Here is a 109,883-nt window from a genome sequence, read left to right on the forward strand (position 1 = left end):
GTTCACCGCTGGCCGCGTTCGGGCTGCTGCTGACCGCGCGGGTGCACCAGGTGTCCGGGTCGATCGGTCGGGCGGTGGCCGCCTACACCGCCGCGCTCGCGATGGCCGAACCGGACGGCAACGCGCAGGTGCTGGCCGAGGCTTCGGCCGGGCTGGCCCGTACCTGTTACGCCGAGGACCCCGTGACGGCCGCCGAGCACGCCGCCCAGGCACTGGCCCGCCCGAGCGCGGCCGGGTCCACCACCGCCGAACTCGCCGCCGGCTGGGTGGCCCTCTGCGACGGCGACGCCGATTCCGCCCTGCGGTACGCCGACCGGGTCCGGACCGAGGCAGGTCGACGCCGTGACCCCGCCGGTCTGGCCGAGGCCACCGAACTCGCCGCCCTCGCGACCCATCTCGCACCTGCGGGACGGGAGGCCGGACGCGGTGCCGGTGGTGGTCGACCGGGTGGGCGGCGGACCGCCGGTCTGGCCGAGGCGGCGGCGATCTGGGCGGAGGTCGGCAACGAGGTGGCGCTCGCCACGAACGCGCTGCTGCGGGCGCGGGGGTCATCGCCGACCAGGTGGCGGAGCAGGTTGCCGTCGAGCGGCTGCACCGCCTCGGCGTACGCGAGGGAGCCTGGCAGGTCGCCGGGCCGCTGGCCGCGGTCGGACCCGCACCCGTCCCGGAGGTCGCGGTGCAGACCCTGGGTCACTTCGCGGTACGGCTGGACGGGGTGCCGGTGCCGTCGGCGGCTTGGCAGTCGCGCAAGGCCCGCGAGCTGGTACGGGTCCTGGCCGGGCAGTTCGGCCGCCCGTACGCCCGGGAGCCGCTCGCCGCCGTGCTGTGGCCCGGGGTGCCGGCGGAGGTCGCGTCACGCCGGCTGTCGGTGCTCGTCTCCACCGTGCGCGCGGTGCTCGATCCGGGCCGGGACCACCCGGCCGATCGTTACCTGCGCACCGACCCGGGCACCGTCCGGCTCGACCCGGTGCACGTCGCGCTGGACACGGCCAGGTTCCACGAGGCGGCGCGGGCCGCCGTCGCGGCCGACGGCACCGGGCCGGTCGAGGGTCGTGACCGGGCCGCCGAACTGGAGATCCTGGGCCGGTTGGAGGTGGTCGTCGCGATGTACACCGGCGACTTCTGCGACGACGGCGAGGTCACCGGTGACTGGGTCGAGCGACCGAGGGCGGTGCTGGCCGAGCTGCACCGGGAGGCGGTCCAGCGACTCGCGCGCCGGTGCCTGCGGCTGGGGCGACCGGAGGCAGCGGTCGGCTGGTACCTGCGGTTGACCGCCGACGACGGGTACGACGAGTCGGCCCACCTGGGGCTGATCGGCGCGCTGTCGGCGGTCGGCCGGCACGGTGAGGCGGCCCGCCGGTACCGCGAGTACCTGGACCGGATGCGGGAGATCGAGGTCGAGCCGGCCGCGTTCCCGGCCTCCCCGTCGAGCCGGGCCGGCACCTGAAGGTTTCCTGAATCCGACCCGAACACCGGCGGTGATGATGGGCGCTACCTGACCTTGCCCGGCCGCGGGAGGCGACCCATGTCCAACTGGCGGCGGTCCGTTCGGCTGCTGTTGGCGGTTGTCCTCGTCACCGGCACGGCGTCGTGCGGCTTCGGCGGCGGCACGCCGGTCGGCGACCCGGACCGGGGCGCGCCGGCCGGTGGAACCGAGTCGGCCCGCACCTACGGGTACGGCCCGGTGCGCGACCGTTCGGTGACGTACCAGCCGGACGTGGTCCTGATCGGGGGTGGACCGGCCGCGATCCGCTCGGCGAGCGCGAACGGTCTGGTCTGGACCATCGACGGCGACGCCGAGGGTGCCGACGACCTCGAACCCGGCAAGGTCATGTACGTCTCCAGCCGCGCGGTCGGGCGGGTGGTCGACGTGTCCCCGGTCGACGGGGACCTGGCGGTGACCCTTGCCCCGGTGAGCCTGACCGACGTCTTCCGGGACGCGCATTTCGTCTCCGACCGGCAGCTCGACGACTCCGCCCTGGCCTACCAGGAGGTCCCGGAACTGCCCGGCGCGCTGAGCGTGCCGACCGAACCGATGACGCCCGGAGCGGAGATCACACCGACCGGCTTCGCCGAGTCCACCGACGGGGCCGAAACCGTGCTCGCGCTGCACCCGATCCGGCTCGCCCCCGCTCCCGGTCCACGGCTGCCACCGGCCAAGGAACGGAACTTCACGGTGACGGTGGGGGAGTGGGAGGCGCAGCCGTACCGGACGCCGGGCAAGCTCGGCATCAAGATCGGGTACGCGGCCAGCCAGAACCTGAAGGTCTTCATCGACTTCGCGATGAACGTCGACAACCTGCGGGTGCGTACCGACGTGCCGATCTCGAACGGCACGATCGGCAGCCAGGCCACCTTCGCGGTCGACGGCATCGAGAGCATCTCGGTGGACGTCGCCGCCGGGGCTGCGAACGGTGCGGACGACAACCGGAAGATCCGGGTCGAGGTCCCCGTCGAGATCAACCTGCCGATACCGGGTGAACCGCTGGTCTACAGCACCACCTGGAAGTTCATCGTCACCACCGGACTGAGCGGCCGGAACACCACCGTGACGGCGGGTGGGCAGTGGGCTCTCGCCGGTGGGATCGGCATGATCAGCGGCGTCGTACAGCAGCCCAAGCTGACCGTGCTCAAGAGCATCATGGACTCGATCGCCGGGATCTCGGTCGGCCCGAGCGGCATCGCCTTCGCGGTCGAGACGAAGATCCAGTTCGGCATCGGCATCCCGGCCGCGTTCGCCGGCCCGTACGCCAAGCTCGTGGTGGATCTCGGGGTCACCAACGGTTCGGCGCTCGGCGCCCCGCTGGCCCGCTGCGTCTCCGCGACCCTGGGCGCCAAGGTCGGCGGCGGGTTCGGGATCACCGTCTCCTCGACGGCACTGGCCGAACTGCAGAAGCTGCTGCCGGCCAAGGCGAAGTTCGAGCTGGAGAGCGAGAAGCTCTGGCCGATCCACCGGGCGTCCCAGACCCTGCCCAACGTCCCGCTCTGCGTCGGTTGAGAAGGAGTACGCGTCGATGACCGCACACATCCGTACCCGTTCCCGAGCGGCCCTGGCGGCGGTGGCGGTGATCGCGTGCCTCGCGCTGGCGGGTTGCGGCGGTTCGGACGACAGGACCGAACCTCCCGGTACGGGCGACGAGCCGGCCGCGGTGGCCACCGCCGCCGAGCCGGCGGCCGAGCAGAGCGCCGTTCCGCCGACGGTCGACGCCTGCGCGCTGGTGACCAAGCAGGACGCCGAGCTGGTGGCCGGCACCCCGGTGGACGACGCGGTGCCGGTCCGGGACACGTGCAGTTACACCGCGCCGGTGTCCGGCCCCACGGCCCAGGTCGAGATCTACGTCGGTGACGGCGCGAAGAAGATCCTCGACATCGACCGTGAACTGGGGCACGAGTTCTGGGAGCTTCCCGGCATCGGCGACGAGGCGTACGCCGAGGACGGGGCGGTCTTCGTCAGCAAGTCCGGCCAGTGGGTCGCGATCCGCCTGGTCCGCCTCAACGACCCCGCCGAGAACCGCGAACCCCTCGAAGACCTGGCCCGCCAGGTGGCCGCCCGCATGTGACCCCGGCGCGGAGAGTGCGGTTTCTCGGGTCCGCCGGAGGCCCTAACCGCCGCTGGTCGGTCATGCGTACTCGTCGGCGACCGCGATCCAGGCGTCGGCCCGGAACTTCTTGCTCGGGATCTCCACCGTCACCGGACGGAACCGGTTGGCGCGTAGATCGCGTGGCTCGTGCCGGACGATCTCGTCGTAGACGACCGCGGAGACCGCCACCGCCAGGTCCGCCCCGGCCGCCTCCCGCAGCGCCGTACGGAGTGGGGCACTGTCCAGTAGGCGGCTGACGTGGATGACGGCGTCGCCCGCGTACCCGTTGTGCGCCGGGTAGACCAGCCCGGTGTGGATCGCCAAACGTAGCCGCAGTCGTGCGTCGTCGCGCAGGTCCCGGTTCAGGTGGCGCAGCGCCACCGCCAGCTCGCGCAGGAGGTCGGCGACCGCCCGTGGTTCGTCGAGCCCGAGCGGCAGCAGGACCAGTTGGCCGTCACCCTGTTCCTGCCACTGCCACAGTCCCCGGTCGAGGCCGGCGTACTGGGCGGCGGTGTCGAGGACCTCCACGAATCGTCGTTGCAGCGCGAGCTGACCGTGCACGTCCCGCGAGCTGTACGCCTCCGCGTCGGCGGCCAGACACAGCCGGGTGGTGCCCGTACCGATCGCGGACGGACCGGTGCGGTTCGGCACGGTGGCGGCGGACGTCGGCGTACCGTCGGCTTCGAGCAGGATGATCGGGGTCGAGAACTGCTCCGGATAACGGGTCCGGGGGCGGCTGAGCTGCATGGATCCGAGGTAGGGCCAGCGCAGGGAGGCCAGGGCGGACAACTCCCCGGACACCGTCGTGGCGGTGGGTGGCATCCGCAGCACGGCCGCCACCACGTAACTGCCGTCCGCCAGCGGGCCGCCGTCGGCGTCGCGCAGCGACCAGCCCACGGAGTCGCTGCCGTACCCGTTGACCTCGACCGCGATGCTGCCGGCGAGGACCGGTTCGCCCGGTGCGGCCGGCAGGTTCAGCGGGATCGGCACCGCGCCGAGCACGGCCGGCAGGCCGCCCGGGCCGATCGGGAGCGGCGGCTCCAGGTCCAGCCCGAACGCTTCCGGGCCGGCCCGGCGGAGCCGGATCGTGACGTCCACGAACTCCTGCCGCTGCGCCCGTGCCTCCAGCGCGAACGGCAGGACCAGCCGGACGTATCGCCACCTGCGGGCGTCGCGCAGGTCCCGGAACGCGGGCGGGAACACGTCAAGACCGATCTCGTACGCCAGCGGCCGGCCGAAGGTGATCGCGCCCTGCCGAATCGGCCGGACCGTGTCCCCGCCGAGCATCTGCTCGAAGTCGCAGAGGTCCAGCCGGGCCAGTGGGTCCGTGACCGCCGACGGTGCGACGGGCCCGGCGGCCGTGTGTTCGCCCTGAACCGGCCCGGTCATGCGCTCGCTCCGAACAGGACGAAGCCCAGCCACAACTCCGGGTCGTCCGGGTGGTCCTCGATCAGTTCGAGGTGCGCCCGGCGGAACGCGGCCGGTACGGGGTACCCACCGTCGAGCCACTCCCGGTGGAAGCCGTACATGATCTCCATGCTTGTTTCCTCCCCTACCGAACACAGGCTGGTCAGCAGTTTTGTCGGTCCAGTCAGCAGAAACGCCCTGGTCATGCCGATGATGCCGTCGGCGGCCACGGCACCGCGTCCACCCCGGCAGCAGGAGAGCACGACAAGATCGGCGTCGAGGCGTAGTTGTCGCAGGTCGCGCATGCGGACGATCCCGTCGTGGTCGGGCGTACCGGCCAGCGCCAGGAACGGCATCCGCGTCTCGGCCCCGGCGAGCTGGTCCGGCCCCGACGGCAGCTCGACGAGTTCCGCGTCGGCGTGGGTGGCCAGGTAGAGCACGTCGGAGGCGGTGCCCGGTGCGCGCAGGGCGGCCAGGGTCGCCTGGTTGCCGTACCGCACGTCGGCGCCTGCGGGGTAGTGGCGGCTGATCACACCGAACGCCCGCTCGGTCGTGCTCAGCGCCGGGAGGTGACCGGAACCGTGCGGCAACGGTGGCATCGGCTGCGGGTTGACCAGGGCCAGCAGGCGAGGTTCCCGAGCCGGCCGACGGTCGAGTCTCTGCCGCAGCGCTGGCAGCAGCGCGAGGCTGGGCAGCACCTCGATCGCGTGTCGGGCGGCGAGCGGCCGACCGTCCGCGCCGGTGAGAGCCGGGAACGGCACCCGCAGGGTGATCCCGTGCGGCACCACCGTGACCGGTTCGTCCGGGTCGGTAGGGAGCAGCGCGGACGCGACCGGTTCCCACAGCAGTGCGCCGAGACGGGCGAGGATGTCCAGCATCTCCGGCCGGTCGCCGTGACCGAGGTCGGTTTCCTCGGCCAGGCCGAGCAACCGGTCGACGTCCGCGGTGAGGGCATCCGGGTCGATCACGCGTACGGCGACCACCGGCTCCCCGTCGCCGCGTACGGTCCAGACGGTCAACCGGGGTCCGTGCAGGAAATACTCGACCACGGTGCGTCGACGGGCGCGGAGGATGCTGCGCAGTGCCGAGCCGTTCAGGGCCGGTGCGGTGCCGGGGCTCGCCCCGTCGGCGGTGCCGTCGCCGGTGCGGTACAGCAGGTCGGCGAAGGCCCGGGCCCGGCTCTGCTCGCTGGCGACCAGGGCTTCCCGGTGTGCGCCGAGATCGGTGAGCAGGTCGACCATGCGGGCGAAGAACGGCTGCGCCCGTTCCGCCGCGAAGATCTTGTCCCAGTCCCGGTCCAGCAACGCCCGCCAGCGTTCGACGTACCCGGTCAGCGGGCCGACCGCCGCGGGCGTCGCCCGCCGGACGATGCCGGTGCTTCGGGCCACCCGCGCCCGGTCCAGCGCCGACCACCGTTCCTGCGCGACCGCGGCGGCCGTACGCAGCAGCACGGCGGGGTCGGACCGGGGCCGGTGACCGGCGTCGGTCGGGCCACCGATGGCCGGGGTGCTGGTGGCGGGCTCGTCCGGCGCGGTTTCCGCGGCAATGGCGCGCAGTCGCCGGGCGGTCGAGTCCAGCACCGCCATTCCGGCGTTGGCGGCGGAGGAGATGGTCGCCGGGTCGGTCAGCGCTGCCGTGGCAGCGGCCGTGGCCAGCTCCCGCAGGGTGGCCGCGCAACCGGCGACGACCGCCGCCGCCTCGGTCGAGTGCCCGGAGGCCGGGACCGGGGCCGGGGTCGGGGCCGGGGCCGGGGTCGGGGTCGGGGTCGGGGTCGGGGTCGGGGTCGGGGTCGGGACGACCGTGCGTAGCAGGTCGGCCTGGGTGTCGAGCAGGTCGGCGGTGTCCGTGGCGAGCCGGAGCAGCAGGGTGAGGCCGGGCGGGGTGGTCGCGTACCGCTGCTGGATCTCGACGGCGGTGCCGAGCGCCTCGACCAGGGCGGGATGGTCGCGCAGCGCGAACGCGCCGACGACCTGGTGGTTGACCAGCAGGGCGAGGTCACCCAGCGCGTGATCGGCCGCCGGGGTGCCGGGGTTTTCGGCGAGCACCGTGCGGTAGCGGGCGACGGCCGCCGCGGCGAGCGGAGCCGCCTGCGCAACCCGGCGGCTGGTGTACAGGTCGAGTGCCAGTCGTCGCAGGGAGGCGGGGTCCGCGGTGGCCGGCACCGGCGGCCGGAACACCATCGCCCGCCAGCCCTCGGGCGCGGGGACCAGGCCCACGGCGAGCCCGATGGTCGGCAACAGGCGCAGCACCGCGCGGCCGGACGGGGTGGGCAAACCCGCCCGCTCCGGGTCGCTGCCGTCGCGCATCGGCTCCACCATGATCGGAGCTGCGGACTCGTCCGACGCAGGCGGGGTGGCCGGGTCGTGGACCGGGAGCCATCGTCCGGTGAGCGTTGGTTCGGCCAGCCAGCGGCGATGCGCTTCGACCTCGTGTCCGCGTACGCGGCCGGTGAACGTGATCTGCCGCTGCTCGTTCCGGTCGGTGACGATCCGGAGGTCGCCGGAGAGCAGCAGCCGGTCGGGGTCGAACCGGAGGGCGAGTTCGGCTGTCGTCGGCTCGTACCGGTGCTCGGCGTCGTACCAGGTCGGAAGCGGGTCACCGGTGCGCCGTACCCGCAGTGCGCCGGCCGTGTCGAACGTCTCGGGGTCGAGGTCGCCCAGCGACCACCGGAGCTGGTCCCCGTCGCTCGGACCGGTGGTGACCAGGGTGAAGGTGAACCGACCCTGAGCGTCGGGCAGGGTGAACACCGCCTCGGCCGGCGATGGTTCTCCGGCCCGGTCGAGCCCGACGAGTTCCAGGTCGAACACCGGCACCAGCAGGTCGAACGGCGTACGCGCACGGCGTGCCACGGCGGGCCGGAAGCCTTCGAACGGCCACGGCTCGGCGACCGTGCCGGACGGCGGTTCGCTGCCGCCGGGGTTCTCCGGCGCGGGCGGTCGAAGTGTCTGCTTCAGCCGGGTCACCGCCGGCCCGTCCAGTGTGGACCGAACCAGGACCCCGGTCAGCTCGGTCCGCTCCTCCGGCCCGGTGGCGGTACGCGTGAGCAGGCCGTCGAGCTTGGTGCCGGTGTCGGCCGCGGTCAGCTCGACGGTCCCGTCGGCGTGTTTCCACCAGGAACCGGTCAGGTCGACACCGGCGGTACGGATCCGGGCACCGCCGTGGGGCCGCAGTTCGTACCGGGCGTCGGCGGCGACCGGCTCCCGGTCGGGTTCCCAGTGCGCCCGGAGCTGGTTGCCCGCCCAGGACAGGCGCAGGGTGCTCCCGGCGGTCACGTCGGCCTCGAACACCAGCGGGTCGACCGGGTACAGCAGGTCCATGCTCAACCGCCCAGGTCCGGCGGCTGCCAGGCACGCTCGAACGCCTCGTACGGATCAGCCGGCTCGTCCGAGACCAGGGTTCCCTGCACCTCCGCCCGGTAGTCGACCACCCGGTCGTCGCGCAGTCCGCTGGCCCGCACCTCACCGGCAACGCGGGTGCCGGTGAAGTGCAGCGCCAACATCGCCCGGCGGGCCGGCACCGGCAGCGGCGGCGGCACCCAGTCGAGGTGAAGGCCGGACGGTACCGGAGTCGGCGCGGTCCAACTGACCGTGGAGACGCCCCCCTGCGGCGCGGACAGTTCGGCCCGCAGCCGCCCACCGGTCAGGTCCAGCGTGTACCGGCCGATGTCCTCGTGGCCGCTGTCCGCGGTGGCGGCGAGCCAACTGATGTCGCCGATCATGCCGATATCCTCGCCGAACAGTGTCACCTCGAGCAGGTCCGAACTTGTCGGCGGCAGCAGGGCCAACTCGGCGACGACGGAACGGAACGCGACACCGTCGGTGACCCCGGTCAGCTCCACCCGGTACACGGCCGGCAGCGGGATGCCGCCGACTCGCCCGAAGCCCGTACCCGCGCCGGGTTCCTCGGTGCGCAGGGGCTGGGTGAGGGTCACCCGCTCGTCGTGCACCAGGGTCTGGATGTGGTACTCGGTGGTCAGTCGCAGCGCACCGTCGACCGGTGCGATCCGTCCGGCCATCGAGGCCCGGGCCGAGCCGTCGGGGCTGTTGCGGGCGGCGACGAAGCGTACGCCGGGGCCTTCCGGCCGGTGCATTCCCGGCAGCGGGAATAGGTCGTCGCGGGCAAGGCCCGGACGCGGTACGACGAGCAGCCGGCCGTCCGGATGCAGCCACCACCCGGTGCCCTGCAACATCCTGTACAGACCCGGCCGCGCACGTGTGGTGCCGTGCCTGTCCACCCGCGCGGGGCCGTCCGGCACCAGCCGTCTCATCACGCCACCTCCGCCGATCGGGTCGTCACGTCGTTCCGGAAAGCCGTCCGTCTGGTCAGGAACCCCGTGTCGTCAGGAAAGCAGACGCACGCCCCGGCGATCCGCTCAGTTGAGGGAATCCCGGGACTTCGTCGGTGCGATGCTCGGCCGGTGATGGGACGACGGGCGAGACAGCAGGTACGTCGTCGGGCCGCCGCGGGCGCTCGGACGGGGCCGGGACCGGGGGAGAACTTCGCCTGGCAGGTGCATGCGGCGCAGGAGTCGTGGACGGCCCAGCTCGACGTGAAGGCCTCCATCCTGCTCGCTTTCGAGGGCGGCACGATCGTCGTCTCGGTGCCGACCCAGGGTTGGCTCTCCGCGGCGGCCACCGACGGCTGGCCCCGTTACCTCGGCCTCGCCGGCATCGTCACGCTGGTGGTGGCGATGGTGCTGACCGCGGTCACGATCGCGCCCCGGCTGGGCTCACCCCGCCGGCACCGCATCGAGTACCGCGACAACCTCGTCTACTTCGGACACCTGCGGCTCTGGTCTCCGCCGGCCCTCGGGCGCCGGCTGGACCGGTTGACCCTTGCCGACCACAACCAGATGCTGTCCCGGCAACTGGTCGTGATGAGCCGGCTCAACTGGCGCAAGCACCGGTTCCTCCAGGTGTCGATCGTCGCGCTGCTGCTCGCGCTCGGCGCGCTGAGCGGCCAGGTGTTTCTCGCCTGGCAGGGCTGAGACATTCCTTACCTGCCTTGCTGTCGGGTGTCCGACCGGCGAGATCCGATGCACGACGGCTGAATCCCGTCTTTTGATGCGGAGCCGTCGCGGCCGTGCCGTGAACCTGTAATCAGCGCCGGTCGACCGGGCCGCATACCCGGTCGACCTGGCGCGTGACCGGCTGCGGGAGTGTGAGAGGCGGTTCAGCGGTGGCGTCCAACGTCGAGGCAAAGATCATCGCGACGATCGAGAGTCGGGCCCGGCACCGTCCGGGTATCGAGCGGATTCGCACCGCGTACGAGGTGATGGTCGGCCGGCTCACCGAGCTGCAACTGCTGGCCGACGAGGTACTGCGCGAGGTGCACCGCCATCCCGGGCGCCCGGAGTACGCGGGTCTGGCCGGCGATCTGAGCGCCCTGCTGTTCGGGCCGGGTTCGCTGGAGACGCTGGTGCCCTCGGCGGTCGAGTTCGGCGGGCAACTGGGTGTGGTGCACGCGCGGGTGCACCGGGAGACGGTCAACATCGGCGTGCTCGGTCGTACCAGGGCGGGCAAGAGCACCATCCTGCGCGGGATCACCGGGCAGGGGCGCAACGTCATCCCGTCCAGTACGGACTTCCCGACGACTGCCGCGCGTACCCGCATCTACCACTCGCCGGACCGGCAGGAGGCGGTCATCTCGCTGCGTACCTGGGAGGCGTTCCGGGACGAGTACCTGCGCCCGTTGCACCAGGGGGCGGGGCTGGGACCGGTGCCGGCCACGCCGGAGGAGTTCGCCGCGCGGTCGTACCCGAAGGCGGTCGACACCGAGGCGAGCCCGGACCGGAACGCGGACACCTCGGACAAGGTGCGCGCGCAACCGTTCCTCGACAAGATCAACAAGGCGCAGGAGAGCTTCGCCGACTACCGGAGCATGCTGCTCGGCGAGCGCCGGACGATGACCGTACCGCTGGCGCAACTGCGTCCCTTCGTCGCCTATCCGGAACGCGGGCGCGGGGACAAGCGCCTCTACCACGCGGTACGCGACGTACACATCTACTGCCCGTTCCGCCAGGTCGACCGGGCCCGGGTGGCACTGGTGGACCTGCCCGGCGCGAACGAGGCGGGACTCGACATCGACCGGCACTTCCTCAACGACCTGAACAACGACGTCGACCTGCTGATGTGCGTCAAGAAGCCGAACCAGGACAGCGTGCACTACGGCGACGACGACTTCCAGATCCTGCAACTCGGCCAGGACGCCGGCCACGACGTCCGGCTCGCCGACTTCCTGGTCATGGTCGTGAACCGGGACATGTCGCTCGCCGAGTCGTCCTTCCGCAACGCGTTCGCCGAGGTGGAGCAGGTGACCCGGAGCCAGGGCATCACGACCCTGGAGTGCAACGCCGCCGACGAGACGAGCGTGCAGGACCGGGTGCTGCTCCCGGTGCTCGGTCACCTCGCCGACCGGCTCGCCGGCATGGACGCGATGGTCATCACCGCTATGCGCCGCCGGCTGGACGAAATCGTCAGTGCGACCCGTACCGTCGTCGGCCGGCTCGACCACCAGGTCAAGCGGTGGCGGCAAACCCTGCCGGACGAGGACGACCAGGTCCGTGCTCTCTCCTACGAGCTGCGCAACACGCTCGGCCAGGCGCTGTTCGAGTTGCAGGACGCGTACGCCGACGCCGTCCGCCAGGAGAACCCGATCGAGCAGATCGAGTTGGCCATCGGCACCGCCGAGGAGCAGGTACGCAAGTGGACCGAGGAGGGGTTCGGCCGGGGGCAGCACGCCGAGTGGGAGAGCAGGGCCATCGCCGGCCTGACGGTCGAACCGTTCCGCGAGTACGAGCGGCAGTTCAACCGCGCCCGGCAGGAGATCACCCGGCAGTTCCAGCTCGTCGACGCGTCCCTGCACGCCGCCGTCGAGAAGCTCTGGGCCGACGTCGCGGCGGTCCTGCGTACGCAACTGAGCAGCGAACTGGTGCCCGAGGGCAGCGACGCGCTGCCCCGACTGCTCAGCTCGATCGACCACCTCAAGGTGCCGGCGTTCAAGCAGGCGGCCGAGCGCCTGGCGAGCCTGCAACGCGACTACGGCAGTCTCTTCCTGCGGGTGGCGACCCCGATCATCATCAAGGTCGACCTGGGCAGGTGGAAGGGGCGCCTGGTCGGAGCGGGCCCGGACGACCCGGACCCGGCGCCGCCCAGCAACGCCAGGGCCGACCGCTCCGGCGGTCGATCGTCGCGGGCAGAACGCCCGTCGTCGCGGGCAGAACGCGCGTCGTCGCGGGCGGATCGCGAGCCCGACAACGACGACGAGTGGTGGCTGAGCTACGACAAGCCCACCGGGGGCGTCGGCGAGCAGGCGCCGCGGCCGCCGGACGAACCGTCCCGACCCTCGGCGGGGGAGCGGTCCTCGCCAGCCGGCAACGGCTCCTACGCTCCCGGCCCCTGGTCCGGCCGACCGGCGCAGGAGGTGCACAACCTTGAGTCGATGTTGCGCGAGGTGATCGAGGATACGGTCGCCGAACTCGTCAAGGACCTGCGACGCGAGTCGCTGTCGATCGCACAGGTGCTGGCCGCGACCCTCTGGGTGTTCGCCGACGGCGCCGGTCGCACACCCGACGGCGAGTTCGAGTACCAGCGGATCTGCAAGCCGTACCGGACCAAGATCTGGCCGGGTGTCTTCGACGGCACGGTGGCGTTGATGTCGGACCGGATCGTGGCACTCGACGACGGCAGCCGAGGACTGGACGAGTCGGTGACCGCGCTCGACCAGGCGCTCGTGAGCAGTACGGCCGGCTAGATGTCCGACGACAATTCCTGGCCGTCCCTGCGGGACTACCTCACGGCGATGCAGCGCCCGGCCGGCTCGCTGCTCGGAGACAAGCCCGGCAGGTTCGTGCCGCTCCGCGAGGCGGACGACACGATCCTGCCGGTCCAGGGGCAGTCGGCGTACGTCTTCTACGGTCACCTCGACGGCACACCGACCGTGCTGCGCTGCTTCAAACGGCCGCCCGACGACGACCTGCGCGAGCGTTACCTGCGCCTGGCCCGGTACACCGCGGAGCACGCCTGCCCGTACTTCGCCGACTTCGAGTGGTGGGACGGCGCCCTCTACGCCGGTGGCCGGCACACCCCGGTGCTGCTGATGGAGGACGTCGGTGGCCGGTCCATCCGGCAGCACCTCGCCATCGTCCGCGGCGACGAGGAGAAGCTCGACCGGCTGGCGGACCAGTGGTGCGGGCTCACCACCGACCTCACCGCCAGCGCGCTCGCCCACGGCGACCTGCAGCAGGACAACATCTGGATCGCTCCGGACGACCGGCTGCGCCTGATCGACCTCGACGCGGTGTGGGCTCCGCCCCTGGCGGACCTGCCGCCCCGCGAGGTCGGCCACCCCAACTTCCAGCACCCGAAACGGATCTCCGACGGCTACTGGGGCTCCGACGTGGACCGGTTCTCCGCCCTGGTGGTGCTCATCTCGATCAGGGCACTCGCCCGCGACCCGGGCCTGTGGGACGAGTACCACCTCGACGAAAACCTGATCTTCACCGAGGAGGACTTCACCCAGAGCATGGTGTCGCCGATCTGGTTCCGGCTCGCTTCCAACAGCGATCCACGCGTACGCGACCTGACCACCCAACTGGCCGAACTGTGCGCCGCCGGGGTGGCTGGCTCGGCGTCCGCTTCCCCGGTGACCCGGCCGGTGCGGAAAACCGCTCCGGTTCCGCCGGTCGTCGCCCGACCAGGTTCGGACGGGACCGAACCTGGTCCCGCGCAGTGGACGTCGCCGCGGGCGGAGCCGGTGGTGATCAAGCTGCCGAAAGTCAAGCCGCCGAAGACCGAGCCGGTTCGACGTCCGGCACCCAAGGCGCCAGTCAACCGGCCGAAGCCCAGCGCGCCCGTGTCGACCGTACGCGTGCGCAGAAAGCGCGGCTGGGTCGGGCCGCTGTTCCTGCTGGCGCTGGTCGTCGGCGTGATCACCGTTGTCGGATCACTGATCGGTTGATGGGATGAGGATGAGCGACACAGAGCTCTCGAAAGGGCGACCCCGGCAGATCCTGTCGGTCCCACTGCCGTACGCCGCCGCGGCCGTCCTGCTCGTGGCCGCACTCGTGCTGGCGGCGCCGGCACCGCGTACCGGAACGGCCGAGCCACCGACGGTCATGGTCGCGGAGGTGGGTTGGCCCGTCGCGGAACAGGTGGCACAGCGGCAACAGGAGGCCGCCCGAGTCGGCGCGGACACCCTGGTCGTCGTGGTCCACCTCGAACGGGCCGGTCACGCCACGATCACCGTTCCGGTGCAGAGGGGCGACACCCTCGACGGCCTGGCGAAGCTTTGGGGAGTCGAGCCCAAGACGTTGGTCGCCGACAATCCCAAGCGCTTCGAGAAGGGGAAACTGGTCAACCCGGCCGCGCCGATCTCGGTCCGGCTCACCAACCCCTACCAACTGCCCGAAGGTCGGTTGCTGTTCCGGTCGTGGGAGCAGGGCGACCCGGCACCGGAGAGTGCTCCGGCCACCGTCACCGTCTTCAGCACGGCCGGCGCCAAGCCGATCATGGACGCGCTGTCGTCGACCGTGGTCGTGCTCGATTCGACCGGGCAGGTGTGGGCCGGCCCGCCCGGCCGGCCCGACACCGCAGCGGCGTGGCGCTGGGTCCTGGTCGTGTTCCTGCTCATCCTGGCCGTCCTCTGCCTGGCGGCCGGGCAGCCGGAGGTGCTGCGCCAGGCGGACACGTACCTGCCGTGGTTGACCCGCTCACGATCGGCTCCGTCCGGTCGGGCTCCCGGACCGGTCGCCGAGGTGCCGTCCGGGGCGACGCGCCGCAATCCGGGTCGGCCGTCGCCGTCGCCGTTCGGTCGGAACGGCCCGCCCAAGGGGACCTTCCCGCCCACGAGCACCCTTCCGGCCGAGGCGCCCTCCCGGCCGGCGATCCTCTTCCCGCCCGATGATGCCCCTCTACCGGCCGGCGTTGCGGCGCCCGTGACTGGGACGCCTGCCCCGATCGGGATGCCGCCGGCCGGGAGCCAGCCGGGAAGCGTGCGTACGGCATCCGGATACGAGGAGCTGGAGCAGCGGTCGGGGCCGGTCCCGGCCGAGGACACCGGCACCGGGGCGAGGTTCGACTTCAGCCCCTGGCTCGACCCGCGACGGGGGCCGGAATCAGCGGCCCAGTGTCCCAGGTGTTTCGACTTCGGTCTGTTCCGTCGGGACAACGAATACCGATGCGACCGGTGCGGCGAGGCGGGCCGGGTCGCATCGGGGGTCTGGCCCGGCGTGGTGTTGGGCGGCGTCGGGACGTACGGCGGCAGCAGCAGGCCCGGTCAGTGACAAGGAGGTAGGAAAATGCAGGTGAATCGCAAGACCCCCGGTTGTTTCGTGTTCCTGCTCGACCAGTCGGCGTCGATGAGCCAGCCGATGTTGGGCGCCGAGAAGAAGACCAAGGCCCAGGCGTTGGCGGACATCGTCAACGAACTTCTCCAGTCGATCGTGATGCGCAGCTTCAAGTCACGCAACGAGCCACCCCGGCACTACTTCGACATCGGTCTGATCGGCTACGGCACCGGCGCACGCCCGCTCTTCTCCGGTGCACTCGCCGGTCGACTGTTGGCTTCCGTCGCCGAGGTCGCCGCCGGCAAGATCCGGGTCGACCGCGACGCGGACGGTCACGTACAGCCGATCTGGTTCGACCCGGTGGCCTCGGGGGTGACCCACATGTGTGCGGCCCTCGACCTCGCGGGAAAGATCGTGGAGGGGTGGACGAACAGCCATCCGGAGTCCGGCCCGCCGATCATCGTGAACATCACCGACGGGTACGCGACCGACGGCGACCCGGTGCCGGTGTCGCGCCGGATCACCTCCGGCGGCACCAACCACGGCTCGACCCTGTTGTTCAACATCGCGCTCTCGTCCAGCGAGGCGACCACGGTGGCGTACCCGTCCACCGACCATGCCCTCACCGACGAGCGCGCCAAAGCCCTGTTCCAGATGTCCTCGCCGCTGCCGCCCCTGATGCGGCAGTACGCGGCCGAACTCGGCGCCGACGTACAGGACAACGCCCGAGGATTCGTCTACAACGCCGACCTGGAAGCGATGATCCAGGCGATCGACGTCGGCACCCGGACCTGAGACCGATGACCACGGTCAGTCGGACTGCCGGCATGAGATTCGTCGCGCACACCTACTCCTTCCCCAAGGACGAGGACCATCCCGCCGAATGGGAGGACGGCGCCGGGCACTATCTGGGGCGCGGACGCGGCTGGTTCGCGGTGGCGGACGGCGCCAGCAGCGGATTCCACGTCAAGGAATGGGCAAAGAGACTGGTCACCGGGTTCGTGACCCAGCGGCTTGATTCCTCGGACGCGGTGCAGAACCTCATCGTGAAGGAGTGTGAGCGCTGGTCGGAGGTACGGGACGCCCCGGCCCGCGAGCAGCTCGATCGGCAGTGGTGGGAGGAGGCCGCACCGCTGCGGCAGGACACCGCCGCGGCCTTCGTCGGCCTGTACGTCGAAGCGACCGGCCCGCGTACCGGGAAGTTCCGGGCCTTCGCGGTCGGAGACTGCTGCCTGATGCACGTCCGGGGGACGACGCTGCTGATGTCGTTCCCGCTGTCCAGCCCGGAGGCGTTCGCCCAGAACCCGGCGCTCGTCTACAGCCGGCCGGAGAAGATGCCGGCGGGTGTCGAAGGCATCCAGCTCTCGTCGGGTCAGCTCCGCCCGGGAGACATGCTGATCCTGGCCAGCGACCGGCTCAGCCAGTGCCTGCTGTGGCACTCCGCGAGGTCCGACGGGGCGGTGTGGCAGGCGCTGCGGGCGGTCAACCGGCCGTCATTCGAAAGCCTGGTACGCGCGCTTCGTAGCCACGGCAGCCTGGAGGTCGACGACGTCACCCTGCTCCGGATCGCCGTGCTGGAGGAGTAACAGCAGGCGGGGCGGTGGCCGACGGCAATCGGTCGCCGTCCCGCCGACTGCCTGACCGAACCAATCAGACGCCGCGTTCTGCGGCTGTGCCTGCCTCCCACCAAGCGAGAACTCGCAACGCTCTGAGGGTGTTCCAACGACTCGGTAGCCCCTTGCCGTCGTCGAAGGCAAAGTGGACGCGGCCCGGATGAAGGTGGTCGAGCAACCAGCGCCCGTCCGGCAGTTGCTTCGAGCGCACTATTTCTACCGCCTCGGACATGCGGGCGTCCGGCTCGGTGCCAGCGCGCCGGAAGTAGTCGAGCGCGCGAAGAACGTCATAGTGCCAGTAGTACGGAAATGCGAACTCCAGATAGGTGGGCTGCACAACCTCTCCGGTGCTTCGCCGCCCGAGGTGACGCGTCGGTGAGGTCGCCCAACACCTGCCAGCGCACCGCCGGATCGGAATCGAGCAGCCAGTCGAGTACGTTCACGGCCCATGGATCCTTACTCGACGCCAATGATCTGGGGAGGCTGAAACGCGAGCCGGCTGCCCGAAGAAACGGCGAATCGGTGCGGTCCTTGTCGACGAATTGCGCCACGACGAGCGACGCTAACACCAGTCACCTGTGCCCGCTACCGTCGCAAACCCTGGCACCGACTCGACCCATGCCCTAAAGGCTGTCTTCGACAGCGGCGCGCGGGCGGCGGACCGGTCGAGAACGCGCTGGGTGGGCCGGGCGGCGTAGGTACCACTCGGCCACGGCGAGGTTGATCAGCCAACCGGCGAGAACCAGCGACGCCCGGACGTTCCCGTCGGGCTGTTCGCCAGTGGCCAAGAGGTACGGCGCGTGCGTGAACGCCTGTGTGCCGGCGCCGATGCCGATCGCGTAGCCGCGTACCATCCATGCCCGGTGTCGGGTGAAGTCGCGGCGCAGCGCGGCGGCGAGGCCGAGCAGGATCGAAGCGGCCATGGCCGAGCCGAAGACGAGTCGCATGCCGGCGAGCACGTCGTTGTCGTGGGCCGGCAGGTCGTACGCGAACGCCATCCACACACCGGAGAGGGCGACCGCCAGCCCGCAGGGAACGAGTACCCGCCCGGCGATGCGGTGCCAGCGGCGGCGGCGCAGGCTGGGCACGAACTGGAAGGCGCCGAGGATCGTGTAGACCACCGCGCCGACGATGTGCAGCACCACCGGCAGCGGGTCGGCGACGAATCGGGCGTTCGCCGGGGTGACCTCCGGACCGGTGCCCAGTTCGGTGAGCCGGGCCGCACCGGCGATGATCGGTATCAGACCCAGCAGGATCAACGCGGCCGGTAGCCGCCACTGGCGAATTGTCATGCCATCGATGGTGTCCGCCGTACCCACTTCGGTTCATCGACAGATGGGCCGCGATCAGGGCGGCCCATGGTCGTACGCCGTCGTCGTACTTTCGGCGGTAGCCGACCAGCCGTCGCCGAACCGACCCGCTGCTCGTCTCGGTGGCCGATGCCGTCAGCCGCGTCCCCGCGTGCGGTTGGTCTCGTACGCCCACATCGCGATCTCGACCCGGTTACGCACACCGAGCTTGGTCATCAGGCTGGTGACGTGCGATTTCACGGTGCTCAACGTGATGTAGAGCTCGTCCGCGATCTCCTTGTTGGTGCGCCCTCGGGCGACCGCGAGCAGCACCTGCTCCTCCCGGTCGGTGAGCGCCTCGATCGGCTGCTTCGACGGCGAGGCGGGCCCCGCGTCGGCGAACGCCTTCAGCAGACGCGTGGTGACGCTCGGCGCGATCAGCGCGTCCCCGTTGGCGGCCGCGTGCACGGCCTGGCTGAGCAGGTCGGGGCCGGCCTCCTTGAGCAGGAAGCCGCGGGCGCCGGCACGCAGGGCCGCGTACACGTAGTCATCGAGGTCGAAGGTCGTGATGACGACCACCGCGAGCGGGTCCGCGACCAATGGACCGGCGAGCGCCCGGGTGGCCTCGATGCCGTCCATGCCGGGCATGCGGATGTCGAACAGGCACACGTCGGGGCGGAGCCGCCGGGCAAGCTCGACCGCGTGGCGGCCGTCGCCGGCTCCGCCGACGACCTCGATACCGGGCTGCGCGTTCAAGATGATGGTGAGGCCGGTACGGACGATCTCCTGGTCGTCCGCGACGAGCACGCGCACCGTCACGCGTCGACCCCCGCGCGCGGGAGCACGGCCGTGACTGTCCACCCACGGTCCGGGTTGGGGCCGGCCTCGCAGGTGCCGCCGAGCAGGTCGGCGCGCTCCATCATGCCTATCAGGCCGAAGCCGGGCGAGCCGGCCGGGCGGGCAGCGCCGGCCTCACCGTCGTCGCTGACCCGCAGGCGTACGGAGGTGTCGTCGGCCGCGACGCTGACCTCGATGCGGGTGGCGTGGCGGGCGTGACGGCGGGCGTTGGTGACCGACTCCTGGGCCAGCCGGTAGAGCGCGGAGCCGACCGTGGGCGGAAGGTCGTCGAGCTGGCCGCGGATGTCCACGTCGACGGCTGGCCCGGTGTGGAAGCGGCCGGCGAGCCGTTCGATGTCGGCAACCTGCGGGTTGGGCGTCAGCGCGGCGGGCTGGTCGCGACGCAGGACGCGGACGATCACGCGCATCTCGGCGAGCGCACGGGACGCCTCGCCCTCGATCACGCGCAGCGCGTCGACCGCGGCGCCGGGCTGGCTGGCCGAGGCGGCGATGCCGGCCTGGGCGCGGATCGCCATCGCCGACACGTGATGGGCCACGGTGTCGTGCAGGTCACGGGCAAGCCGTTCGCGCTCCAGCAGCTTGGCCTGGTCAAGTTCACGTATTCGGGCGGCGGCGCGGAACCGGATCGCACTGCCCAGCGTGGCGGCGGCGAACATCACCGCGAAGCCGGCGACCAACTCGCCGCCGTCGATCGAGCCGGCCAGCCCGGCGGCGGCCACCTTGGCCACCACGAAGGGCGAACCGATGACGGCATCCCGGCCGGAGCCCCAGCGGAACAGCGCGTAGGCCAGCAGGACCAGGAAGCTCGTCGTGTACATCTGGCAGGCATCGCCGGGCAGCACGAACGGGGCGACCGTCGTGAAGCCGAATGCGATCGCGACCATCACGAGCGGCTCCGTGCGCCGCCACAGCAGCGTGGGAAGCAACGCGAGCGCGATGACGACGCAGCCCACCCGCCACGGCAGGTCGGGTCGGGTGATCCCCTCCAACACGATCGCCGGGGCGAGGACGGCGATCAATACCCAGTCGCGCCACACGCGGGCCGGGACGTGCGGGGCGCGCGGCTCGGCCAACACGGCGCGCAGGCGAGAGTGCACAGAACCATCGTACGAACGGCGCTGCGACTCCAGATCGTCCCAACGTACGCAATCGACGCGCATCACGAGTCGCGAGGCCTATGTATGTAGGCATGCATAGGCTGCGAGTCCGCTTGAGGATCGGCCGACCGGCCTTGCGGCGGAGCTATCCGTTTTTGTGGCGCGAGCCCTTCGGTGACCCGCTCGCGGCGAGACTGACCAGAGCTGCTCGTATTGCGTCGAAGGGAGTCGGGCTGTGCAGCGCGCGGGCGGTGACCAGAGCGCCTTCGACGCCGGCGATCACCGCGTCGGCCAGTACGCGTGCGGCCGTCTGGTCGATGTCGAGTACGACGAAGTGGAACGCGAGCCGGTCGATCATTTGCGCGAACGAGCGGCGGCTCGTCTCACCCAGGTCGGCCGACTCCCGGGCTGCTCCGTCGATGACGAGCGGTGCGATCCCGCAGCCCCGGGCATAATCGCTGGCCACCATGCCTTCACGGGCCAGGTCCAGGTAGCTTTCGACGAGGTCGACGGCAGAGCTGGCTTGTGCGGCTGCTTGGTCGATGATCACGACCTGGTCGTGTGCGTGCGCCTCGGCTGCCGCCTTCGCCAACTGCGTCTTGCCGCCGGGAAAGTGGAAGTAGACCGAGCCGCGCGGCGCCTCGCTGAGCTTGAGGACGTCGGAGAAGGCCGTCGCTTCGTAACCGCGCTGCCGGATCAGCTGCTTGGCCGCCTCCACCATCCTCCGCTTGGCGTCCGACCGCTGGGCCACGATGCACCTGCCTTTCCTCGTCTCGACTCCGCATCCCGTCCCAGTATGTATGCTGCTATGCATAGTCGCAACACTGACCCGAGAATCCAGGAGGCAGGCGGCGCCCAGGCCACCGGCTCAGAGAGGAACGTCCATGCCCTTCGTCAACATCTCCCTCGCTCGGGGTAAGTCGGACCAGTACCTGACAGCCGTCTCGCAGGCGGCGCACGATGCGCTGGTCGCCGAGCTGAACATGAGATCCGACGACGACTTCCAACTCGTCCACCAGCACGGCCCGGGCGAGATGGTCTTCAACCGCAACTTCCGTGGCGGCCCGCGCTCCGATGACTGGATCGTGTTCACGATCACCGACGGTCTGGATCGTGGTGAGCGGGCCAAGCGCAAGTTCTACCGGACGCTGGTCCGTCTGCTCGAAGAACGCGCGGGCGTCCGCCCCGCAGACGTGTTCGTCATGATGACCGTGACACCGCCGGAGAACTTCTCCTTCGCCGATGGTGTGATCGGCACCGACATCGCGGCCGCCGAGTCGCTCGAAGCGGCGACCAAGTCCCCAGGCGCCCACGACGGGTACACCGGGGCCGAGATGGCGTACGCCGTCACCAGGTTGTTCCAGAGCCGCGACCGCAGCCCCATCCTGCCGATGCTGCGCGACGATGTCGTCCTCAGGGTGCCCACCACGCTGCCCTACGGCGGCGAGTTCACCGGCCCCGCGGCCTTCGACGGCTTCTTCGCGGACTTCTACTCGAAGATCCTGAGCGGCAGCACGGTCTGGGAATCGTTCGACGTCCTCGTCGAGGACGTCATCACCGCCGACGACCACGTCATCGCCCGACTCACCAACACCGCGGTACCCAAGGCAACCGGCAAGACGGTGGTCTTCCAGAACCTCTGGCTCTTCGAGGTCACGAGAGGCCGCATCGTCAGCGTCCAGCTCTACGCCGACACCGCCGCCAGCAGCAGCGCAGCGAGTTGATCGGATTGCCGCTCGACACGGCGCCCGGGTGGGCGAGCCGGGCCGTGCGGCTGGGTGTCGTATCCCTGTGTGAGGCTTCGGGCATGGCGACTTTCGTTCTGATCCACGGCGGCGGGGGCAGTGCCTGGGACTGGCATCTTCTGGTCCCCGAGCTGGCCAGACGTGGGCACGACGTGGTGGTGCCGGAGTTGCCGATCGAGGACAGGTCGGCGGGGTTCGCCGAGTTCTGCGAAACGGTCGTCGACGCGATCGGCGATCGCCGGGACCTTGTGGTCGTCGGGCACTCGTACGGGGCGTTCACCGCACCGCTGATTGCCGACAAGCTGCCGGTACGGCTGATTGTCCTGCTCACTCCGATGGTCCCGAAGCCCGGTGAGAGACCCGGGGACTGGTGGGGCAACACCGGTTACCGAGGTGAGGAGGGGCTCAGCGAGGAGCAGCAGTTCTACGACGGCGTGCCAGCCGAGATCGTCGCGGAGGCGGCGGCGCATGGCCGGGACCAGGTCAGCGCGGAGTGGAACGAGCCGTGGCCGCTGGATGCCTGGCCGGACACGCCGACGAAGGTGCTCGTCGCCCGCGAGGACCGGTTCTTCCGGGCGGACTTCCAGCGTCGGGTGGCCGCCGACCGGCTCGGCATCGCTCCGGACGAGATCGACGGTTGCCACTCGGTGCCGCTCAGTCACCCGAAGCAACTCGCCGACCGGCTGACCGCGTACCTGGTGAGCTGAAGGCGCTAGGAGTTTCGTCCCACGGCAACCGGCCGCTCAGCCGCTCGGCGCCGCATCGCGACAAGGAGCTCACCGAGGCTGGAGCAGCTCACGTTCGACCATGAAGGCGCGCAACGTCTCGGCGTCCTCGGCGGACATCAGTCGGCGTGGGATCACGGTCGCCGGCATCCGGCCGACGTACACGATCCAGAACTCGGGGGTGTCCCTCACCTGGGCGACCCCGTCCCAGGCGATGCCGCCGGACTCCGAGCCGCTGCGCATCATGATGTTGTCGTCGGTGATGTCGTAGGCGCCCTCGACCGTGTACCGACCGGAGCGGCGCCGGGCGCGCAACCGCACCCACGGCCCGTACAGTATCGACAGCAGGCCGGCCAGGACCAGCGTCAGGCACAGCGGCGCGATCTGGTCGAGCCACCCGAACCCCCACGAGACGGCGAAACCGATCACGCCGACCGCCGTCAGCACCGCGCCGATGTAACCGTATACGCGCAGCCGCACGCTGCTGAGCGCAGCGGCCACGCGGCCTGGGTAGGTGGGATCGGCTGGGACGTCGAAACGGATGTGCACGCCAGCACGATAATGCCCCCCGCCCGGCCCGCGGGCAGCGCATCACGTTGCGCCCCGCTGGTCGGATCGTCGAGAACCGTCCGTGGTCAGCGGCAGGCGGGTTCTCGGTCGGGGGTCAATCAGGCAGAACCTCGACGTACCCGTCGCTTCCGTGTACGCGGATCCGCTGCCCATCGCGGATCAGCCGGGTGGCATCCACCACACCGACGACAGCCGGCAGGCCGTACTCCCGTGCGATCACCGCGCCGTGTGTCATCAATCCTCCGACCTCCGTCACCAGGCCTGTGATGGCGACGAAGAGCGGCGTCCAGCTCGGGTCGGTGTGGGCCGTGACGAGGATGTCGCCCGGATCGAGAGCGGCCTGGGCCATGTCCAGGATGACGCGGGCGCGCCCTTCGACGGTCCCGGCGGAGACCGGTACGCCGATCAAGGCACCGGTCGGAACGTAGGCGCGTCGGTACGCCCCGGTGATGGCCTCGCCATCGGACGTCAGCACCCGGGGCGGGGTGAGCGACGCGTACGAGCGAAATGCCTCCTTGCGCTGCTGGACGAGCCGATCGTCCACCGCGTTCGAGCGCACGACGTCGTGGAGTTCCTGGAACGTGAGGTAGAAAATGTCTTCCCGCTCAGCGAGCACGTTGGCCTGCACGAGTCGCTCGGCCTCTGCCAGCAGGGCCTGCTTGTAGACGAAGTAGCGGCTGACGATGCCGTACTTCGGGTACTCCCGGTAGCCGATGAAGGTCCGGACCCGGTCGATCATCCGCTTGGCCTCGTCGGCCTTCTGCTCCCCGTCCGGCAGCGCCCGCAAGCGTGAGAGTACGTCGTGTTCCTTCCGCCGGGCCTCCTGTCGCCCCTGCTCGAAGCGCCGCTTGGCGGCTCCCGGCTCGAATAGCTTGATGTTGTCGAGGATCAGGGGCACGAGCGTGGTGGGGCGTTCGCGCCAACGCGGCCTGGTGATGTCGATCTCGCCGACGCAGCGCATGCCGTACCGGTCGAGGTAGGTCTCGATGGCGTCGCGCGCTTCGGATCCGCCCGCGAACTTCGGCAGTTCGTCCAGGAAGCGCTCGTCCTCGACGCCCCGTAGGAACGCCACCACCTCCGGATGCGGGCGGATCACGTCGGCGACGTCGAGCAGTGCCAGTCCCATCTCCGAGGTGATGTTGCCGGGGGCGGACAGCGTGAGGGTGTCGGCCGCGTTCTTCTCGCCCAGCCATTCCTGTAGCTGGTCGTTGAGCCACCAGGTGGCCTCCATCCCCGCCATGATCGCCTGGATGCTCGACGGATCACTGAGGACCCGCTTGTGATCCTGGAACGCCTCCAGCAGAAAGTCGAACAGCGCCGGTCCGGTCTTCGTACGGATGTCGCGCCGCAGGGCGGCGATGGACGCCTGGCTGCGCTCGACCAGTTCGGCGACGATGGCCGGATCGGTCTCGATCGGGGCGGGCGCACCGCTGACCGGTGGCCCGCCGGGACCCGCGTCCGGGAGCGTCGGTACGAAGTCGTCGCGATCGAGGACGGTCTCCAGCGCATCCCTGATCAGCGGATCGCCCCTCCCCATGACGTCCAGGAGGCCGGCGCGACTCGCGGGCGAGGTCAGGCGCGGGGTGACGTCGACGAACAGCCTGCCGCCGGCCTCGTGCATCGGCGCCAGGGCCGTCAGCTGCCACACGGAGACGCCCAGTGGCTTCATGGGGTCGGTCATCATCTGCCCGTGGCCGACGGATACGTAGACGTGATTCTCCACGTCACCGGTCGCGGGGATCGGGAACAGCGTCGTGATCGGCCGGCTCTGCACGATCTGGAAGTCGTCGTCGACCAGGCACCATTCGATGTCCTGCGGGTGGCCGAACTGCGCTTCGATCCGCCGCCCGAGCTGCACGAGCCGTACGACCTGCGCATCCGTCAGCGCCGGCTGCTCCTGCTGCTGCGGGCCGATCGCGACTTCCCGCGTACCGCCGGCCGGCAGGGCGTGGATGGCGCGCTGCTTGCCGGCGACCACCTTGCCGACGACTTCGCCGCCGCGCACCTTGAACACGTCCGGGTTCACCAGGCCGGCGACCAGGGCCTCGCCGAGGCCGAAGCTGGCGTCCACGGTGGCGACCTTCCGGTTGCCCGTGACAGGGTCGGCGGTGAACAGGATGCCGGCCGCGTCCGGGAAGACCATCTGCTGCACGACCACGGCCATCTGGGTCTTCCGGTGGTCGATGCCGTTGCGCAGGCGGTAGGTCACGGCGCGCTCGGTGAACAGCGACGCCCAGCACCGGCTGACCTGCCGCAAGACCGCTTCCGGCCCCACGACGTTCAGGTACGTGTCCTGCTGACCCGCGAAGGAGGCCGTCGGCAGGTCCTCTGCCGTCGCGCTGGACCGCACGGCGTACGCGGCCTGCTCGCCGAACCGGGCGAGCGCGCGGGTGATCACCGCTGCCAGGTCGCCCGGCATGGCCAGCCCTTCGACGGTCCGGCGGATCTCCGCGCTCAGCGTCCGGATCGCCTCCCGGTCCTCCGGATCCAGGCGTGACAGCCGGTCGAACTCGTCGTCGATCGACGGCGCTTCCGCCATGATCCGCCGAAAGGCGGCCGTGGTGACGCAAAACCCGAGCGGCACGCGGATGCCGTCGATCCGCGACAGCCCGCCCAGGTGCGCGGCCTTGCCGCCGACGACCGCGACCTGCTGCTCGTCGACCTCGCGAAGATCCAACACGTACGGCTCGATCATCTCGATGTCACCGCGTCCCCGTACGTCGACAACAACACCCGCACGTCGTCCCCCATTTCCGCAGGTCATGGCCCCGGCCGACGATTCTGCGGCACGACCCCGGTCTTGCGGCAAGCCCCCCGGTGCGATATACGTTAGAAGTGGCAGGGAGAGAAATCTTCCTGCCTGTGCTTTGTCGCCCCCGCTGCCGCGCTGGCAACGTTTTGGCGCCGTGCTGGCTGATCGATACGGTGCCTCGATGCCCCTTACGCAGCTCACCGCCGAGTTGGTGGTCGACGGTCGTCTCCCGTATGCGTTGGCGCTCTCGCCCGACGGCAAGTGGGTCGCGTACGTGGTCGCCCCGGTCGGGCGGGCTGGTGATCACCCCGTTGGTGAGGTCTGGGTCGCCGCCACCGACGGGACCGGGTCGCCGCGACGACTCACCTCGGGGGAGGCGTACGACTCGGCGCCGAAGTGGGCCGCGGACTCGCTGCGCATCTACTTTCTTTCCGACCGGGCCGAGCGTGGCACGGCGCAGGTACATCGGGTCGGGCTGGTCCACGGCATCGTGGAAGCGGTCACGTCCTGGTCCGGTGGGGTGTCGGGACACCTCCCGCTGGCCGATCCCGATCTGCTCGCCGTGGTCGCCGCCGATGAACCGTCCGCCGAGGACGAACGTCGCGACAGGGAGCGCGACGACCCCCGGGTGTGGGGCGAGCGCGTACGCCCGGACCGGCTGCGGCTGCTCGACGTACGCAGCGGGAAGGTCCGTACGCCGGACGGCTTCGGCGATCGCCATGTCGTCGAGGTGACCGAGCGGCCCGACGACGGAACGCTGGCGGTCCTCACCTGGTCGACTCCCGAGGTGGACCCGGGCCTGGTCGAGCCCGGTCTGCACCTGCTCGACCCGGACAGCGGCATGGCGCGGGACCTCGGCCCGGCCGCGGCGGACGCGTCGTCGCTCGTGTGGTGGTCCGCCGCCGACGGCTGGCATCTGGCGTACATCGCGAAGACCCCGCCGGCACTGGTGGGCGGACACGCGATTCTCGACGTCGCGGTACCGGCGAGCGGGCCGGTGGGCGAGCACCGCAACCTGACCGCCGGCACGACCAGCTGCCCGAGCATCCTGGTCCAGGTCGACACCGGTACGCCGCTGATGCTGGTCGCCGACGGGCTCGACACCGCAATCCACCGGCTCGATCCGCTCGGGCCCCACTTCGTCGAGGTGTCCCGGGTCGACGGTCTGGCGACGTCGTTGACCACGAACCGGCACGGTGACGCCGTCGCGGCTGTGGTCAGCACCTCCTACGAGCCCGAAAACGTGCACGCCGGCCCCACTCGCGGGCCGCTGACGAGGTTGACCGACCTCCGGCCCGAACTCCGCGACATCCGGTGGGGTGTCCAGGAACGTTTGTCGTACGACGCATCCGACGGGCTGGCCCTCGACGGCCTGCTGATCCTGCCCGCCGGCCGATCCCATGAGGACGGGCCTTTTCCGCTGGTGACGCTGGTGCACGGCGGCCCGTACGAGCGGCACGTCGACCGGCTCAGGCTCGGTTGGTTCCCGTCCGGCCAGGAGTTCGCGACCGCGGGCTACGCGGTGTTCCTGCCGAACCCGCGTGGCGGCAAAGGGCACGGCCACGACTTCGCGGTACGCGCCGCCGGTGCGGTCGGCCGCGCCGAGTGGACCGACATCTGCGCCGGCATCGACCTGCTCGTCGCCGACGGCGTCGCCGACCCCGACCGGCTGGGCATCGGCGGCTGGAGCCACGGCGGGTTCATGGCCGCCTGGGCGGTCGGGCAGACCAACCGGTTCAAGGCCGCCGTGATGGGAGCCGGGATCAGCGACTGGGGAATGCTCGCCGCGACCGGAGAAGAGGGACCGTTCGAGTCCGCCCTCGGCGGCAGCAGCGGCTGGGAAGGACCAGGCCCGCACCGCCACGACCGGCTCAGCCCGATCTCGTACGCCTCCAGGATCCGTACGCCCGTGTTGATCCTGCACGGCGAGCACGACACGAATGTCCCGGTATCCCAGGCGGAGTTCTTCCACCGCGCGCTACGCAGGTTCGGAGTCGAACACGAGTACGTCGTGTATCCCCGAGAGGGTCACCGGATCCGCGAACGCAACCACCAACTCGACGTGCTCCGCCGTACCCGCGCCTGGTTCGACCGCTGGCTCGGATGACCCCGACTGCCGAATGCCACGACCGCGCGGCTGGCCACGCCAGCTAGGGCACCGGTCACCGGCTCGCCTCGTCGGTGAATTTCCGTCCGCCGACACTCAACCTTCGGGCCCTCGGTGACCTCTCATCCGTTGACGTCGACGCGCGGGAGGGACCGGACAAGGTGAGTGATGACGGATTCCGGGAGTTCGTCGAGGTTCGTTACGGCGACCTTCTCCGTACCGCCTACCTGCTGACCGGGAGTCGGGACGCGGCCCAGGACCTGCTCCAGAACGCCCTGGTCGTCACGATGCGTCGCTGGCGGCAGGTCGAGGAACCGATGGCGTACGTCCGCCGGGTCATGGTCAACGAGCGGACGAGCCTGTGGCGCCGACTCGGCTCGCGTGAACTGCTGACCGCGATCGTGCCGCAGCGCGATCAGTCCGACGGCACCGATCGGCTTGCCGAGCGCGACGAACTGTTGACCGCGTTGCGCCGGCTGCCGGCCCGGATGCGGGCGGTGCTGGTCCTGCGCTACTGGGAGGAGCTGTCCGAAACGGAAACGGCGCAGCTTCTCGGATGTTCTGTGGGGACCGTGAAAAGTCAGGCGTCCCGGGGGCTGGCCCGTCTCCGTGACGTGCTCGGCAAGTCCGGCGACGCACAGGCGACGCCGAAAGTGACCGTGGGAGGGATCGCATGAGCGTGGACGAGTTGCGGGCCGGGTTCCGGCGGCTCACCGATCCGGTGCTGCCAAGCGAAGACCCGTACGGCGAAGTCCTGCGTCGGGCGCGTAGCCGGCGGCGGACCAGGTTCGCCGGGTTCGGCGTGGCCGGCGCCGCCCTCCTTGCCCTGGTGCTGTCCGGACCGGCTGTCGTCGGTGTCGGCGGCTGGCCGGATGCGCCTCCTTCCGAGGGATACCCGGTCGAGTCGGACTGGACCTGGCGACTGATCGACTCCCCGACGCGGGGCAACCTCGCCGGGGACACCGGGCTGGTGGCCGACCTGACCCGGACGCTTGCCGCCGAGTCGGCACTGCCCAGGGTGAAGGTGCTCTTCGTGCACGATTTCGCGCGGTCGCGCGTCGCCCTGGTCGCCGACTACTCCGACGCGGCCGCGAGTTTGTCCGTCCTCCGCGAGGACCGTGGCGCATCGGCCGGCGATCTCGCTCGCAGTGACGGACTCCGCGACGCCCGGCTGGACCCCTTCGTCACCGCGCATGGTGTGCTCGGCGACGAGGAGGTACGGGTTTCGTTCTGGCAGGTGGGACTGGCTCCTGCCGGTTGCACCGTGGCCACTTCGGAGCACGCGACGATCGGCCCGGACGGTGTGGTCCGCCGGGTCTGGCAGGCCGCCGCGACCGGGGACTACGTGGTGAACGAGGTCATGCCGGCCGCCCGGTGGCGGACGACCTGTGACGGCGTGATCCGGCAGCAGGGACCGGCGGAACCCGGCATCGGCGAGCTCAGTGCTCTGACGGCGCCGTCCGATCCGGAGGCGGCTTCTGGCTGGGCGCCGCTGCTCGACCGGCCGACGGGACAGGCGGCGCTGGCGTCGTACCAGGAACTGGTGGGCTCGGCCGGTCTGGCGGCCGCTGGACCGGTGGTGCGCTGGGCGGGCACCCTTACCGAGGGGGCGCACGAGGTGCCGGCGGTGCTGCTCGGGCCGGCGACCGGCCCCGGTGCGGTGGTGCTCCAGGTCGGCGCCGAGCCGAAGGCCCTGGTGGCCCTGGTCGACGACGACCACGCCGCTCCGGGCGACTCAGCGGCGGCGAACGGCGCCGGATGGTCCCTGGTCGCACCGGGGACCGCTGACGACTCCGGTGTGATCGCGGTCCGGGTGCCCGAGCGCTCCGGCGGGCACGCGGTCGCGTCGGATCGGATGCTGGTGGTGGGACCCGCGTCGGCTGCCACCGTCGAGGCGGTCGACGCCACCGGCACGGTGATCGAATCCGCTCGGATGGAGCGAGGTGCTGCCATCCTCACCCTGCCTGCAGGGGAGAAGGTGACCCTGCGCGTGCTGGACGAGACGGGGGATCAGGTGGTGGCGGCCGTGACGCCGGAGCACGCCGAGGGCCAGCAGCTCTTCGGCGAGCCGATCGTCTCGGCATGGTGAGCCCGACGTCCAGGCGGGCCACCGGGGAACGATCCGCTGCCACGGCGGTTGACGCAGCTCGTGGGTGGCCGAAATACCCGAATCATCCGTTTAGTCATACTCCTTGGGATAGCTTCGGCCTGTCGTATCTCAGCAGCGCCTCGGGAGCAACCAATGTCGCACCACCTTGACACCCCGCATGCCGCCCAGACCGGTCAGCTCTACCTTGACGACCTGTACGTCTTCCCGGGCGAACATGGCACCGTGCTGGTGATGGATGTGAACAGCTCGGTCACGAACGTCGACCTTCAGCCAGGCTTCCACCACGAGGGCCGGTACGAGTTCAAGATCCATGTCAACGGCTCGGCGCTGGAGGAGTTGACCTACCGGTTCACCTTCGGCGAGTTCGATGGTCAGGGACAGGACCTGACCATATCCGCGCTCACCGGTGCGGACTCCCGTGACGACGCCGCGACGGGCGTGGTGCTGGCTCAGGGCCGTACCGGCGAGGAGGTGACCGGGCAGGGCCTGCGGGCGTGGGCCGGGCGGATCAACGACCCGTTCTACGTCGACCTGGACCTGCTCGCCACCGTCAACGGCGCGGTCGCCAAGGGCACCAAGCTGGACCGGTCGGCATGGAAACCGGAGCAGGCGAAGAACAGTTTCGCCGGCACCACCGTCGACTCGATCGTCCTGGAGGTGACCGACGACTCGATACTCTCCGACGGCACGACCATCGGTGTGTGGGCCGCATCCAAGCTCGCCACGGACGCTGGCGGCTGGCGTCAGATCAACCGCGCCGGCCACCCGATGATGTGGCCGATCTTCTGGCCCACCGACAGCGACTTCACCAACCCGGCCAACACCCGCCACCCGTGCGACGACCTCGCGCAGGACGGCGCCGCGATCGCCAGCGCGGTCGCCGGTGCCGTCGCCGCCACCGGCACCTCCCAGGACCCCGAGGCGTACGGCTGGAGCGTGGCGCGCCGGGTCTACCCGGACGTCCTGCCCTACAAGGTGGGCACGCCGGCGAACTACGGCTTCGCGAAGTTCAACGGTCGGACGATGGCCGACAACGTACCCGAGGTGATGTTGTCGCTGGTGGTGAACACGGGCATCAACTGTGGCCTCACCCCGGACACCACCAAGGACGCCCGCGCCGACGCCTTCCCGTACGTGGTCCCTGTCGCGCGGTGAGTGCCCGCCGGCCCCTTGGGGGGACCTTGCTCGGGGGTTCGGCGGCCACGCTCACCCATTCGCGAGACGCTCGGGTGGCGGTCCGGTCGACTCGCGTACGGTCAGGGTTGCCGGCAGGATGACGGTCCGTCGGTCCGGTTCGGCGCCGGGTTCGTCCAGCCGGGCCAGCAGCATGGCGACCGCCACCTCACCGGCCTGTTCGATCGGCCCGGTCAGGGTGGTCAGTGGCGGGTGGCAGAAGTCGGCACCGAAGATGTCGTCGCAGCCGACCACGCTGAGGTCACCGGGGACCCGTACGCCACGTTCGCGGAGCCGGGGCAGCATGCCGATGGCGAACAGGTCGTTGAAGCAGACGCAGGCGGTCGCCCCGGCGGCGAGCACCGCGTCCGCGGCTGCCGAACCGGAGCGGCGCCCGCGAGGGAACGGCCCCACCTGACGGAACCGTTGCCCATACCGTTCACCGGCCGCGCACATGGACCGCCACCGGGCCCGGTTCGACCAGGCGGTGTCCGGCCCGGCCACGTAGACGATGTCACGGTGGCCCAGGTTGACCAGGTGTTCGACGGCCAAGCCGATGCCGGTCGGGGTGTCGATCACGACGCTCTGCACGCCCCGTACGTTGCGGTTGACCGCGACCAGCGGGATCTCCCCGGCGAGCGTGGTCAGGGCACCCTCGGGCAGCCGGGAGGCGGCGAGGATGGCGCCGTCGAGCGAGCGGCGCATCTTGTGCAGCATCTCCGCCTCGTGCTCGCCGGAGTCCTCGGTGTCGATCAGCAGTTGGGCGTAACCGGCGGCTTTCAACCGCTGCTGGGTGCCCCTGATCAGTCCGAAGTAGAACGGATTCGTCACGTCTGAGATCAGCACCGCGATGGTCCCGGTCCGTCCGGAGATCAGGGCCCGCGCCTGCGAATTGGGTACGTAGTTCAGCTCGCGGGCGGCGGCCTGGATCCGGTCCCGGGTGGCGGCGCTGACCCGTCCGGGTTTGTTCAGTGCCCGGGACACGGTCGACGGTACGACGCCGGTGACCCTGGCGATGTCGGTGATGGTGACCGGGCGGGTGCGGCGTACGCCGTCGCTGCCTCCCTGGTCGCCGGGCGGGCTGCTTCCCATCTCGCCAGGCAACCACGGTTGGCAAAAGCGTGGCAAACGATTGCCGTCGATCGCGGTCGATTGTTACGGTCCCGTGAATTCCGCCACCGAGGTGCGCCGGTGCGCTGCCTCCCGCCGAGGAGCTGAGGTAGATGAAAGCGCGACGAACCCTGGCCGGGCTGACCGGTCTGATCGTGGTCGGGCTGGGCCTGACCGCCTGCGGCGCCGACGAGAGCGGTTCGGGCGGGGCCGGGTCGAGCCTGGACGTGCTGGTACAGGCCAACTCGATCTACCCCGAGCAGCAGCGGAAGTGGTTCTCCGACGTGTCCGCGAAGTTCGCGGCGGACACCGGGGTGACCGTACGGTTCGAGACCTTCGCCTCCCCGAACGACGAGTTGACGAAGATCCAGACCTCGGTCCTGTCCGGCCAGGGACCGGACATCTACTCCCTCGGCACCACCTTCACCCCGACCGCGTACGCCACCGGCGCCTTCGTGGAGCTCACCGCCGACGACTGGGCGAAGATCGGCGGGCGGGACAAGTTCCTCCCCGCCACGCTCGGCATCTCCGGACCGGAGCAGGGCAAGGAGGTCGGCGTACCGTTCGCCAGCCGGCCGTTCGTGATGGCGTACAACAAGGAGTTGCTGGCCTCGGCCGGCATCGACAAGCCAGCCGACAGCTGGGACGGGCTGCGTGAGCAGGCCAAGCGGCTCACCACCGGCGGCCGGTACGGTCTCGCGGTCGCCTACGCCGACTCGTTCGACCCGTGGAAGTTCATCTGGGCGATGGACGTGCAGGCGGGCAACCCGCTGGTCACCGGCGGCACGCTGCGGCTGGACGACCCGACCACGCTGGCCGCGTACCGTAGTTATCTCGGCTGGCTGGCGACCGACAAGGTGGTCGACCCGGCCGCGGTCGGCTGGAAGAACGCGCAGGCCATCGCGGCCTTCGCAGCCGGCAAGGCGGCGTTCCTGCCGATGGTGTCGGCCACCTCGAAGGTGACCCTGGACGCCTCCGCCGTCGCCGGCAAGTACGCGTACGCGATCATGCCGACCGTGCCGCCCGGCGCGTCGGCGGTTGCCGCGTCGGGGCGACCGGCGACGAGCATCCTCTCCGGCGACAACCTGGTGGTGGCGAAGTACAGCAAGAACAAGGACAACGCCCTCAAGCTGATCAAGCTGCTGACCGACCCGGAGATGCAGGGCACCTACTACAAGACGTTCGGCGAACTGCCGACCAACACCGAGGCTGCGGGCGCTCTCAGCGGCGACCCGGCGCTCGCCGCGCTGGTCGAGTCGTCGTCCAAGGCGGTCGGTACGCCGTTCAGCGGTGCCTGGAGCCAGATCCAACTCGCGCTGGTCAACGTGGTGGTCCAGTCGATCCCCACCCTGTCCGCCGGCCGGATCGACGAGGCCAAGCTGCGGTCGCTGCTCGCCGAGGCGCAGAAGACCGGGCAGGCAGCGCTGGACAAGGCCAAGTGACGCCGGCACCGCTGACCGGCGAAGGTCCGGTGACCACGGTGGCCCCGCCCGGCGCGGAGCAGCCGACGCCCGCGCCCGGCCCGGTCCGCACGCCGGCCCCGGTCCACCGCCCGACCCGGGGCCGGCGTACGCGACAGCGCCACCGTCCGCTGTGGATGCTGCTCCCCGGTGGGCTGCTGACCCTCGTGGTGATCGTCGTCCCGCTGCTCACCGCCGGTTACATCTCCCTGCTCGACCTCGACCAGTACTCGATCCGGCAGTGGGTGGGTGCGCCGTTCGTCGCGCTGGACAACTACGTCGAGGCGGTGTCCGCCTCCCACCTGCCGCACGCCATCGGCGTCAGCCTCGGCTACGCGCTGCTGGCCACGGTCCTCACCCTGCCGCTGGGAGTCGCCGCCGCACTCGCCACCCACGACCGGTTCCGAGGCAGGGCGCTGGTCCGGTCGATCTTCCTCGTCCCGTACGTGCTGCCGGCGTTCGTGGTCGGCACGGTGTGGCGGATCATCCTGCAACCCGACGGGATCGCGAACGCCATGCTCGGGCAGCTCGGCTTCGCGCCCGGACTCTGGCTCAACGGGCCACGCAGCTTCTGGGCACTCGTCATCGTGCAGGTCTGGACCGCGTGGCCGCTGGTCTACCTGCTGGCGGTCTCCGGGCTGCACACCGTCGACCCGGTGGTGTACGAGGCCGCCGCGCTCGACGGGGCCGGCTGGTGGGCCAAGCTGCGCTACGTCATCGGGCCCTACCTGCGCGGTCCGGTCTCGCTGGCGCTGGTCATCTCGTTCCTGCACCACGTCAACAACTTCACCCTCCCGTTCGTGCTGTTCGGGGTGCCGGCGCCGCGTGACGTCGAGGTGCTGCCGGTGCTGACGTACGTGGAGAGCTTCCAGAACTTCCGGTTCGGGCTCAGCGCGGCGATGGCGGTGCTGTCGCTGGTGCTGGTGGCCATCCCGATCGCGGTCTACCTGCGAGCCGTACGACTCGACACCGGAGACGAGGGGCGTACGCCATGACAACCCGTACCCGGGCGGCCCGCTCGGCGGAGGTCACCCGGCTGCTGCCCGGCCCGCTGCGCGCCCTCGTACTCGCCGTCCTGTTGCTGCTGGTCGGGGCGCCGCTGCTCTACATGTTCCTCGCCTCGATCAACTCGGAACTCTCCGTCGCGGCGGGTGAGTTCCTGCCACGCAGCCCGGACTTCGGCAACTACCGCCGGATCTGGTCCACCACCGACCTCGGCCCCGGACTGGTCAACAGCGTGCTGGTGGCCGGCGCCGTCGCGGTGGTCTGCGCGCTGGTCTCGATCGTCAGCGCGTACGTGCTGGTCCGGGTCGCGTTCCGGGGCCGGATCGCCATCCTGCGGGGGCTGCTGGCGTTGCAGACCATTCCCGGCACGCTGATGCTGCTGCCGGTCTTCGTGCTCTTCGCCAGCGCGGCGACGGTGCTCGGCGTACCGGTGATCGGCACCCGGTGGGCGCTGTGGCTCACGTACCTGACCTTCGGGCTGCCGTTCTCGACCTGGGTCATGGTCACCTACCTGCGCGGACTGCCCCGCGAACTGGACGAGGCCGCGCGGGTCGACGGGGCCTCGTCGTGGCGGGTGCTGACCCGGATCATCGTGCCACTGAGCTGGCCCGGACTGACCGTCTCGGCAATCTTCGCCTTCCTGCTCGGCTGGAACGACGTGCTGTTCGCCTCCGTACTGACCAATCCCGACACCCGTACGGCGGCGGTGTCACTCCAGATCTTCGGCGCCACCCAGGAGGGCGGCGCGATCCCGGTTTACGGGCAACTGATGGCGGCGGCGCTGGTCTGCGCCGTACCGGTGGTCGTGCTCTACCTCTTCTTCCAGCGCTACCTGATCAGCGGCCTGACGACGGGCGGGGTGAAATGAGCCCGGCCCCGTTCGCCGCAAGCCCACCCGACGATCGGAGAACGGACCGTATGAACGGCGGCGCCACCGACCCACCCGCCCCGATCGACGTCGCCATCGTCGGCGCCGGCATCATCGGCGCCAACCACGCGTCGGCCGTCGAACGGCATCCCCGCCTGCGGGTCGCCGCCCTGGTCGACCCGGACGAGGCGGCCAGCCGCGAACTCGCCCGAGGCATCGCCGAGCGCACCGGAACCGGCCCGCCCGGCCGCTACCCGAGCCTCACCGACGCGCTCACCGACCGCCCGATCGGCCTGGTCGCGATCTGTACGCCGAGCGGCCTGCACGCCCCGATCGCCGAACAGGCGGTTGCCGCCGGTGCGCACGTGGTGATCGAGAAGCCGTTGGACGTGACCCTGCGCCGGGCCAGGAGGCTGGCCGACGCCGCCAGCGACGCGCAAGCCAGGGGACTCGTCGTCTCCGTGGTCAGCCAGCACCGCTTCGACCCGGCCAGCGCGGCGGTGGCCGACGCCGTCGCCGCCGGCCAGCTCGGCCCGATCACCTCCGCGGTCGCGTCCGTCCCGTGGTGGCGCGACCAGGGCTACTACGACTCGGCCGACTGGCGCGGCACCTGGGCGTACGACGGCGGTGGCGCGCTGATGAACCAGGGCGTGCACACCGTCGACCTGCTGCTCTGGCTGCTCGGGCGGCCGGTGGAGGTCTCCGCGCAGACCGCCAGGCTGGCCCACCACGGCATCGAGGTCGAGGACGTGGCGGTCGCCACCATCCGATTCGAGTCCGGCGCGCTGGCCGTGCTGCACGCGACCACGGCCGCGTACCCGGGGCTGGGCATGCGGCTGCAGGTGCACGGCGCCCGCGGCTCCGCGGTCATCCACGACGACCAGCTCGAATATTTCCACGTCGCGGGCGACACCGACGACCGCCCGCCGCGACGGCCACCCAACCAGGCAGCCGAACGGGTCCCGGTCGGTGACCTGCGCGGCGCACCCAAATCGGAGGACGGTTTCGTGCTCGGTCACCTGCGCCAGTATCAGGACGTCGTCGACGCGATCGACCAACGGAGACCACCCGGTGTCACGGTCGAGGACGGGTTGCTGTCGCTCGCCGTGGTCGAGGCGGTCTACCGGTCCGCCGCACTGGGCCGCTCGGTCGCGGTCGCCGACGTACTCGCCGGGGCCTTCGACGACCTGCCGTACGCCACCGGCGGGACGCTGTCGGTTCCGGCCGGGGAAGCGGGGCCGCGATGAAATTCTCCGTCTTCACCGCGTCGACCCCCGAGTGGACACCCAGCCAGGCGGCGAACGCCCTCGCGGAGCAGGGCTGGGACGGCATCGAGTGGCGGGTCACCGACCAGCAGCCGGCGGCCGAGCCGGGCTTCTGGGCCGGCAACCGGGCCACCTGGCCGCTACAGGGACTGGAAGAACACCTGGCCGAGATAGCCAGGATCACCCGGTCGGCCGGGCTCGACTATTCCGGCATCGGCGGCTACGTGCCTAGCCGCGAGCGGGGGGACGTCGAGCGGATGCTGGCCGTCACCGCCGCCCTCGGTGCCGGGCGGGTACGGGTGACGATGCCGGCGCTCGGCACCGGCCGCTATCCGGAGCTGTTCGACGCCACCCGCCGAGATCTCGACTGGGCCGCCGGACGGGCCGCCGCGTACGGGGTCAGCGTGCTGGTCGAACTGCACCACCGGACCATCGTGGCGTCGTCGTCGGCCGCGATCCGGCTGGTCGAAGGGCTGGATCCGGCCCACGTCGGAGTCATCCACGACGTCGGCAACCTGGTCATCGAGGGGCACGAGGACTACCTGGCGGCATTCGAGATGCTGGGCCCGTACCTCGCCCACGTACACGTCAAGAACGTCGCCTGGCGACCGGTGGGCCAGCGACCGGACGGGGCGACCGAGTGGGCGGAGGACTGGGCGCCGCTGCGCGACGGGCAGGCGGACCTGGACGCGTACTTCGAGGCGCTGGCGACGATCGGCTACGACGGGTGGGTGACGGTCGAGGACTTCTCCACCGCCCAGCCGCTCGCCGAACGCACCCGGGACAACCTCGCATACCTGCGGGAGGTCGCCGGTCGGGCCCGTACCGTGAAGTAGCGCCGACCGGGACCGCGACTGATCTTCGATTCGTACGCGGGTCGCACACTGTTGCCCGTGCGCGCCGCATCCCTCACCCGTGTTGCCCTAGCCGTGTCTGCCCTGGCCGGAGTGCTCGTCGCGGCCGCCGGACTGCTGACACCGGATGCTGGCTGGCCGCGCGCGGACGTACTCGGCGGTCTCGGTGTCGCACTGGCGGCGAGCGTCGCGTGGTGGTTCCTGGCCCCGCGGTCCGAGCCGGCCGACGGGACCTTCTCACGGTTCGGTTGGTGGCCGGCGCACCGGCGGATCGTCGCCGACCTGGTGCTGGTCGTCGGCGGGATCTGCGTCCTCGCGCTGCCGTCCGCGGTCAACTCGGCCCACCCGGACCTCGTCACGCTGCGCGGGAGCCACCCGGTCATCCGTCAGGTGAATGTCACCTCGGTGAAGAACGTCAGCAGGCGCCGTGGCAGGGGTAGGACGACCTACTACGCGGACGTGACGGCCGAGGTGTCGTACCCGGTCGGCCCGCCGAGGGAGGTGACGGAGCGCATCGTCACCGACGACGATCCCCGGCCCCTCAAGGCCGTCTACGCGCTCTATGCACCGTCGCGGCCACAGGCCGGCCTGCTGCTGGACGACGATCGGGGCCGCCTGGAAGGGCTCCTGCGCACCGGCACGCCGACCTGGCTCGTGGTCGCATTCCTGCTCGGCCTCGCGCTGATCGCCGTACGCGCTGTCCGTGTCGGCCCGCCGGGCGGCTGGCGGGCCCAGGCCAGGTTGCGGCGGGCGCTGGGCCAGGGCATCCCCGTCGTCGTGCTCGAAGGGCGACTCGAACCGTCGGCGCTGGCCGCCGACACGACGCTGCCCGCGGAGTTCCACACCGACGACGCGGGTGGCACCATCCGCTTCGACGAGGCGTTCGACCCGCAACGCATGAAGGACGGCGCCTTCGCCGGCACGGTACGACTGTGCTGGTTGCCCGACACCAGGCCCACCCGGCGGGGCAAGCTGCACGCGGCGATCCTGGTCGCCGACAACGGGCGTTTCGCACCGGTCGGCATCCGCGCGCTGCCGCCTGCGCGGCCCACCGACCAGGTTCCGGCGCTCGATCGTCTGGATGGACCGTTCCGCCGGACCGGCGGAGGCAACCGGGGGCTGTTCGTGCTCGCCACGGTCGTGGCCGTCGGCGTCCTCTGTTCCGGTGTGCTGGTGCCGGAGCGGGTCGCCACGACCTCCGGCTCCGGCTTCGACAACGACTCGGCAGGCGACCTGAGCGTCCTTCTGACCTGCCAGGTCTGTCTGCTGATCATGCCGCTCGTGGTGATCGCCTACTTCCGGGCCGCGACACCTGACAGCCGACCGCGGGATCGACCTCCAGCCGCTGAAGGCGACGCGCCTCCTACGGGTTGAGCTCGTCGGTGAAGCTCGCCAGTTCCCGCCCGTCGGCCCCGTACGCGGCCAACCGCCCGTGTGCCATGTTCGCGCTGCGGAAGGAGAACTCCCGCTGTCCCGGACGCAGGTCGAGCAACGGGATCACCCGGGGCGCACCTCCTGGCGCGGACCGGTATTCGAGCCGGGTGACGGATTCGTCGACGACGCCGTTCACCCGTACCTTCGTCTTCTCCCGGACGACGCCGAACCGGACCGCGGCGGCGGAAGACGGGGCGGCGCACCCCGAGCCGTCCCGGCAGAAGTAGAAGTAGCGTGGGTTGTCGGCGTCCGCCACCGTGTACGCCTTGAACGTCGGGTCGGCCCCGGCCGGCAGCGGCAGTACGGCGAAACACGCCAGGGTGGCGGTGACCGCGGTGGCCGCCCGCAGCCAGCCGCGCCGCTGACCGGCTGTCCGGCGGGCGGTGCCGACCGCGACCGCGGCGATCCCGCCGAAGCCGGCCAGGCAGACGGCGACCACCCCGAAGGCGCGGGCGTTCTCCAGCAGGAACTGCAGGCCGGGGAAGGTCGACACGTCGTCCAGCAGCGCACCCAGGCTGAAGACCATCACCAGCAGCAGGGCCGCTCCGGCGACCCGGCGCAGCGCGCCCTGCGCGGCGACCAGGAGCATCGCCGCGAGCACCGTCCAGACCTGGTGGTGCGTCCACGAGACCGGGGAGGCGACCACCGTGGCGCAGCCGACCAGCACCGCGGCGCGTACCGGCTGGTTGTCCAACTGGAGACTGCGGGCCCGCAGCAGCGCGGTGCCGCAGACCAGGGCGACCAGCACGGCCCAGAGCAGCGGCAGTGTTTCCGGTGACACCCCGACCCGCATCAGCATGCCGTGCACCGACTGGTTGCCCAGCGAGGCGAGGTTGCCGATCCGGGACGTCTCCAACATCATCCCGGTCCAGTACGTCCAACTGTCGCCGGGCAGCGCGACCGCCGCGAGGACGGCGCAGCCGACGAACGCGCCGACCGCGCGTGCCGCGTCCCGGTGACGGCCCGAGACCAGGAAGAAGATCACGAACAGCAGTGGGGTCAGTTTGATCGCCGCGGCGACGCCGACCAGCACACCCCGGTAACGGGCCGGGGTCAGCCCCACCGCGTCGACCAGGGCGAGCAGCACGACGAACATGCTGACCTGGCCGAACCGCAGGTTGCTCTGCGCCGGTGCGGAGACCAGCACCGCGCAGGCGATCGCGGCGACGACAAGCTGACGGTGCCGGGGCGCGACGGGGAACGCGCCGCTCACGGTCGCGGCGACGGCGGCCACCGCCGCGACCACCCCGACCAGCCAGATCACCTGTACGGCGGCCTCCGGCAGCGTCACCATCGGCCGCAGCAGCAGCATCGCGAACGGCGGGTAGGTGAACGGGCCACCGTTGGCCGCGACGTACTCGTACAGCGGTCGGGCGGCTTCGACGGTCTGCGCCGCTCCGTAGTAGATGTGCAGGTCGGACAGCCGCTCCCAGGGCGGTCGGCGCAGCACCAGCACCGACGACACGACGGCGATCACACCAAAGAGCAACCACATCGAACCGGCTCTACGCCATGGCATCGGACCAACGTACCCAATCTGTACGTTGGGGGACAGACAGTGTTCCGGATCGATGCATTGTCGATGCGTTCCCGCGACGGTTTACCGCATTTCCGGTCCGGGTACCGCATCCGGAAGATCGACCGGTGAACGTCGTCGGGGGAGTGGGGTGCGGTGCGGCTGCGGCGTACGGATCAGACGAAGCCCGGCTACGGACGGCGCGTACGCGGTCGCGGGGTCAGCTTCCTCGACCGCGACGGACGTCCGCTGCGCGACCCGGACGAGGTGCAACGCCTGCGTGAGCTTGCCATCCCACCAGCCTGGCGGGACGTCTGGATCTGCCCCGACCCCAACGGTCACATCCAGGCCACCGGTGTCGACGCGGCCGGACGCAAGCAGTACCTCTACCATCCGCGCTGGCGGATCAACCGGGACCGGGACAAGTTCGCGCACGTCCTGACGGTCGCCCGGCGGCTGCCGGCGCTGCGCCGCAAGGTCGACCGGGACCTCGCCGGTCGGGGCCTGAGCCGCGCCCGGGTGCTCGCCGCCGTGGTCAAGCTGCTGGACCTGGGCATGTTCCGAATCGGTGGCGACCAGTACGCCACCGGCGACGACCCGACGTACGGCGTGTCGACCCTGCGTCCGGACCACGTACGCGCCGGACGCGGCTGCGTGGTCCTGGAGTTCGCCGCGAAGGGCGGGATCGAGCAGGCGCGGCAGGTCACCGACCCGGAGGTGTGTCGGGTGCTGCGGGACCTGCGCCGCAGGCGCCGTGACTCCGACCGGCTGTTCGGGTACTGGTCGGGGCGGCGCTGGCACGACGTGCACGCCGACGACGTCAACGACTACCTGCGCGAGTTGAGCGGGATGCCGATGTCGGCGAAGGACTTCCGTACCTGGAAGGCGACGGTCCGTACGTCCCGGGTGCTGGCCGAGGCGGCCCCGCAGCGGTCGAGGACCGGGCGTCGCAAGGTCGTCGCCGAGGCGATGCGGGACGTGTCCGACCTGCTCGGCAACACCCCCGCCGTCGCGCGGGCGTCGTACGTGGACCCGACCCTGATCGACCGGTACGACAACGGCCAGACGGCTGACATCCGTCCCGGTACGTCCGACGAGGCGGCCGAACGCGCCGTGATCAGGTTCCTTGCCTAGGGCTGCGGCGTACGTGGGCAGGTGGGCGCGCGACTGGTTGAATCGTCGGAATGACTGGCTGGTCGACGGTGATCGGGACGCTCGGCGGGGTCGCCGTCACGGCCCTGTTCGGGCTTGTGACCGCATACTTCACGCACCGCTGGCAGCAGGAGCGGGTTCAGCAGGAGCAACAGCTCGTGGCCCAACGGGAGCTTCGCGCGGCACGCCGCGACGCGTACGCGCGATATCTGGTGTCGGCCCAGCGCGTGTTCGACACCGCGAAAGCCCAATACTCGGTCAACCGCGACCAGCCACTGGATCCCATCGAGTTCAGCGCGAACCCGCCCGAGGAACTGCTGGTCGCCATCGCCGCCAACGAGGCGCTCCGGGTCGAGGTGATGCTGCTTGCCGGCGAGCCGTTGCGGGTACGGCTGGAGACGTACGACAGCGGACTGTGGAAGCTGTGGCCGGTGATGGGCTCCGGCAACGACCGGAACCTCCGGTCGGACACCACGCGGAAGTACCACGACCTGGTACGGGCGATGCATGACGAGGTCGCCGGCACCGCCTGAATCCGGCGCGTGGTGACAGGTCGTGCCAACCCCGCCCGACCACGTGATCGTCAACCAGGTCCGCGCGGGGTGCTTGCCGTTACGCAGACCCGATGTCGGCCGCGTCGGCGAACCACGGACGACCCACGCGATCCTCCTGACTCCCGGGGGGCCGACGCCGCTCCCGTGACATCCACACGTCTCGTCCTCCAGGCCGTATCAACGGATACGGCCGCCCTCGGTGGCAAGCCACTCACCGGTTTCCCAGGTCGACGGGCCGTCCTCGATGCGATAACAGAGGTCGAAAACCGGATCGCGAGATCGGGCCAGGGGGGCCGGACGTACACCGTGCGAAAGAGGTCTTCCAGGCCGGGAAGGACCATTCCGTATGGGGCGGGGAACATGCGCTCCAGGTCAGGACGGGTCAGGGTCGTCCAGAGGGCGAACTGCCACGTGCGCGCCTACCGTGCCGGCCGTGAAAAATCATGTCCGGTTGTCGGAGCGAGGTGGTAGACAGCCGTGGTGGAAGAGACCTTGGAGTTTTCCGTGCTGCTGCGGCTGATCGAGGAACGTGCGATCGCTTTCCGCGCCGCGGTCGTGTCCGCGCCCAGTCTCGATTCGCAGGTGCCGACCTGCCCCGAGTGGACGCTGCTGGACCTGGTGGAGCACCTGGGTAAGGGGCAGCGCAAATGGGTCGCCGCCGTCGGTGCCGGTCCGGCTGGCGCGCCTCCGGCGGAATTCGGGCCCGAGGGCCTCGATCCTGCGCCTCGGGAGCGTGAGGCCCTGCTGGCCTGGTGGGACGAGTCGACCGAGCAACTGCTGACCGCGCTGCGCCAGGCAGGTCCGGACCGCGGTTGCTGGACGTGGTGGGGCGAGTCGCAGTCGCCGCAGACCGCCGGTGCCGTCGCCCGGCACCGGGTCCAGGAGGTCGCGGTCCACACCTACGACGCCGAGATCACCCTCGGCGCCCCGCAACCACTGCCGGCCGAGGTGGCGCTCGACGGTGTCGAAGAGTTCCTGGCCACCTGCTGCGCGACGACGGTCGCCTGGCCGCACAAGCCCGCCGCCCTCGACTTCCACGCCGCCGAGGGCCGATCCTGGCGTCTCGCGCTCTCCGCCGACGGGGCACAGGTCACCCGCCTCCCCACCGGGACCGGCGAGGGCCCGGACACGGCCACCGCCTCCGCCCTGGGCACGGCCAGTGACGTGGTCCTCATGCTGTACGACCGTATCCCGCTCGACTCCCTGCAACTTCACGGCGACCGGCATGTGTTCGACCTGCTCCGCGCCTGGGACCCGGACGAGTAGGACGTGACGACGGGCCACCTCGTACGTGCCGAGGCAGGGCGTCGGTAGATCCAGTTCCTGGTCGGCCGGGTCGATGAGGCGGGCGTCGGGCCGTTGGCGTACGCGGGGGATCGACAGGTCCAAACTGTGCTGTATGGCCATTCGCATCCGCCCGGTCCGGCGACAGGACGTGGCACGGCTTGCCGCCCTGCTCGATCAACTCGGCTATCCGACCGATGACGCGGCGGTCCATGAACGGCTGACCTATTGGTCGAACGACGAGGCGAGTGTGTTGCTCGGCGCTGACGATGACGGCCGCCTGATCGGAGTCGCAGCCCTGCACGTGTGCCCGATGCTGGAGGTCACCGGCAGGTTCGGCCGGGTCGTGGCCCTGGTGGTCGACGACCGCTACCGAAGTCAGGGCGTAGGGCGTTCGTTGATGGCCGAGATCGAGAGACGGGCCCACGCCGCCGGCTGCATCATGATGGAGGTGACCAGCGGCGGCCACCGAGAATCGGCGCATCGGTTCTATGCGGGCTTGGGGTATCAGGACACCCACGCGAGATCCAAACGCTTCACCAAGTTCCTGACCGCCGACACGAAAGCACCCGGCTAGGAGGAGCGCGAACAACCGGTGCCAAATCAGTTTCCGGCCGGGTCAGGGCAGTGGGACGACGTACGAGTCGACGCGGGCGATGAGCCCGTCGCGGAAAGTGAACAGGTCGTTGAAGGCGAAGTGGAACGGCCCGTGCTCGACGCTGACGCCACGGCCCTCGCCCGTGGTCACGACGACCGGACCGTCCTCGTGGACACGCTGGACGTCGAGTTCGGGGCTGCCGGCGAACGCGGGGTTCTCTATCTCGCTGTCGAATTCGGCCTTGCCGCGGGTGGTTCGGTGGCCGTGGATGACCCACTCGACGTCGTCGGCGAGGGTCGCGAGGATTCGCGGGTGGTCGCTGGTCCGAAATCCGGCGAAGTAGTCCGCGACGAGGTCACGTTGGGTCGGCTGGGTCATCGTGTTCTCCGATCTGGTGTTGCCGGTGGTGTTGCAGGTGCGCGGCGAGGGCGTCGAGGATCGAGGCGAGCCCGTCGACCGCTTGGGACGTCCGCAGCTCAGGGGGGAGTCGACGCTGGTGGACGGTGAGGTCTGTGCCGTCGCCGGAGGCTCGGATGGTGACGGTCGTGCGGAGGCCGGTGACGGGCTCGTCGAACACCAGCTCGTACGGTGCGGTGATGCTCACGTAGACGAAGCGGAGTCGGCGGGTGGCCCCGTTCGGTGCCCGGGTGTCGAGCGCGAACTCGCCGCCGGGACGCAGGTCGACGGTCACGGACTCGCGGGGCACGGTGGCGTGCGATCCGCCCCAGAACGCCGCGATGCTTGCCGGCGAGACGAAGGCGGCCCAGACACGTTCGGGTCCCGCCGGAAGGTGCCGCTCGGCGATCAGTTCGTCGCCGTGAAGCTCTGCTGAGGTCAACGGGTCGCTCCGTCGTCGGTCAGGTGCTGTTCGAGGGCGTCGAGTCGGTCGTCCCAGGCGCGGCGCTGCTCGTCGATCCACCTGCTGAGCAGTGAAAGCTGGTCGACCCGGAGTCGGCAGGGGCGTTTGGTGCCGTCGCGTCGCTGTTCGACGAGGCCACAGCGGCGCAGGACACCGACGTGGTGCGAGATTGCCTGCGGGGTCAGCTCGAACGGTTCGGCAAGCTCTCCCACCGTGGCGTCACCCTGCGCGAGACGAGTCACCAAGGCGCGACGGACGGGGTCTCCGAGGGCGGCGAAGGCCGCGTCGAGGGCCGGGCCGGGGGCCATGAGCGAGGCAGGCATGCCCCGACCATAACGCAAACCATCGCTTGCGCAAGTGAACGTTTGTGAAACGCGCGGTCGCGACTCGCAGCCATGGCACCCCGATCTCTATCACCGGCCGTAGTCTCACCGGCATGACGACAACCCAGACACACACCCTTGCCGTACCGGGCGTCGACCTGGTCTACGACGTTCGCGGCCCGCTACCCCCGTCCGATGGGCGCCCCGCGTTGCTCATGATCGGCCAGCCGATGGCGGCGGAGGGTTTCGAAGCGCTCGCCGCGTACTTCACCGACCGTACGGTCGTCACCTACGACCCGCGCGGCCTGGGCCGCAGCGTCCGCAAGGACGGTCGGTCCGACCACACACCGCAGCAGCAGGCAGCCGACCTGCACCTGCTGATCGAGTCGCTCGGCACCGGGCCGGTCGAGGTGTTCGCCAGCAGCGGCGGAGCGGTGACCGCACTCGAACTGGTCGCGACGTACCCCGGCGATGTCGTCACGCTGGTGGCGCACGAGCCGCCGATCAACGCCGTGCTCCCCGACGCCTCGGCCGCCGAGCGCGCCCGGGCCGGCTTCCACGAGGCGTACCAGGCGAAGGGCAACGGCGCGGGCATGGCCGCGTTCATCGTCATGACGTCCTGGCAGGGCGAGTTCACCGACGCCTACTTCGACCAGCCCGCTCCCGACCCGGCCATGTTCGGCATGCCGGCCGACGACGACGGCACCCGCGACGATCCGCTGCTGTCGAAGAACTCGTGGGCGATCACCGACTACCGCCCGGACGCGGACGTGCTCACCGCCGCACCGACCCGGATCGTGATCGCGGTCGGCGAGGAGTCGGCGGGAACGTACACCGCGCGTACGGCCCTGGGCACCGCGGCGCTGCTCGGACAGGAGGCCACGGTGTTCCCGAGCCACCACGGCGGATTCCTCGGTGGTCAGTTCGGATACGCGGGCAAGCCCGAGGAGTTCGCGGCGAGGCTGCGTGAGGTGCTGGACGCCGGCTGACCTTGCTAGAAGCGTGCGGGTCGCCAGGACGGCCCGGCGATCGCGGGCGGTCTGCTCAACGCCGGGTCGATGGCGTGCCAGCTCGCACGCCACTTCTTGGGTGGCAGTGCCAAGGTCGCGCATACCTCGCCTGCCAGGGTTTCGGGGGTGCGGCCGTGCCACGGGAAGTCGACGAAGACCTGGTAGTCGCCGTCGATCCCGAGCGCGACCCGGAACAGTTCCTGGTCGCGATGGTCGTTTGCGACCCAGCTCAGTTCGAGGCCGTGGGTGCGCAGCCGATCGCGGTCCACCCTCGTCAGGACAAGCCGTCCCGCGGTCCGTTCCGGCGTCTCCCACGAATGGTCCGAGGCGACCCGCGCCACCTCGGCGTCGTACTGGGTGGCGGTGAAGGAGACGCCACGGAGCATCGGCACCTCGATCGACCAGTCCCAGTGGACCAGGTCGCCGTCCCGGACGATGGTCACGTCCGTGGAACCACAGCCGTACACGCCGCAGGTGCAGCGGGCGATCGGGATCGTGCGGGCTTCGGACGTGGCCACGAGACGATTGGTGGGGACAAGGATTTCGTACGGGTCCATCCCGAGCCCGGCCCCGGCGGAGGTCATCTCCACCTCGTCGACGTACACCCGCACCTGGAAGCCACCGCCTGCGGCGGCGGCCGCCGACGTCACCTCCAGGCGCAGGGAGTCCACTCCCGGTCGGCGGGCGATGCCTCCACCTGCCGCCACGGTGAAGCCAGTGGGAACAGTGCCCGGGTAGGGGATCCCGAGTTCTTCGAGCGACTTGACGACGAGTTCGCGAACCTCCCAGGACGAGTCCCGTACGGAAGCGCCAGCGAGTTCACACAGTGCCGGCGAGTCCAGCCCGTCGACGAGCGCCTGGCAGGCGGCATGGATCATGTCTTCGAAGCCGTACCCGGTGTCCGCGTTCCACCGCGCGACAGCGTCGTACAGCCGTTGTTCGGCGATTTCGCCGCCCGTTTCGGTCACGGTCACCATGGTCCACGACCATTCCGAGAACCGCATCGACGTTTCGCGCCCACGCCCTCGCCAGCGCGGCTGGTTCAGCGCGTACCCGGCCTGCCTCCGAACCGCCAGTGATGGACTTCCGTACGACCTTCGCCACTTGTCGACAACGAAGTCGCCGCAGTTTCACGGTCCGGTGCCTCCAGCAGAGCGGCCCGGCCAAGATGCGTTTCGTCTTCCAAGGCGAGTAGATCGCCGTACACGATCGTGTTTTTCGGGGGGATCGGTCCGGGGCCTGGCTCACCCCAGGCAAGAACGAGGAAGCGGCCGTAGCCGTCGACCGCTTCGCTGAAGTCCCACATCGTACGGCGCAGGACGTTGACGAAGCCGCACAGCAGTATCGATTCGAACACCCCGGCGCGGTAGTACGGCTCTTCGCGGGCGAACGCGTGGGCGGCTCGCGCGTCGGGCAGGTCGACGATGTGCAGGCTGCCCGTCGTCTCCGCCTCCTCGCCATCCCCGGTCAGGGTCGGCCCACGCGCGACGAGTTTGTCGGCGTACGAATCCATGAAGGACCAGTGCTCGGCGTTCAGGCTCTTCTTGAGCCCGAAGGACCCGGGACGGTCACGGCCGTAGACGAAATATTGCACACCGCCAGCGTAAAGATCGCCGGCAGCACAGGGTGTCCTAGTCGCGCCCCACGCTCGGGGCAGACGAGCATCCAAAGTTGGTGCGAGGATCATCGCGTGGAGATTCGGTTCGACTTCGGCGGCGAAAATGGTCGGGTGTTGGTCGACGTCGTGCCGAACACCGAACCGGTGGCCGTCGGCAAGACCGAGCGGGAACTGGGGATGCCCGTGTGTACGGCGTCCGTAGAGTTCGGTGCGCGCGGTTACCGGTCGCTGCTGGGCTGGGTGCAACTGGTTCGTGAACCCGGCCCGTCGGATCCGTTCGGGATCGATCCGTTCGACCTGTTCGAGGACTCCACCGCACCGTTTGCCTGGTACGGATTCCGGCCGGTGTTGTTCGACGCTCCTTCCCGGTGGCGTGCCGGTGCGGTGCGGTGGGAAGCGCACAGCTTCCTGACCATCGGTCCGTGGGACGTGGACCCGACGCTCGTGGTCCCCCTGGTCGGGTTCGCCTGGGGCTACGGCTATGACCGGGATCCGCAGGACCAACCGTACCTGTCCCCGGTGCGCCTGCTCGGGCCGGCTGACTGGGACGGTCATCGTCCCTACCTGGCAGAGAGGTACCCGGCCTGGAAGTTCGACGACGGGAGCCCGCTCGCCGACCAACGGTGACGACGGCTCCGACCGGCGTCCCATCCTGGCCAGATTCCGGCCAGGTCGGTCATCGGGTCCGGCGTATCCGTACCCAGCCGAGGAAACGGTGGTGGATGACGTCCGGCTCGACGGCCATCTCCACTGCCGGATTGACGGCGGTGAGGTCCGCGAGGGCGTGCACGAACTGTGCACCGAGGTAGAGATACAGCTCGACCTGCCGGTCGCGGAAACCGTGTGTCAGGTCGAGTTTGGCGTCCGCGCAGGGCCACGGCCGGGCGTCGGTCCGGCAGATCCAGAATGGTCGCAGGGGAGTGTGCATCGCCAACTCCGGCGGGTCAGGCATGACCGTCCCGCCCGATCGTCCCGGGTGCGGCGGGCAGCCAGTCGGGTACATGTCCCGGCAGCGCGCGGCGGCGTACGACAAAGGGCATCTCGGGTTTTTCCGGCTCGCCCGGTGGCATCTCGACGCCCCGCAGGGACAGCCATTCCCCGCCCCACACCGAGGCGTCCTTCGGCAGGTACTTCACGCGTAGGTGCAGGTCACCGTCGCCGGGCTGGAGATGTGGGTGGGCGCCCCGGTGGTACTCGTCGTGCTCGGCGTTCACGATGTCGCCGATCTCGACGAGCGGTTTCCCGCTCCTTTCGTGGAAGTTCCGCGCACTGGGTTGGTGTTCGTGTTCGGACATCGGTGCGTCTCCTTCCTTGCTGGAAGGGGCCGCCCCGCTCGCACGGGCGGGTGGGGAAGGAACGGGGCGGCCCCGCAGTTCCACCCGGGCGTTTGCCGACAGCTCCGAGCGGTTCCACTAGTGACACCCTGGCACCGAGCCCCCTACCCTCAATAGGAATTCGCGGCCGGTAGAGCCGACGTGACGGGAGCGGGTCCCGCATGAATGGCCGTGAATAGTTGATCTGTCGAATTGGGGGATGTCGAATGGCGGACGTACCGGGTCCACTGGCTGAATTCATCGTTGGGGAGATCCGCCGGGCGAGGACCGCGTCCGGCCAGACGCAGGAGTCGTTCGGCAAGGCTGCCGGTTTCAGTGCCTCGCACGTGAGTTCGGTCGAGAACGGCACCCGAGCGTTGACCATGGACTTCGTCCGTGGCGCCGATCGTGCCTTGAACACCGGCGGCCTGTACGAGCGGCTAGTGGTCAAGTTCGGCGCCCCGTCGTGGTTCCAGCCGTGGCTCGAAGCCGAACAGTCAGCCGACCAACTCCGTACGTTCCAGCCAAACCTGATCCCCGGTCTGCTCCAGACCGAGGACTACGCCCACGCGGTGGTGCGCCTCGACACCGGCCTGAGCGAAGCGGAGGTGGAGCAGGCCGTGGCGACCAGGATGGAACGGCAGGCGATCCTGGACCGGGACGACCCACCGCACCTCGTCGCCGTGCTCGACGAGGCGGCGCTGCACCGCTTCGCCGACGGCTGCGACAAGGTGCTGGCCGCCCAGCTCGTGCACCTGCTGCGGATGGCCGAACGTCCGCGCGTCAGCGTGCACCTCATCCCGGCCAGCGTCGGCCTGCACCTCGGGCTGAGCGGCCCGTTCGTCCTGGCCCGGCTACCCGAGGGCGGCTGGGTCGGGCACATGGAGAACCAGCTCGGCGGTGCGGTGGTGCATCGGACCGAGCAGGTGGCTAGTCTGCTGGCAAGGTGGGAGAGTGTCCGGAACGAGGCTCTGCCGACGCGTCAATCCCTCGATCTGATCAAGGAAGTGGTGAAGCCATGGATCTGACCGGCGCCCGGTGGCGTAAGTCCTCCCGCAGCGGCTCCAGCGGCGGCGACTGCGTGGAGGTCGCGGACAACCTGCCCGGCCGCGTACTGGTCCGCGACACCAAGAACCGCGACGGCGGCACCCTGACCTTCGCCCCGGACGCGTGGCGCGCGTTCGTCGGCCTGGCAAAGCAGCACTGACACCCACAGAACGTCGACCGTCGCCCCTGTCGCCCGCTTCGGGACAGGGGCACTGTCATGTCCGGACCGGAGAGAGGGTGCCGATGACCGCCGCCGAGCCCGAGCAGCCCCCCACCGGGGAGCTGATCGTCCGCCTGGCACGCGGGGCGGACGTTCCCTCCCTGGTGGAGTTGCGGCTGGCCAACGCCGAGGCGCACATCGCCCTGGAACCGGAGAGTTGTCCTGGGCGAGATCCGGGGCCACGGCGTCGGCGCGGCGTTGCTGGAGGCGGCGCAGCGGTGGGCGCGGGAGCGCGGGATCCGGTACCTGTCCGCCGGCATCCACCACCGGAACGCGGGTGCGGTGCGTTTCTACAGCCGGCACGGTTTCACCGACGCCGGACGCTCACTCGGTCGGCGGCTCGCCAACTAGCGCCTGCCCCAACGGCCAGCGGAGCCAGTGCGCCGGGTCCGAATGGCGGTGCAGGGTGATCTGGTCGCCGTCCACGTCGATCGAGTAACCGGCGTACGCGTCCGGATCGTCCTGCTGGCCGGCGGACCCTGCCCGCCCGCCGCCGCGGTCGAAAGCGCCCTGGTCCGGCCCTTGTCGATCCAGTGACGGTGGCGAGGGGTGCCGGGAATATGTCGGTGGGATGAAAGTCGCGGTGGTGAGCGGGCCGTATGCCGCCCATGCCGTCAACGCTGCCAGCAGGGGCACCACAGTAAGGATGAGTACGTGCGCTTTCACCTGGTCACCTCCGGTGCCAGGAGCCCCCGGGGGTGGGGACACCGTTCGTATCTACAACGAGCGAGCGCCCGATCGGTGTCCCTGCGGATGGGAGTCGCCCGTGCTCGCCTGTTTGAGGCCCGGCGACCGGGGTAGGAAATACAAGGATCGATGATCTCGAAACCCTGATGAGGAGGAACGATGAGCCGCAGCGAGTACCACGTCGTACCGGACGGAAATCGTTGGAAGGTCGAGCAGGGGTCGAGCGGGTTCGGCACCTTCGCCACCAAGCAGGAGGCCGTCGACAAGGGCCGCGAGACCGCGCGGGCAAACCAGCCGAGCCAGCTCGTGTTGCACACCACCGACGGGAAGATCGAAACCGAGTACACCTACCAGGACGATCCGTACCCGCCGAAGGGCTGACGCCGCGCCCGGCGCACAAGCTTGAGGAGGGGCCCGACTCGTACGCGAGTCGGGCCCCTCCCGGTCGGTGGTGGTCCGGGGCTCAGGTGGGCCAGCTACCGGTGACCCGGCGTACGCCGACCGCACCGCCCCGGTCGACGGCCGCCTTGACCACCGCGAAGATCGCGCCCTGGATGGCCGCCGCGGCGAGGATCTCGCCCCAGCCACGTTCCTCGTCGGTGGCGTTGGGTGCGTCGTCGTCACCGGCCGCCGTCTTCCAGACCTGCTTGAACACCATGCCGGCGATTGCGCCGGCCGCGACACCGAGCAGGATCCCCACCGGTTTGTACGCCAGCTTGTTGACCTTCTTGCCCATCGTGCCCATCCTCCCTCGTGGTCGATCAGCGCCGTCGATCACGCAGCGCCGGCAGTACGTGCTCGGCGTACAGGTCGAAAAGTCCCTGGTAGTGCGGACCGGTGTTGGCGACGTAGATCTCGTCGAAGCCCGCCTTGGCGTACTTGTCGATCATCTCCAGGTGGGCGTCGGGATCGCTGCCGCAGACGAACGCCTTACGCACCATGTCCTCGGTGACCAACTCGGACGCCTGCTCGAAGTGCCGGGGCGAGGGCAGCACCTGGGACAGCTCACCCGGCACACCCGAGTTGGGCCAACGCTCGTACGCGATCCGCGCGCCCTCGTCCTCGGTCGCCGCGTACGCCGCCTTGAAGCCGGCCTGGCACGGCTTGTCGCCGCCGCCGCCGTCGCGGAAGCGCCGGACCAGTTCCGGGTCGGGCGAGGTGCTCATGTAACCGTCACCGATCCGGGCCGCCAGGTCCACCGACTTCGGGCCGAACCCGGAGACGTAGATGGCCGGCGGCTGTTCCGGCAGGGTGTAGATCCGAGCGTGCTCCACCGTGTAGTGCTTGCCGTGGTGGTCGGTGAACCCGCCCTTCCACAACTCGCGGATGACCTCCACCGACTCTTCCAGCATCTCCAGCCGGATGTCGGCGCTGGGCCACGGGTCGCCGAAGATGTGCTCGTTGAGCGCCTCGCCGCTGCCGATGCCGAGCACGAACCGGCCCTCGTGCAGCACCGCGCTCGTCGCCGCCGCCTGGGCGATGACCGCCGGGTGGATCCGTACGGTGGGGCAGGTCACGGCGGTGGTCACCGGTAGCCGGCAGACCTGGCTCAGCGCGCCGATCGTCGACCAGACGAACGGGCTCTGCCCCTGGGCGTCTACCCACGGGTGGTAGTGGTCGGAGATCCAAAGTGCTTCGAAGCCCGCCCGTTCGGCGCCCCGCGCCTGCTCCAGCAACTCGGCGGGGGTGTATTCCTCGCTGGAAAGGAAGTACCCGATGCGCATCGTCCGCTCCTTCGCGCCTCCTGGTGGGGTCGGGGATCCTGCTACCCTCCGCCCTCCGGACGGAAACCTCGGCCGACCGCCGCTGACCTGGCACGAAGAAGCGCCGGCGCCTCAGCGAGAGGAAGACGCCGGTCCTTCGGTGTCGCTGGTTCAGGCGGCGGAGCCGGACGGCCTGAGCGAGCGGATCCGGTCGGCCAGGTCGCGTTCGAAGAAGTCGAGGAAACCGTCCGGGTCCGGGCCGGCGTTGAGCAGCACCAACCGGTCGTAGCCGGCGTCGACATAGCCCTGCACCGCCCGTACGTGTGCCTCCGGGTCCGGACCGACGGTGAACTGCCGGCGGATGTCGTCCTCGTCGACCCACTTGCTGGCGGCGTCGAAGTTGACCGGGTTGGGCAGCTCGCTCATCACCTTCCAGCCGGTGACCGCCCACCGGCTGCTGGTCAGTGCCGCCTGCACCGCCTGCTGCTCGTCGGTCGCCCAGGCGAGGTTGACCTCGGCGTACCGGGGGCCGTCGCCTCCGGCCTGCCGGTAGTGCTCGACGATCTCGGCCTGCGGCTCGACCGCGAACAGGGCGGTGCCGAGTTCCCCGGCGATCTTCGCCGAAGCCGGCCCGCTGGCGGCGACCGCGATCAGCGGCAGGGTCTCCGGCAGGTCGAAGACCCGCGCGTCCTCCAACTGGAGATGCTTGCCCTCGTACGAGTGGTACCCGCCCGACCAGAGCAGGTTGATGATTTCCAGTGCCTCGCGCAGCCGTTCGTGGCGACCGCGCACGCTCGGAAAGCCCAGGCCCACCACATGCTCGTTCAACCGTTCGCCGGCACCGACACCGAGGGTGAAACGGCCGCCGGAGACGAGCGCCAGCGTCGCCGCCGCCTGGGCGATGATCGCCGGGTGGTAGCGCGTCGTCGGGCAGGTGACGCCGGTGACCAGGCCGACGGTCCGGGTACGGGCGGCGACCGCGCCGAGCACGGTCCAGGCGAACGACGAGTGGCCCTGGACGTCCAACCACGGATGGTAGTGGTCGCTCATCTCCACGAAGTCGAAGCCGACCTGCTCGGCCCGAATCGCCTGCCGGATGATCTCCTCCGGTCCGAACGCCTCCGCGGAGAGCTTGTACCCGATCTGCATACCCGGTCCCCTCTGCGCCGTGCACCACCGGCTGACCGACTACCCCGACCGCTAGCCGGCAAACGTGCAGGTCACCTCGGTACGGGGGACTGTCGGGAGGCGCGCTGCGTGGCCGGTCAGGCGAGCTGACCGCTCTCGTGCAGCCGGTCGAAGATGATCTGATCCACCGCCGAGACGCGGTGACGGTCGGCGTAGCCGAGCCAGGCGACCTCGGCTATCTCGTTGCTGGCCGTGAGCACGCCGCTGTAGTCGGCGGCGTAGCAGGTCATCCGCACGGTGATGCCCTCGGAGTGCCCGTGGGCCTGGGCCTCGAAGGTGCCGACCGGGGTGACGCTCTCCGGCGCGATCGCGACCCGGAGCTCCTCGTCGATCTCGCGGACCAGGGTGGCCAGGTCGGTCTCGCCGGGCTCGCGCTTCCCGCCGGGCAGGTAGTAGACGTCCTTGCCGTGGCTGCGGGTGCTGAGGATGGCGCTGTTCTCGATCCGGATCCACGCGATCTTGTCAATGACGGTCACGCTCGGCATCGTATTCGGTGGCCAGAACGTCTCTTGTCATCACCGCCTGACCGGCGCGGCAGGTCAGCGCTTGAGCAGCATGTCGTAGAGGACAAGGTGGCGGTGCACCATCAGGTCGGCGGCCAGGTGTGACCGGCTCCAGTCCCGTGCCGCCCGGCCGATGGACTCGGCGTACGCCCGGTCGCGTAGCAGGCGTTCGAGAGCGTTGGCCAAGCCGACCGGGTCGCCGGGGCGTACCAGCAGGCCACGCCCGTCGGCGAGCAGTTCGGGGATGCCGCCCACCGCGGAGGCGACGACCGCCCGGCCGGCCGCCATCGCCTCCATCACCGCGTTGCTCATCCCCTCGGTCATCGAGGGCAGCGCCACCACATCGGCGCGGGCCAGCAGGCCATCCACGTCCAACCGTGCGCCGAGCAGCCGGGTGTCGACGCCGATCCGGATGGCATGGGCCCGCAGCGCGTCGCGTTCCGGGCCGTCGCCGACCAGCGCCAGGGTGCAGGTCAGGCCCCGGTCCCGCAGCAGTGCCGCGGCGTCGAGCAGGTGCCGGTGGCCCTTGAGGCTCCTGAGGTTCGCCACACACAGCACCACGGGGTGGGCGCTGTCGAGGCGTGCCGGCTCGACCGTGGCGAAGGCGGCCGACGGTAGGCCGTTGTAGACCACCGAGAGCCCGCCGGCCGGTACGCGTTCGGTCTCCCGTACGCGTTCGGCGACCGCATGCGCGTTGGCCACCAGCAGATCGGTCATGCGGGCGGAGATGCGCTCGGCCGCGAGCATCCAGCGCCGCCCGCGCTTGAAGTCATCCAGGCTGCGGCGGCCGGCGACAAAAACCGGGACCCCCGCCAGCCGCGCGGCTGGTGCTCCCAGCACGTAGCTGCTGAACAGGAACGCGTGCACCACGTCGGGTCGTGACCGGCGTAGGTAGCCGGCGAGCCGACCCCATGTCGCGACCAGGTGCGGGACCGCTCGCCACCCGCCGGGCTGTCGCAACCCGAGATGTACGACCGGCACCCCCGCCACCCGCAGCGCATCCTCGCGGGCCCCCGCACGGGTGAGCACCACGACGCGTACCTCGACGCCGAGTCGGCTGAGCCCTTCGGCGAGCAGGACGAGCTGTTTTTCGGCGCCGCCCAGCCCCAACTGGCAGATGACCAGGCAAACCCGCAGTGGCGCCACGCGCCGCCTGGCCGTCTGATCGGCAACGGCGGCCGACTCTCCCATTCATCAGACGATATAGGATGAAATACCGATAAACCGCTCAAAATGCCTGTCGCTCGCGACCCCCCGTCCACCACGCGGGTCACCCGTGGGGTGGACACGGATTCCCCGAGTCGGTAAACCCCGCCCGGGACGGGCCTGGGGGCGACAATCTCTTGTTCATGGAGACCGACCGTGTGACCCTGCCGGACCTCGCCCTGTACCGCTTGCAGCGCAGCGAGCGCGACGCGGAGTTCGAGGGCGTTGCCGTACCCGGGCTCATGGCGCGGTTCTACCACCGCGACGAGGACGGCCGGACCGCCACCGTGGGGCGCTACTGGTACGCCGGGCGGGAACTGCTGATGGCCTGGGGGTACGCCGACGAGGCGCACTGCCGAGCCTCGGCGGTCCGTGGCGCCGACGGCCGATGGCACCCGCCGACGCCGGGATGCCCGTCGGTGCGGGTGGTCCGGGAGGGGCCGGACGCGCCGGTCGCCGGCTTCGAGGTCCTGACGCCGGCCGGAAGCTGGATCACGGGCGGGACGCCGGCCGGAAGCTGGATCGAGGGCGGGACGACGGCACCGGTTCCGGCCGGTTGATCCGGCCGCCGGGATATCCCGGCCGGTCCCGTCGTCCTCGTTCCCGAGGGTGAGTCGCCGGCCGGGTCAGCCGGCTACCCCGGTGACCGGTTCGGATCGAGTCACCGATGCTGTACGGCGGACCGCCCAGAGTGAGCCGGCGGTCAGGGCCAGGGCGGTACCGAACGCCGCCAGGTGGATCACCGGGTTGTCGATCGGTACGAACCCGATGACCGCCACCGGTACCTGGACGACCGCGACCAGGGCCAGCAGCAGGCCACGCCGGGCACGGCCCCAGGCGTACGCGGTCCACACCGGAGCGGTGACCACGATCAGGGTCAGCGCGTCCAGTACCGCGTGCAGGTACGTGCTGTGTACCGCGTTGTGCGCGAACGCCTGAGCTGGTGATGCCACCAACAGCCCCGCGATCACCAGTCCGGCCACGATCCCAACTCGACGCATGACAACCTCCCAGTGCAACCGCGAAGTCACGGATAGTCATCACGGTAGGGAGGGGGTCGATGCACAGATAGACGCCTCGCGTCATCTGCCTCTCCGGACACCCTGGCGGGCGGGCTGCGGACATCGATGGAACTCTTTGGTCGCGACCGGCGACTACTTCTCCGAGAGGCCTGTCACCGTCCCGTTCGGAGGAGCAGTCGATGAATTCCGGAGCGAGACGCACGAGCCGGCTCTCGTGATCCGCCGACCCGTCAGCCGCTGATGCCCGGACCGCCGTTGCTGGCGCACGGGGTGGGTGGCCGTCAGGATCTGCCGATCTCGCTCACCGAACTGGTGGTCGGCGCGGTGCTCGCGCTGGTGATCACCTTCCTCGCCCTGGGTGCCCACTGGCGCCGGCCCCTACTCGACACCGACGACGAGAGTGGCCGGCCGGTGCCCGTACGGCTGGCCCGGCTGGTCGACACCACCGGGTGGGCCTGGGGCGTACGCCTGCTCGGTCTCGCCCTCGCCGGATGGCTCGGCGTGGCCCTGCTCGCCGGCCCGGACACCCCGCAGAACCCGACCGCCGGTACGGTCTACGTGCTCTTCTGGGTCGGTCTGGTGCCGCTGTCGCTGCTGCTCGGACCGGTGTGGCGGGCGCTGAACCCGGTACGCACCCTGCACCTGCTCGCCACCCTCGCCGTGCGCCGCGATCCGGAGATCGGGCTCCGGCCGCTGCCGCCCCGGCTCGGGTACCGGCCGGCCGCCGCCGGCCTGCTGACGTTCGTCTGGCTGGAACTGGTCGCGCCCGACCGCGCCACCCTGCCCGTCATCGGCGCGTGGCTGGCCGCGTACCTGGTCGCGATGCTCACCGGTGCCGTGCTGTACGGCGCCGGATGGTTCGACCGAGGCGACCCGTTCGAGGTGCTCAGCGCGCTGGCCGGCCGGCTCGCGGTCATCGGTCGCCGGATCGACGGGACCCTGGTGTGGCGCAACCCGCTCGACGGCATCGCCTCGCTCGCCCCGGCCCCGGGGCTGATCGCCACGGTCACGGTGCTGCTCGGATCCACCATGTACGACAGCGTCTCCAACGCCCCGTTCTGGCTGCGTTTCCAACAGGGCAACGGCCTGCCGGCACCGGTTACCGGCACCGGAGGCCTGGTCGGCGTCATCGGCACGGTCGCCCTCGCGTACGTCGTCGCGACCCGCGCCGCCGCCCGACGTGGGCACGCCGACCGATCGGGTACGCCCCGGCAACTGGCGCACTCCGTCGTACCGGTCGCCGTCGCCTACCTCGTCGCCCACTACTACTCACTGCTGGTCCTGGAGGGCCAGCGGACAATCGCCCTGCTCTCGGACCCGCTCGACACCGGCGCGAACCTGCTCGGCACCGCCGACTGGCCGGTCCGTACGGACCTCGTCACCCCGTCCGGGATCGCGAACCTCCAGCTCACCGTGATCGTGCTCGGCCACCTCCTCGGCACCCTGCTCGCCCACGACCGGGCCCTCCGGCTGTTCCCACCGGCCGAGGCGACCCGCGGGCAGATCCCGCTGCTGGTGCTGATGGTCGCCTACACGGTCGCCGGCCTGCTGCTGCTCTTCGCCTGACGGCCCCGGTGGCGGGCCTGCTGCTGCTCTTCGGCTGACGGTCCCGGTGGCCGCTCCCGCGCCGGCCGCGCGGTCAGCCGAGTAGCTGTTCGCCGACCCAACCCTCCGCGGCGCAGCCCGGCGGGACGCCGAAGACCGCGGAGCCGATCGGCGTCGTCCACTCGTTGAGCAGGTCCAGTTCGGCGAGACGGCGTTGGATCGGCAGGAACTGCCGTTCGATGTCCGCCTGGTACGACGCGAAGATCAACCCCGTGTCTGGTTGCCCGTCCGAACTCGGCACCCCGTCGTAGTTGTACGGCCGCCGCAGGATGCGCAAACGGTCCTCCGTGACATGGGCCCGGCTGATGTGGGAGAAGTCGGGGATCGCGGGCAGCCCGGTGGCATCGGTGACGGCGAAATCCGGCGGATCGTGCTCGGCGGTGCCGCTCAACGGTGCACCCGTGTCCAGCCGTCGGCCGACGGCGAGTTCCTTGTCGGCCCGCCCGAGCAGATCCCAGGTCTCCAGTTCGGCGCGGATACGCCGCAGGACCAGGGTGGTGCCGTCACGCAGCCACGCCGGCCCCTCGGACACCCAGACGGCCCGGTCGAGTGCGCCGGTAGCGACCTTCGGGTTGGCCGTTCCGTCCAGTTGGCCGAGGACGTTGCGCTGGGTCTGCGGCTCGGCCTGGACACCCGCGCTGCGGCGGAAACCCTGCTGGACCCAGCGCACGGCACCGAACGGACGGGCGTCCTTGATCAGCATCCGCTGGGCGTGGGCGACGGTGAGCGGGTCGTCGGCGCAGATCTGGAACAGCAGGTCGCCGCCGGACCAGGCCGGTTGCAGCCGGTCGATGGGAAACGGCGGCAGCTCGGCGACGGACGGGGGACGCCGGTCGGCGAGCCCGGCGGCGTCGTACAGGCCCGGTCCGAATCCAAACGTGATGGTGAGCCGGGCGGGAAGCACGGCGAGTTCCCGCTCGGTGTCGGCGAGGGCCGGCTCGCCCCGGGTCAGCCGGGCAGCGTCGTCGGAGAGCAGCCGCATCAGCCGTACCAGGATCGCCCGGTCGGTGCCCGGTTTCAGGGTGAGGGCGACAAACGCGGCGTGCGACTGCGGGTCGGTGGCGATGCCGGCCTGCCGGGGGCCATGGAACGGCTCCATCGCCGTACCGATCTCGACGACCGGGACGGGCGGCGCGGCCGTCGGCGTGCCGTCGGCGCCGTGCACGGCGGCGACCGTGCCCGCCCCGGCGAGGATCCCGCCGACCGCGACCGATCCGCCGGTGAGCAGACGCCGCCGGCTCAGCGGACGGTACGCGGACCGCTCCGTCATGCCGGCGGGCTCATGGTCATCCCCGCGCCCGGGCTGGCGGTGGGGTCCATGTTCATGCCGGTGCCCGGGTCGTAGCTCTCCCCGGCCCCGGCGAACGGCTTGACGATCGCGGTGAACTCGGCGGTGCCGCCGCCCGCGAAGGTCAGCGTGAAGGTGACCTCGTCGCCGGGCCTGACCGGCTTCGCCAGGTTCATCAACATCAGGTGGTCGCCGCTGGGTTCCAGCACATGCGTGCCGTGGGCCTCGACGACAAAGCCGCCGGCCTTGGGCTGCATGAGCATCTTGCCGTCCTTCATGGTCATCTCGTGCAGCTCCATCGGCGACACCGACGACACGGCGCTCACCACGGTGACGTCGGCGTCAGTGTCGTTGACCAGGGTGCCGAACGCGGCCGTCATCCCCGAATCGGCGGCCTTGACCCACGGGTCACGCAGGTCGAACGCGGCGGTGGCCGCCGAGGCACTCGGGCCGACCTGACCGGTCCCGGACGGCTCGGAACCGCCGCACCCCGCCGCCGCACCGATCAGGGCCAGAGACGCCACGACGGCGCGGGCGATGGTCAGTGGTGCGGGACGCCGTCGTGGGACTGGCGACGCGGCTGTGCGCATGTGTTCCTCGGCCTTCTGTTCATCCGCTGGTAATCACCGTTCGACCTGTTGGTCGCTGCCATCGCTCGTGGAGTTCCCGGCGTCGTGCCGGTCCGGCGGGGAGGCGACATCCGGTCGTGCCGCGGACTTGATCACGGTGCTACGGTGCGACGGTGACCGATGCTGTTGCGTACCTGCACACTCACGACGAGGCGGTGGCGGCGGCGCACCGCGTGGCGCAGGCCCTGGCGCCCGGGGCGATCGAGCGCGACCGTGCGGGCGCGTCGGTCGTCCCCCGGGAGGTCCTCGGCGTACTCGACGGCTCCGGCCTGCTCGGCGTCACCGTCCCGGTCGAGCACGGCGGGCCGGGTCTCGGACCGCGTACGCTGGCCGAGGTCACCCGCATCCTGGCCAGCGTCGACCCGGCCATCGCGCAGGTGCCACAGGGACACTTCCTCGTCGTGGACATCCTTGCCGTGTGGGGTGGACCCGCGGTACGGAAACGACTCTTCGCCGACGTACTCGCCGGCCGGCGCATCGGCAACGCGCTCGCCGAACGTGGTGGCCGGCACGCGCAGGACCTCAGCACCCGCCTGGCCGGCGACGACGGCGGCCGGCTGCGGCTCGACGGGCGCAAGTACTACTGCACCGGTGCGCTGACGGCGGCCTGGGTCGCGGTGAGCGCGCTCGACGACGGCGGCCGCCTGAAGCTGGTCCTGGTGCCGCGTGACGCGGCCGGCCTCACCGTCGACCAGGACTGGAACACGATGGGCCAGCGGGCCACCATCAGCGGCACCACCACGCTCGACGCCGTCGCGGTCGACCCGGACCTGGTGCTGGACTACGCCGCCGCGTACGCCGTCCCGCAGCAACTCGGCGCACGAGCGCAGCTGGTACACGCGGCGATCGAGGTCGGCATTGCCGGCGGCGCTCTCCGCGACACCCGCTCCTACCTGCGTGAGCGGGCGCGTCCCAGCAGCGAGGCGGTCCGCGCGGGCGCCGAGTCGGTGGCCGGCGACCCGCACGTCCTGCACCGCTACGGCCGGATCGCCACCCGGGTACGCGCCGCCGAGGCGCTGCTGGCCGACGCGGCGACCGTCCTCGAGACCGTGGGGCTGGTGCCGGCCGACGCCGACGCCGCCGTCACCGGGTCGCTGGCCGTCGCGGGCGCCAAGGCCTTCGCCAGCGAGGTCGCCGTGGAGGCGGGCAGCGAGCTGTTCGCACTCTGCGGCACCAGTGCGACCGACGAACGCTGGGACCTGCACCGGCACTGGCGCAACGCCCGTACGCACAGCGTGCACGACCCGGTGGACTGGAAGTACCACCACCTCGGCGCGTACGAGATCGGTGACACCATGCCGCCGAACCACGGCCAGTTGTAACAACCGCAGACGTACGAGCGCGAGGCGGCGACCTTCAGGCGGACCTCTCGCGTGCTTGTTGCGTCCCCGAAACGCGCTGGACCACCCGTGTCGGGGCGATGCGGCAAGGGTCGTGCGGGCGGAGGTGCCGCCGCGTGGCGCGGGTGCGCGATCACATTGGATTCGCGCACGCCGGTCAGCAATTTCTCTCTCATTTGTCTTCCTGCATTCTGAGGGGATTGGCGCGGGTCCTGGGCGATAGCCTGGAGTCAGATCCCGGTCACCGGCAGTCGATATTGGTTGGTGGTCCGGCATAAATCGATCACCCGACCACCACCGACCGGTGATGAAGGAAGTCGATGATGAGGACACCCCGGATGGTGCTGGTGATAGCGGCCACCGGCGTCCTCTCTGTTGCAACGGTATTGACGGGGCTGATCACCAACGAGGCATCGGCGCAGCAGCGCTGGCCCGGTTGGCTGGAGCTCGTCCGTACCCACCCGTGGCACTCACTCGGCTTACTGGCATTGCTTCTGGTCGGCCTCACCATCGTGCTGGTGCTGCCCGATGACGAGAAGACGAACAGCGCCGTCGGTCACCCGCGAGGGCCAGGCAACGACAGGGCCGTCCCACCCACACCACAGCGAACCGAGGTTGCACCACCCGACCGGACGGGGGGCGACGACCGGGCTTCGCGGGAGGAGCAGCGAAATCGGCTGACGCGTCTCTCCGCGGAGTTGGTCAGCCGTCTCGGTCGACGTCGCACCGCATACCCCCTCGACCTCAGCCTGGCCGAGCTACACCGTCTGGACCTGTTCGTGCCCAGTCGGCTGGGTCCCTATCAGGAACGCGATCCGGAGATGGGCGAGCGGGCCGTGGAAGCGCTGGTGGCCCGCCTGCGGCAGGGCGGATCGGTGCTCCTGCTCGGCGAGCCGGGGGCCGGCAAGAGCCTCTCGCTCTACGGTGTGGCCCTTGCACTGCAGAGGGAGGGTTTGCTGCCGATCCCGCTGCGCGCGCTGGATGCCGTGGAGGTTCTCCGTGGTGCCCGTACGTCGGGACTGGACCTGGCGGCGGTCGCGGACGCCGTGGTGCTGGTCGACGGGCTGGACGAAGCGAGCGAGTTGGCCAGTGGAGGTCCACTCGCCGACGCCCTGTTGGAACTGCTCCGGCACGCCCCCGCACTGGTCACCTCGCGGACCAGGGAGTACGAGGAGTGGATCGCCTTCGAAACCACCGCGATCAGCTTCGACGAGGTCTTCGTGCTCAAGGGTTGGTCGGTGGAGACCGAGTTCGCCGACTACCTGATCCGACTGCAACGGCACGGACTGGTCGCGGATCCGGATCTCTACCGTACGGTGGTGGCCTCGGAACGGTTGGCCCGCATGGTCGCACGCCCGCTCTATGCCAGGATGCTCACCTTCATCGGGCACGACGCGGCAGCTCGTATCGGCAGTGCGAACGACCTCTACGGCGAGTATCTGATCCGGCTGAGCCGCGCCACGGACTTCGCGGTGCGCAGCAGCCATTCGGCGTGGACCGGACATTCGCTGGCGGTCTGGCAGGCGGCTGCGTGGTTCGTCCACGCACACGAACTGCCGGCCGACGCCATCCCGATGACCGACCTGCACCTGGCGCTCACCCACGAACGCGGGCGTGTTGCCGAGGTCCGGGCGCTCGACCAGGTGATCGACCGACGCACGTTGCACGGGACGGAGGTCGGCGAGTTCCTGCATTACTCGTTCTACGAGTACCTGCTCGCCCGGTACATCCGTGATCGTCTGCTCACCGTACTTACCCCCGAACGGGCGGTCGTGTTACTGCACCGTGACTTGACCCGAGAGATCCGACATCACCTCATCGGCCAACTGAAGGAATTGGCTGACGACCGTCTGGGCGAGCGGCTGTCCGGGTTGTACCGGCAACTGCGTGACGAACCGGGCCTCGATCCCGCCGACCGGCTCACGGTGTGCAACCTGTTGGTGTATTTGATCTCGCGGACGAGTCCAGCGGCCACCGAGCAACTGGGCGTACTTCTGCGCCAGGAGCGAGACGAGTTCCTACTCAATTCGATCCTGTGGGCGTTGTGCCACCACCGGTCGGACTCGGCGCTTTCCCACTTCTTCTCGCTGCTGCAACGTGATCCGGTGTTTCGGTCCTGCAGCCGCGGTTACGTCCTGTACTACTACGGCGACGTCAGGACGAGCCGTCCACCGTTCTTGGACGAGCCGCCCCACCTGCCGCACGAACGCACCTCGAACCGAGTATTGGCGATCTTCGAAAGTCCGACCTTCCAGGCAATCCCCGCGCAACGCCGCTACGTCGACCTCTACACCTTCATGGATATCTATCTGGTACGCCGTGAGAGGATCGGTGGTCGTCCCCTGTCCACGCTTCGGGCGGCGGTCGAGGCCTTGTCCGGGCAGGGGCTGACGCACCAGATGGAAGGGGCATTGTCCGAGATGCTGCAGGCGATCACCCGTCAGCCCATACCGGACGCAGACTCGACCTCGTTTGTCGGATGAGCATGACGACGCGACGCGACGCGACCGCGGGAAGGGGAGCTTGTGAAACTCTTTGTCTGGGACCTACACGGGGTGCTGGAGCAGGGAAACGACCGGGCCGTGATCGACATTTCCAACGAGGTGCTGTCGACCTTCGGGTACGAGCAACGGTTCGGGTACGAGGACGGTCGACGCCTGTACGGACACAAGTGGTACGAGTATTTCGCCTTCCTGTTGCCGGCGGACACGCACGACCGCCATCTGGAGCTGCAAGAAGCGTGCTTCGTCCTCTCCGAGGAACGGCCTGACCTGCAGTATCGCTGGATGACGCCGACGCCCCACGTCGCCACGGTGCTGGATGCCGTGGGCGCCCGCCATCAGCAGATCGTCATTTCCAACACCCGCCCCGGCACCCTGGACATGTTCCTCAAACTCCTGGAACTCACGCAATACTTCACGCCGGGGCGAGCGTTCGCAGTTGACCAACATGTTCGAGATGTGAAAACCACCAAAAAGGACGTCCTTGCCGGGTATCTCGTCGAGCAACCCGCCTTCGAGGAACTTGTGATCATCGGAGACTCGGTCAGCGACATGAGGTTGGCAGAGGTGGCCGGCGGGACGACCTATCTCTTCGCGCATCCGGAATTTGCCTTTCGCAACTGCACCGCCGATTTTCGTATTCGGGATCTTCGTGAGGTCCTGCGTCGCGTATAGACCACATCGAACACAATCCTTATACTCAGAGAAATCGATGCCTGACTGAGTGTGAGGTTGTCCATGGCATCACCTCGGATCATCTGGCCCGCAAAGGGCACCTCGGAGTCGGGCTGCGATGCGCTGATCGTCGTGCCACCGCCGTCACCATCGGACACCAACCCGCCACTGGGTCCGGCGATTCTGGCGACCGTCGCCGCGCGCAGTGGCTTCCGCGTGGACGTGCTGGATCTCAACGTTCTCCTGCTCAGGCGATTTGACAACGGGGCATCGAGCCTCGGTCGGACCCTTGGCGACCACGGCAAGGATCGCTCGGTTGTAGCGGCTGCGGCGCAGTGGCTCTTCGCGCACACGGGGCTACGCGACACGCCGCCGCTGCACCTGCCCGACACCGCCGACCCGGTGGCCGGTATGCACTACCCGGTCTCTGCGGTCGACGCCGCCGTCACTGCTGTCGCCAACGAGCCGGAGCCCTGGCGGGACTGGGTCGAACAGCAACTTCGATCCTGCTGCGATCGACCACCGACCGCGGTCGGTGTGTCGCTGATGGGTCCATCCCAGGTGTTCGTCGGCCTTCTCGTGTTGCGAGTGGTCAAGGAGATCTGGCCAGGCACGACGACGATCCTCGGCGGCAGCCACGTGACGTTGCTGCGGGAGGAGATGCGGCAGAACGCCCGGCTGGGCGAGGTGGCCGACCTCGTGCTCGCCGGTCACTGCGAGGACGAGTTCGTCGGCGCCCTGGCCCGCCTGAGCCCACGTGCCATCCGGCAGCCGCTCGTGCAGGTACATCCCCGCGCCGACGCTCCGTTCGAGTACATCCCCACCTTCTCCGAGCGGCAACTCGCCCACTACCACCGGGAGCGGTTGACGCTTCCGGTCCAGTTCACCCGTGGATGCTCGTACGGTCGATGCACGTTCTGCACCTATCCGGTGGTCGAGCCGCAGACCACCGCGTTCGCTGCGCAGGGCGCGCGGATGACGGTGGACGCGCTCGTCCAGGCGTACGGGGTTCGTCGTTTCTCGCTGAAGGACTCACTGTTCACCGCCCCGATGCTGCGCGCCTACGCCCACGCGTTGCTGGCTGAGCCGGTCGCCGGGATCCAGTGGAGTGCGACGACGAAGGCCAACCGGGCGCTCATCTCGCTGGCACCCCTCCTTGCCGACTCGGGGCTCGCCACGGTGGAGATCGGCGTGGAGACGATCAATGCGACCGGTCAGCGGATCTTCGACAAGCGGGCCGATCCCGCGATGCTCCAGGAAGTGATCCTGGCCCTGGCCGAGCAGGGCATCACGGTGGTGACGAACTTGATCTTCGGCTTCCCGGGCGAGCGTGAGCAGGACGCGCAGGCGCAGCTGGAGTGGTTCCTCCGACTGCGCACGGCGGCACCGGCGGGTCGGGTGGACTGTTCGCTGAACATGCTGGAGATGGTTCGTGGTGCGCCGATGGTCGCCCACCCGCCGCCGGGAGTCGAGTTGGCGGGAGTCGCCCCTTGGGCCTTCAGCTACGCGTGGAACGCGCCAGCATGGCGGCGGGACTTCGCCGCGGGGCTGGAGTGGGTGGAACGGGCACCTCTACCAGGTTGACCTACTGGTCGCGGCGCCACGCGGCCCTGGCGGACCTGTGGGGCTGGTCGATGTCGGGACGCAGGTCACAGCGGGCGGCGAAATAACCGGGGAGGCTTTCCCCGTTTGACTCTTCGGGTGAAGCGGGGAAGGTTTCCCCGGTTTCAGTGAGGAGCGTCGTCGTGGCTGGTACTGCCGTACAACAGCGGTTGCCCCGGCAGCGAGCCGACGCGTCCCGGAACTTCGACCGGATCGTCGCCGCAGCCGGTGAGCTTTTTGTCGAGCGGGGCGCAGACGTGCCGCTGGACGAGATCGCGCAGCGGGCGGGGGTGGGTAACGCCACCCTCTATCGGCATTTCGCCAACCGGCGGGAACTGATCCGGGTAGTGGTTCTGACCCTGATGTCCGGTCTGACCGACGAGGCGGAGCGGGCATTGACGGAGGAACCGGACCCGTTCGAGGCGCTGCGGCGGTTCGTACACGTATCGGCGGAGCTGCTGATCGGGGGACTGTGTCCGGTTTTCTCCAACTGGCTGGATCCCACCGATCCCGAGTTGAACGTACAGCGGGAGCGGATGGAAGACGCGTTGGAGGCCATCCTGCGTCGGGCGCGGGAGTCCGGCCAGTTGCGTCCCGACGTCGCCATCGGCGACGTGATCGTCCCGATCGTCCAACTCACTCGACCGATGCCCGGTACGGGACGAGCCACGCTCGACCGGTTCGCCCACCGGCACCTGGAGATCCTGCTCGACGGGCTGCGCGCACCGCAGCGTTCCGTACTGCCGGGGTGCACGGTCACCCTGGCCGACCTACGACAGGCAGCGTGCGGCCCGGCTCAGCGTGGAGTCGGCCCTTCCTCGGAGCGGGGAGTGCGCTGACCGACCGGCGCTGACCCACGGCGCCGACCAAACGAACACCATCACCGCCATATCCGGGTGGCCCGCGTCCACAGGCTGCCGTTTCCATCCATATTTGCGAAAATTGCGGGGACCTCCATGTCCACAGAAGTAGAAGCCAATCCGAGGCGCTGGACAGCGCTGATATTCATCTCGTTGGCTCAGTTGATGGTCGTACTGGATGCGACCGTGGTGAACATCGCCCTGCCGGCGGCCCAGCACGACCTGGGCATCTCCGACGGCAACCGGCAGTGGGTCATCACCGCCTACACGCTTGCCTTCGGTGGCTTGCTGCTGTTCGGCGGCCGGCTCGCCGACATCGCCGGCCGGAAGCGGATCTTCACCATCGGGCTGATCGGTTTCGCCGCCGCCTCCGCCATCGGCGGGATCGCGGCCAACACCGGCATGCTGCTGGGCGCTCGTGCCCTGCAGGGTGTGTTCGGCGCGATGCTCGCCCCGGCCGCGTTGTCGCTGCTGGCGGTCACCTTCACCGAGGCCAAGGAGCGCGCCAAGGCGTTCGGCGTCTTCGGCGCGATCGCCGGTGGTGGTGGCGCTCTCGGCCTGATCCTCGGCGGTGTGCTCACCGAGTACCTGAACTGGCGCTGGGCGTTGTTCGTCAACATCCCGATCGCGCTGATCGCCGCCGCTGGCGCGTACCTGGTGATCCGCGACGTACCGGGAGCACGTAACCGCAACCGGCTCGACATCCCCGGTGTGGTGCTCTCCACCGCCGGTCTGGTCTCGCTGGTCTACGGCTTCACCCGGGCCGAGTCCGACGGCTGGACCGCCGCCTGGACCCTGGGCTCGTTCGTCGCGGCGGCCGTGCTGCTGGCGGCGTTCGTGCTGGTCGAGTCGAAGGTCGCGCACCCGCTGCTGCCGCTGCGTGTGCTCACCGAGCGCAACCGGGCCGGCGTCTACTCCGCGCTGGGCATCGCGGTGATCGGCATGTTCGGCCTGTTCCTCTTCCTCACCTACTACCTGCAGGTGGTCAAGGGATGGTCGCCGGTCGTCACCGGCGTGGCCTTCCTGCCGATGATCGTCGGCATGATCACCGGCTCGACCCAGATCGGCGCCCGGCTGATGAACCGGGTCGCGCCCCGGCTGCTGATGGGACCGGGCTTCCTGGTCGCCGCGATCGGCCTGCTGATCCTGACCCAGATGAAGGTGGACAGCTCGTACGGCGGACTGATCCTGCCGGGTCTGGTCCTGCTGGGCCTGGGCATGGGTACGGCGTTCATGCCGGCGATGAGCCTGGCCACCTACGGTGTCGAGCCGCGTGACGCGGGTGTCGCCTCCGCGATGATCAACACATCGCAGCAGGTCGGCGGCTCGATCGGTACCGCGTTGCTGAACACCGTAGCGGCCAGTGCCACCGCGGCCTGGTTGCTCGACCGGGGAGGCAACCCGGCGCTGATCAACGAGGCGGCAGTGCACGGGTACGCCACCGCGATCTGGTGGGCGGTCGGCCTGATGGTCCTCGCCGCGGCGATCGTGCTCACCTTCGTCAACACCGGACGTCAGGACGGCGGGGCCGTGACCAGCGGATCCGGCGCCAGCGACGACGAGAACGCGGGGGATGTCCCCGTACCGGTGATGATGCACTGACCGGCGACCGACGGACGCTGCCGGCGTCCTGAGATGCCCGGACACAACAGGCTGGCGACCCTGCCGAGAGGCAGGGTCGCCAGCCTGTCTCGTAGCCGAGACCGAGTGGCTTTGCACCCACTCCTGCGCTGCTTCGTGTCCATCTCGAGGCCCCTCGGGTGTCCCCGGAATTCGAGCAGGTGTTGGCCTCGTCGGAGGAGGCTTGGCCGGTGCACCACCGGACCTGAATGAAGACACAGGAACACGGCGAACAATCGTCGCGGCACGTCCGCTCCGCTCCTGGAAGAGACCCATGCTCGCTCATCTCGCTCTCGCCCGTTTCCCGGCGATTCCCGTTCTCGTCCTCGGCGGATCGACCGTCGTCGCCGCCGTACCGAAGATCCTCACCCGCCGTCGCGGCACCGACCGCAGGTCAGCGGTGGGGGGCACGCAAGTGGCGCTCGCCGACCTTGCCGCACGGCGGCTGCTCCTCGCGGACCGGGTCGCGGCGGCGAAGTTCGCCACCGGTCAGCCGATCGACGATCCGGTACGGGAGCAGAGAGTTCTCGACGAGGTGGCCGACGTGGCCGAGGCGATCGGACTGGATCCCGCTGTCGGCGTTCGTTTCTTCCGTGACCAGATAGAGGCCAGCAAGGTGGTACAACGCGCACTGCACGCCCATTGGCGGGCATATCCGGAATACGGTCCCCCGGAGCGACCGGATCTGGTGAAAGACGTACGCCCGCAACTGGATCGCATCACCGTGCACATGTTGCGCGAACTGCTCCTGAGCATCAGGGGCACTACCGGCACCGGCACCGGCACCGGCACCGGCACCGGCACCGGCACCGGCACCCGCACCGGCCGGCCCGCCGACGCTGATTCCCCGACGACGGCGGATCGGCAGCTGGACGGGCTGCATCGCGACGCCCTGCTGCTCGCCCTGCGCTCCTTGCCCGCGTACGACCACCGGGATCGCCGGCCGGACGTTCGGAGCGAGTCGCGGGCATGCGGGAAGGGACGGACGACCATTCTCGCCAAGTGGCCCGCTTCTAGAGCGGACCGTCGGGCGAGGTGAGGCGCCGCTGGGCCGGATGCTGCCGGTGGGCAACGCCAGCGGCGACTGGGCACACACCGCGCCGACCAACGAACTGTGGGGTGGCAGCCTCGCGCAGTGGGATCGCTCACCGTCGGCAGCAGATGCTGGACTGACGACATGAAGAGGTCTTCAATTGCGTAGGTAGTCGAGCCGAGGAGCACACGTGACCGTTCCGCTGTACCAGCGCAAGGCGGAGTTCTTCCGGACACTCGGGCACCCGGTGCGTATCCGGGTGCTGGAACTCCTCGGCGACGGCCCGATGGCCGTACGCGACCTGCTGGCCGACGTGGACATCGAGGCGTCCAGCCTCTCGCAGCAACTGTCGGTGCTGCGGCGCGCCGGAATCGTCACCTCCCGGCGTGAGGGTTCGGCGGTCATCTACGCCCTCGCCGGCCCGGACGTCGCGGAGCTGATGCGGGCGGCCCGCCGCTTCCTCACCGAGATGATCACCAACCAGGCGGAACTGCTGGATTCGCTGCGCGAAACGGGAAGCAGCAGCGACGACGACGCCGTCACGGCACGCCGGTGAGCGTCGCCGCGCTTGCCGGATCGAGCTGGCGCAGGGTGCGGGACCTCCTGCCCACCCGGGCCGACGTCACGCTGATGCGTCGGCAGCCCCGCCGCGACCTCGTCGCCGGACTCACCGTCGCGGTGGTCGCGCTGCCGCTGGCCCTCGGATTCGGCGTCTCCTCCGGAGTCGGCGCCGCCGCCGGCCTGGCCACCGCGATCGTCGCCGGCATCCTCGCCGCGCTGTTCGGCGGGTCCAACCTGCAGGTCTCCGGGCCCACCGGCGCGATGACGGTGGTCCTGGTGCCGATCGTGGCACAGCACGGGCCCGGAGGCGTGCTCACCGTCGGGCTGCTCGCTGGTCTCGTCCTGGTGGCGCTGGCCCTGCTCCGAGCCGGCCGGTACGTGCGCCACGTACCGGCGCCAGTGGTGGAGGGCTTCACCGTCGGCATCGCCGCGGTCATCTTCCTCCAGCAGGTGCCGGCCGCACTGGGTGTGTCGACACCGGCGGGGGAGAGCGTCCTCACGGTCGCATGGCACGCGGTACGCGACTTCGCCGGCCAACCCCACTGGCCCGCGCTGATCCTGGCGACCGGGGTCGCGGTGATCATGCTCGTCGGCGCCCACTGGCGCCCGACCTGGCCGTTCTCGCTGCTCGCGGTGGGTGCGGCCACGCTGGTCGCGCAGTCGGCACAGCTCGGGGTCGGCCGCGTCGGCGCCCTGCCGGCCACGCTGCCCACACCCTCGCTGGGCTTCCTCGACCCGGCCGCTGTCCCGTCACTGGTCACCGCGGCACTGGCCGTCGCGGCACTGGCCGCGCTGGAGAGCCTGATGTCGGCGACGGTCGCCGACGGCATGACCGTGAACCAACGCCACGACCCGGACCGGGAACTCTTCGGCCAGGGGGTGGCGAACCTGGTCACGCCGCTGTTCGGCGGCGTACCGGCGACGGCGGCGATGGCGCGTACCGCGGTCAACGTCCGCTCCGGGGCCCAGTCGCGACTCGCCGCCCTGTCCCACGCGATCGTGCTGGCACTGATCCTGCTGGCCGCCGCACCGTTGGTGGCCCACATTCCGCTGGCCGCGCTGGCCGGGGTGCTGCTGGCCACCGCGGTCCGGATGGTCGAGGTGAGCGCGCTGGCCGCACTGGCCCGGTCGACCCGCGCCGACGCCCTCGTCCTGGTGCTGACCGCGACCGCCACCCTCGTGCTGGACCTGATCGCCGCCGTCGGAATCGGGCTCGTCGTCGCCGGTGCCCTGGCACTGCGGCAGATCGCGCGGGCGGCCCGGCTGGAGGAGGTCCCGCTCGACATCGCCGACCACCACGTCGAGGAGCAGGCGCTGCTGCGGGAGCACATCGTCGCCTACCGGATCGACGGACCGCTGTTCTTCGTCGCCGCCCACCGATTCCTGCTCGAACTGACCGAGGTGGCCGACGTACGGGTGATCATCCTGCGGATGTCCCGGGTGTCGACGATCGACGGCACCGGTGCGCTCGTACTCCGGGACGCGATCGAACGGTTGGAACACCGGGGGATCGCCGTGTTCGTCTCCGGCCTGGCCGCCGAACACGACCGGGCACTCACCGCGGTCGGCGTACTCGACCGGCTCCGCGCCGAGGGCAGGGTCTTTCCGGGTACGCCGGAGGCGATCGCCGCCGCGCGCGTGTACCTGCACCACAGCGGCGTGCTGCTGCCAGCCGGGCAGGCCGCGCCGGGAGCGGGCTGACCGACCGCAGGGTCAGCGCCCGGTCTCGTGGGCCGCCCGCGCTTCCAACAACTCGGGCAGGTGTTGCCTGCTCCAGGCGCGGGCGGCGTCGATCAGCGTCAGCAGGCTCCGCCCGAGCACGGTCAGCTCGTACTCCACCCGGGGCGGATTCTCGTCGTACGCGGTGCGGGTCACCAGGCCGTCGCGCTCCATCGCCCGCAGGGTCTGGGTGAGCACCTTCGGGGTGATCGCGCGCAGGGGGACCCGGATCTCGCTGAACCGCCGCCGACCGTGCTCCAGGCAGAGCACCACCATCCCGGTCCACTTGTCACCGATCTGGAAGGGCAGCGCACCGCTCGGACACATCGGGTCGAACATGTCCGCGTCCAACGGCTGGGCCATGGCCCGGACCCTATCCCAGTACCTTTGAGGTAACCAGTATCTCGCGGATAGCGTCTCCGGGCATGGAAGCGACAACCGGAAGCGGGACGCGATCATGAGCGACATTGCCATTTTCGGAGCCGGTGGCCGAGCCGGTCGGGCGGTGACCGGCGAAGCGCGCGGGCGTGGGCACCGGGTGACCGCGGTGGTACGGGATCCGGCCCGGTACCGGCACCTGTCGACCGACGGAGTCCACGTGCTGCGCGGCGACGTCACCGACGTACCCGGGGTCTCCCGGATCCTGCGCGACCACCACGCCGTGGTCCACGCGGTGTCCCCGGCGTCCGGCCCGGAGGCGCTGGCCGACCTCCACCACTTCGACGGCCAGTTCTTCGTCCGGGCGGTCGACGCACTGCGGCAGGCAATGGCCGAGGCCGGCGTGCCCCGACTCGTTGTCATCGGGCTCTTCGCGAACCTCGACGGCGCCGACGGGCGGCCGGTGATGGACGATCCGGCACTGTTCCCCGCCGCCCTCCGGCCGTTCGCCCAGGCCCACACCGCCGGTCTGGATCGGCTGCGTACGACCGGAGGAACGCTCGACTGGGTGATGCTCACCCCGCCCGCGATGCTCGACCCGGACGGCCCACGCACCGGCGGCTACCGCGTCGGTGGTGATGCCATACCGCCGTCGGAGGCCGCGCGGCTCTCCTACGCCGACCTCGCGGTGGCGGTGCTCGACGAGATCGAAACCCCCCGCCACCATCGCACCCGCATCTCCGTCTACAACGACGCCTAGCTGACCGCTCTGGCGAGCGCGTCGGCCACGGCGGCGCGGGTGGGATCCGGGTTGGCCCAGGACCAGTTCGGATGGGCGCGGTTGGTCAGCAGGGCGAGGACGAGTTTGCGGGCGGGGTCGACCACGATAGAGGGACCGGCGAAGCCGGTGTGACCGAAGGTACGGGCGCTGGAAAGTCGGCCCATGAACCACGGTTGGTCGAGTACGACACCGAGGCCGTGCGCGGCGGTGCGGTTGGGGCGCTCGGGGTCGATCGCGGGTTTGCCCGCGTTGGCGTTCTCCAGCATCTTCCGGACGGTGGCTTCGGCGAGGACGCGTTTGCCCTGGTAGGTGCCGCCGTTGAGCAGTAGCTGTCCGATCGCGGCGAGGTCGGCGGCGCTGGCGAAGATGCCGGCGTGACCGGCGACGCCGCCGAGGTGGTTGGCGACGTCGTCATGGACGATGCCGCGCAGCAGGCCCCGGGAGGAGCGGGCGTCGGTGGCAACGAGCCGGGTCTTCTTCGCGTCCGCCGACAGCCAGCCGTTGGGGGTGAAACCGGTGTCGCGCAGCCCGAGCGGGCCGGTGAGGTTGGACTTGAGCGCCTGGTCGAGGCGCTGCCCGGTGACCTTCTCCACGATCTTCCCGGCGACCATCAGGCCGACGCTGGAGTAGCGGAAGGTGTCGCCGGGGGTGGCGCCGGAGGCCAGCGGAGTGGTCATGACCGCGTTCCACCGGGCCGTGTTGTCGGGCAGGCCGGTCACCTTGGCGCCGACCGGCAGGCCGCCGGTGTGGGTGAGCAGCATGGCGACGGTGACCGCGTTCTTGCCGGTGCCGGTGAACTCGGGCAGGTATTCGACGACCGGGGCACCGAGGTCGACCTTGCCCTTGTCGACCTGTTGCAGGAGCAGGATCGCGGTGTAGACCTTGGTGACCGAGGCCAGGTCGAAGATCGAGTCGGGGCGCATGGGCACCCGCTGTGCGGCCGGCAGCAGTTTCGGGCCGGCGCCGTACCGCAGTGCCTCGCCGACCGCGGTGTGCACGGTGGTCTTGCCGTTGACGAGCACCATCGCCACCGCGCCGGGGAAGCCGGAGTGCTGCACGGTCTGCGGGGTCGCCGGCAGGTAACGCTGGAGGACCTTGGTCACCTCGGCCGCGTACGGGGACTGGTTCGCCGTACCGGCGGTGGCGCCCGGGGTGACGCTGGCGCCCGCTGGACCGCTCGGCGCAGGGCCCAGTTTCGCGGTGTTGCCCGCCGCGTCGGTAGCGCCGACGGCACCGGCAGGATCGGTTGATCCGGTCCAGGACGGACCATTGTCGGACCCGTCGGGTTTGCCACAGCCGACGATCGTGCTGGCGGCGGCGAGACCGGCTCCGAGCAGCGTACGACGAGCGAGCGTACGACGGGCGACATGCATGGACGTGATAGTGGCACCACCGATCCGCTTCCCGCTATCGGGGTCGCCCCGCCTTTCGGGCGATTGCCACTCTTGCCGAGAAAGAGTCGCTATCAGCGGCGGGATTCGCACTCTTTTTCGGCAAGAGTGTGAATCCGGCGGGAACGAAAGTGGTCAGGCGAGGAGGCGGGTGGCGTCTTCGGGTCGGCCTTCGGTGTGCGCGGCGAGCGCCTGTGCGAACAGTTCGGCGGGCAGGATCCGTACGCCGAGTTCCTCGGCCTTGGTCGCCTTGGACCCGGCGCCCTCACCGACCACCACCAGGTCGGTACGTTTGGAGACCGACCCCGACGACTTGCCGCCGAGCCGCTCGACCGCCTCGTTGCCCTCGTTGCGGGACAGACCGGGCACCGAGCCGGTGACGACCACCGTCATCGGGGAGCCATCGGTCCGTTGCAGCGGCAGGACCGGTGCCGCCGACTGCGGGTCGGACCCGTCGGTGGTGGGCTGCGCTGGTGCGACCCGGCGGGGACTGCCGGGCTCGGTCATGTTGACGCCCCGCGCGGCGAGCTTGTCGATGACCGGGGCGAGGTCGGCCAGCTCGGCGGCGATGGTGACCGCCCGCTCCGGGCCGACACCCTCGACCTCCTGGAGCTGCTCGACATCGGCTCCGCGCAACGCGTCCATCTCGCCGAAGTGGCGGGCCAGGCGCCGCGACATCGACCGGCCGGTCATCCGGACGCCGAGGCCGGTCAGCACCCGCGACAGTGGTTGGGCCTTGGACCGTTCGAGGTTCGCCACGAGTTTCGTCGCCGAGGTCTCGCCCATCCGATCCAGCTTCGCCAGGGTCGGGACGTCGAGGTCGTAGAGGTCGGCCGGGTCGGTCACCAGACCGGCCGCGACCACCGCGTTGATGATTTTGTCGCCCACGCCCTCGATGTCCATCGAGTCGCGGGCGGCGAAGTAGGCCAGGGACTCGGCCGCCCCGCACGCCCGGCCCAGGGTGCACCGCCACCGTTTCTGGGACCGGTCGATCTCGCCGCCGCAGCGCGGGCAGTGCGTCGGTGGCTCGAACGGCACCGAATCCGCCGGCCGCTCGTCGAGCTTTGCCCCGGTCACCTCCGGGATCACCTCGCCGGCCCGGCGTACGAACACGGTGTCGCCCGCGCGCACGTTGCGCCGGACCAGGTCCTCGAAGTTGTGCAACGTCGCCGAGGTGACGACCACCCCGCCGACCTGGACCGGCGCCAGCACCGCGACCGGGGTGATCAGACCGGTACGGCCGACCTGCACCTCGATCCGCAGCAGGGTGGTGGTGCGGGTGTCGGCCGGGAACTTGTAGGCGATCCCCCAGCGGGGTGCCCGGCTGGAGAAGCCGGCCAGGTCACGATCGGCCGCCGCGTCCGCCTTGATCACCGCACCGTCGACCGCGAAACCGAGCTGCCCGCGCCGCTCGTTGAGCGTCTCGACCGCGGCCAACGCATCGTCGATCGTGGCGCAGACCGGCATCCCGGCCGGCGAACCCGCGGTGGTGGCGACGCCGAGGCCGCCCACGTACGCCATCTCGGTGGAGTGGCGCCCGTCTCCCTCCGCCACCTCGCCCACCAGCCCGTACGCGTAGAAGGACAACGGCACCTCGTACGCCCGGTCCTGTGCGCGCAGGCTGCCGGCCGCGGCGCTGCGCGGATTGGCGAACACCGGCTCACCGTGCCCGGTGCGCAGCTCGTTGGCGCGTTCGAAGTCGGCATCGGTCATGAAGACCTCGCCGCGGATCTCCAGGGTGACCGGCTCGGCCAGCCGCTGCGGCAGGCCGACCACCAGGCGTGCCTGGCTGGTGACGTCCTCACCGGCCCGCCCGTCACCGCGGGTCACCAGCAGGTTGAGCTGACCGTGCAGGTAGCGGGCGGAAACCGCGAGGCCGTCGATCTTGGGCTCGACCGTGAAACCGTCGGCCGGGCGACCGAGCAGTTTCTCCAGCCTGGCGCTCCAGGTGCGCAACTCGTCGGCGCCGAACACGTTGTCCAGGCTCAGCATCGGCACGGTGTGTTCGACGTCGCCGTTGATGCCGACCCCGGCGGCGACCAACCCGGTGGGTGTGTCGTCGAGCCGCCATTGCGGCTGGGCCACCTCGGTGGCGCTCACCCGGGCCATCAGCGCGTCGTAGCTGGCGTCGTCCATCGCCAGGTCGGTGCCGTTGTAGTAGGTCGCCGCGGCGGCCCGGATCGCCTCGATCGCCGCGTGGTAGTCGGTCACCGTCTCGAAGGGCACCGCGTGTCCGGCGTCGACGACCGGATCGACAGCGTCGATCAACTCGGTGGTGTCGGTCAGCGCGGTGGTGTCGGTCAGCTCGGTGGTGTCGGTCAGCTCGGTGGTGTCGGTCGGCTCGGCCAGCTGGTCGGCACCGGAACTCTCCATCGACGTTGACCTCTTCCCCGTGTCGGTCGGTGCCGCGGCTCGGCACCGACTCGCCCACCCACGGACAACACCCGACCTGGGCGTCCCGGTGGATACCGCGCCAGCCTAAAGCCCGGGTACGACAGGTACGAGCACCCGTCGGCGGACCAGCTCGATCAGGTATCCCGCCCCGGAACCGGCGCCGCCGCCCTGTCCCCGGGATACGGCGCCCGGCCCGGGGACGCTCGGCTCGGTCCGACGGGTGAACCGACGCTCCCCGCGTACGTAGTAGGGGGAACCGTCCCCGGTCGGGCGCCGACAGCGAGTGCAGCCGGGGCGGGGCGGGGCGGCTCGGTGAGGAGAGGACCAGGATGGGCGGTGGCGCCGGACTGTGGGCATCGTTTCGTACAGCCGCTGTGCTCGTCGGTGTTGTGCTGGTGGCGCAGCTCGCGATCCCGGGTCCAGCCGCAGACCCGAGGGCGTACGCGGCGGTTGTCGCGGCCGAGCCGACTCCGGCGGGTGAGCCGAGCGGGCGGTATTACGTGGTCGGGCCCGGAGTGAACGGGCAGAAGGAGTACCTGTACGGGATCGCGGTGCAAACCCTCGGCGACGGCAACCGGTTCCGGGAGATCGTCGAGCTGAACCGGGACCGGCCACAGCCGGACGGGGGACGGTTGACCGATCCGCTCGACCTGCGGCCTGGGTGGATCCTGCTGTTGCCACCGGACGCCCAGGGGGCCGGCGTGCAACTGGGCAGCCCTCCTGACGTACCGGCCCAGGTCCCGGGCGGTACGTCGGCACCGGTGGAGGTACCGGCCCCGGAGGCGGTCGGCGACCGGTCCCGTACGGATGTCGGGGGCTACCTGCTCCGGCTCGGTGCGTTCGGGCTGATGGTGCTGCTTCTCGCGGTCGCGCTCGCCGTGATCCGGCAGCGGCGCCGTTCCCCGGCCACCGCGCCAAGCACCGCGGTCACGCCGCCGGCACCCGAACCGGAACCGGGACCGGCACTGGGACCGGGACCGGCACTGGGACCGGGACCGGCACTGGAACCGGAACCGGCACTGGAACCGGAACCGGGACCGGGACCGGAAGCCGCAGCGGCACCGAAAGCGGGGAAGGACGCTGCGGCGGGAGCGGAAAACGAAGACGACGCCGGAGTGAGAGCGGAAGCGGAAGCCGTGACGGGAGCGGAAGCGGAGAAGGAGAAGGAAGCGGAAGGGGAGGCGGCAGGTTCGGTCGTGGTGGGTGGCCCGGTGGAGCTGCGGGCCGAGTTGGGGCAGGGGCCGGACCGCATCGAGGTCCGGTTGACCGGTTCCGGCCGGGTGGGCGGCGTCGGGGCGTACGCCTGGCTGCCTGACGGTGAGCGGTTGCCCGGCGCTTCCATGCCCGTGGTGCTGGGGCGGCAGGGACAGCGTTGGCTCTGGGTGGACCTGACCCGGACACCGGACCTGCTGACCATCACCGGGTCCGCGCAGGCATGCAAGCGGCAGGCGCTCGGAATCGTGGGGCAGTTGCGGGCCGCGGGGATCGGCGTCACCGTGGTCGGCCGGGTGCTCGGCGACGACGTACCGGCCGGCTGTCGACAGGTCGAGGCCTTTCCCACGATCCCGCAGGACGACGACGGGCCGGGCGTCGTGGTCAGCGGCGGGTTGCGCGGCGCGGACCTGCTGGCCGCCCGGGGGATGCTGGCTGCCAGCGGCGGGCGGATCGTGCCGGTGCTGGTCGGGAAGGTGCTTCGCTCCCGGTGGTCCATGTTGGCCATCGAGAGCCCGGCGGCGTCGACGCCCGTCGGTCCCGAGGTGACACCGGCGTCGACCGGCGCGGCGTCGACCGGCACGGTGTCGACCGGCACGGTGTCGACCGGCACGGTGTCGACCGGCACGGTGTCGACCAGCACGGTGTCGGCCTCCGGGACGGCGGTGGTGACGCCGGTGCCCGGCGAACGGGATTGAACCGGAGCGCCCGCGCTGCCGTAGTGCGGGCGGGCGCCGGACGGCGCACGGTGCGGCGGACGATCGGGCCCGAGGCGAAGGAGAGTGCCGGTGGCGGTGCAGCGGCGGTCTTCGGTGCGGCGATGGTGGTCCCTCGTCCTCGGGGTCGCGGTGGTGCTGGCACTGCCGGCACAGGCGCTGGCGGCGCCCGCCGCTCCGGGGGAGGGCTACCTCAAGTACTACGTGGTGACGTCGTCGTACCAGGGTGCGGCGGAGACGCTGGAGCGGATCGCGTTCCGGTTCCTCGGCACCACCGAACGGGCCGACGACATCTTCGACCTCAATGCGGGGCGGCGGCAGGCCGACGGCGGCATGCTCACCGAGCCAGGCCCACTGACCGCAGGATGGTTGATCGTCCTGCCCTGGGACGCGTCCGGGGACGGCGTCCGCTACGGCCTGCTCTCGGCATCCCAGCTCGGAGCCGGGCCCGGTGCCGGGCCGGGAACGGGATCGCCACCGGATGCGTCGGCCGGTTCGTCGGTGACATTGCCACCGGTCGGCGGCACACCGGTCGGCGGCACCACGACCGAGGCCGGGCAATGCCCGGTGACCACCGCACCGATCAGCGCCGCCCGTACCGAACTGCGGCTGGATCCCGGCCCGGCGTGGGCCCGTACCGAGGGCGACGGTGTGATGGTCGCCGTGCTGGACTCCGGCGTGGACGGTGTACGCGCCGGGTTGACCGGCCGGGTGGCGGTAGGTGTCGACATCACCGCCGGCAGCGCCCGGGGTGACGTGGACTGTCTCGGCTCGGGCACTGCGATGGCCGGCATCATCGCCGGACGCGGCGCCGCCGGGGCGGGCGGGAACGGCATGGCCCCGGCGGCCACCGTGCTGCCGGTCCGGGTGGTCACCACGACACGACAGGCGCGCTCGACCGACGTCGAGACCGGGATCCAGGTGGCGGTGTCGGCCGGAGCGGGTGTGATCGCCCTCGGCGGCCATGTCGCCCTCGACGACCCGGTGGTGGCGGCGGCTGTCGACTCCGCCCTGGGGCACGGCGTCGTGGTGGTGGCCGGGGCGGCGGTCGGCGACGGGGCCACCGCCGAGTCGCCGAGCGGACCGGAAACCGCGCTGCTGCGGGTCGGCGGGACGGGCGCCGACGGACAACCGGCCACCGGCTACCGGCCGGGTACGGTGCAGGTCCTCGCCCCGGGCGTCGACCCGGCCGGCGGGACGGGCGCCGGCAGCGGCACCCCGTACGCGGTCGCGTTGGTGGCCGGCACCGCGGCGCTGGTCCGGTCCGCCTTCCCGAACCTGAGCGCCGCGCAGGTGGCCCACCGGATCAGGACCACCGCCCAGCGGGGCGGGGCGACCGAGCCCGATCCCGGCACCGGCTGGGGAATGGTCGATCCGGGTGCCGCCGTCACCGCCGTACTGGCGGAGGAGGGGCGGCCCGCCGCGGCGGCGCCCGACGATCGGGGTCCGGGGCCGATCCGGGCGAGCGTGGTGGTGGTCCTGGTGCTGCTGCTGGCCGGTGCCGCCGGGATGCTGACCTGGCGAGCACGGCGCACCGCCGTGACCACCGGACGCACCACCGGCACCGGCGACCCGGTCGACGTCCCGTCCGGCTCCGGCGCCGCCGGATCCCAGCCGTAGGGCGAACAGACCCGAAGGAGCTGTCATGGCGGTGCGTGTCCGGGAGCGGACGGTGGGCCGGCTGTTCGGGTCGGTGACCTGCACGGTCCTGCTGGTGCTCGGCCTGCCGGCAGGGGCCGGGTACGCCGCCGACGGTGAGCCGCCGACCCTGCCGACGGTGACCGACGACTGCATCGGACCGTCGCCGGTCCCGTTCGCCGGGGTGCCGTGGCCGGTGGCCCGGCTGGCGCCGCAGGCGGTATGGCCGTTGAGCCGGGGCGGGGGCGTGACGGTGGCGGTGGTCGACACAGGGGTCAGCGCCGCGGCGATGGGTCTGACCGGCGTGGTGCTGCCCGGCCGGGACGTGGTGGCCGGAGGTGGGGCCGACCGGGACTGCCGGGGACGGGGCACCGCACTCGCCGGGATCGTGGCCGCGCGCCCGGTCACCGGAACCGGTGTGGTCGGGCTGGCGCCGGCCGCGTCCGTGCTGCCGGTGCGGATCGTCGACGGTCAGGGCCGGTTGCAGCCGAAGTACCTGGCCGACGGCATCCGGGCCGCGGTGAGCCTGGGTGCCGACGTGATCCTGGTGGGCACCGGGGTCGAGGTCGCCGACGCCAACCTGCGGGCCGCGGTCGACGAGGCGGTGGCCCGCGACATCGTCCTGGTCGCGGCGGTCAGCGACCAGCGGGGAGCGGGCCAGGCCGGCGCACCCGTGGTCTGGTACCCGGCCGGCTTCCCGCAGGTCGTCGCCGTCGGCGGGATCGACACCGACGGCAAGCCGACCGAGCCGGTCGTCGAGGAGTCCGGAGTGGACCTGGTGGCGCCGGCCGTGGCGGCGGTCAGCGTCGGGCCGACCGGCGCCGGGCACTACCGGGTCGGTGGCGCCGCCGTGGCGGCCGCGTACGTGGCGGGGGCGGCGGCACTGGTCCGGTCGTACCGGCCCGCGCTCAGCGCCGCCGAGATCCGTGCCCGGCTGGAGTTGACCGCCGAGCACCCGCCCGGCGCGGCGCGTACCCCGGCGGTCGGGGCCGGCGTGCTCGACCCGTACGCGGCGGTTTCCGTGGTCGACCCCGGCCAGGCCGCGCGCCCGGTCGAGGCCCGGCCGGCACCGGCGGTGCTGCCGGCCGTGCCCCCGGCGGACCCGGCGGTCGGCCGCGCCGGTCTGGTCGGCGCGGCCGTCGGTGTCGGTACGGTGCTCGCCCTGGCCGCCGCGGTCACGATCCGGGCCGGGCGTCGGCGTCGCTGGCGGGTACGCTGACCGCCTGCCCGGCCGGCGGCTCCACCCAGGCGGTCTGGATCAGCCGGCTGCCCCGACGGGTGCACAGAAGTGCCCGCCCCGGCGGCAGGATGCGCGGCTTCGTGTTGCCGAGCAGCGGCCCCTCGGAGGCCGGGCAGGACAGCGCCACGTCCGGGCTGTTCGTCTCCTGCAACCGCCGGATCAGCGGGTCCATCGACATCCGCATCACCCCGGCCGCACCTCGGGTCAGCACCAGGTGGAAACCGATGTCGGTGCCCTGCGGCAGGAACGGTATCAGCGGTTGCAGCGGGCTGTCGTGCCCGCTGAGCAGGTCGTAGTCGTCGACCAGCACGAACAGGCGCGGACCCGCCCACCAGTCGCGGCGGCGCAGCCGCTCGGGGGTGATGTCCGCCCCCGGCACCCGGCTGCGCAGCCCCTCGACGGCCTGCGCGACCGCCTCCTTGGTCGAGTCCGGGGATACGGAGTAGCCCAGTCGGTACTCCTCCGGGATCGACTCGAATAGCTGACGGCGGAAGTCGACCACCATGATCCGCGCCTCCTTCGGCGTGAACCGGCGGGTCACCGCCTCCGCGAGGTGACGCAGCAGGGCGGTCTTGCCGCTCTCGGTGTCACCGAGCGCGGTCAGGTGCGGCACCTCCTCGAAGTTGTGCCAGACCGGCCGCATCCGCTCCTCGTCCAACCCCAACGCCACCCGCAGGTCGCCGTCGGGTGCCGGCAGGTCGCCCGCGGGCAGCACCGCCGGCAGCGTACGCACGGCCGGGGCGCCCGGGCCGTCCCAGAAGTCACCCACCATGGCGGCCAGCCCCCGGGCACCCTCGGCGACCGTGTTCGGGTCGGCCAGCCCGTCGATGCGGGGCAGCCCACCGAGGAAGTGCGTCTTCTGCGCGGTCAGACCCCGACCGGGAGTGTGCGGCACCGTCGCCGCCAGCCGCAGGTCGATCGCGGAGTCGACCGGGTCACCGAGGCGCAGTTCCAGCCGGGTGCCGATCTGGTCGCGCATCCCGTGGTGCACCTCCGACCAGCGGGCCGTGGTCAGCAGCAGGTGTACGCCGAAGTTCAGGCCCCGGGCGACGACCTGACGGATCGCGGCCTCACCCGCCTCGAACTCCTGCCGCAGCGTGAACCAGCCGTCCACCACCAGGAACACGTCGCCGTACGGGTCGTCGGTGATCGTGCCGTCGGCGCGCCGCTGCCGGTAGGTCGCCATGCTGTCCACCCCGAGGGTGCTGAACCGCCGTTCCCGGTCGGCGATCAGCGCGGCGATCTCGGCCAGGGTCCGGCTCACCCGGTCGGTGTCGAGCCGGCTGGCGACACTGCCGACGTGCGGCAGGTCCGCGATGGACGCCAGCGCCCCACCACCGAAGTCCAGGCAGTAGAACTGCACCTCGCGCGGGCTGTGGGTCAACGCCAGGCCGCCGATGACCGTACGCAGCAGGGTGCTCTTGCCGCTCTGCGAACCACCGGCCACGCCCAGGTGCCCGCCGACCCCGGACAGGTCGACCGTCATCAGCTCCCGTACCTGCTCGAACGGCTTGTCGACAAAACCGACCGGCACCACGAGGCGGCCGTTGCCGGGCCAGTCCGGGGCCCGCAGACCGTACTCCGGGTCCGGGGCGAGCGCGGGCAGCAACTGGTCCAGGGTGGGTGCCGCGCCCAACGGCGGAAGCCACACCTGGTGGGCCGGCGGCCCCTGGTCGGCGAGCTGGTCCACCACGACCGCCAGCACGCTCGCCGTGTTCGCCTCCGCCTCGACCCCCTCCGGCACGTCCGGCGTCACCGCGCTCTCCTCCGGCACCCGATACGGCACGTGGTCCAGCAGGTATGGCACCACCTGCTGCTGCACCACCTCCTGGCGTACCCGCGCGGTCTTGGGCCGGTACGCCCCGGAGACGTACGCGGCCTTGAAGCGGATCAGCGTCGACACGTGCGTACGCAGGTAGCCGTTGCCGGGCTGGGCGGGCAGTTCGTGCGCGTCCGGCACCCCGATCACCGAGCGGGACTCCATCGCGGAGAACGTACGCAGCCCGATCCGGTACGACAGGTGCGATTCGAGCTGGGCGATCCGCCCGTCGTCCAGGCGCTGGCTGGCCAGCAGCAGGTGCACCGCGAGCGACCGGCCCAACCGACCGATCATGACGAACAGGTCGATGAACTCGCGGTGCGCGGCGAGCAGTTCGCTGAACTCGTCGACCACGACGAAGAGGGTGGGCAGCGGGTCGAGCCCCGCACCCTGGGCGCGCGCCCGTTCGTAGTCCAGGGCGGAGCTGAAGCCGCCCGCCTGCCGGAGCAGCTCCTGGCGCCGTACCAGCTCACCGTGCAGCGCGTCGCGCATCCGGCTGACCAGGGCGGCCTCGTCGGCCAGGTTCGTGATCACGGCGGAGGTGTGCGGCAGCCGGTCCAGCCCGAGGAAGGTCGCCCCGCCCTTGAAGTCGACCAGGATCAGGTTGAGCGTCTCCGAGGAGTGCGTCGCGGCCAGGGCCAGCACCAGCGTACGGAGCAACTCGCTCTTGCCGGACCCGGTGGCGCCGATCAGCATGCCGTGCGGGCCCATCCCGCCGAGCGCCGACTCCTTGATGTCCAGCTCCACCGGGACCCCGTCGGAGTCGATGCCGATCGGCACCCGGAGCCGGTCGGCCGGTGCCCGGGTCGCCCACATCCGGGACACGTCGAGCCGGCTCAGGTCACCGATGTCGAGCAGGGTCGCCAGGTCGAAGTCGGAGGTGAGCGCCTCGGCCGCAGGTTCGGTGGCGATGCTGAGCCGGTACGGCGAAAGGATCCGGGCCACCGCACGCGCCTTGGCCACGCTCAGCCCGTCGGCCTTCGCCAGCGGCGAGCGCGTCTCCCGCCCCACCGCGTCGTGCCGGACCATCTCCACCTGCCCGTCGGCCACGTCCAGCCAGAGCAGCTCGCGCGGGGTGGCCGGCGGTGCGGTGCCGAGTTCGATCAGCAGCGCGTTGCGGTAACCGCCGGAGGCCATCCGGGCACCGGTCGGGATCCGCCCGCCGTCGCAGATCACCAGCACGTACGGTTCGTCGCGGTTCGGCGTGGCGCCCTGCTCGTACCGGGGGCGGGCGGAGAAGGCGTCGCCGAGCAGTCGTTCGACCTCTTCGATGTTCTCCGCGACCAACCGGGCCGAACCGGCGGCGTCCTGGTCGACCGGGTGCTGCGCGTGCGGCAGCCACTTGGCCCACTCCCAGGCGGCGAAGCCCTCGCCGCCGAGGCAGAGGGCGATCATCACCTCCTCCGGGGCGTGGAAGGTGGCGAGCTGGGTGACCAGGGCGCGGAGCACCGAGCGGCGCTCGTCGTCGGCGCCGGTGATCCGGATCTGGGCGAAGCCGCGCAGGAACAGGGCGACCGGCTGGTCCTCGATGGTGCTGTACGCCTTGATGAAGCGACGCAGCGACTTCGCCGACAACGGTTCCAGGTCCTCGATCGGCTTGGTCTGCATCGGGGCGATCCGGGTCGCCAGGCGCTGCCGGCCGGTGCCCACCCGCAGTTCGAGGAAGTCCGGGTGGGTGCCGCGCCGCTCCCAGCGTCGGGTGGTCATCGCCACCGACCAGAGCGTGCCCGGCTCCGGGTGCCGCCAGGCGCTCGCGTCCCGCTGCTGTCCCACGTAGCGCCGCACCCGGCGCCGGTTCTGGGCCAGGTAGCGCAGGTAGTCACGCCGGTCGCCGCCAAGTCGCCGCTTGCGGTCGCCGCCGCTCATCGCCATCTGGCCGATCATCATGCCGCCCATGGCGACGACCAGCAGCCCGGCCATCATCCAGGTCATCGGCCCGCCCCGGGACGGGCCGACGAACATCAGCATCATCACCCCGGACATCAGCATCATCGGCAGGAACGTCATCGCCCCGCGCAGCCCGCCCGCCTGGATCTCGGGCAGCTCGGGCGGCTCCTGGAGGCTGATCTCGCCGGAGGGCATCTCCGGCCCGTTGCGTCGGGCCGGACGCCGGAACACGACCGTGGTCACCGCTGGATCACCTGTCCGTGGGTCGGGCCCCGCGCGTGGGGCCGGCGCGCCCTACAACGTCCCGATACCGGTGTCGGGTCAACCGGTCGAGGAAAAACCTCGGCCGCCGGGGCAACCGGTCGGGAAAAAACCTCGATCGGTGGTGAACCGACGCGCGGGCGGTCCGTAGTGAGGGCGTGACCATCGTCGCCAGTGGAGAGATGTGTCGGTTGGTCGTGTGTGGACCGGACCGGCAGGTCGAGGTTGCCGTACCGGCCCAGGTGCTGGTCGCCGACCTGCTGCCGGCGCTGCTGCACCATCTCGGCGAGAACCTGGCGGACACCGGCCTGCTGCACGGCGGCTGGGTGCTGCAGCGGCTCGGGTCGCCGCCGTTCGACGAGGACGGCACCGTCGCCTCGCTCGGCCTGCGTGACGGCGAGGTGGTCCACCTCCGGCCCCGGTCGGAGCAGATCCCGCCGGTCGACTTCGACGACCTGATCGACGGGGTCGCCACCGGGGTGCAGTCGCGCGCCGGCCGGTGGCGTCCGGAGATGATCCGCTGGGCCGCGCTCGGCCTGCTCGCCATCCTGTTCGGGACCGGTCTGGCGGTGCTGGCGCTGACCGGCCCGCCGGCACCCCGGGCACTGACCGCGGGCGGTCTCGCGCTGGCCTGCCTGGTGACCGCGTTCGCGGTCACCAGGGCCGGCGGGGACCGGGTGTTCGGCCTGGTCTGTGCGTTCGCCGCGATCGGGTACGCCGGGCTCGCCGGCTGCCTGGTGCCGGACCTCGACAGCGCCGGCATCGGCGTACGGCTGGCCGGGCCGGAGCTGTTCGCCGGCTCGGTGGCGGCGCTCGCGGCGGCCAGCATCGGACTGGCCCTGGTCGGTTGGGCCGGTCCACTCTTCGCCGGGGTGCTGAGCGCCGGACTGTTCGCCGCCGGTGGTGCCGCGCTGGCCGCGTTCGTACCGCTGGCCACCGACCGGGCCGCGGCGGTGGTCGCGGTCGCCGCGACCGTGGCCGGCACCGCCGCCCCGATGCTCGCGTTCCGCCTCGCCGGTCTGCGGCTGGCACCGCTGCCGACCGAGCCCGAGCACCTGCAGGAGGAGATCGACCCGGAGCCGAGCGAACCCCTGCTTGCCCGCACCGCCGCCGCCGACCGCTACATGACCGGGCTGTACGCCGGGCTGGCCTTCGTCGTCGGGATCGCCCTGGTGCTGGTGGGTGCGGCGGGCGGCTGGGCGTCGATCACCCTGGTGCTGCTCGTCACGCTGGTCCGGGTGCTGGCCTCCCGGCCGATGAACAGTGGCTGGCACCGGCTGGCGATGGCCGCCCCGGCGGTCGCCGGACTGGCCGCGGTGACCCTGGAGGCGGCGGTCACCGCGCAGCCGTGGCCCCGGCTGCTGGTGCCGGTCGCGCTGGTGCCGCTCGGCACCGTACTGCTGATGGTGGTGGCCCGGATCATGCCGGGGCGCCGGATGATGCCGTACTGGGGTCGGATCGGCGACCTGAGCCAGACCGTGGCCACGGTGGCGATGTTCCCCGTCCTGCTGGCGGTGCTCGACGTGTACCGCTACGCCCGGTCGATGGGGGGCTGAGCCGGATGCAGTCGCGTCGGGACCAGGTGCAGGCCCAGTCGTACGTGTTGGGGCGGTTGACCTCGGCGTTGGTGGCGGCGGAGCCGGAGGCGGCGGAGAACCCGCACCGCCGGCTCCTCGTCGGCACCGTCGCCGGTACGTTGATCGCCGCGCTGGTCGTCGCCGGTTTCGCCGTCTACGGCTTCCTGCGACCCGGCGGCGCGACCAGTTGGCGCAAGCCGGGCACGGTGGTGGTCGAGAAGGAGACCGGCAGCCGTTACGTCCTCGTCGACGGCCGGCTGCGCCCGGTGCTCAACTACAGCTCAGCCCTGCTGCTGTTCGGCAAGAAGCCGGCGATGACCACGGTTTCCGCGGCGTCGCTGCGGTCGGTCCCGCGGGGACAGTCGGTCGGCATCGTCGGTGCGCCCGACGCACTGCCCGCACCGACCGCGCTAGCCGGCACGAACTGGACCGTCTGCGCGGTGGCCGGACGCGATGCCGCCGGCACCCTGGCCACGGCCACCACCCTGACCGTCGACCGGAACCCGGCCGGCCCGGCGCTCGGCCCGGACCAGGGCGTGGTCGCCCAGGCGCCCGGCGGGGAAACCTTCCTGGTCTGGCGGGGCCGCCGGTACGCGCTGACCCAGACCTGGCTCAGCCGGGTCTTCGGCTACGACGGGTCACCCGCGCCGGTCGAGCCGGGCTGGCTGGACCAGTTGCCGGCCGGCTCCGACATCGGACCGCTGGCGGTGCCTGGCCGGGGCGAGCCGGGACCGGTCGTCGACGGTACGCAGACGCAGGTCGGTCAGCTCTTCGTGGCCCGGATCGCCGGCACCGCCGAGCGGCACTACCTGCTTCAGCGGGACGGGTTGAGCCAGCTCACCCCGACCGGGGTCGCGGTGGTGTCGAGTGACCCGGAGACCGCACGGGCGTACGGGCCGCGTCCGGTCGTACCGACCGAGCTGACCGCCGCGGCGCTGGCCGGACTGCCTGCGTCGAAGGCGCCGGTGCTCCCCGGTGACCTGCCGGAATCGCCGCCCGCGGTGGCACCCGCCGGACCGGGCCGGGTGTGGTGCGTACGCCACGGCGACGTGGGCGCGGTCCGGCTGACCGCCGAGTCACCGCTGCCGCCCGGCGCGGTGGTGAGCGGCGACGGGGTGGGGGTGACCCGTACCGCCCGGACCGCCACGGCGGTGGCGGTCACGGCCGGCGTCGGCGGCCTGGTCCGGCTGGGCCGGCCCGGTCAGGCGCCCGGCACGAGCTACTTCGTGGTCACCGACGCGGGGATCAAGTATCCGCTCGCCGACCCGGCGGTGGCGGAAGCCCTGGGTTACCCCACGTCGCTCGCGGCGACGGTGTCGCCGGCACTGCTGGAGCTGCTGCCGACCGGGCCGCTGCTCGACCCCCAGCGGGCGCGGGGGTGAGCGACACGGCAAACCGGTCCGGCAGCACCGAGTCCAGCAACAGCCAACCGAACGGTACGAGAGGACGTGTGTGATGACCCAGCCGAACGAGGTAGACGAGGAAAGCATCCGGCAGCTGCTGGCGGCGTTCGAGGTCGCCATGGCCGACTGCAACGCGGCCGACCGGAGCGTCGACGCGGTCTCCGGGTCGACGCCGTGGCACGGCGAGGCGGCGGTCCGCTACATGCAGGAGCTGCAGAACTGGCGCGGCGGCCTGGCTCAGGTACGCAACGGCCTGGAGCAGCTTCGCGCCTCGATGACCCAGCACCTGCAGGTCTCCAGCAACGCGGAAATGGAATCGGCCTCGCACGCCAAGTGGTACCAGCCCTGATACGTCGGGCGTTCCGTCCTGCCGGCGGCCCTGCCGGCATCCCTGTCGACGACGAGCAATTGTGACGAGCAGCGAGGAGTGACGCATGGCGACCTACGGCCTCAACCCGGACGGCCTGCTGGCCAGCGGTGAGGAACTGCGCGGGGTGACCCGGTCGATCGAGCAGGCGCTGGCCGACCTCGACCAGGTGGTCAACAAGTTCATCACGGCGAACGTGGGTAACACCGCGAGTTCGTACCAGACGGCACAGAACACCTGGCACCTGGGCATGGGCCAGATGAACGCCGCCCTGAACTCGGGTGCGTCCGCGATCGACCAGATCCGTGACACGTACAAGGTCGCGGACACCCAGGGCGCGGCCCTGTTCGACGGCGCGATCTGAGCCCCCAGCGGCCGGGTGGACAAGGAGCGGGCCGTCCGCCCGGCCGGATGTCGATGTTGAACTTCCCCCAGGAGGTGGATCATGCCGATCAGTGTTGACGAGGCGTTCCTGCGCCGGGTGGCGGCGGAGAACACGCTGCTCGGGGGCGAGGCTCCCGGCGCGGCGAACGGGCCGATCGACGCGTTGGTCATCAAGCCCGGACACCAGAACTTCGTGGTGGGACAGGCACTCTCCGCCGCGATCAAGCAGCAGGGCGGTGTGGTCAAGCAGCGGCTCAACCAGCTCGGCCTGCTGTTCACCACCCGAGGTCAGCAACTGCGTGGATTCGTCGACACGACCGACGACGTCGAGTCGCTCAACGACATGACGGTTGCCGAGTTCCGCGCCCGGATCCCCAACTTCTAGCCCGTACGAATCCGCCGGCACCGGGTCGGCCGGTCCCGCCCACGTGGCCGGGCCCGCCGTCCGGCGTCGGTGACCTTGGAGAGGACGACCCATGACCCAGCCATCACCGGGAATGAACTGGGTGCCGGCGCTGAAGGACATCCTGGGCGCGGACGACGACGTCGACCCGACCCGGATCACCAGCCCCGCATGGGTCCAACTGGACACCTCGTACTGGATCTCGGCGGACATCCGGTACAACACCGAGGGCTCCCATCAGCAGCCGTGGTACCACTGGATGCCCGGTGACCCGGCGCACGCCGGCTGGAACCGGATCACCCTCTACCGCAAGCGCAACACCGACACGTTGGAGAACTTCCAGCTCATCCGTGGCTGGATCTCGTTCTACGAGGGTGGGGAAACCGGGCCGGCCCGGCAGGCCCAGATGTTCGTCGCGATGAGCGACGAGACGACGTCGGGGATCATGAGCAACGCGTTCCTGGACCCGCAGAGTCTCTACGACGCCGCGCACCTGTTCTACGAGGTGACGAACTGGCTGATGAACACGGGCCAGCCGAAGGTGCAGTCGTTGGTCGGGGAGATCGACCAGGAGGCGAACGGCTTCGAGGGTTCGGCCGCCGACGCGTTCATGTTCGCCATGGAAGACATCAACCGGACCATGCTCTACCTGAAGGAGAACATCACCGAGCCGGACGACTGGATCGAGTTCATCAACGGCAGCGGTGACGCGGTCGGCACCTTCAAGACCGCCATGGTCGACGCCTGGGCCGCGTTCAAGGAGTACCGGTTCTACGACCCCAACTGGCTGATCGGGCAGCTCGTCCAGTCGATGGAGCAGCAGGTCGACGCCTACGATCGTACGGTCAAGTTCCCCGGGTTCGTCAACGGCGGCACCACGACCGGCGGGTACGACGAGGTGTGGAACTTCGCGTTCCCGGACCAGGGCATGCCCGGACCGTACGACCTGATGCAGCCGGCCGCGTGGGAGCAGCTCAACACGGACACCAAGACCCAGTGGATCAACGAGCTGAACACGTTGAACGCGGCGTCGCTGGCCGCCACCAAGGCGTTGATGGACAACTTCGCCACCACCACGGACAAGCTGCAACGGGTGATCCCGGACCTGTACCGGGGCACCTTCTACGTGCCGCCGCCGGACCCGTCGCAGATCCCACCGCCGGGCGGCGGTGACGGGAATTTCGGCATCAACACCGGTGGCAACAACGGTGGTGGCGGTGGCGGCGGCGAGGGCGGCATCGACACCTCGGGCCTCGGCAACAACGGCGGCGGTGGGGGAGGCGGCGAGGGTGGCATAGACACCTCCGGTCTCCGCAGCGGCGGCAACACCGGTGGCGGCGGCTCGGAGTTCGACCCGTCGTCGGTCGGTGGCAGCCAGTTCGCGTCCGGGTCCAACTCCGGCGGCGGTCCGGGCGGGATCGACACGTCCGGTCTCGGCGCTGGTCCCGGCGGGTCGGACCCCTCGGGCGCTGGCGGCGGGACCTCGATCGGTGGGATCAGCGGCGGCTCGAACTCCGGTGGCCTGAACCCCGGTGGCGGTGGCACCTCGATCGGCGGGATCGGCGGCGGCTCTGCCGGCGGTACGGGCGCCGGAGCCGGTGGCGGCGGGATCACCATTCCCGGCCTGGGTAGCGGCGGCTCGTTCACCGGCGGTGCCAGCAGCGGTGGTTCGGTCGGTGGCGGCGCCGGACAGAAGCCGCCCGGATCGGGCCTGGGCCTCGGTTCCGGTTCCAGCTCCGGTTCCGGTGGCTCCGGTTCGGGTTCTGGGTCCGGCTCGGAGGAAGGCGCCGGTGGGGGACTCGGCAGCGGTGGCTGGTCGGGCATTCCCGGGCTCGACGACCCTAGCCTCGGCGGCGGCTCGTACCCCGGCAGCCAGTTCCCCTCCCAGATCGACCCGGGCAATCTCGGTTCCAACAACTTCCCCTCGGCGGGTTCGGTCGTCGGACCGCTCGGCACCCCACCTCCCGGATACGCCGGCGCCGGCGCGCTCAACGGCCTCGCGACGGCCGGCGGCGGCCTGCCCGGCGGAGGCGGCTTCAACGCCGGCGGTTACGGCCTGGAGAACCTCCCCGGTGCGATCCTCCCGCCCGCTGCCGGCGCGAACGGTGCCAACGGCGCGATGGGTGGCATCGGCGGCATGCCGTTCATGCCACCCATGGGCGGCATGGGTGGCATGGGCAGTCCCGGCAACGGGGACAACAAGGAGCGCGAGCGGACGACCTGGCTGGCCGAGGAGGAGGAGGTCTGGGGCACCGACCCGGACTGCGCACCGGCCGTTGTCGGGCGCGACGACAGCTCCGAGTACGACCAGTCCGAGACCCAGACCCGGCAGCCGGCACCGACGCGCGGCCCCCGGTCGCCGTACGGGCCCTCGCGGGGCACCACCCGCGGACGTTCCTGAGCGAGAGGAGTACCGCAACCATGTCCAGCCCGTTGCACAACCAGATCGAGCAGGCGTACGCCGAACTCGAACGCAGCCAGGCCGCGCTCGCCGGGGTGCAGGAGGAACTCGCGGGCGCCCAGACGACCGTCACGTCGAAAAACCGGGCGATCACCGTCACCGTGGACAGCCGTGGCGACCTGGTCGACATCAAGTTCCTCACCCGGTCGTACCGGACGATGCCGTCGGCCGAACTGGCCACCCTGCTGATCGAGACGATCGCCGAGGCGCGGACGAAGGCGCAGGCGGCGGTGGCGGCGACGTTCCAGTCCGTACTGCCGACCGGCATGTCCGCACTGGACATGATCAACGGCACGGTCGACTTCGAGGAGATGATGCGGGAGGCGATCCGGATCGCGAACGAGCCGTTCCCCGGTGACGAGCCGACCGAGCAGCCCAAGCCGGGAGCCGGCAGGTGACCGAGCCGGTCATTTCCGCCGACACCGCCCGGCTGCGGGCCGAGGCGTTCGCCAGCTACCTGGAGCACATGAAGGGGGTGGTGGACGAGTTCGACGCGGAGCGGGCCGCGAACGCCCCGGTGGTGCCCAGCGTCCGGGGCGAGGTGGACGAGGCGATCGTCAAGGACATCGACCGGGACCTGCCCGAGACGATCTACGTCCTGACCGGGCTGCGGGACCTGTCCCTGGGCGACGGCTCGCGGGTGGAGGAACTGCGGGTGCTGCTGGAGTCGTACGAGGCGGGCAACGTCGACACCGCCGGTAGCTGGGGCGACGGACCGAACCTGTCGCTCTGACAGTGGGTGTCGGGCGGGCCCGGGACAACGGACGGAGGTGAGCTGGCCGGATGGCCATCGAGGCGTCGGACCAGCTTGCCGGTTTCCTCAAGTGGGTTTCGGGAGAGGACTTCCCGGGGGCCAACGAGGATCGGCTGTTCGGCATGTCCCGGGCCTACTACGGGGCGGCCGACGGGGTAGAGGCCGCGATCCCGTTGCTGGTCAGCGCCGTGGAGTCGATCCGCGAGGGGGTGTCCGGGCAGGCCGACGAGGCGTTCGTCGAGTCGATGCGGGCGTACGTCGACGAGGAACCCGGGTTCCTCGCCGCCGCCGGCCTGCACATGCGTAAGCTCGGGGCGAAGAGCCAGACCAGCGGCACCCAGGTGCAGTACGTCAAGATGACCCTGATCGGCGCGATCATCCTGCTGCTGATCGAGTTCGCGGTCGCGCTCGCCTTCTCGTTCTTCAATCCCGGCGCGGCGCTGAACTGGCTGGCCGCCCGGGTGGCCATCTTCCGCTTCCTGGTCCGTACGCTGCTCGGGCGCCTGCTCATGCACGTGGTGATGAACCAGATCATCGGTATCGGTCTGCAGGTGCTGCTGGACCTGATCGTGCAGCGGTTGCAGATGGCGATGGGCACCCGCGACCACATCGACACGTCGCTGACCAGGCAGGCCGCGATCGCGGGCGCGGTCGGCGGTGCCATCGCGACGGTCCTCGGCCCGGCCGCGAACCGGATCTTCCGCCGGTTCGGCGGCGAGGTCGCCGACGCGGTGGTGGACAATATTCCCACCCCGAAGCCGCCACCGAAGTCCTTCCTCGACGCCCTCATGACCCCGGCGCCGAAGCCGACGGCCCGTCAGGCGGTGGTCGAGGCGGCCGAGGAGCTGGTGGTCGAGGCCGGCACCGAGGTTCTCGCCGAGGGCACGGTCAACGCCATCAACGGCGAGGGCTTCAAGGTGACCGGCGCGGCGGCCACCTCCGGCATCCTGTCGGCCGGGGCCAGCATCGCCGGCACGAACGTCGGCAACGCGATCCGGCCGGGTCCGGACGACGGACCGACCGCCGGCGCCGACCAGCCGACCAAATCCACCCCGACGGACGTGCCGACCCCGGTCCTCACCCCCGCCGGTCCGCCGCCCGGCGGCCCCGGTGGTCCGCCGCCGGGCGGTCCCAAGGGCGGGTCCAACGATCCGGGTACGCCAAACGCCGACGGTCCCACCGACTCCGACCCGGTCACCTCGACGCCGACTCCCGTCGGTGCCTTTCCGGGTGCCGGACCGACCAACGGCCCCGCGCCCAGCTCTCCCGCGCCGACAACCGGTCGGGGTACGCCGTCGAGCGGCCCCGACGCGCTCGACGGCCCGACCCCGAACGGCCCGACCCCCGTCGGCCCGATCTCGGACGGCTCGGTGTCCAACGGTGCGATCTCCGACGGCTCACTGTCCAACGCGCCGACCTCCAGCACTCCACTGTCGAATGCGCCGTCGTTCGGCGGTCCGCTGTCTAACGGTCCGGCGCCCGACCTCTCGGTCGCGTCCGCCGACGGGTTCGGGCCGGCGCTCGGTGGCGGCGATCCCCAGGGCCCGGTCACCTCGGGCTCGTTCACCTCGTCCGTCTCGACCTCGCCGGCCATGTCGTCGGGCTCCCCGGTGACCGGAGCGCCCACCCCGACCAGCGTCGGTACGAGCGCCTCCTCGACGGCCGCCGCAAACGGGGTCAGCGGCTCCACCGGCCCGACGCCGGTCACGTCGAGCGCCGTGTCGAGCAGCACGACAGCGGCCGGCATGAGCAGCACCCCGGCGGTGAACCCCACCAGCACCACCCCCTCCACCCCGACCAACACCAACAGCCCGACCACGTCGACCGGCACCACGTCGACCGGCACCACGTCGACCGGCACCACGCAGACCGGCACCACGTCGAGCAGCACCACTTCCCCGAGCACCACGGCCACGCCCAGCAGCACCGCGTCCAGCACCACGCCCACCGGGTCCGCCGCTCGGACCGGTCCGGCGCCGATCAGCTCCAGTGCGCTCAGCTCCAACACCACCGTGCCCGGTGCGGTCGGCTCCGGTACCGCCGGGCAGACCGGTGTCGATTCGGCGGCCCCGCGCACCGCGACCACCAAATCGACGCCCGCCGGCCCGGCATCAACCAGCCCGTCCCCCACCAACCCGACGCCCGCCGGCCCCATCCGGGTCAGTTCCCCGGTGGTGAACCAGAATCCCGACCCCAACCCAACCTCGGTGAGCAACCCGGCCGACCGGATCCCCGATCCGCGGAGCGGAGAATCGTCGACCCCACCGTCGGCCGTAACCGACCAACCGACGCTTACCCCTCCCACGCCGCCGACCACCCCTTCCACTCCCGGCGTGACCGGCGCGGACGGCCGTCCGCGACCCGTACGGCACCGGCCGGGGAACTCCCGCGACCGTCGGGCGTGGAACCGGCTGCACAGGCGTTTCCGGCCGGGAACCGTTCTGCCCACTGTCCTTCGCGGGCCCGTGCCGGCCACCCTGGCGGGTAAGGCCCGACCGGCCGGGCCGGCGCGGGTGGGCGACCTGACCAGGGGCGCGGACGGCACCTGGTACGCCGACGGCGTACCCCTGATCGTGCGGCCGGTGCCCGGCGGCCGTGCCGGTGTAGGGCTGCTCTCGGACGCCGACTTCGAACTGGTCCGGGGCAGGCCGCTACCGGACGGCGACGGTGCGGCGGTGCTGGTGCACGGCGCGGGTGAACTGGTCCGGGCGGCCGTGCGGCAGGCCGACGGTACGACCGGAGCGGTGTTGCTCGACCCCGACCAGGTGGCCCGGATCGTGGCCGAGGTGACCGCGCGGGACGCCCCGCTGGTACTGGTCGCCTGCCAGCCGGGTGAACTGGCCGGCGGGTTCGCCCAGCGGCTCGCCTCGGCCCGGGGCACGGATGTGCTCGCCGCCTCGGGCGACGTGATCGCGGGCAGCGACGCGCCCTCGGGCAACCTGGTCACCGTCGGTGGGGATCCCTGGCTGCTGTTCGTGCCCGACGGGCTCGGCGGCGAGGGCTGGGACGTGCTCAACGACGACGTCGACGGGCTGGCGCGGCCGTTCGACGGGATCACCGCGATTGACGGCGACGGCCGAGGACCGGGCCTGCGGCTCGGCCGTGGTCCGTCGACCAACCCGGAGGCGTCGACGTCGAACTCGGGGACAGCGGCGAAGGCGAAACCCCCGCCCTGGACCAGATTCAAGGCCCCGACCACTGCCGAGAGGACGCTCGGAACCCCCGGGAAGACACCACCGATCCCGGCGAAGACAGCGGGCCTCGCGACGGGTCCGGCGACCGAGGCCACGCCGGCGGCCCCGCTGCCGGACATCTCCGCCGAACTCGGTGTCTACCAACGCCGCCCGGAACTGCTCTCCGAGGTCGACGGTGCTTCCGACATCGACCGGCTGGTCAACGACCTGCGGCAGGCGGTCCAGGGGCACGTACGGGCACGGGTGTCCAACCACCTGGCCCGGATCACCCTCGGCGGCCGGCAGGCGGTCTCCGTCGACACGACCGCGATCGAAGAGGCGCTGCGTACGGATCTCCAGTCGTTCTTCACCACCGGTGGACGGACGTTCGACGTCCGGGACGGCTGGCGACGGTGGCACTCCGTCACCATCGCCCCGACCCGGTTCACCGACACCCAGCAGTGGGTGGACCAGAGCGCGGACAAGGCGAAGTACGACACCCGCAACGACGCGAACGTGGCACTCAAGGACACCGCGACGGCCGGGGACAGCCTCGCCCTCGGACTGGGCGCCTCGATCGGCGGCAGGTTCGGGCCCGGCGGCGCCCTCTCCGGCGATCTCGCGTTCGCCCGCGCGGCCGAGACCGCCGAGGCGAGCGGCACCCTCTCCGACTCCCGCAACGTCCGCAGCGGCGCCGGTTCCCACCTGGTGCTGGCCTCGGTCCAGTTCACGGTGACGGTGGACCGGGCCGGTCGGCCACCGGCGACCTCACCCCCGCTGCACGAGACCGGTGCCGACCACCGGCGGCGGATGGCCACCCACCCACCACCGCCGGGTGGGCCGGTGGCGACGGTCGCCTTCCGGGCGCTGGACGACATTGCACGCGCCACTCACACCGCTCGCCCGGTCCGCTCCCGGCAGGGCCGGTTCGACGTGTCCACCCTGGTGGAGAGCCTCTATCCGGTACGGATCGAGGACGCCCGATTGGATCGGCGGGATCCGCACGGCAACCGGGTCGACACCCCGACCAGGACCTGGAACGTCACGGCCGAGGACATCCTGCAACAGCTCAGACCGACCGGCACGGTCGGCGAGGGCAGCATCGGCCGGGAACAGGTACGTGCGCTGCTGAGCGAGTCGAGCGTACTGGGACAGGTGCCGCTGGCGCTCGAAAGCTCGGTGCACTCGCCGTTGGTGCTCAGCTCGTCGCGCCGGCAAGCGGTGGCCCTGGAGCTGAGTTCCGAGGTCACCGAGATGGAGGTGCTCGAGGACGTCGCGAAGTCGTCGTTCCGGTGGCAGCCGGGGGTCACGTCCGTCGGCCGGCAGCAGCACGTCAGTTCCGTCGGTGGGGGCGGCAGCGGGGCGTTCCGATGGGGATTCGGGTTCGCGTACATCCAGGCCCGGTTGAGCGCGGGTTTCCGGCGCAACACCACCACCAGCGTCAAGCAGAGCAGCACCGCCCGGACCGGGACGGAGTTCAAGGACGTGAAGAACGTCCTCGCCCGGGTGAAGGTCCGGCTCACCATCGACGCGTCGACCCGGGTCAACGCGTTCCAGCGGCCGTTCCGCCGGTCTCCGCACCCGGTCGTGGTCGAGCTGACCATCCTGGCACGACTGCCGCGCGACAAGGCCGAGCAACTGCTCGCCGGACCGCCGCCGGCCGACGACGACGCCACGCCCGGGGGTGACCGCAAGGGCAAGGGCAGGAGAGCACCGGAGGACACCGCAGGCAAGGTGGTGCTGGACGCCGTACCCGAGGCGCTGTCCGAGGCCGAGGGCAGCGACGAGGTGCTGAACTCGGACTCCGAGGCCGAGCCCGCCCCCGATCCGCTGCCGCCGCCGTGGGCCAAGACCGGTGGCAACTCCGTGCCGTACGGGATGAGCAGGTTCCGGGAGCTGCACGGCCGTACGTCGACCCTGGTCAGGGGCCTCGGTGGCGGTTTCCTGCCCCGGTTCCGGACCGGCGGGGCGGTCAAGGCGATGGGGTTCGTGAGCTCCGCCAGCGAGCGGCAGAAGAACCAGTCCGAGCTGGACCGGGTGCTTTCCGTACCGGCGCTGCGGCAGAACTACACCGCCCTGCTCAACGGCGGGGTGGCGGCGGTGCTGACTCGGACGAAGTTCTGGCACTCGCGGCACGTGGTGGTGCACGTCACCGCCCGGCACACCCAGGATCTCACCTACTCCGGTGTGGAGAAGGGCGTCGCGGTACGGAACTTCCAGTCCAACAGCGAGCAGGACGGCGCGGCGGCGGGCGCCCAGTGGCGGGCCGCGTTGGCCGTCGAGGGCGGGTTCATCGGGCGGTTCCCGGGGCCGAAGGCGAGCGCGGCGGTGATGCCCGGCGGGGCGGTGGAGGGACAGCGGCGCTGGGCGCAGCAGGGCGGGGTGGAGACGACCGGCCAGGAAACCGCCCTGCACGGCGGTACGCCCGACTCCCAGCGCTTCGACGGTGAGCTGGAACTGGTCGTCACGGTCTACACGTACAAGAAGCGGGTGGGGCGCAACCCACGCGCCCGGCTCGGGATCGGGCACCGGGCCGGACCGCTGACGCCGACCACCGCACCCGCCGAGGAGTGGGACCTCAACCAGATACAGGTCGGCGACCGGCAGCTCAACCAGTACCAGCTCACCACCACCAAGCCGGTGAGCGTGCTGTTCGCGAAGAGCGCGATCCCCCGTCAGGATCTCGGCGACCTTCCGGTGCACCGGGTGGATGCCGTCGACGGGGATCGGCTGCCGCTGCGCCGGCGCGCCAAGGCCGACCTGTCGACCCTGCGCGAATTCGTGGACCGGCCGGCACCGGCACCGGCACCGCCGCCCCAGGCGCAGGCCCAAGCTCAAGCCCAGCCGCCGCAGCCGCCACCGCTCGCGGTGTCGGACTGGCGTTTCGTCGAGGCGATGCCGGGCAGCAGGGAACTGATGGAGCTGGCCCAGGAAACGGTCCTGGAGACCCAGCAGTACGAGGAGGGTGTGTCGCGGCGCCAGCTCGGCGGGCTGCGGGGCGACGTGACGCTGGTCGAGGGGATGCCGGTCTGGGCCGAGATGGTGGACCGGTTCTCCACCACCCAGCAGGTCGCGAACCTGGGACCGATGACCGAGCAGCAGTGGGACCTGGAGCCGATCACCACCGAGGCCGACGGTGGGCGGCTGAACGTGTCGGTCGCGGCCCGGCTGGTCCGGCCCCGACTGGCGCCGAACCTGTCCGAGGTCACCACCGAGAACGCCCCCGGTGGCGGGGTCCAGGTGTGGGGAACCCGGACGACGGAGAACCAGGTCCAGGGCCGGGTCCAGTTCGGTGTCTCGGGCCGGGAGACGAGCAAACCGGAGGACAAGTTCGGCGGCGGCGGCACCGCGTCCGGGGGTTACCAGCGGATTCTCTACTCGAAGATGACCCGGCACCGGAAGAAGGTGAGCGGGTTCATCGAGCGGAACGTGAACAACCGGAAGGCCAGGACCCGGTCGTACCTGGTGGTGGCCGACCTGCGGGCCAGCGTGGTCGCGGAGGTGACGAATCCGGCCGACATGCCCAAGTCGCTGCTGCCGGAGCCGTTGCAGCCGGCGAGTTGGGAGCACCACAAGACGGTGACCCGCAGCGCGGTGATCGAGAACGCCGTCTACCTCTGGGTCAGCGAGGACGAGGCGATCCGGCTCGGTCTGATCACCCAACCGAGACATCCGTCGGTGCCGGAAACCATCGCAGAGGAGGTGGCCGACCAGGATTTCGTGCTGCCGCCGGGGCGCTCACCCGGCCTGGGACTGCAAACGTTCCACCAGGTGCCCTCACTGGTCCGACCGGCGATCGACGCCCTCCGGGCGGTGGTCGCCCGACCGGATCCGCATCCGGTCTTCAACCGGATCCTGGCGACGCTGACCGGGATGGGGCTGGCCGATCCGATGCTCAACCGGCGGCGGCTGCTCAACGTACTGTCCCGGACCGGGCTTCCGAGGCACTGGGCGGCGCTGTTCGACGGTGGGGTGTCGCTGCTCTACCCGGAGACCGGGAAGGTCAGCCAGCGGCTGTTCGACATCCGCCTGGTCGCCGTCGCCGACCAGCCGCCCGAACTGGTCCGCTTCGTGGCCGACCACAACGACATCGACGTACGGACGGTCGGCGTCGGCGGCCAGGGCAGGACGGTCCGTAGCGGCCGGGGCGACGCGCTCTTCACGAACGTGGCCGGCTCGGCGATCCTGAACCCGGACGGCAAGCCGGTGGCGTTCGGAGCCGGACACCAGTACGGCTACGGCTCGCTCGTGCTCAGCTCCAACACCTCGGAGTCGGAGAACCGGACCACCGACATCAGCTCCGGTCGCGGAGTCAAGGCCAGGACCCGGCTCCGGCCCCGGTTCGAGATCCGGATCTACTACCGGGGTCGACCGGTACGCGGTGGGGTCGTCTCCTTCCAGGCGCCCGTCACAGTCGACCGCTGGGCCACCAACCTCCGGGTCCGACCGACCGGTACGGCCGCCAGGCCGCCCGCGGAGCCCGGCGATCCGGGCGCGTACCAGCTCCCGCGCGACCAGTTGCCCGCTCCGCAACTGCGGACCGGTCGGCTCCGGGCGCCCGGGTGGCGGGAGCGCAACGGGATCCTGGTGCCACCCCGGTTCGCGCCGGAGGACCTCGACGGCGCCACGGTCCTCCAGGACGCGGTGAACGGCCTGCTCCAGGGGGTGTCGAACCGGCTGGCCGAGGCCGGCTTCGCCGGAGCCCACCAGGTGCACCAGGGCCTGACGCCGGAGCTCCTCCTGCCGAACGCGGGCGACCTGCTCGCCGAACTCGGGCTGGAACTGCCCGAGGTGCCGAGTACCGACCTGTCGATGAAGGGGGCGGTGGTCCGGGTCAGGCTGGTGCCGGTGGCGGTCCGGCTCGCCGGAGTCGACGCCGGGGTGTACCGGGAACACGTACAGCAGGCGACCGGTTCCTCGGGCAGTGGCTCGAACGCGTTGACCCAGTCCACCCAGGCGCCACGGATCCTGCTCGGCCGGGGTTACCTGGGCGACCCGTACCAGGCGTTGGAGACCGGTGGTGCGGGTCCGTCCACTGGCGAGACCGCGGCGGTCGCCTCCGGTGAGGAGGGCGGGTCGACCGGTTTCGGCAACGTCAAGCCGGAGGGGCCGTCGGCGGCGGTCGCGTACGTCTGCCAGCCGGTGGTGGAGGTGATCCTGCCGGAGCGGGTACGGGTCCTGCTGCCCGCCCGGCAGCGCATCGGCCGTCCGGTGGATCCGGTGACCGTCGTGCTCCGGATGGGGCTGGACGATGCCCGCCAGGTGCTCGCCATCGACGACAGCGACGCCGTACGGCCGGGGATGCGGGCCGCGTTCGACCAGATCGTGGCCCAGGACGGGCTGCTGCACGCCGCAGGTGAGCGTTTCGTCGCGGCGACCGACGCCGAGGAGGCGGCCAGGTACCGGTTGCAGAGTGTCCAGGAGCCCCGTCTGCGCGACCGGCACATGGAACGGGAGGAGGTGGTCGACGCACGCGCCGAGGCCATCACCGAGTGGCAGGCGGCGGTCGAGAAGCGGGAGCGGGCCGAGGCCGTCTGGTGGGACCTGCTCCAGACGCACTCGCAACTGCTCGACGACTTCGAAGCCACGTACGTCGGGGTACCGCACCGGATCGCGGCCCCCGTGGCGGAGACCGACGGCGACAGTGACAGCGACGGTGGCGACGACCCGCTTCCGGCCACCCGCAACACGCCCGCGATCCTGCCCGCACTGCCGGAGGACGACGGTGCCGCCGCCGACCCGGTCAGGACCGAGGTACGCCGGCCGCCGAGCAAACTGTCACCGTTCCAACAGCGACGCACCGAGCGGCTGACGGACGCCGTCGTCCGCCCGAACGCCGGGCCGCTCCCGGTCGACACCGGCCGCCTGGCCCGGCTGAAAAAGGAGGCCGAGGCGACACTCCGGCAGGAGGCGTCCGCGAAGGCCGTCGAGCCCCACATCGCCGAGCCGAAAGCCGAGCCGAAAGCCGAGCCGAAAGCCGAACCGAAAGCCGAGCTGAAATCCGAACCGAAGGCCGAGCCGAAAGCCGAACTGGAAGGCGAACCGAAAGCCGCCGAGACCAGTGTCGCCGGGGCGAAGGTTGAGCCGAAGGCCGTCGGAACCAGGGTCGTCAAGCCCAGGAAGGCCCGGCCGAAGGCGGGCGTCGGTCGGGTGCGGACGTTGTGGCGGCCGAACCGGAGGCCCGGTCCCTCGACCGCCACCCATTTCGCGGCGGCCGTCCCGACCCCGCTCGGCCCCGTGTCCGGCAGCGGCCCGACGGTGACCGGCCCGACGAAGACCGGCACGACGACGAGCGATCGGGTTTCCGCGATCGTGCCACCGACGGACCTCGCACCGGCCGCGCCGGTGCGGGTGACGGAGTTGGTCCGGGACAAGGCCGGGACCTGGTACGCCGACGGCAAACCCCTGGTCGTACGGCGACCGCCGGGTGAACGGGCCGGGGTGGCACTGCTCTCCGACGCGGACTGGGAGCTGGTACGCGACCGCTCGCTACCGTACGGGTCCGGGGGCGCCCTGCTGGTCCACGGCGCGGGTGGTTTCGTCGCGGCGCCGGTGCGGCTGGGCGACGGCACCACCGGCGAGGTACTGCTCACCCCGGAGCAGGTGTCCCGGATCGTCACCCCGCTCGTGCCGCCGGAGGTGCTGCTGGTCCTGGTCGCCTGCCGATCGGAGGAACTGAGCGGCGAGTTCACCCAGGGCCTGGCGTCGGCTCGCGACGGAGACGTGCTCGCCGCGTCGGGGGACGTGGTCGTCGGGTCCGACTTCCACCCGGGCAAGGTGCTCAGCATCGGGGGAAGTTCCTGGTCCCTGTTCACCCCGACGGTCCTGGGCGAGCAGGGGTGGGACACCCTCAACGACTTCGACGGGCAACCGATCCCGTTCGACGGCATCGTCGCCGAGGACGGTGACTCCCGCGGCACCGGGCTGCGCCTCGGACGCAAGCCGAAGGCGTCCACCGCCACCACCGGGGCGGTCGCGTCCGGGTCGGCCCCGGCTCCGGCGGGTGCCCCGGCAACCGCCGCCCAACTCGGCCTCTACCACTCCAACCCGGACCTGCTGTACGAGGTGGACGGGGCGTCCGACCTCGACCGGCTGGTGACGGACGTGACCGAGGCCGTACGGCATCGGGTCCGGGCCCGGGTCCGACCCCGGTACGCCCGTGCCACCTGGGGCGGCCGGCAGGGGATCTCGGTCGACACCACCGCGATCGAGGCAGCCCTGCGGCAGGACCTCCAGTCCTTCTTCACCACCGGCGGCCGGACCTTCGACGTCCGGGACGGCTGGCGCAACTGGCACAGCGTCACCATCACCCCGAGCCGGGACACGACCGGCCAGCGCTGGGTGGACCAGAGCGCGGACAAGGCGAAGTTCGACACCCGCAACGACTTCACCTCGGTCCAGCGGGACACCGCGACCTCCGCGGACAGTCTCGCCGTCGGTGGCGGCTTCACCATGGCGAGCCGGTTCGGGCCCGGCGGCGGGTTCTCCGCCGAGGCGGCACTCGCCCAGGCCGCGGAGTCGAGCGAGAACACCTCCTCGCTGTTCGACTCGCACAACGTACGCAGTGGCGGCGGGTCGAACCTGGTGCTGTCGTCGGTCGAGTTCACCGTCACGGCCGGGCGGGTGGGGACCGTACCGCAGACGGCACCGCCGTTCCACCGGGCCGCCCCGGCGGCACCGGCGCCGGCGGTGTACCCGCCGGCACCGCCGGTGGTGACCGCGCAGATCGGGTTCCGGGCGGTCGAGGACATCGCCAGGGCCGACGCGCCGGTCGGCGTCAGCCGGGCCAGTGGCGACTTCGACGTCGCCACCCTGGTGGAGAGCCTCACCCCGGTACGGGTGCTGGACGCTGCGGTCCGGCAACCCGACGGCCAGTGGAGTGTGCGCCGCACCTGGAACCAGGTGGCCGAGCAGGTCCTGCAACGTATCAGGCGGACCGGCACCGTCGACCCGGGCAGCACCAGCCGGGACCAACTGCGCTCGCTGCTGACCGAACCGAGCCTGCTGGGGCAGCTACCGCTCGCCCTGGAGAGCCCGGCGAACTCGCCGCTGCTGCTCAGCCCGTCCCGACGGCAGGCGGTCTCGGTCCAGATGCAGTCCCGGGTGACCGACTTCGAGGTGCTCGCCGACATCAAGAAGTCGTCGTTCCGTTGGCAGCCGGGAGTCACTGACAACGGGCGGCAACAGCACGTGAGCATGGTCGGCGGCGGCGGGAGCGTGGTGCCGATCCGATGGGGATTCGGCCTGGCCTACATCCAGCTCCGGCTGTCGGCCGCGTTCCGCCGCAACACCACCACGACGGTCAGGCAGAGCACCACGACCCGTACCGGCACCGAGTTCAAGGACATCGAGAACGTCCTGGCCAGGGTGACGTTCCGGGTCACCATCGATCCGAGCACCCGGGTCAACACGTTCCAGCACTGGTTCCGGCGCCGGACCGGGGTCCGTCCGGTCGAGCTGGAACTGACCGTGCTCGCCCGCCTGCCCAAGGACAAGGCGGCCCTGCTGATCAGCACGGTCCAGCCGGCCGGCACCGCGGCGACCAGCGGCGGCGTTGCGGCGCGACCGTCCGGCACGACCGCCACCGGGAACCGCAACGGCAAGGCGCGGGCGGTACGGCAGGACCCCGACCCCGATCCGGACCAGCTCCGGCGCCCACCGCCGTACGCGATGTTCGGCGGGCACGCCATGCCGTACGGGATGAGCAGGTTCGCCGCCGTGCAACGGCGTACGACGGCCCTGATCGGGCAGATCGGCGGTGGGTTCCTGCCGCGTTACCAGGGTGACGGTGTCGTACGCCGGATGGGTTTCTCCACCTCGGCGAGCGAGCGGCAGAACAACCAGACCGAACTGGACGGCGTGCTGTCCATGCCGGCACTGCGGCAGAACTACACCGCGATGCTCAACGGTGGGGTGACCGCGACCCTGACCAGGACCAAGCAGACGTACTCCCGGCACATCGTGGTCCACGTCGCCGCCCGGCACCCGCAACAACCGAAGTACGCCGGGGAGGAGCGCAACGTCGCGGTCCGCAACTTCCAGTCGAGCAGCGAGCAGGACGGTTCGGCGGCCGGGGCGCAGTGGCGTGCCGCGGTCGCGGTGGAGGGTGGGTTCATCGGGCGGCTGCCCGGCCCGAAGGTGAACACCGCGCTCTCGCCCGGTGGCGCGATCGAGTTCCAGCAGCGCTGGGCCCGGCAGAGCGGCATCGAGGTGACCGGCCAGGAAACGTCCCTGCACGGCGGTACGCCCGACTCGGAGCGCTTCGAAGGTGACCTGGAACTGGTCGTGACGGTCTACTCGTACACGGTCGGGTTGGGCCGGGACCGGCGGGCGATGCTCGGGCTCGGCCGGCGGGCCCGGCGGATCGAACACAACCTGGTGCCCGGCTTCACCCGGCTGGCGCAGACGGTACCGGTCGGCGACGAGCAGATCCCGCAGTACCGCCTCACCGACACGCACCCGGTGAAGGTCCTGCACTCGCGCAGCGCGCTTCCGAGCCGTGACGTCGACTATCCCGTCTCGGTGGCCGAGCGGGAGAGTCGACCGCTGGCCCGGCAGACCCGTACCGACATCTCCACGTTGCGGCAGTTCGTCGACCGGCAGGCGGGGACCGCCCCGGCGCCGGCGCAGGCGACCTCGACGCCTCCGCGTCCTAAGCCGGCGTGGGACTGGCGGTTTGTGGAGGCGATGCCGGGCAGCGCCGAGGTGTTCAAGCTGGCCGAGCAGGCGGTGCTCGACACCCAGCGGTACGCGCCGGACCTGGCCTCCAAACGCAAGCTCGGCGGGCTGCGCGGCGACGCCGCGTTGGCTCGCGGCATGCCGGTCTGGGCGGACCTGGTCAACCGCCTGTCGAACTCCCGGCAGATGGCGAACCTGGCCACGATGACCGAGCGGCAGTGGGACCTGGAGCCGTTGACCACGGACACGGACGGCGGTCGGCTGGACGTGTCGATCGTGGCCCGGATGACCGCGCCCCGACTCGTGCCGGTACACGGTGAGATCAGCACGGAGAACGCGCCCGGCGGCGGGGTACAGGTGTGGGGCAGCCGGACGCGCGAGCGGCAGTGGCTGGGTCGGATCCAGTTCGCGCTCGGGCTGCGCAAGCCCGGCAAGGTGGAGGACAAGGGCGGTGGTGGTGGCACCGGCACCGCCGGCTACCAGCACGTCTTCCGTTACCGGATGCGGCGCTGGCGGGAGAAGGTGAGCGGCTTCATCGAGCGCAACATCAACAACCGCAAGGGGCAGGCGCGTACCTTCCTGGTGGTGGCCGACCTGCGGGTGTCGGCGGTGGCCGAGGTGACCCACTCGGCCGACTTCCCGGCCGCGTTGGTGCCGAGCGCGGTTCAGCCGGACCGCTGGCAGAACCACAAGACAGCCGAGCGCAGCGCGGTGATCAAGAACGCGGTCTACGTGAGGGTCACCGAGGAGCAGGCCGCGGCCATGGGCCTGCTTCACGGACCCGAAGGGCCACTGAAGCCGCCGCCACCCGGCCCGGCCAGCATCCGCCACGAGGGCGACCCGGCGCTTGCCCTGCCGGCCGCCCGGTCCGCGGGGCTGGGCCTGCAGACCTTCCACCAGGTCCCGTCCCTGGTCCGCCCGGCGATCGACGCCCTGCGGGAGGCGGACCCGGACGCGGCGCCCCTGGCAGCACCGATCCTGGCCGCACTCGACGGCACCGCACTGGCGGACCCGATGCTCAACCGTCGCCGGATGCTCAACGTGCTCTCGCCCAAGGGCGTACGCCGCAACTGGGCGGCCCTGTTCGACGGCGGAGTCTCCCTCATCCACGCCGACACCGGCGCCTTCAGCCAACAGCTCTACGACGTCCGGCTGCACGCGACGCTCAACGACCCGATCCAGTTCGACCGTTTCGTGGCCAACCACGACGACATCGACGTACGGATGGTCGGCGCCCGGGGTGCGGGCAAGCTGATGCGGCGCGCTCGTGGCTGGGCGGTGTACTTCAGCGCCCTCGCTTCGGGCGTCATGAATCCGGGCGCGAAGCCGCCGGATCCGAAGGCACCGGAGGATCCGAACGCCGGCGGGGCCGGCGCGCTCGGCGGCGGTTACCAGTACACCACCGGGAACCTGACTGCCAGCACGAACTTCAACGAGTCCGAGCGACGCACCGTCGACATCAGCTCCGGGCGCGGGGTGAAGGCACGGATCCGCCTCAATCCCCACTTCGAGATCCGGATCTACCACCAGGGCCGGGAGGTCCCGGCGAACACGATCACCTTCCGGGAGCAGGTGACGGTCGACCGGTGGGCCGGGGACCTGCGCAGTGCCGCCCGGAACCGGCCGCCGGCCGCCATCGAGGGGCCGGGCGCGTACCCGCCGCAGGCCCGTCCGGGGGTCGAGCCGGGCTGGCAGGACCGGGGCGGACTGCTGCTCCCGCCCCGGTTCACCCCGGAGGACCTGAGCGGCGCGGCCGAGGTGCAGCAGGCCGCGGCGGAGCTGATGGCCGACGCCGCGCGCCGGCTCCGGACGGCCGGTTATCCCGGCGCCCAGCAGGTGCAGCAGGCGCTCACCCCGGAGATTCTGCTCCCGAACGCGCGGGCGCTGCTCTCGACCGAGGGGCTGGCGCTGCCGGCGCTGTCGAGCGCGGAAGCCCTGATGCAGAAGGCGAAGATCACCGTACGGCTCGAACCGGTGGCGGCCCGGCTGGCGGGGGTGGACTCCGGTGTGTACCGGGAACACATCGAGCAGTCCGGCGACGGCATGGGGAGCGGCTCCAACGTGCAGCACCAGTCGATGCACGCTCCCCGGATCGTGGGCGGGCGCGGGTACATCAACGACCCGTACCAGCCGATGGAGACCGGCGGCGCGGGCCCGTCCAGTGGCGAGACGGTCGCGAACGCGGCGGGGGAGGAGAACTCGGCGACCGGGTTCGGCAACGTCAAACCGGAGGGCCCGTCGGCCGCCGTCGCGTACGTCTGCCGCCCGGTGGTGGAGGTGACGCTGCCCGGCAAGTGGTCCCAGCCACTGCGGATCCGGTACCGCAGCAACGAGGACACGGCGGATCCGGTGGTGACCGTCGTGCTGCGGATGGGGCGCGACGACGCACGCCGGGTACTCGGCATCGACAACGGCGCACCGGTCAGCGTGCATGACGACTTCGACGAGATCGTGGCGAACGAGCAGCAGCTCAAAACGGAGGCGGACGACTTCGTGGAGGCGGGTGAGGCCGAGGCCGCCGCCCGGTTCGCGGTACTGGAGAGTCGACTGCACGACGGGCAACCCGACGACGATCTGGACCAGGCGTGGGTTGCGGCGGTCCGGAGACGGGAGGTGGCCGAAGCGACCTGGTGGGAGACCGCCCAGCGGCACTACCGATTGCTGGACGCATTCCAGGCCGGTGCCGTCGCCGTACCGTCCGCCCCGGCACCCACGGCGCCACCGCTTCCCTCGAAGCCCGATTCGTCGACCCCGACCATCTCCAAGCCCGCGTTTGTCGCCCCGCCACTGTTCCCGTTCTCCGACGAACATCGGGGACCACTGGGGACGCTGTCGCTACCCCCGATCCGGGAGGACGACCCGGAGGTGCCCGTCCCGGTGCCGAAGTCGACGATCAACCTCGACCCGGAGCCCCCCGCCCCTGCGTTTCTCGACCCGCAGCCCTTCGACCCTGCGCTTCTTGACCCGCAGCCCTTCGACCCCACGCTCCTCGACCCGGAGCCCTTCGACCCCACGCTTCTCGACCCCGAGCCCTTCGAAGCCGGGCCGGAGACGTCGGCGCCCGCCCCGCCGGTCGTGTTCTCCGGACCCTCCACGATGCCGCTCTCCTCGGTCCTGCCATTTCCCGCCGTGCTGCCGCTTCCGTTGGTCGGAACCGAGCTTGGCCCGGTGGCCGAGGAACCGGTGGTCGCCCCCACCCCCGCGCTCGCCGACACGGACCTCGACCATGAGTACGGGGTGGTGGTTGATCCGAAGCGGGTGAAGCCGTCGGAGATGGCTGATGGTGTGGTTCGGTTGAATCCGATGTGGTATCGGTTGGAGGATTTTAAGCCGGCGTTGTTGGAGCGTTTGGGTGCGCGGTGGCATTACGTGGTGGATGTGGATGGTGGGATTCGGGTGGGGTCGGAGGAGATTTTGACGGT

86 protein-coding genes and 2 pseudogenes are annotated in these 109,883 nt (G+C 70.9%); 55 read left to right on the forward strand and 33 right to left on the reverse strand.

The features are described from left to right. Positions 1 to 2 precede the first annotated feature (2 nt). On the reverse strand, positions 3 to 395 hold the full coding sequence (locus AB0J90_RS10875; RefSeq protein WP_363594482.1) for a hypothetical protein: 393 nt from the start codon (positions 393 to 395) through the stop codon (positions 3 to 5). A 167-nt stretch (positions 396 to 562) separates the two neighbouring features. Here AB0J90_RS10875 and AB0J90_RS10880 point away from each other — a divergent pair, with 167 nt between their 5' ends. The 3 genes from AB0J90_RS10880 (at position 563) to AB0J90_RS10890 (ending at position 3,560) form a co-directional block, all read left to right on the forward strand. Further along, positions 563 to 1,447 carry a BTAD domain-containing putative transcriptional regulator gene (locus AB0J90_RS10880; RefSeq protein WP_363594484.1) on the forward strand — a complete coding sequence of 295 codons (885 nt, stop codon included), beginning with the start codon at positions 563 to 565 and terminating at the stop codon, positions 1,445 to 1,447. 78 nt (positions 1,448 to 1,525) lie between these two features. Further along, positions 1,526 to 2,998: a hypothetical protein gene (locus AB0J90_RS10885; protein ID WP_363594486.1), complete on the forward strand. Its 1,473-nt coding sequence runs from the start codon at positions 1,526 to 1,528 to the stop codon at positions 2,996 to 2,998. 16 nt (positions 2,999 to 3,014) lie between these two features. After that, complete coding sequence (locus AB0J90_RS10890; RefSeq protein ID WP_363594488.1) at positions 3,015 to 3,560, forward strand: hypothetical protein; 546 nt, start codon at positions 3,015 to 3,017, stop codon at positions 3,558 to 3,560. 60 nt (positions 3,561 to 3,620) lie between these two features. Here the strand turns inward: AB0J90_RS10890 and AB0J90_RS10895 are convergent, their stop codons facing one another. The 3 genes from AB0J90_RS10895 to AB0J90_RS10905 are packed head-to-tail and all read right to left on the reverse strand — an operon-like array spanning position 3,621 to position 9,255. Beyond that, the gene (locus tag AB0J90_RS10895) at positions 3,621 to 4,970 is read right to left on the reverse strand and encodes a hypothetical protein (protein WP_363594490.1); all 1,350 of its coding nucleotides are present in this window, start codon (positions 4,968 to 4,970) and stop codon (positions 3,621 to 3,623) included. Beyond that, positions 4,967 to 8,305, reverse strand: a complete 3,339-nt coding sequence (locus AB0J90_RS10900) for a CHAT domain-containing protein (RefSeq protein ID WP_363594492.1) — start codon at positions 8,303 to 8,305, stop codon at positions 4,967 to 4,969. Before AB0J90_RS10900 ends, AB0J90_RS10895 begins: the two co-directional genes overlap by 4 nt. Positions 8,306 to 8,307: 2 nt before the next feature. Continuing rightward, on the reverse strand, positions 8,308 to 9,255 hold the full coding sequence (locus AB0J90_RS10905; RefSeq protein ID WP_363594494.1) for a hypothetical protein: 948 nt from the start codon (positions 9,253 to 9,255) through the stop codon (positions 8,308 to 8,310). Positions 9,256 to 9,408: 153 nt separating this feature from the next. Between AB0J90_RS10905 and AB0J90_RS10910 the strand changes: the two genes are divergently transcribed. The 6 genes from AB0J90_RS10910 (at position 9,409) to AB0J90_RS10935 (ending at position 16,859) form a co-directional block, all read left to right on the forward strand. Continuing rightward, positions 9,409 to 9,975, forward strand: coding sequence for a Pycsar system effector family protein (locus AB0J90_RS10910; protein WP_363595023.1), 567 nt, complete (start codon positions 9,409 to 9,411; stop codon positions 9,973 to 9,975). 191 nt (positions 9,976 to 10,166) lie between these two features. Beyond that, a complete protein-coding gene (locus AB0J90_RS10915) occupies positions 10,167 to 12,740 on the forward strand; it encodes a hypothetical protein (protein ID WP_363594496.1) in 2,574 nt (857 codons plus the stop codon). Then, positions 12,741 to 13,946, forward strand: a complete 1,206-nt coding sequence (locus AB0J90_RS10920) for a hypothetical protein (protein WP_363594498.1) — start codon at positions 12,741 to 12,743, stop codon at positions 13,944 to 13,946. It abuts the gene before it with no gap. Positions 13,947 to 13,956: 10 nt separating this feature from the next. After that, positions 13,957 to 15,270 (forward strand): hypothetical protein, encoded by a 1,314-nt coding sequence (locus AB0J90_RS10925; protein WP_363594500.1) that lies wholly within the window; start codon positions 13,957 to 13,959, stop codon positions 15,268 to 15,270. Positions 15,271 to 15,285: 15 nt separating this feature from the next. Then, positions 15,286 to 16,068 (forward strand): vWA domain-containing protein, encoded by a 783-nt coding sequence (locus AB0J90_RS10930; protein ID WP_363594502.1) that lies wholly within the window; start codon positions 15,286 to 15,288, stop codon positions 16,066 to 16,068. A gap of 32 nt (positions 16,069 to 16,100) precedes the next feature. Beyond that, entirely contained in the window at positions 16,101 to 16,859 is a 759-nt protein-coding gene (locus AB0J90_RS10935) for a hypothetical protein (protein ID WP_363594504.1), read from the forward strand. Positions 16,860 to 16,923: 64 nt separating this feature from the next. On the opposite strand, the gene AB0J90_RS10940 is transcribed toward AB0J90_RS10935, so the two are convergent. The 5 genes from AB0J90_RS10940 to AB0J90_RS10960 form a co-directional block, all read right to left on the reverse strand. Continuing rightward, positions 16,924 to 17,223: a hypothetical protein gene (locus AB0J90_RS10940; protein ID WP_363594506.1), complete on the reverse strand. Its 300-nt coding sequence runs from the start codon at positions 17,221 to 17,223 to the stop codon at positions 16,924 to 16,926. Positions 17,224 to 17,509: 286 nt separating this feature from the next. After that, entirely contained in the window at positions 17,510 to 18,178 is a 669-nt protein-coding gene (locus tag AB0J90_RS10945; RefSeq protein ID WP_363594508.1) for a DUF2306 domain-containing protein, read from the reverse strand. A gap of 153 nt (positions 18,179 to 18,331) precedes the next feature. Beyond that, positions 18,332 to 18,994, reverse strand: coding sequence for a response regulator transcription factor (locus tag AB0J90_RS10950; RefSeq protein WP_363594510.1), 663 nt, complete (start codon positions 18,992 to 18,994; stop codon positions 18,332 to 18,334). Further along, on the reverse strand, positions 18,991 to 20,130 hold the full coding sequence (locus AB0J90_RS10955) for a sensor histidine kinase (protein WP_363594512.1): 1,140 nt from the start codon (positions 20,128 to 20,130) through the stop codon (positions 18,991 to 18,993). The genes AB0J90_RS10950 and AB0J90_RS10955 overlap by 4 nt, the downstream gene beginning before the upstream one ends. 145 nt (positions 20,131 to 20,275) lie before the next feature. After that, the gene (locus AB0J90_RS10960) at positions 20,276 to 20,851 is read right to left on the reverse strand and encodes a TetR/AcrR family transcriptional regulator (protein ID WP_363594514.1); all 576 of its coding nucleotides are present in this window, start codon (positions 20,849 to 20,851) and stop codon (positions 20,276 to 20,278) included. Between the two features lie 163 nt (positions 20,852 to 21,014). Here AB0J90_RS10960 and AB0J90_RS10965 point away from each other — a divergent pair, with 163 nt between their 5' ends. Both AB0J90_RS10965 and AB0J90_RS10970 read left to right on the forward strand, forming a co-directional pair. Beyond that, complete coding sequence (locus AB0J90_RS10965) at positions 21,015 to 21,854, forward strand: tautomerase family protein (protein ID WP_363594516.1); 840 nt, start codon at positions 21,015 to 21,017, stop codon at positions 21,852 to 21,854. Positions 21,855 to 21,937: 83 nt separating this feature from the next. Beyond that, positions 21,938 to 22,582, forward strand: coding sequence for an alpha/beta hydrolase (locus tag AB0J90_RS10970; protein WP_363594518.1), 645 nt, complete (start codon positions 21,938 to 21,940; stop codon positions 22,580 to 22,582). A 69-nt stretch (positions 22,583 to 22,651) separates the two neighbouring features. Here the strand turns inward: AB0J90_RS10970 and AB0J90_RS10975 are convergent, their stop codons facing one another. Both AB0J90_RS10975 and rph read right to left on the reverse strand, forming a co-directional pair. Then, positions 22,652 to 23,149, reverse strand: coding sequence for a YcxB family protein (locus tag AB0J90_RS10975; protein WP_363594520.1), 498 nt, complete (start codon positions 23,147 to 23,149; stop codon positions 22,652 to 22,654). A 115-nt stretch (positions 23,150 to 23,264) separates the two neighbouring features. Then, the gene (gene rph, locus AB0J90_RS10980) at positions 23,265 to 25,865 is read right to left on the reverse strand and encodes a rifamycin-inactivating phosphotransferase (RefSeq protein ID WP_363595025.1); all 2,601 of its coding nucleotides are present in this window, start codon (positions 25,863 to 25,865) and stop codon (positions 23,265 to 23,267) included. Positions 25,866 to 26,103: 238 nt separating this feature from the next. Here rph and AB0J90_RS10985 point away from each other — a divergent pair, with 238 nt between their 5' ends. The 4 genes from AB0J90_RS10985 to AB0J90_RS11000 all read left to right on the forward strand — a co-directional run bounded on the left by AB0J90_RS10985 (position 26,104) and on the right by AB0J90_RS11000 (position 31,294). Next, entirely contained in the window at positions 26,104 to 28,029 is a 1,926-nt protein-coding gene (locus tag AB0J90_RS10985) for a S9 family peptidase (protein ID WP_363594522.1), read from the forward strand. 161 nt (positions 28,030 to 28,190) lie between these two features. Beyond that, complete coding sequence (locus AB0J90_RS10990) at positions 28,191 to 28,706, forward strand: SigE family RNA polymerase sigma factor (RefSeq protein WP_363594524.1); 516 nt, start codon at positions 28,191 to 28,193, stop codon at positions 28,704 to 28,706. Further along, entirely contained in the window at positions 28,703 to 30,118 is a 1,416-nt protein-coding gene (locus tag AB0J90_RS10995; protein WP_363594526.1) for a hypothetical protein, read from the forward strand. The genes AB0J90_RS10990 and AB0J90_RS10995 overlap by 4 nt, the downstream gene beginning before the upstream one ends. Before the next feature lie 153 nt (positions 30,119 to 30,271). Continuing rightward, positions 30,272 to 31,294: a DUF4331 family protein gene (locus AB0J90_RS11000; RefSeq protein WP_363594528.1), complete on the forward strand. Its 1,023-nt coding sequence runs from the start codon at positions 30,272 to 30,274 to the stop codon at positions 31,292 to 31,294. Positions 31,295 to 31,345: 51 nt separating this feature from the next. Here AB0J90_RS11000 and AB0J90_RS11005 read toward each other — a convergent pair whose 3' ends face one another. Continuing rightward, positions 31,346 to 32,404, reverse strand: coding sequence for a LacI family DNA-binding transcriptional regulator (locus AB0J90_RS11005; RefSeq protein WP_363594530.1), 1,059 nt, complete (start codon positions 32,402 to 32,404; stop codon positions 31,346 to 31,348). A gap of 131 nt (positions 32,405 to 32,535) precedes the next feature. Here AB0J90_RS11005 and AB0J90_RS11010 point away from each other — a divergent pair, with 131 nt between their 5' ends. From AB0J90_RS11010 to AB0J90_RS11035, 6 genes are read left to right on the forward strand one after another with little or no spacing between them, the layout of a single operon-like run. Next, complete coding sequence (locus tag AB0J90_RS11010) at positions 32,536 to 33,864, forward strand: extracellular solute-binding protein (protein ID WP_363594532.1); 1,329 nt, start codon at positions 32,536 to 32,538, stop codon at positions 33,862 to 33,864. Between the two features lie 29 nt (positions 33,865 to 33,893). Beyond that, positions 33,894 to 34,877: a sugar ABC transporter permease gene (locus AB0J90_RS11015; protein ID WP_363594534.1), complete on the forward strand. Its 984-nt coding sequence runs from the start codon at positions 33,894 to 33,896 to the stop codon at positions 34,875 to 34,877. Then, entirely contained in the window at positions 34,874 to 35,755 is an 882-nt protein-coding gene (locus tag AB0J90_RS11020) for a carbohydrate ABC transporter permease (protein ID WP_363594536.1), read from the forward strand. Before AB0J90_RS11015 ends, AB0J90_RS11020 begins: the two co-directional genes overlap by 4 nt. A gap of 50 nt (positions 35,756 to 35,805) precedes the next feature. Then, positions 35,806 to 37,002: a Gfo/Idh/MocA family oxidoreductase gene (locus AB0J90_RS11025; RefSeq protein ID WP_363594538.1), complete on the forward strand. Its 1,197-nt coding sequence runs from the start codon at positions 35,806 to 35,808 to the stop codon at positions 37,000 to 37,002. Continuing rightward, entirely contained in the window at positions 36,999 to 37,856 is an 858-nt protein-coding gene (locus tag AB0J90_RS11030; protein ID WP_363594540.1) for a sugar phosphate isomerase/epimerase, read from the forward strand. The genes AB0J90_RS11025 and AB0J90_RS11030 overlap by 4 nt, the downstream gene beginning before the upstream one ends. A gap of 57 nt (positions 37,857 to 37,913) precedes the next feature. Further along, entirely contained in the window at positions 37,914 to 39,248 is a 1,335-nt protein-coding gene (locus AB0J90_RS11035; protein WP_363594542.1) for a hypothetical protein, read from the forward strand. Here the strand turns inward: AB0J90_RS11035 and AB0J90_RS11040 are convergent. Beyond that, on the reverse strand, positions 39,238 to 40,827 hold the full coding sequence (locus tag AB0J90_RS11040) for a glycosyltransferase 87 family protein (RefSeq protein WP_363594544.1): 1,590 nt from the start codon (positions 40,825 to 40,827) through the stop codon (positions 39,238 to 39,240). The genes AB0J90_RS11035 and AB0J90_RS11040 overlap by 11 nt on opposite strands. Positions 40,828 to 40,980: 153 nt before the next feature. On the opposite strand from AB0J90_RS11040, the gene AB0J90_RS11045 reads away from it, so the two are divergent. The 4 genes from AB0J90_RS11045 (at position 40,981) to AB0J90_RS11060 (ending at position 44,391) form a co-directional block, all read left to right on the forward strand. Next, positions 40,981 to 41,958 (forward strand): DNA topoisomerase IB, encoded by a 978-nt coding sequence (locus tag AB0J90_RS11045; RefSeq protein WP_363594546.1) that lies wholly within the window; start codon positions 40,981 to 40,983, stop codon positions 41,956 to 41,958. A 50-nt stretch (positions 41,959 to 42,008) separates the two neighbouring features. Then, on the forward strand, positions 42,009 to 42,509 hold the full coding sequence (locus AB0J90_RS11050) for a hypothetical protein (RefSeq protein ID WP_363594548.1): 501 nt from the start codon (positions 42,009 to 42,011) through the stop codon (positions 42,507 to 42,509). 501 nt (positions 42,510 to 43,010) lie between these two features. Then, positions 43,011 to 43,796, forward strand: a complete 786-nt coding sequence (locus tag AB0J90_RS11055; protein ID WP_363594550.1) for a maleylpyruvate isomerase family mycothiol-dependent enzyme — start codon at positions 43,011 to 43,013, stop codon at positions 43,794 to 43,796. 133 nt (positions 43,797 to 43,929) lie between these two features. Further along, entirely contained in the window at positions 43,930 to 44,391 is a 462-nt protein-coding gene (locus AB0J90_RS11060) for a GNAT family N-acetyltransferase (RefSeq protein WP_363594552.1), read from the forward strand. Positions 44,392 to 44,433: 42 nt separating this feature from the next. Here the strand turns inward: AB0J90_RS11060 and AB0J90_RS11065 are convergent, their stop codons facing one another. The 3 genes from AB0J90_RS11065 to AB0J90_RS11075 are packed head-to-tail and all read right to left on the reverse strand — an operon-like array spanning position 44,434 to position 45,594. Beyond that, positions 44,434 to 44,790, reverse strand: coding sequence for a nuclear transport factor 2 family protein (locus AB0J90_RS11065; protein ID WP_363594554.1), 357 nt, complete (start codon positions 44,788 to 44,790; stop codon positions 44,434 to 44,436). Continuing rightward, positions 44,768 to 45,250, reverse strand: coding sequence for an SRPBCC domain-containing protein (locus tag AB0J90_RS11070; protein ID WP_363594556.1), 483 nt, complete (start codon positions 45,248 to 45,250; stop codon positions 44,768 to 44,770). The genes AB0J90_RS11065 and AB0J90_RS11070 overlap by 23 nt, the downstream gene beginning before the upstream one ends. Next, complete coding sequence (locus tag AB0J90_RS11075; protein ID WP_363594558.1) at positions 45,247 to 45,594, reverse strand: metalloregulator ArsR/SmtB family transcription factor; 348 nt, start codon at positions 45,592 to 45,594, stop codon at positions 45,247 to 45,249. The genes AB0J90_RS11070 and AB0J90_RS11075 overlap by 4 nt, the downstream gene beginning before the upstream one ends. Positions 45,595 to 45,707: 113 nt before the next feature. Between AB0J90_RS11075 and AB0J90_RS11080 the strand changes: the two genes are divergently transcribed. After that, positions 45,708 to 46,583 (forward strand): alpha/beta hydrolase, encoded by an 876-nt coding sequence (locus tag AB0J90_RS11080; protein ID WP_363594560.1) that lies wholly within the window; start codon positions 45,708 to 45,710, stop codon positions 46,581 to 46,583. A 5-nt stretch (positions 46,584 to 46,588) separates the two neighbouring features. Here the strand turns inward: AB0J90_RS11080 and AB0J90_RS11085 are convergent, their stop codons facing one another. Next, positions 46,589 to 47,572 carry a hypothetical protein gene (locus AB0J90_RS11085; RefSeq protein ID WP_363594562.1) on the reverse strand — a complete coding sequence of 328 codons (984 nt, stop codon included), beginning with the start codon at positions 47,570 to 47,572 and terminating at the stop codon, positions 46,589 to 46,591. A gap of 74 nt (positions 47,573 to 47,646) precedes the next feature. Further along, positions 47,647 to 48,198: a YciI family protein gene (locus tag AB0J90_RS11090; RefSeq protein WP_363594564.1), complete on the reverse strand. Its 552-nt coding sequence runs from the start codon at positions 48,196 to 48,198 to the stop codon at positions 47,647 to 47,649. A gap of 96 nt (positions 48,199 to 48,294) precedes the next feature. On the opposite strand from AB0J90_RS11090, the gene AB0J90_RS11095 reads away from it, so the two are divergent. Beyond that, positions 48,295 to 48,849 (forward strand): hypothetical protein, encoded by a 555-nt coding sequence (locus AB0J90_RS11095; RefSeq protein ID WP_363594566.1) that lies wholly within the window; start codon positions 48,295 to 48,297, stop codon positions 48,847 to 48,849. Positions 48,850 to 48,898: 49 nt separating this feature from the next. Here AB0J90_RS11095 and AB0J90_RS11100 read toward each other — a convergent pair whose 3' ends face one another. Both AB0J90_RS11100 and AB0J90_RS11105 read right to left on the reverse strand, forming a co-directional pair. Beyond that, complete coding sequence (locus AB0J90_RS11100; RefSeq protein ID WP_363594568.1) at positions 48,899 to 49,150, reverse strand: hypothetical protein; 252 nt, start codon at positions 49,148 to 49,150, stop codon at positions 48,899 to 48,901. A 16-nt stretch (positions 49,151 to 49,166) separates the two neighbouring features. Beyond that, the gene (locus AB0J90_RS11105) at positions 49,167 to 49,517 is read right to left on the reverse strand and encodes a hypothetical protein (protein ID WP_363594570.1); all 351 of its coding nucleotides are present in this window, start codon (positions 49,515 to 49,517) and stop codon (positions 49,167 to 49,169) included. 245 nt (positions 49,518 to 49,762) lie between these two features. Here AB0J90_RS11105 and AB0J90_RS11110 point away from each other — a divergent pair, with 245 nt between their 5' ends. The 3 genes and pseudogenes from AB0J90_RS11110 to AB0J90_RS11120 all read left to right on the forward strand — a co-directional run. Continuing rightward, positions 49,763 to 50,563 (forward strand): helix-turn-helix transcriptional regulator, encoded by an 801-nt coding sequence (locus tag AB0J90_RS11110; protein ID WP_363594572.1) that lies wholly within the window; start codon positions 49,763 to 49,765, stop codon positions 50,561 to 50,563. Beyond that, a complete protein-coding gene (locus AB0J90_RS11115) occupies positions 50,554 to 50,742 on the forward strand; it encodes a DUF397 domain-containing protein (RefSeq protein WP_363594574.1) in 189 nt (62 codons plus the stop codon). The genes AB0J90_RS11110 and AB0J90_RS11115 overlap by 10 nt, the downstream gene beginning before the upstream one ends. 216 nt (positions 50,743 to 50,958) lie before the next feature. Then, positions 50,959 to 51,153: pseudogene (locus AB0J90_RS11120) on the forward strand (GNAT family N-acetyltransferase); the annotation flags it as partial. Here the strand turns inward: AB0J90_RS11120 and AB0J90_RS11125 are convergent. Next, a complete protein-coding gene (locus tag AB0J90_RS11125) occupies positions 51,127 to 51,438 on the reverse strand; it encodes a hypothetical protein (RefSeq protein ID WP_363594576.1) in 312 nt (103 codons plus the stop codon). The pseudogene AB0J90_RS11120 and the gene AB0J90_RS11125 overlap by 27 nt on opposite strands. A gap of 210 nt (positions 51,439 to 51,648) precedes the next feature. Between AB0J90_RS11125 and AB0J90_RS11130 the strand changes: the two genes are divergently transcribed. Next, a complete protein-coding gene (locus tag AB0J90_RS11130; protein ID WP_363594578.1) occupies positions 51,649 to 51,870 on the forward strand; it encodes a DUF2188 domain-containing protein in 222 nt (73 codons plus the stop codon). A gap of 82 nt (positions 51,871 to 51,952) precedes the next feature. On the opposite strand, the gene AB0J90_RS11135 is transcribed toward AB0J90_RS11130, so the two are convergent. The 5 genes from AB0J90_RS11135 to AB0J90_RS11155 all read right to left on the reverse strand — a co-directional run bounded on the left by AB0J90_RS11135 (position 51,953) and on the right by AB0J90_RS11155 (position 56,074). Next, on the reverse strand, positions 51,953 to 52,225 hold the full coding sequence (locus tag AB0J90_RS11135; RefSeq protein ID WP_363594580.1) for a DUF4235 domain-containing protein: 273 nt from the start codon (positions 52,223 to 52,225) through the stop codon (positions 51,953 to 51,955). A gap of 25 nt (positions 52,226 to 52,250) precedes the next feature. Continuing rightward, positions 52,251 to 53,213 (reverse strand): TIGR03557 family F420-dependent LLM class oxidoreductase, encoded by a 963-nt coding sequence (locus tag AB0J90_RS11140; RefSeq protein WP_363594582.1) that lies wholly within the window; start codon positions 53,211 to 53,213, stop codon positions 52,251 to 52,253. 150 nt (positions 53,214 to 53,363) lie between these two features. After that, positions 53,364 to 54,341: a TIGR03557 family F420-dependent LLM class oxidoreductase gene (locus AB0J90_RS11145; protein ID WP_363594584.1), complete on the reverse strand. Its 978-nt coding sequence runs from the start codon at positions 54,339 to 54,341 to the stop codon at positions 53,364 to 53,366. 116 nt (positions 54,342 to 54,457) lie between these two features. After that, positions 54,458 to 54,856 carry an NUDIX domain-containing protein gene (locus AB0J90_RS11150; RefSeq protein WP_363594586.1) on the reverse strand — a complete coding sequence of 133 codons (399 nt, stop codon included), beginning with the start codon at positions 54,854 to 54,856 and terminating at the stop codon, positions 54,458 to 54,460. Positions 54,857 to 54,919: 63 nt separating this feature from the next. Then, complete coding sequence (locus AB0J90_RS11155) at positions 54,920 to 56,074, reverse strand: glycosyltransferase (RefSeq protein ID WP_363594588.1); 1,155 nt, start codon at positions 56,072 to 56,074, stop codon at positions 54,920 to 54,922. A 158-nt stretch (positions 56,075 to 56,232) separates the two neighbouring features. Here AB0J90_RS11155 and AB0J90_RS11160 point away from each other — a divergent pair, with 158 nt between their 5' ends. After that, positions 56,233 to 56,649 (forward strand): hypothetical protein, encoded by a 417-nt coding sequence (locus AB0J90_RS11160; protein ID WP_363594590.1) that lies wholly within the window; start codon positions 56,233 to 56,235, stop codon positions 56,647 to 56,649. A gap of 66 nt (positions 56,650 to 56,715) precedes the next feature. Here AB0J90_RS11160 and AB0J90_RS11165 read toward each other — a convergent pair whose 3' ends face one another. Beyond that, entirely contained in the window at positions 56,716 to 57,090 is a 375-nt protein-coding gene (locus AB0J90_RS11165) for a hypothetical protein (RefSeq protein ID WP_363594592.1), read from the reverse strand. A 261-nt stretch (positions 57,091 to 57,351) separates the two neighbouring features. Between AB0J90_RS11165 and AB0J90_RS11170 the strand changes: the two genes are divergently transcribed. Further along, positions 57,352 to 58,677, forward strand: coding sequence for a hypothetical protein (locus AB0J90_RS11170; RefSeq protein ID WP_363594594.1), 1,326 nt, complete (start codon positions 57,352 to 57,354; stop codon positions 58,675 to 58,677). Positions 58,678 to 58,750: 73 nt separating this feature from the next. Here AB0J90_RS11170 and AB0J90_RS11175 read toward each other — a convergent pair whose 3' ends face one another. Beyond that, complete coding sequence (locus AB0J90_RS11175) at positions 58,751 to 59,986, reverse strand: Dyp-type peroxidase (RefSeq protein WP_363594596.1); 1,236 nt, start codon at positions 59,984 to 59,986, stop codon at positions 58,751 to 58,753. Further along, positions 59,983 to 60,594, reverse strand: coding sequence for a copper chaperone PCu(A)C (locus tag AB0J90_RS11180; RefSeq protein WP_363594598.1), 612 nt, complete (start codon positions 60,592 to 60,594; stop codon positions 59,983 to 59,985). The genes AB0J90_RS11175 and AB0J90_RS11180 overlap by 4 nt, the downstream gene beginning before the upstream one ends. Before the next feature lie 152 nt (positions 60,595 to 60,746). Here AB0J90_RS11180 and AB0J90_RS11185 point away from each other — a divergent pair, with 152 nt between their 5' ends. From AB0J90_RS11185 to AB0J90_RS11225, 9 genes are all read left to right on the forward strand, one after another. Continuing rightward, positions 60,747 to 61,955: an acyl-CoA dehydrogenase family protein gene (locus AB0J90_RS11185; RefSeq protein ID WP_363594600.1), complete on the forward strand. Its 1,209-nt coding sequence runs from the start codon at positions 60,747 to 60,749 to the stop codon at positions 61,953 to 61,955. Between the two features lie 356 nt (positions 61,956 to 62,311). Continuing rightward, entirely contained in the window at positions 62,312 to 64,456 is a 2,145-nt protein-coding gene (locus AB0J90_RS11190; protein WP_363594602.1) for a hypothetical protein, read from the forward strand. 42 nt (positions 64,457 to 64,498) lie between these two features. Continuing rightward, positions 64,499 to 65,149, forward strand: a complete 651-nt coding sequence (locus tag AB0J90_RS11195) for an HAD hydrolase-like protein (RefSeq protein ID WP_363594604.1) — start codon at positions 64,499 to 64,501, stop codon at positions 65,147 to 65,149. A gap of 63 nt (positions 65,150 to 65,212) precedes the next feature. Continuing rightward, complete coding sequence (locus AB0J90_RS11200) at positions 65,213 to 66,733, forward strand: radical SAM protein (RefSeq protein ID WP_363594606.1); 1,521 nt, start codon at positions 65,213 to 65,215, stop codon at positions 66,731 to 66,733. A 161-nt stretch (positions 66,734 to 66,894) separates the two neighbouring features. Further along, entirely contained in the window at positions 66,895 to 67,590 is a 696-nt protein-coding gene (locus AB0J90_RS11205) for a TetR/AcrR family transcriptional regulator (protein ID WP_363594608.1), read from the forward strand. Positions 67,591 to 67,707: 117 nt separating this feature from the next. Then, positions 67,708 to 69,213: an MFS transporter gene (locus AB0J90_RS11210; RefSeq protein WP_363594610.1), complete on the forward strand. Its 1,506-nt coding sequence runs from the start codon at positions 67,708 to 67,710 to the stop codon at positions 69,211 to 69,213. Between the two features lie 292 nt (positions 69,214 to 69,505). Beyond that, positions 69,506 to 70,270, forward strand: coding sequence for a gamma subclass chorismate mutase AroQ (gene aroQ / locus AB0J90_RS11215; protein ID WP_363594612.1), 765 nt, complete (start codon positions 69,506 to 69,508; stop codon positions 70,268 to 70,270). Between the two features lie 184 nt (positions 70,271 to 70,454). Beyond that, entirely contained in the window at positions 70,455 to 70,820 is a 366-nt protein-coding gene (locus AB0J90_RS11220) for a metalloregulator ArsR/SmtB family transcription factor (protein ID WP_363594614.1), read from the forward strand. Beyond that, positions 70,817 to 72,526 carry a SulP family inorganic anion transporter gene (locus AB0J90_RS11225; RefSeq protein WP_363594616.1) on the forward strand — a complete coding sequence of 570 codons (1,710 nt, stop codon included), beginning with the start codon at positions 70,817 to 70,819 and terminating at the stop codon, positions 72,524 to 72,526. Before AB0J90_RS11220 ends, AB0J90_RS11225 begins: the two co-directional genes overlap by 4 nt. Before the next feature lie 12 nt (positions 72,527 to 72,538). Here the strand turns inward: AB0J90_RS11225 and AB0J90_RS11230 are convergent, their stop codons facing one another. After that, positions 72,539 to 72,907, reverse strand: coding sequence for a helix-turn-helix domain-containing protein (locus tag AB0J90_RS11230; protein ID WP_363594618.1), 369 nt, complete (start codon positions 72,905 to 72,907; stop codon positions 72,539 to 72,541). 94 nt (positions 72,908 to 73,001) lie between these two features. On the opposite strand from AB0J90_RS11230, the gene AB0J90_RS11235 reads away from it, so the two are divergent. Next, positions 73,002 to 73,682, forward strand: a complete 681-nt coding sequence (locus AB0J90_RS11235; protein WP_363594620.1) for an NAD(P)H-binding protein — start codon at positions 73,002 to 73,004, stop codon at positions 73,680 to 73,682. Here AB0J90_RS11235 and AB0J90_RS11240 read toward each other — a convergent pair. Both AB0J90_RS11240 and ligA read right to left on the reverse strand, forming a co-directional pair. Then, on the reverse strand, positions 73,679 to 75,076 hold the full coding sequence (locus AB0J90_RS11240; RefSeq protein ID WP_363594622.1) for a serine hydrolase domain-containing protein: 1,398 nt from the start codon (positions 75,074 to 75,076) through the stop codon (positions 73,679 to 73,681). The two genes, AB0J90_RS11235 and AB0J90_RS11240, sit on opposite strands and share 4 nt — an antisense overlap. A 153-nt stretch (positions 75,077 to 75,229) precedes the next feature. After that, the gene (gene ligA, locus AB0J90_RS11245) at positions 75,230 to 77,467 is read right to left on the reverse strand and encodes an NAD-dependent DNA ligase LigA (protein WP_363594624.1); all 2,238 of its coding nucleotides are present in this window, start codon (positions 77,465 to 77,467) and stop codon (positions 75,230 to 75,232) included. A 395-nt stretch (positions 77,468 to 77,862) separates the two neighbouring features. On the opposite strand from ligA, the gene AB0J90_RS11250 reads away from it, so the two are divergent. The 3 genes from AB0J90_RS11250 to AB0J90_RS11260 all read left to right on the forward strand — a co-directional run bounded on the left by AB0J90_RS11250 (position 77,863) and on the right by AB0J90_RS11260 (position 82,273). Continuing rightward, positions 77,863 to 79,398, forward strand: coding sequence for a hypothetical protein (locus tag AB0J90_RS11250; protein WP_363594626.1), 1,536 nt, complete (start codon positions 77,863 to 77,865; stop codon positions 79,396 to 79,398). A gap of 90 nt (positions 79,399 to 79,488) precedes the next feature. Then, positions 79,489 to 81,036: a S8 family serine peptidase gene (locus AB0J90_RS11255; protein WP_363594628.1), complete on the forward strand. Its 1,548-nt coding sequence runs from the start codon at positions 79,489 to 79,491 to the stop codon at positions 81,034 to 81,036. 25 nt (positions 81,037 to 81,061) lie between these two features. Further along, positions 81,062 to 82,273: a S8 family serine peptidase gene (locus tag AB0J90_RS11260; protein ID WP_363594630.1), complete on the forward strand. Its 1,212-nt coding sequence runs from the start codon at positions 81,062 to 81,064 to the stop codon at positions 82,271 to 82,273. Here the strand turns inward: AB0J90_RS11260 and eccCa are convergent. Next, positions 82,230 to 86,195, reverse strand: a complete 3,966-nt coding sequence (gene eccCa, locus AB0J90_RS11265; protein ID WP_363595027.1) for a type VII secretion protein EccCa — start codon at positions 86,193 to 86,195, stop codon at positions 82,230 to 82,232. The two genes, AB0J90_RS11260 and eccCa, sit on opposite strands and share 44 nt — an antisense overlap. A 224-nt stretch (positions 86,196 to 86,419) precedes the next feature. Between eccCa and eccD the strand changes: the two genes are divergently transcribed. The 9 genes and pseudogenes from eccD to AB0J90_RS11310 all read left to right on the forward strand — a co-directional run. Further along, positions 86,420 to 87,817, forward strand: coding sequence for a type VII secretion integral membrane protein EccD (gene eccD / locus AB0J90_RS11270; protein WP_363594632.1), 1,398 nt, complete (start codon positions 86,420 to 86,422; stop codon positions 87,815 to 87,817). Positions 87,818 to 87,822: 5 nt separating this feature from the next. Next, complete coding sequence (gene eccB, locus AB0J90_RS11275; RefSeq protein WP_363594634.1) at positions 87,823 to 89,220, forward strand: type VII secretion protein EccB; 1,398 nt, start codon at positions 87,823 to 87,825, stop codon at positions 89,218 to 89,220. Between the two features lie 73 nt (positions 89,221 to 89,293). Next, positions 89,294 to 89,590 (forward strand): hypothetical protein, encoded by a 297-nt coding sequence (locus AB0J90_RS11280; RefSeq protein WP_326557881.1) that lies wholly within the window; start codon positions 89,294 to 89,296, stop codon positions 89,588 to 89,590. An 85-nt stretch (positions 89,591 to 89,675) separates the two neighbouring features. Next, positions 89,676 to 89,972, forward strand: coding sequence for a WXG100 family type VII secretion target (locus AB0J90_RS11285; RefSeq protein WP_363594636.1), 297 nt, complete (start codon positions 89,676 to 89,678; stop codon positions 89,970 to 89,972). Between the two features lie 81 nt (positions 89,973 to 90,053). Beyond that, a complete protein-coding gene (locus AB0J90_RS11290; protein WP_363594638.1) occupies positions 90,054 to 90,377 on the forward strand; it encodes a hypothetical protein in 324 nt (107 codons plus the stop codon). 91 nt (positions 90,378 to 90,468) lie between these two features. Next, positions 90,469 to 92,796 carry a hypothetical protein gene (locus AB0J90_RS11295; protein ID WP_363594640.1) on the forward strand — a complete coding sequence of 776 codons (2,328 nt, stop codon included), beginning with the start codon at positions 90,469 to 90,471 and terminating at the stop codon, positions 92,794 to 92,796. A 20-nt stretch (positions 92,797 to 92,816) separates the two neighbouring features. Next, positions 92,817 to 93,254, forward strand: coding sequence for a YbaB/EbfC family nucleoid-associated protein (locus tag AB0J90_RS11300; protein ID WP_363594642.1), 438 nt, complete (start codon positions 92,817 to 92,819; stop codon positions 93,252 to 93,254). Next, a complete protein-coding gene (locus AB0J90_RS11305; protein WP_363594644.1) occupies positions 93,251 to 93,589 on the forward strand; it encodes a hypothetical protein in 339 nt (112 codons plus the stop codon). Before AB0J90_RS11300 ends, AB0J90_RS11305 begins: the two co-directional genes overlap by 4 nt. A gap of 50 nt (positions 93,590 to 93,639) precedes the next feature. Then, positions 93,640 to 109,883, forward strand: a pseudogene (locus tag AB0J90_RS11310) (hypothetical protein); the annotation flags it as partial.

This window comes from Micromonospora sp. NPDC049523 (assembly GCF_040676775.1).
Lineage (GTDB): Bacteria > Actinomycetota > Actinomycetes > Mycobacteriales > Micromonosporaceae > Micromonospora_G.

Coding starts and splice junctions, on each gene's coding strand:
- AB0J90_RS10875 (WP_363594482.1), bottom strand. CDS start 395: ATGGGTCGCGAGGGCGGCGAGTTCGGTGGCCTCGGCCAGACCGGCGGG.
- AB0J90_RS10885 (WP_363594486.1), top strand. CDS start 1,526: ATGTCCAACTGGCGGCGGTCCGTTCGGCTGCTGTTGGCGGTTGTCCTC.
- AB0J90_RS10890 (WP_363594488.1), top strand. CDS start 3,015: ATGACCGCACACATCCGTACCCGTTCCCGAGCGGCCCTGGCGGCGGTG.
- AB0J90_RS10895 (WP_363594490.1), bottom strand. CDS start 4,970: ATGACCGGGCCGGTTCAGGGCGAACACACGGCCGCCGGGCCCGTCGCA.
- AB0J90_RS10900 (WP_363594492.1), bottom strand. CDS start 8,305: ATGGACCTGCTGTACCCGGTCGACCCGCTGGTGTTCGAGGCCGACGTG.
- AB0J90_RS10905 (WP_363594494.1), bottom strand. CDS start 9,255: ATGAGACGGCTGGTGCCGGACGGCCCCGCGCGGGTGGACAGGCACGGC.
- AB0J90_RS10910 (WP_363595023.1), top strand. CDS start 9,409: ATGGGACGACGGGCGAGACAGCAGGTACGTCGTCGGGCCGCCGCGGGC.
- AB0J90_RS10920 (WP_363594498.1), top strand. CDS start 12,741: ATGTCCGACGACAATTCCTGGCCGTCCCTGCGGGACTACCTCACGGCG.
- AB0J90_RS10925 (WP_363594500.1), top strand. CDS start 13,957: ATGAGCGACACAGAGCTCTCGAAAGGGCGACCCCGGCAGATCCTGTCG.
- AB0J90_RS10930 (WP_363594502.1), top strand. CDS start 15,286: ATGCAGGTGAATCGCAAGACCCCCGGTTGTTTCGTGTTCCTGCTCGAC.
- AB0J90_RS10935 (WP_363594504.1), top strand. CDS start 16,101: ATGAGATTCGTCGCGCACACCTACTCCTTCCCCAAGGACGAGGACCAT.
- AB0J90_RS10945 (WP_363594508.1), bottom strand. CDS start 18,178: ATGACAATTCGCCAGTGGCGGCTACCGGCCGCGTTGATCCTGCTGGGT.
- AB0J90_RS10960 (WP_363594514.1), bottom strand. CDS start 20,851: ATGGTGGAGGCGGCCAAGCAGCTGATCCGGCAGCGCGGTTACGAAGCG.
- AB0J90_RS10965 (WP_363594516.1), top strand. CDS start 21,015: ATGCCCTTCGTCAACATCTCCCTCGCTCGGGGTAAGTCGGACCAGTAC.
- AB0J90_RS10970 (WP_363594518.1), top strand. CDS start 21,938: ATGGCGACTTTCGTTCTGATCCACGGCGGCGGGGGCAGTGCCTGGGAC.
- rph (WP_363595025.1), bottom strand. CDS start 25,865: ATGATCGAGCCGTACGTGTTGGATCTTCGCGAGGTCGACGAGCAGCAG.
- AB0J90_RS10985 (WP_363594522.1), top strand. CDS start 26,104: ATGCCCCTTACGCAGCTCACCGCCGAGTTGGTGGTCGACGGTCGTCTC.
- AB0J90_RS10995 (WP_363594526.1), top strand. CDS start 28,703: ATGAGCGTGGACGAGTTGCGGGCCGGGTTCCGGCGGCTCACCGATCCG.
- AB0J90_RS11000 (WP_363594528.1), top strand. CDS start 30,272: ATGTCGCACCACCTTGACACCCCGCATGCCGCCCAGACCGGTCAGCTC.
- AB0J90_RS11005 (WP_363594530.1), bottom strand. CDS start 32,404: ATGGGAAGCAGCCCGCCCGGCGACCAGGGAGGCAGCGACGGCGTACGC.
- AB0J90_RS11010 (WP_363594532.1), top strand. CDS start 32,536: ATGAAAGCGCGACGAACCCTGGCCGGGCTGACCGGTCTGATCGTGGTC.
- AB0J90_RS11020 (WP_363594536.1), top strand. CDS start 34,874: ATGACAACCCGTACCCGGGCGGCCCGCTCGGCGGAGGTCACCCGGCTG.
- AB0J90_RS11025 (WP_363594538.1), top strand. CDS start 35,806: ATGAACGGCGGCGCCACCGACCCACCCGCCCCGATCGACGTCGCCATC.
- AB0J90_RS11030 (WP_363594540.1), top strand. CDS start 36,999: ATGAAATTCTCCGTCTTCACCGCGTCGACCCCCGAGTGGACACCCAGC.
- AB0J90_RS11040 (WP_363594544.1), bottom strand. CDS start 40,827: ATGCCATGGCGTAGAGCCGGTTCGATGTGGTTGCTCTTTGGTGTGATC.
- AB0J90_RS11050 (WP_363594548.1), top strand. CDS start 42,009: ATGACTGGCTGGTCGACGGTGATCGGGACGCTCGGCGGGGTCGCCGTC.
- AB0J90_RS11060 (WP_363594552.1), top strand. CDS start 43,930: ATGGCCATTCGCATCCGCCCGGTCCGGCGACAGGACGTGGCACGGCTT.
- AB0J90_RS11065 (WP_363594554.1), bottom strand. CDS start 44,790: ATGACCCAGCCGACCCAACGTGACCTCGTCGCGGACTACTTCGCCGGA.
- AB0J90_RS11075 (WP_363594558.1), bottom strand. CDS start 45,594: ATGCCTGCCTCGCTCATGGCCCCCGGCCCGGCCCTCGACGCGGCCTTC.
- AB0J90_RS11080 (WP_363594560.1), top strand. CDS start 45,708: ATGACGACAACCCAGACACACACCCTTGCCGTACCGGGCGTCGACCTG.
- AB0J90_RS11100 (WP_363594568.1), bottom strand. CDS start 49,150: ATGCACACTCCCCTGCGACCATTCTGGATCTGCCGGACCGACGCCCGG.
- AB0J90_RS11105 (WP_363594570.1), bottom strand. CDS start 49,517: ATGTCCGAACACGAACACCAACCCAGTGCGCGGAACTTCCACGAAAGG.
- AB0J90_RS11110 (WP_363594572.1), top strand. CDS start 49,763: ATGGCGGACGTACCGGGTCCACTGGCTGAATTCATCGTTGGGGAGATC.
- AB0J90_RS11115 (WP_363594574.1), top strand. CDS start 50,554: ATGGATCTGACCGGCGCCCGGTGGCGTAAGTCCTCCCGCAGCGGCTCC.
- AB0J90_RS11130 (WP_363594578.1), top strand. CDS start 51,649: ATGAGCCGCAGCGAGTACCACGTCGTACCGGACGGAAATCGTTGGAAG.
- AB0J90_RS11135 (WP_363594580.1), bottom strand. CDS start 52,225: ATGGGCAAGAAGGTCAACAAGCTGGCGTACAAACCGGTGGGGATCCTG.
- AB0J90_RS11140 (WP_363594582.1), bottom strand. CDS start 53,213: ATGCGCATCGGGTACTTCCTTTCCAGCGAGGAATACACCCCCGCCGAG.
- AB0J90_RS11145 (WP_363594584.1), bottom strand. CDS start 54,341: ATGCAGATCGGGTACAAGCTCTCCGCGGAGGCGTTCGGACCGGAGGAG.
- AB0J90_RS11155 (WP_363594588.1), bottom strand. CDS start 56,074: ATGGGAGAGTCGGCCGCCGTTGCCGATCAGACGGCCAGGCGGCGCGTG.
- AB0J90_RS11160 (WP_363594590.1), top strand. CDS start 56,233: ATGGAGACCGACCGTGTGACCCTGCCGGACCTCGCCCTGTACCGCTTG.
- AB0J90_RS11165 (WP_363594592.1), bottom strand. CDS start 57,090: ATGCGTCGAGTTGGGATCGTGGCCGGACTGGTGATCGCGGGGCTGTTG.
- AB0J90_RS11170 (WP_363594594.1), top strand. CDS start 57,352: ATGCCCGGACCGCCGTTGCTGGCGCACGGGGTGGGTGGCCGTCAGGAT.
- AB0J90_RS11175 (WP_363594596.1), bottom strand. CDS start 59,986: ATGACGGAGCGGTCCGCGTACCGTCCGCTGAGCCGGCGGCGTCTGCTC.
- AB0J90_RS11180 (WP_363594598.1), bottom strand. CDS start 60,594: ATGCGCACAGCCGCGTCGCCAGTCCCACGACGGCGTCCCGCACCACTG.
- AB0J90_RS11190 (WP_363594602.1), top strand. CDS start 62,312: ATGGTGCTGGTGATAGCGGCCACCGGCGTCCTCTCTGTTGCAACGGTA.
- AB0J90_RS11200 (WP_363594606.1), top strand. CDS start 65,213: ATGGCATCACCTCGGATCATCTGGCCCGCAAAGGGCACCTCGGAGTCG.
- AB0J90_RS11210 (WP_363594610.1), top strand. CDS start 67,708: ATGTCCACAGAAGTAGAAGCCAATCCGAGGCGCTGGACAGCGCTGATA.
- aroQ (WP_363594612.1), top strand. CDS start 69,506: ATGCTCGCTCATCTCGCTCTCGCCCGTTTCCCGGCGATTCCCGTTCTC.
- AB0J90_RS11230 (WP_363594618.1), bottom strand. CDS start 72,907: ATGGCCCAGCCGTTGGACGCGGACATGTTCGACCCGATGTGTCCGAGC.
- AB0J90_RS11235 (WP_363594620.1), top strand. CDS start 73,002: ATGAGCGACATTGCCATTTTCGGAGCCGGTGGCCGAGCCGGTCGGGCG.
- AB0J90_RS11240 (WP_363594622.1), bottom strand. CDS start 75,076: ATGCATGTCGCCCGTCGTACGCTCGCTCGTCGTACGCTGCTCGGAGCC.
- ligA (WP_363594624.1), bottom strand. CDS start 77,467: ATGGAGAGTTCCGGTGCCGACCAGCTGGCCGAGCCGACCGACACCACC.
- AB0J90_RS11260 (WP_363594630.1), top strand. CDS start 81,062: ATGGCGGTGCGTGTCCGGGAGCGGACGGTGGGCCGGCTGTTCGGGTCG.
- eccCa (WP_363595027.1), bottom strand. CDS start 86,195: ATGCCCTCCGGCGAGATCAGCCTCCAGGAGCCGCCCGAGCTGCCCGAG.
- eccB (WP_363594634.1), top strand. CDS start 87,823: ATGCAGTCGCGTCGGGACCAGGTGCAGGCCCAGTCGTACGTGTTGGGG.
- AB0J90_RS11280 (WP_326557881.1), top strand. CDS start 89,294: ATGACCCAGCCGAACGAGGTAGACGAGGAAAGCATCCGGCAGCTGCTG.
- AB0J90_RS11285 (WP_363594636.1), top strand. CDS start 89,676: ATGGCGACCTACGGCCTCAACCCGGACGGCCTGCTGGCCAGCGGTGAG.
- AB0J90_RS11290 (WP_363594638.1), top strand. CDS start 90,054: ATGCCGATCAGTGTTGACGAGGCGTTCCTGCGCCGGGTGGCGGCGGAG.
- AB0J90_RS11295 (WP_363594640.1), top strand. CDS start 90,469: ATGACCCAGCCATCACCGGGAATGAACTGGGTGCCGGCGCTGAAGGAC.
- AB0J90_RS11300 (WP_363594642.1), top strand. CDS start 92,817: ATGTCCAGCCCGTTGCACAACCAGATCGAGCAGGCGTACGCCGAACTC.